Annotated in this window: 81 protein-coding genes (2 of these 81 running past the window's edge); 25 read left to right on the forward strand and 56 right to left on the reverse strand. The window is 73.2% G+C overall.

Annotated features, from left to right (window positions below; all coding sequences use genetic code 11):
• On the reverse strand, positions 1-1,123 hold the 5' portion of the coding sequence (locus ACQPXD_RS37810) for an ABC transporter substrate-binding protein (RefSeq protein WP_432826665.1). It extends 494 nt beyond the left edge of the window; 1,123 of the gene's 1,617 nt are visible here — the first part of the coding sequence; the start codon lies at positions 1,121-1,123; its stop codon lies off the left edge, out of view.
• Between the two features lie 190 nt (positions 1,124-1,313).
• Here ACQPXD_RS37810 and ACQPXD_RS37815 point away from each other — a divergent pair, with 190 nt between their 5' ends.
• Positions 1,314-2,564, forward strand: coding sequence for a helix-turn-helix domain-containing protein (locus ACQPXD_RS37815; protein WP_432826667.1), 1,251 nt, complete (start codon positions 1,314-1,316; stop codon positions 2,562-2,564).
• Positions 2,565-2,775: 211 nt separating this feature from the next.
• Here the strand turns inward: ACQPXD_RS37815 and ACQPXD_RS37820 are convergent, their stop codons facing one another.
• From ACQPXD_RS37820 to ACQPXD_RS37845, 6 genes are all read right to left on the reverse strand, one after another.
• Positions 2,776-3,966, reverse strand: coding sequence for a M24 family metallopeptidase (locus tag ACQPXD_RS37820; RefSeq protein ID WP_432826669.1), 1,191 nt, complete (start codon positions 3,964-3,966; stop codon positions 2,776-2,778).
• A 172-nt stretch (positions 3,967-4,138) separates the two neighbouring features.
• On the reverse strand, positions 4,139-5,638 hold the full coding sequence (locus ACQPXD_RS37825) for an amidohydrolase family protein (RefSeq protein WP_432826671.1): 1,500 nt from the start codon (positions 5,636-5,638) through the stop codon (positions 4,139-4,141).
• A complete protein-coding gene (locus ACQPXD_RS37830) occupies positions 5,635-6,660 on the reverse strand; it encodes a TIGR03619 family F420-dependent LLM class oxidoreductase (RefSeq protein ID WP_432826673.1) in 1,026 nt (341 codons plus the stop codon). The genes ACQPXD_RS37825 and ACQPXD_RS37830 overlap by 4 nt, the downstream gene beginning before the upstream one ends.
• Positions 6,657-7,859, reverse strand: a complete 1,203-nt coding sequence (locus ACQPXD_RS37835) for a M24 family metallopeptidase (protein WP_432826675.1) — start codon at positions 7,857-7,859, stop codon at positions 6,657-6,659. Before ACQPXD_RS37835 ends, ACQPXD_RS37830 begins: the two co-directional genes overlap by 4 nt.
• Positions 7,860-7,869: 10 nt before the next feature.
• Positions 7,870-9,129: a pyridoxal-phosphate dependent enzyme gene (locus ACQPXD_RS37840; RefSeq protein WP_432826677.1), complete on the reverse strand. Its 1,260-nt coding sequence runs from the start codon at positions 9,127-9,129 to the stop codon at positions 7,870-7,872.
• A gap of 33 nt (positions 9,130-9,162) precedes the next feature.
• Positions 9,163-10,392 carry an amidohydrolase family protein gene (locus ACQPXD_RS37845; protein ID WP_432826679.1) on the reverse strand — a complete coding sequence of 410 codons (1,230 nt, stop codon included), beginning with the start codon at positions 10,390-10,392 and terminating at the stop codon, positions 9,163-9,165.
• A gap of 67 nt (positions 10,393-10,459) precedes the next feature.
• Here ACQPXD_RS37845 and ACQPXD_RS37850 point away from each other — a divergent pair, with 67 nt between their 5' ends.
• Positions 10,460-11,473: an LLM class flavin-dependent oxidoreductase gene (locus ACQPXD_RS37850; protein ID WP_432826681.1), complete on the forward strand. Its 1,014-nt coding sequence runs from the start codon at positions 10,460-10,462 to the stop codon at positions 11,471-11,473.
• On the forward strand, positions 11,470-12,234 hold the full coding sequence (locus ACQPXD_RS37855) for an IclR family transcriptional regulator (protein ID WP_432826683.1): 765 nt from the start codon (positions 11,470-11,472) through the stop codon (positions 12,232-12,234). Before ACQPXD_RS37850 ends, ACQPXD_RS37855 begins: the two co-directional genes overlap by 4 nt.
• 6 nt (positions 12,235-12,240) lie before the next feature.
• On the opposite strand, the gene ACQPXD_RS37860 is transcribed toward ACQPXD_RS37855, so the two are convergent.
• Positions 12,241-13,176 carry an ion transporter gene (locus ACQPXD_RS37860; protein WP_432826685.1) on the reverse strand — a complete coding sequence of 312 codons (936 nt, stop codon included), beginning with the start codon at positions 13,174-13,176 and terminating at the stop codon, positions 12,241-12,243.
• Positions 13,177-13,211: 35 nt separating this feature from the next.
• Here ACQPXD_RS37860 and ACQPXD_RS37865 point away from each other — a divergent pair, with 35 nt between their 5' ends.
• Positions 13,212-13,847: a TetR/AcrR family transcriptional regulator gene (locus ACQPXD_RS37865; protein ID WP_432826687.1), complete on the forward strand. Its 636-nt coding sequence runs from the start codon at positions 13,212-13,214 to the stop codon at positions 13,845-13,847.
• On the opposite strand, the gene ACQPXD_RS37870 is transcribed toward ACQPXD_RS37865, so the two are convergent.
• Positions 13,822-14,559, reverse strand: a complete 738-nt coding sequence (locus ACQPXD_RS37870; RefSeq protein WP_432826689.1) for an SDR family oxidoreductase — start codon at positions 14,557-14,559, stop codon at positions 13,822-13,824. The genes ACQPXD_RS37865 and ACQPXD_RS37870 overlap by 26 nt on opposite strands.
• 205 nt (positions 14,560-14,764) lie before the next feature.
• On the opposite strand from ACQPXD_RS37870, the gene ACQPXD_RS37875 reads away from it, so the two are divergent.
• On the forward strand, positions 14,765-14,944 hold the full coding sequence (locus ACQPXD_RS37875; RefSeq protein ID WP_432826691.1) for a hypothetical protein: 180 nt from the start codon (positions 14,765-14,767) through the stop codon (positions 14,942-14,944).
• Positions 14,941-16,329 carry a serine/threonine-protein kinase gene (locus tag ACQPXD_RS37880; protein ID WP_432826693.1) on the forward strand — a complete coding sequence of 463 codons (1,389 nt, stop codon included), beginning with the start codon at positions 14,941-14,943 and terminating at the stop codon, positions 16,327-16,329. Before ACQPXD_RS37875 ends, ACQPXD_RS37880 begins: the two co-directional genes overlap by 4 nt.
• A gap of 152 nt (positions 16,330-16,481) precedes the next feature.
• On the opposite strand, the gene ACQPXD_RS37885 is transcribed toward ACQPXD_RS37880, so the two are convergent.
• The 9 genes from ACQPXD_RS37885 to ACQPXD_RS37925 form a co-directional block, all read right to left on the reverse strand.
• Positions 16,482-16,934 (reverse strand): VOC family protein, encoded by a 453-nt coding sequence (locus ACQPXD_RS37885; RefSeq protein WP_432826695.1) that lies wholly within the window; start codon positions 16,932-16,934, stop codon positions 16,482-16,484.
• A 6-nt stretch (positions 16,935-16,940) separates the two neighbouring features.
• On the reverse strand, positions 16,941-17,564 hold the full coding sequence (locus tag ACQPXD_RS37890; RefSeq protein ID WP_432826697.1) for a TIGR03086 family metal-binding protein: 624 nt from the start codon (positions 17,562-17,564) through the stop codon (positions 16,941-16,943).
• A gap of 64 nt (positions 17,565-17,628) precedes the next feature.
• Positions 17,629-18,528: a fumarylacetoacetate hydrolase family protein gene (locus tag ACQPXD_RS37895; RefSeq protein WP_432826699.1), complete on the reverse strand. Its 900-nt coding sequence runs from the start codon at positions 18,526-18,528 to the stop codon at positions 17,629-17,631.
• A 56-nt stretch (positions 18,529-18,584) separates the two neighbouring features.
• The gene (locus ACQPXD_RS37900) at positions 18,585-19,496 is read right to left on the reverse strand and encodes a fumarylacetoacetate hydrolase family protein (protein WP_432826701.1); all 912 of its coding nucleotides are present in this window, start codon (positions 19,494-19,496) and stop codon (positions 18,585-18,587) included.
• A 22-nt stretch (positions 19,497-19,518) separates the two neighbouring features.
• A complete protein-coding gene (locus ACQPXD_RS37905) occupies positions 19,519-21,003 on the reverse strand; it encodes a TIGR03086 family metal-binding protein (RefSeq protein WP_432826703.1) in 1,485 nt (494 codons plus the stop codon).
• Positions 21,000-22,937, reverse strand: coding sequence for a dipeptide/oligopeptide/nickel ABC transporter permease/ATP-binding protein (locus ACQPXD_RS37910; RefSeq protein ID WP_432826705.1), 1,938 nt, complete (start codon positions 22,935-22,937; stop codon positions 21,000-21,002). Before ACQPXD_RS37910 ends, ACQPXD_RS37905 begins: the two co-directional genes overlap by 4 nt.
• Positions 22,934-23,872, reverse strand: coding sequence for an ABC transporter permease (locus tag ACQPXD_RS37915; protein WP_432826708.1), 939 nt, complete (start codon positions 23,870-23,872; stop codon positions 22,934-22,936). Before ACQPXD_RS37915 ends, ACQPXD_RS37910 begins: the two co-directional genes overlap by 4 nt.
• 39 nt (positions 23,873-23,911) lie before the next feature.
• Positions 23,912-25,516, reverse strand: a complete 1,605-nt coding sequence (locus tag ACQPXD_RS37920) for an ABC transporter substrate-binding protein (protein WP_432826710.1) — start codon at positions 25,514-25,516, stop codon at positions 23,912-23,914.
• Positions 25,517-25,719: 203 nt separating this feature from the next.
• Positions 25,720-26,307: a TetR/AcrR family transcriptional regulator gene (locus ACQPXD_RS37925; protein WP_432826712.1), complete on the reverse strand. Its 588-nt coding sequence runs from the start codon at positions 26,305-26,307 to the stop codon at positions 25,720-25,722.
• A 95-nt stretch (positions 26,308-26,402) separates the two neighbouring features.
• Here ACQPXD_RS37925 and ACQPXD_RS37930 point away from each other — a divergent pair, with 95 nt between their 5' ends.
• On the forward strand, positions 26,403-27,926 hold the full coding sequence (locus ACQPXD_RS37930) for an MDR family MFS transporter (RefSeq protein ID WP_432826714.1): 1,524 nt from the start codon (positions 26,403-26,405) through the stop codon (positions 27,924-27,926).
• Here ACQPXD_RS37930 and ACQPXD_RS37935 read toward each other — a convergent pair.
• The 14 genes from ACQPXD_RS37935 to paaZ form a co-directional block, all read right to left on the reverse strand.
• Positions 27,831-28,445, reverse strand: coding sequence for a TetR/AcrR family transcriptional regulator (locus ACQPXD_RS37935; protein WP_432826716.1), 615 nt, complete (start codon positions 28,443-28,445; stop codon positions 27,831-27,833). The genes ACQPXD_RS37930 and ACQPXD_RS37935 overlap by 96 nt on opposite strands.
• An 89-nt stretch (positions 28,446-28,534) precedes the next feature.
• Positions 28,535-30,085: an ABC transporter substrate-binding protein gene (locus ACQPXD_RS37940; protein WP_432826718.1), complete on the reverse strand. Its 1,551-nt coding sequence runs from the start codon at positions 30,083-30,085 to the stop codon at positions 28,535-28,537.
• Between the two features lie 110 nt (positions 30,086-30,195).
• Complete coding sequence (locus tag ACQPXD_RS37945; RefSeq protein ID WP_432826720.1) at positions 30,196-31,104, reverse strand: fumarylacetoacetate hydrolase family protein; 909 nt, start codon at positions 31,102-31,104, stop codon at positions 30,196-30,198.
• Positions 31,101-31,961, reverse strand: a complete 861-nt coding sequence (locus ACQPXD_RS37950) for a hydroxypyruvate isomerase family protein (RefSeq protein ID WP_432826722.1) — start codon at positions 31,959-31,961, stop codon at positions 31,101-31,103. Before ACQPXD_RS37950 ends, ACQPXD_RS37945 begins: the two co-directional genes overlap by 4 nt.
• Positions 31,958-33,616, reverse strand: coding sequence for an FAD-dependent monooxygenase (locus tag ACQPXD_RS37955; protein ID WP_432826724.1), 1,659 nt, complete (start codon positions 33,614-33,616; stop codon positions 31,958-31,960). The genes ACQPXD_RS37950 and ACQPXD_RS37955 overlap by 4 nt, the downstream gene beginning before the upstream one ends.
• Positions 33,617-33,747: 131 nt before the next feature.
• On the reverse strand, positions 33,748-34,428 hold the full coding sequence (locus ACQPXD_RS37960) for a GntR family transcriptional regulator (RefSeq protein ID WP_432826726.1): 681 nt from the start codon (positions 34,426-34,428) through the stop codon (positions 33,748-33,750).
• A gap of 38 nt (positions 34,429-34,466) precedes the next feature.
• Positions 34,467-35,372, reverse strand: coding sequence for an NAD(P)-dependent oxidoreductase (locus ACQPXD_RS37965; RefSeq protein ID WP_432826728.1), 906 nt, complete (start codon positions 35,370-35,372; stop codon positions 34,467-34,469).
• Positions 35,365-37,074: a dihydroxy-acid dehydratase gene (locus tag ACQPXD_RS37970; protein ID WP_432826730.1), complete on the reverse strand. Its 1,710-nt coding sequence runs from the start codon at positions 37,072-37,074 to the stop codon at positions 35,365-35,367. The genes ACQPXD_RS37965 and ACQPXD_RS37970 overlap by 8 nt, the downstream gene beginning before the upstream one ends.
• Positions 37,075-37,148: 74 nt before the next feature.
• Positions 37,149-38,243 carry a 1,2-phenylacetyl-CoA epoxidase subunit PaaE gene (gene paaE, locus ACQPXD_RS37975; RefSeq protein WP_432826732.1) on the reverse strand — a complete coding sequence of 365 codons (1,095 nt, stop codon included), beginning with the start codon at positions 38,241-38,243 and terminating at the stop codon, positions 37,149-37,151.
• Complete coding sequence (paaD, locus tag ACQPXD_RS37980; RefSeq protein ID WP_432826734.1) at positions 38,244-38,738, reverse strand: 1,2-phenylacetyl-CoA epoxidase subunit PaaD; 495 nt, start codon at positions 38,736-38,738, stop codon at positions 38,244-38,246.
• Entirely contained in the window at positions 38,732-39,463 is a 732-nt protein-coding gene (gene paaC, locus ACQPXD_RS37985; protein ID WP_432844102.1) for a 1,2-phenylacetyl-CoA epoxidase subunit PaaC, read from the reverse strand. The genes paaD and paaC overlap by 7 nt, the downstream gene beginning before the upstream one ends.
• A 169-nt stretch (positions 39,464-39,632) precedes the next feature.
• Positions 39,633-39,974: a 1,2-phenylacetyl-CoA epoxidase subunit PaaB gene (gene paaB / locus ACQPXD_RS37990; protein WP_432826736.1), complete on the reverse strand. Its 342-nt coding sequence runs from the start codon at positions 39,972-39,974 to the stop codon at positions 39,633-39,635.
• Positions 39,974-40,921 (reverse strand): 1,2-phenylacetyl-CoA epoxidase subunit PaaA, encoded by a 948-nt coding sequence (gene paaA / locus ACQPXD_RS37995; RefSeq protein WP_432826738.1) that lies wholly within the window; start codon positions 40,919-40,921, stop codon positions 39,974-39,976. The genes paaB and paaA overlap by 1 nt, the downstream gene beginning before the upstream one ends.
• Complete coding sequence (gene paaZ, locus ACQPXD_RS38000) at positions 40,918-42,975, reverse strand: phenylacetic acid degradation bifunctional protein PaaZ (RefSeq protein WP_432826740.1); 2,058 nt, start codon at positions 42,973-42,975, stop codon at positions 40,918-40,920. The genes paaA and paaZ overlap by 4 nt, the downstream gene beginning before the upstream one ends.
• Before the next feature lie 55 nt (positions 42,976-43,030).
• On the opposite strand from paaZ, the gene ACQPXD_RS38005 reads away from it, so the two are divergent.
• The gene (locus ACQPXD_RS38005; RefSeq protein WP_432826742.1) at positions 43,031-43,849 is read left to right on the forward strand and encodes an enoyl-CoA hydratase/isomerase family protein; all 819 of its coding nucleotides are present in this window, start codon (positions 43,031-43,033) and stop codon (positions 43,847-43,849) included.
• 32 nt (positions 43,850-43,881) lie between these two features.
• Here ACQPXD_RS38005 and ACQPXD_RS38010 read toward each other — a convergent pair whose 3' ends face one another.
• From ACQPXD_RS38010 to ACQPXD_RS38020, 3 genes are read right to left on the reverse strand one after another with little or no spacing between them, the layout of a single operon-like run.
• Complete coding sequence (locus ACQPXD_RS38010) at positions 43,882-44,730, reverse strand: 3-hydroxyacyl-CoA dehydrogenase family protein (RefSeq protein ID WP_432844104.1); 849 nt, start codon at positions 44,728-44,730, stop codon at positions 43,882-43,884.
• Positions 44,731-44,756: 26 nt separating this feature from the next.
• Positions 44,757-45,497, reverse strand: a complete 741-nt coding sequence (locus ACQPXD_RS38015) for an enoyl-CoA hydratase/isomerase family protein (protein ID WP_432826744.1) — start codon at positions 45,495-45,497, stop codon at positions 44,757-44,759.
• On the reverse strand, positions 45,494-46,714 hold the full coding sequence (locus ACQPXD_RS38020) for a thiolase family protein (protein ID WP_432826746.1): 1,221 nt from the start codon (positions 46,712-46,714) through the stop codon (positions 45,494-45,496). Before ACQPXD_RS38020 ends, ACQPXD_RS38015 begins: the two co-directional genes overlap by 4 nt.
• 127 nt (positions 46,715-46,841) lie before the next feature.
• On the opposite strand from ACQPXD_RS38020, the gene ACQPXD_RS38025 reads away from it, so the two are divergent.
• Positions 46,842-47,525, forward strand: coding sequence for a TetR family transcriptional regulator (locus ACQPXD_RS38025; protein ID WP_432826748.1), 684 nt, complete (start codon positions 46,842-46,844; stop codon positions 47,523-47,525).
• On the opposite strand, the gene ACQPXD_RS38030 is transcribed toward ACQPXD_RS38025, so the two are convergent.
• Positions 47,470-47,976, reverse strand: a complete 507-nt coding sequence (locus tag ACQPXD_RS38030; RefSeq protein ID WP_432826750.1) for an Lrp/AsnC family transcriptional regulator — start codon at positions 47,974-47,976, stop codon at positions 47,470-47,472. The genes ACQPXD_RS38025 and ACQPXD_RS38030 overlap by 56 nt on opposite strands.
• Positions 47,977-48,100: 124 nt before the next feature.
• Here ACQPXD_RS38030 and pdhA point away from each other — a divergent pair, with 124 nt between their 5' ends.
• The 3 genes from pdhA to ACQPXD_RS38045 are packed head-to-tail and all read left to right on the forward strand — an operon-like array spanning position 48,101 to position 51,574.
• A complete protein-coding gene (gene pdhA, locus ACQPXD_RS38035) occupies positions 48,101-49,231 on the forward strand; it encodes a pyruvate dehydrogenase (acetyl-transferring) E1 component subunit alpha (protein WP_432844106.1) in 1,131 nt (376 codons plus the stop codon).
• A gap of 59 nt (positions 49,232-49,290) precedes the next feature.
• Positions 49,291-50,295 carry an alpha-ketoacid dehydrogenase subunit beta gene (locus tag ACQPXD_RS38040; protein WP_432844108.1) on the forward strand — a complete coding sequence of 335 codons (1,005 nt, stop codon included), beginning with the start codon at positions 49,291-49,293 and terminating at the stop codon, positions 50,293-50,295.
• Positions 50,288-51,574 (forward strand): dihydrolipoamide acetyltransferase family protein, encoded by a 1,287-nt coding sequence (locus ACQPXD_RS38045; protein ID WP_432826752.1) that lies wholly within the window; start codon positions 50,288-50,290, stop codon positions 51,572-51,574. The genes ACQPXD_RS38040 and ACQPXD_RS38045 overlap by 8 nt, the downstream gene beginning before the upstream one ends.
• On the opposite strand, the gene ACQPXD_RS38050 is transcribed toward ACQPXD_RS38045, so the two are convergent.
• The 5 genes from ACQPXD_RS38050 to ACQPXD_RS38070 form a co-directional block, all read right to left on the reverse strand.
• Positions 51,552-53,006, reverse strand: coding sequence for a prenyltransferase (locus tag ACQPXD_RS38050; protein WP_432826754.1), 1,455 nt, complete (start codon positions 53,004-53,006; stop codon positions 51,552-51,554). The genes ACQPXD_RS38045 and ACQPXD_RS38050 overlap by 23 nt on opposite strands.
• Positions 53,003-53,902 carry a terpene synthase family protein gene (locus ACQPXD_RS38055; protein WP_432826756.1) on the reverse strand — a complete coding sequence of 300 codons (900 nt, stop codon included), beginning with the start codon at positions 53,900-53,902 and terminating at the stop codon, positions 53,003-53,005. Before ACQPXD_RS38055 ends, ACQPXD_RS38050 begins: the two co-directional genes overlap by 4 nt.
• A gap of 895 nt (positions 53,903-54,797) precedes the next feature.
• Positions 54,798-56,504, reverse strand: a complete 1,707-nt coding sequence (locus ACQPXD_RS38060; RefSeq protein ID WP_432826758.1) for a protein kinase — start codon at positions 56,502-56,504, stop codon at positions 54,798-54,800.
• Positions 56,505-56,615: 111 nt separating this feature from the next.
• On the reverse strand, positions 56,616-56,828 hold the full coding sequence (locus ACQPXD_RS38065; protein ID WP_432826760.1) for a hypothetical protein: 213 nt from the start codon (positions 56,826-56,828) through the stop codon (positions 56,616-56,618).
• 183 nt (positions 56,829-57,011) lie between these two features.
• Entirely contained in the window at positions 57,012-58,067 is a 1,056-nt protein-coding gene (locus tag ACQPXD_RS38070) for an iron-siderophore ABC transporter substrate-binding protein (protein ID WP_432826762.1), read from the reverse strand.
• A gap of 120 nt (positions 58,068-58,187) precedes the next feature.
• On the opposite strand from ACQPXD_RS38070, the gene ACQPXD_RS38075 reads away from it, so the two are divergent.
• From ACQPXD_RS38075 to ACQPXD_RS38095, 5 genes are read left to right on the forward strand one after another with little or no spacing between them, the layout of a single operon-like run.
• Positions 58,188-59,267, forward strand: a complete 1,080-nt coding sequence (locus tag ACQPXD_RS38075) for a FecCD family ABC transporter permease (protein WP_432826764.1) — start codon at positions 58,188-58,190, stop codon at positions 59,265-59,267.
• Complete coding sequence (locus ACQPXD_RS38080) at positions 59,264-60,346, forward strand: FecCD family ABC transporter permease (protein WP_432826766.1); 1,083 nt, start codon at positions 59,264-59,266, stop codon at positions 60,344-60,346. The genes ACQPXD_RS38075 and ACQPXD_RS38080 overlap by 4 nt, the downstream gene beginning before the upstream one ends.
• Positions 60,343-61,176: an ABC transporter ATP-binding protein gene (locus tag ACQPXD_RS38085; protein WP_432826768.1), complete on the forward strand. Its 834-nt coding sequence runs from the start codon at positions 60,343-60,345 to the stop codon at positions 61,174-61,176. The genes ACQPXD_RS38080 and ACQPXD_RS38085 overlap by 4 nt, the downstream gene beginning before the upstream one ends.
• Complete coding sequence (locus ACQPXD_RS38090; RefSeq protein ID WP_432826770.1) at positions 61,173-62,855, forward strand: ABC transporter ATP-binding protein; 1,683 nt, start codon at positions 61,173-61,175, stop codon at positions 62,853-62,855. Before ACQPXD_RS38085 ends, ACQPXD_RS38090 begins: the two co-directional genes overlap by 4 nt.
• Entirely contained in the window at positions 62,852-64,585 is a 1,734-nt protein-coding gene (locus ACQPXD_RS38095) for an ABC transporter ATP-binding protein (protein ID WP_432826772.1), read from the forward strand. The genes ACQPXD_RS38090 and ACQPXD_RS38095 overlap by 4 nt, the downstream gene beginning before the upstream one ends.
• An 18-nt stretch (positions 64,586-64,603) precedes the next feature.
• On the opposite strand, the gene ACQPXD_RS38100 is transcribed toward ACQPXD_RS38095, so the two are convergent.
• Genes ACQPXD_RS38100 through ACQPXD_RS38120 form a run of 5 tightly spaced genes read right to left on the reverse strand, consistent with a single transcriptional unit; the run spans position 64,604 to position 92,289 of the window.
• The gene (locus ACQPXD_RS38100; protein ID WP_432826774.1) at positions 64,604-64,813 is read right to left on the reverse strand and encodes an MbtH family protein; all 210 of its coding nucleotides are present in this window, start codon (positions 64,811-64,813) and stop codon (positions 64,604-64,606) included.
• Complete coding sequence (locus tag ACQPXD_RS38105) at positions 64,810-75,909, reverse strand: amino acid adenylation domain-containing protein (protein ID WP_432826776.1); 11,100 nt, start codon at positions 75,907-75,909, stop codon at positions 64,810-64,812. Before ACQPXD_RS38105 ends, ACQPXD_RS38100 begins: the two co-directional genes overlap by 4 nt.
• A gap of 17 nt (positions 75,910-75,926) precedes the next feature.
• Entirely contained in the window at positions 75,927-86,561 is a 10,635-nt protein-coding gene (locus ACQPXD_RS38110; RefSeq protein WP_432844110.1) for an amino acid adenylation domain-containing protein, read from the reverse strand.
• Entirely contained in the window at positions 86,546-90,928 is a 4,383-nt protein-coding gene (locus tag ACQPXD_RS38115) for an amino acid adenylation domain-containing protein (protein WP_432826778.1), read from the reverse strand. Before ACQPXD_RS38115 ends, ACQPXD_RS38110 begins: the two co-directional genes overlap by 16 nt.
• A gap of 20 nt (positions 90,929-90,948) precedes the next feature.
• Positions 90,949-92,289, reverse strand: a complete 1,341-nt coding sequence (locus ACQPXD_RS38120) for a lysine N(6)-hydroxylase/L-ornithine N(5)-oxygenase family protein (protein WP_432826780.1) — start codon at positions 92,287-92,289, stop codon at positions 90,949-90,951.
• A 191-nt stretch (positions 92,290-92,480) separates the two neighbouring features.
• On the opposite strand from ACQPXD_RS38120, the gene ACQPXD_RS38125 reads away from it, so the two are divergent.
• Positions 92,481-93,431, forward strand: a complete 951-nt coding sequence (locus tag ACQPXD_RS38125; protein ID WP_432826782.1) for a methionyl-tRNA formyltransferase — start codon at positions 92,481-92,483, stop codon at positions 93,429-93,431.
• On the opposite strand, the gene ACQPXD_RS38130 is transcribed toward ACQPXD_RS38125, so the two are convergent.
• Positions 93,425-95,140, reverse strand: a complete 1,716-nt coding sequence (locus tag ACQPXD_RS38130; RefSeq protein WP_432826784.1) for an EAL domain-containing protein — start codon at positions 95,138-95,140, stop codon at positions 93,425-93,427. The genes ACQPXD_RS38125 and ACQPXD_RS38130 overlap by 7 nt on opposite strands.
• Before the next feature lie 41 nt (positions 95,141-95,181).
• A complete protein-coding gene (locus ACQPXD_RS38135; protein ID WP_432826786.1) occupies positions 95,182-96,030 on the reverse strand; it encodes an SAM-dependent methyltransferase in 849 nt (282 codons plus the stop codon).
• A 120-nt stretch (positions 96,031-96,150) separates the two neighbouring features.
• Between ACQPXD_RS38135 and ACQPXD_RS38140 the strand changes: the two genes are divergently transcribed.
• Positions 96,151-98,028, forward strand: a complete 1,878-nt coding sequence (locus tag ACQPXD_RS38140; RefSeq protein ID WP_432826788.1) for a diguanylate cyclase domain-containing protein — start codon at positions 96,151-96,153, stop codon at positions 98,026-98,028.
• Between the two features lie 484 nt (positions 98,029-98,512).
• Here the strand turns inward: ACQPXD_RS38140 and ACQPXD_RS38145 are convergent, their stop codons facing one another.
• Entirely contained in the window at positions 98,513-99,259 is a 747-nt protein-coding gene (locus ACQPXD_RS38145; RefSeq protein WP_432826790.1) for an N-acetyltransferase, read from the reverse strand.
• Positions 99,260-99,393: 134 nt separating this feature from the next.
• On the opposite strand from ACQPXD_RS38145, the gene ACQPXD_RS38150 reads away from it, so the two are divergent.
• Positions 99,394-102,381 carry a putative bifunctional diguanylate cyclase/phosphodiesterase gene (locus ACQPXD_RS38150; protein ID WP_432826792.1) on the forward strand — a complete coding sequence of 996 codons (2,988 nt, stop codon included), beginning with the start codon at positions 99,394-99,396 and terminating at the stop codon, positions 102,379-102,381.
• Positions 102,382-102,394: 13 nt separating this feature from the next.
• On the opposite strand, the gene ACQPXD_RS38155 is transcribed toward ACQPXD_RS38150, so the two are convergent.
• Positions 102,395-102,880 (reverse strand): GNAT family N-acetyltransferase, encoded by a 486-nt coding sequence (locus ACQPXD_RS38155; protein WP_432826794.1) that lies wholly within the window; start codon positions 102,878-102,880, stop codon positions 102,395-102,397.
• Between the two features lie 15 nt (positions 102,881-102,895).
• On the reverse strand, positions 102,896-103,696 hold the full coding sequence (locus tag ACQPXD_RS38160; protein WP_432826796.1) for an L-dopachrome tautomerase-related protein: 801 nt from the start codon (positions 103,694-103,696) through the stop codon (positions 102,896-102,898).
• Between the two features lie 72 nt (positions 103,697-103,768).
• Here ACQPXD_RS38160 and ACQPXD_RS38165 point away from each other — a divergent pair, with 72 nt between their 5' ends.
• Positions 103,769-104,791, forward strand: coding sequence for a DUF4331 family protein (locus ACQPXD_RS38165; RefSeq protein WP_432826798.1), 1,023 nt, complete (start codon positions 103,769-103,771; stop codon positions 104,789-104,791).
• Positions 104,792-105,299: 508 nt separating this feature from the next.
• Here the strand turns inward: ACQPXD_RS38165 and ACQPXD_RS38170 are convergent.
• Positions 105,300-105,575, reverse strand: a complete 276-nt coding sequence (locus ACQPXD_RS38170; RefSeq protein WP_432826800.1) for a plasmid stabilization protein — start codon at positions 105,573-105,575, stop codon at positions 105,300-105,302.
• 122 nt (positions 105,576-105,697) lie between these two features.
• Here ACQPXD_RS38170 and ACQPXD_RS38175 point away from each other — a divergent pair, with 122 nt between their 5' ends.
• Entirely contained in the window at positions 105,698-107,002 is a 1,305-nt protein-coding gene (locus tag ACQPXD_RS38175; protein WP_432826802.1) for an NAD(P)/FAD-dependent oxidoreductase, read from the forward strand.
• Here the strand turns inward: ACQPXD_RS38175 and ACQPXD_RS38180 are convergent.
• Complete coding sequence (locus ACQPXD_RS38180) at positions 106,999-107,766, reverse strand: SDR family NAD(P)-dependent oxidoreductase (RefSeq protein ID WP_432826804.1); 768 nt, start codon at positions 107,764-107,766, stop codon at positions 106,999-107,001. The two genes, ACQPXD_RS38175 and ACQPXD_RS38180, sit on opposite strands and share 4 nt — an antisense overlap.
• Positions 107,767-107,852: 86 nt before the next feature.
• Between ACQPXD_RS38180 and ACQPXD_RS38185 the strand changes: the two genes are divergently transcribed.
• Both ACQPXD_RS38185 and ACQPXD_RS38190 read left to right on the forward strand, forming a co-directional pair.
• Positions 107,853-108,698: a helix-turn-helix transcriptional regulator gene (locus ACQPXD_RS38185; protein ID WP_432826806.1), complete on the forward strand. Its 846-nt coding sequence runs from the start codon at positions 107,853-107,855 to the stop codon at positions 108,696-108,698.
• Positions 108,699-109,472: 774 nt separating this feature from the next.
• The gene (locus ACQPXD_RS38190) at positions 109,473-112,520 is read left to right on the forward strand and encodes an MGH1-like glycoside hydrolase domain-containing protein (RefSeq protein ID WP_432826808.1); all 3,048 of its coding nucleotides are present in this window, start codon (positions 109,473-109,475) and stop codon (positions 112,518-112,520) included.
• Between the two features lie 20 nt (positions 112,521-112,540).
• On the opposite strand, the gene ACQPXD_RS38195 is transcribed toward ACQPXD_RS38190, so the two are convergent.
• The 3 genes from ACQPXD_RS38195 to ACQPXD_RS38205 form a co-directional block, all read right to left on the reverse strand.
• On the reverse strand, positions 112,541-113,431 hold the full coding sequence (locus ACQPXD_RS38195; protein WP_432826810.1) for a DUF4231 domain-containing protein: 891 nt from the start codon (positions 113,429-113,431) through the stop codon (positions 112,541-112,543).
• Between the two features lie 25 nt (positions 113,432-113,456).
• Positions 113,457-113,618 (reverse strand): hypothetical protein, encoded by a 162-nt coding sequence (locus ACQPXD_RS38200; protein ID WP_432826812.1) that lies wholly within the window; start codon positions 113,616-113,618, stop codon positions 113,457-113,459.
• Between the two features lie 102 nt (positions 113,619-113,720).
• The gene (locus ACQPXD_RS38205; RefSeq protein WP_432826814.1) at positions 113,721-114,977 is read right to left on the reverse strand and encodes an MFS transporter; all 1,257 of its coding nucleotides are present in this window, start codon (positions 114,975-114,977) and stop codon (positions 113,721-113,723) included.
• 56 nt (positions 114,978-115,033) lie between these two features.
• Between ACQPXD_RS38205 and ACQPXD_RS38210 the strand changes: the two genes are divergently transcribed.
• On the forward strand, positions 115,034-115,343 hold the 5' portion of the coding sequence (locus tag ACQPXD_RS38210) for a hypothetical protein (RefSeq protein ID WP_432826816.1). It continues 290 nt past the right edge of the window; only the first 310 of its 600 coding nucleotides appear in the window; the start codon lies at positions 115,034-115,036; its stop codon lies beyond the right edge, outside the window.

Here is a 115,343-nt window from a genome sequence, read left to right on the forward strand (position 1 = left end):
CCCCGCCCGAGCCGGCCACCCAGCCGGCCGTGTCGAGCAGCTTCTTGGCCTCCTCGACGTTGGTGGCCGGGATGGCGCTACCGGCCGCGTCGTCCGGGCACGCCTGCGGCGAGGCCGGGGCCACGCTGTTGGACGGGTCCTTGACGAGGCCGCGGGACACCACCGAGGCGAGCTGGGTGCGGTCCATGGCCAGCGCGATCGCCTTGCGGACGTTCGGGTCCGCGGTGATGCGCGAGTCCTGCTCGTTGAACAGCATCATCGCGCCGCCGGACTTGTAGGCCTTCGCCGTCATGCCCGACGCGGTCAGCCGCTTCTGGTCCGGGCCGTTGACGGCGGCGGCGTTGAGCTCGCCGGTGGTCAGCAGGTTGGCGGCCGTGGTCTCGTTGGCCACGATCTTCATGACGATCGTCTTGGGCACACCGGCGGCCGCGGTGCTGGCCCCGTCGGGGCCCCACGTGTAGCCGTCGCGCCGGGTCAGCGTGTAGTGGTCGCTGGCGACCGCCTCGGTGAGCGTGTACGGGCCCGAGCCGCTGGCGGTCGTGGCGAGCGACGCCGGCTTGTCCGCGGCCGCCCCGCACGGGATCGGCATGAACTCCAGCGCCGGCAGGATGAACTGGTACGGCTGGTCGAGCGTCAGCGTCACCTTGCCCGCGGTGTCGTCGGCTTCCACCGAGAACTTGTTGTTGGGCAGTGCGATGCCGATGAGCGTCGACGCGTTGGCCGGATTCTTGATGTTGTTGAACATCTTGGCGACCGTCGAGGCGGTCACCGGGCTGCCGTCGGAGCAGGTGACGCCCTGCTTCATGGTGAACGTCACCTTGCCGCCGTCCACCTGCCATTGCGACGCCAGGCCGGAAACGATTTTGCCGTTGGAGTCGGCATGCACGAGCGGGTCGTACAGGAACCGGAACAGGTTGACCGCGACCGTGCGCGAGCCGAGCATCGGGTTGAGGGCGCCCGGGTCGTCGGCCACCGAGAACGTAAAGGTACCGTCGGTGACCACGTCGGCCGAGGGCGTCGCGGAGCCGGAACCGTCGTCCGACGAGCCGCACGCCGTCGTGGCCAGGCACAGCGCCAGACCCGCGGATAACGACGCGACCAGTCGGGAGCGTGAAAGACGCATGGGTCCTCCTTGGGGGATGCCCCAGTAGACCAAAGGTCGCGAGGCCCGATCGCTGTCTGCAACCACAGGTTTGGCCCCGCGCAACCTGTCAGAATCGACAGAGCAACGGAATCACATAACGGCTCGGCAGAGATCCTGTTTCGGCGGGATGTCGCACCTCAGCGATCCGCCGGGAGAACAGGAGGCGCGGGTGACCGACGCGCTGGGACCCACCGCGGTGCAGCTCGCCGGGGCGCATCTGCTCGACCGGCTCGACGAGCTGGTGGAGCAGATCACCGCCGAGGTGTGGCGGGCCGTGCCCGCCTACAACGACATCGTCATGGAACGCGACGCCCTGGAACAGTATGTGCGCCCCAACATCCAGGGCACGCTCGAATACATGCGCAGCGGGCGCGACATCGACGACGAGGACCGGCGTAGGCTCGAGGTGCTGGGCCGCAGCCGGGCGCTGCAGGGCGTGCCGCAGGCGGCGATGATCCAGTCGTTCCGCATCGCCGAGCGCGCGCTCGTCGACGCCTTCTGCGTGTTCTGCATCCGCTCGGCGTTCAACAGCGCCGAGCAGCGCAGCGGCATCCAGGCCATCAGCGCCATCATGGACCGGGTCGAGCGGACCACGTTCGAGGCGTATCTGGACACCCAGCGGGAGCTGGAGCTCGACCGCGGGGCCAGCATCGCCATGCTCGTCACGCGCCTGGTCGACAGCTCGGTCGGCGACCAGGTCGACATCGACACGCAGGCGCGGCTCATCGGCGCCAACCCGGCGATGCCCTACCGCTGCATCGCGCTCACCGTGCTGCCCGGCGACGAGCCGGCCGACCCGACCGGACCGTTGACCCGGCTGCGCCGGCACATCCAGGCGCGGCTGCGGGAGGCCCGGGTGCCCTCGGTGATCGCCGGGCTGCGCGACAACGCGCTGCTGCTGCTGTTGCCGGTGACCGAGCGGGACGCGCTGGCCGCGGTCCGCCGGGCGGTCACGCCCGCGCAGGCCCGCATGGCGGTGGTCGGTGGCACCGGCGATGTCTACCCGAGTCTGTTCGAGGCCCGCGACTCGTGCCGGCAGGCGATCGCCGCGCTGGAGGTCGCCGTGCGCCGGCGCCGCCAGAACGAGGTGGTCGGCTACGGCGACGTCGCCATCGACGTGATGCTGCTCGACAGCGCCGACGCGAGCCGCCGGCTCATCGCCGGCTACCTGGGCAACCTCGAGCCGCACCCGGTGCTGGTGCAGACGATCCGGGAATACCTGCGGCAGAGCCTGTCGGTGCAGATCACGGCCGAGCGGCTGACCGTGCACGTCAACACCATCGCCTACCGGCTGCGCCGGGTCCGCGAGCTGACCGGGCACGACCTGCGCAAACCGGACGACGCGGTCGGTTTCTCCCTCGCCCTGCGCGCCCAGGAGCTCCTCGAAGACGGTTCCAATGGAAAAGACGGTTCCAATTGAAAAGCCGATGACTCCGGTCCGGGCAACGCACGACCGTTGCTCCCGTCAGACACCGCTCGGGCCTGGCGGCCCTCCCTGCCGGGCCCGCGGTGCCAAGAACGACGCCCCTATGTCCTTGGCACCGCGGAGTCGCAGGGAGGGCCGCCAGGCCCGAGCGAGTCATCCGGGAGGAACGGTCCACAGCTGACGCGGACCCGGGCCAAAAAATAGGCTATGCCGGGATGACCCGCAGGCTGCGGTCGGTGCGGGTGAGGCGGCGGTGGCCGTCGGCGGTCACCACGATGGTGTCCTCGACCATCATGCCGCCCCAGCCGACAACGTAGTACGGCGTCTCGAAGCAGAAGGTCATGCCCTCTTCCAGCGCCGTGTCGGTGGCCTCGTTGACGATCGGCGGCTCGTAGACGTCGGCGCCGATGCCGTGGCCGCAGTGCTGGCGCCGGTACGGCCGGATGCCGCCCGCCTCGACCTCCTGCACGGCCGCCTTGAACAGCGTCGAGGCGGCGATGCCGGCCCGCACGTCGGCCAGCTGACGGTCCTCCCCGGCGAGGATCGCCGCATAGCGGTCCGCCTGCAGCGCGGTGGGCTCGCCGACCACGGCGGTGCGGCCGATGTCGGACCAGTAGCCGTCGACGACGCAGCCCACGTCGAAGCGCAGCAGGTCACCGGGCGCGAGCGGCCGGTCGGTCGGGTAGACGTCGGCGAAGGCGCTGTTGGGGCCGGACGACGACACCGCGAAGCGCGGCTCGCCGCCGCCGGCCACGATGACGCCCGCGACGATCGAGGACAGCTCCCGCTCGGTCATGCCGACCCGGGCCGCGGTGATGGCCGCGTCGACGCCGTCCTCGGCCAGGTGCGCGGCCCGCTCCAGCAGCGCCACCTCGCCGGGCAGCTTGCGGGAGCGCACCCGCAGCGCCCACGGCGAGGCGTCGACGAACCGCGCGCCGGGCAGGGCCAGGGACAGCTGGGCGAGCGCGTTGGGGTTGATGGCGGCGTTGTCCACGCCGATCACGGCCGAGCCGAGCCCGGCGCTGAGCGCGGCCGCGCACATGGCCTCGACGACGTCGCGGTGCGCGTCGGGGGCGAAGGCGGCCGGCAGCGGCTCGGCGGACTCGAAGTAGAACCGGCCGTAGGGGACGAAGTCGTCGATCGCGACGCCGCCGATGCCGGGGTCGGTGGCGGGGGCGGAGTCGGCGACCGGCGCGGCGACGACGGTGCGCTCGCCGGTGACGAACGCGCCGATCGTGGGCAGGCCGAACACCGCGCCGCCCATGCTGCGGTACCCGGTGGCATAGAGGACGTTCGCCGTCGAGACGGCGAGGAACGCGTCGAACGGCGCGTCCCGCAGCGCCGCGCGCAGCCGGGCGACGCGCTGGCCGGCCAGCGGGGCTGTCTGTTCTGTCACGGCGCTAGTTGACCAGACGGCGCGCTCGGCTCGCACTGTCTCGGTACACAGGGTTGCCCGAACCGCGCCTGTCGGAACAGACAACGCTGTGTCCCGTCGTCAATGCTCACCGGAACGTCAATGTTGATTGACGCGACAATCGTCAATGTTGACGCTAATCAACGTGCATTGATCAATGTGTCTTGATGGCGGCGACCTTCGTGCGGACCCGCTCGCGCAGGGCGGCCGCGTCGTAGACGACGCCGCCCTTGACCGTGTAGGCGACGCCGCCGGCCCGCTCGACCCGCCCGTCGCGCAGCCGCAGCCGGCCGTGCCCGTAGAGCACCTTGAGGTTGGCCAGCGGGTTCTCGGCCACCACGACCAGGTCGGCGAGCTTGCCGGCCTCGACGCTGCCGATCCGCTCGCCCCGCCCGAGCAGCTCGGCGCCCCACAGCGTGGCGGCCCGCACCACCTCCAGCGGCTCGAGCCCGCACTCGCGCAGCAGCTCCAGCTCCTCGGGGTAGCCGAAGCCGAAGAGCTTGAAGATGGAGCCGGGGTCGGTGCCGACGGTGACCCGGCCGCCCCGGTCGAAGTAGGCCTTGACGAACGCCATCCAGCGGCGGAAGCTGTCCCGCCAGACGGTTTCGGCCTCGGTGCCCCAGTCCTCGAAGAACGACCCGTGCGCGCCCGAGTCCGGCTGCCAGTAGGACCACAGCTGCGGCGCGGTGTAGTCGGCGTGCCACGGGAAGTTCTGCACCCGCTCGGCGTCGCGCAGGCCGATGTAGACGTTGAGCGTCGGGTCGAGCGTCACGCCGGTGGCGACCAGCTCGTCGAGGAAGTCCTCCCACTGCCGGCTGCCCGGCTCCGCCGCCTGCGCCCAGCTGCGCCCGGCGTCGGCGAAGCGCATCGCCTCGTTCTGGTAGTTGTAGTCCAGCGCGAAGCGCTGCAGCCGCCGCCCGGCGAGCATCGACTCCGGCAGCCCGTAGAAGTGCTCGATGCTGCCCAGGCCCCAGTGCGCCGAGTCGAGCGCGGTCGCCTGGGCGACGTAGCCCTGGTGGTGGTGGCAGCACGAGCCGAGCCCGAGCCGGTTGGCCTCCTTCAGGGCGGCGGCGTAGATGTCGCGGCGGTACCCGAAGAACTTGATCCCCTCCGCGCCGCGCTCGGCCACGCCCTGCACCCAGGCGCAGGCGTCGCGCGGGTCGGTGAACGGCGCCGGGTGGCCCTCGCCGAACCCGACATACGGGCTGATCCGGGGCGCGGCGATCTCGTCCCGGGCGCTGCGGCCGGCCTCCGAGCGCACGAAGTCCAGGCCGTTGATGAAGCAGCCGGGCTCGCGCACGGTGGTGATGCCGTGGCCGAGCCACAGGTCGTAGACGTACTGCGCGTCGGGCACGTGCCCGGGCCAGCCGATGTGCCCGTGCGCGTCGACGAAGCCGGGCAGCACGTAGTGCCCGGTCAGGTCCAGCTCGTGCCCGCCCGGGCCGGGCTCGGGCCGCTCCGGCGGCTGCAGCCGAGGCCCGGTCGGCGGGCCGACCAGGAACACCGACGCGATCCGGTCGCCCTCGACCACGACGTCGGCCGGGCCGTACGGCGGGGCGCCGGTGCCGTCGATGACGGTCACGTTGCGCAGGATCAGCCGCGGGAAGGGGCCGAGGCCGACGTCCCGCGCGATCCCCGCGTGCTCCCCGGTCATGCCGTGCCCTCGCGGAACGCCGGCGCGACCTCCGCGGCGAAGCGGGCCATCTGCTCCAGCATCTCCTCGACGGTGTTGGCCACGACGATCATGCCGGCGAAGTGGCCGGCGCCGGCCTCGGCGAGCCGGCCGATCCGCTCGGTGACCGCGGCCGCGTCGCCGATGAGGTTCTCCGAGACGTACGCGTCGAGGCCGATGCCCTTGAGCGTGGTACCGCGCAGGCTGACGAGGTGCTCGTACACCTGGGAGGCCTTGAACCGCGCGACCGCGTCCGCGGCGTCGTCGCCGAGGCACAGCACCATCTGCGGCGCGACGGCGATCGCGCCGGGGTCGCGCCCGGCCGCCTCCGCGTGCTCGCGCAGCGTCCGGACGCCCTCGGCGAGCCGGGCGGCCGGCAACCCGGCCGGCATCCAGCCGTCGCACAGCCGGGCGGCGCGGCGCAGGGTGCCGGCGGCGTTGCCCGAGGAGTAGATCGGCAGCGGCTGCTGGACCGGCTTGGGGTACATCTCGACGTCGTTGAACCGGACGTGGCGGCCCTCGTAGGAGGCGACCCGCTCGCCGAACAGCAGCCGCAGCGCCTCGAGCGCCTCGGCGACGAGCTCGGCCCGCGGCACGCCGGCGAGGTCGGGGCGCACCGACTCGAACTCGGCCCGGTAGGCGCCGACGCCCACGCCGAGGACGAGCCGGCCGCCGCTGAGGTGGTCGAGCACCGACGCCTGCTTGGCCAGCAGGACCGGGTCGCGCATCGGCGCCACCACCACGCCGGTCATCAGCGTGATCGCCGAGGTCCGCGCGGCGAGGTACGACAGCGTCACCATCGGCTCGTAGAACCGGGGCGGCTCGTCGAACCCGGCCCGCACGTAGGGCATCGTGCTCAGGTGGTCGTTGACCAGCACCGAGTCGTAGCCGAGCCGCTCGGCCTCGGCGGCGACCCGGGCGATGCCGGTGTGGTCGGCGAAGCGGATGGGGTACGCCATGCCCTCGACGCAGGTCGGCAGGCTGACGCCGAACCGCAGGCTCATCGCGGCTCCACGACGATGAGGTCGCGGTCGAGTTCGGTGATGATCTGCGCGCCGTCGCCGGTGATGATGACGGTGTCCTCGATGAAGGCGCCGCCGACGCCGAGGCGGTAGTAGGGCGTCTCCACCTCGAAGACCATGCCCTCCTCCAGCACCGTGTCCGCGCCGGGCGTGAGGACCGGCATGTCGTAGTACTCGATGCCGATGCCGTGGCCGACGTGCTGGCGCTGGTAGGTCGGGATGCCCGCCTCCCGCACCCGCTCGACGGCCGCGTTGAACACGTCGCGGGCCACGGCGCCGGGCTTCATGAGGTCGATGGCGAGCTGCTGGCCCGCCTTCGACGCGTCGAACAGCGCCCGGGTCTGCGCGCTGGGCTCGCCGAACGACACGAGCCTGCCGATGTCGGACTTGTACCCCTGAAAGTCGACGCCGATGTCGAAGAAAGCGAAGTCGCCCGGGCGCAGCGGCGTGTCGCCGGCCGCCACCTGGCCCAGCGCCAGGCCCTTGCCGAAGCGCACGAGGCAGAAGCCGGGCCGGGCGCCCTCGGCGGTGACCGCCTGGTCGAACGCGGCCTTGACCTCGCGCTCGGTGACGCCGTCGGCGAACAGCTCCAGGGCCGCCCGGAAGCCCGCCTCGGTGGCCCGCAGCGCGCCGGTGAGCAGCTCGTGCTCGCGGGCCGTCTTGACCGCGCGGATGCGCCGCAGCAGCGCCGCGGCGGGCCGGAACGTGGCCCGGGGGAAGCGCTCGGCGAGCTCGGCGAGCAGGGTGGCCTTGGGCCCGCGCTCGTCGACCGCGACGACCGACTCGCTCAGGCCGAGGGTGGTGATCGCCTCGGCGATGGCCTCGAGCGAGGAGCGGCCGGTCTGGTGGACCGTGGTGAGGTCGAGGATGCGCTGCTCGTCGGCGTCGAGCGGGACGTCGGGCACGGTGTCGCGGAAGAACGTGCCGAAGGTGACGACGTCGCGGATGCTCGGGTAGGCCGACAGGGTCAGGTCGGCCTCGCCGATCGAGGAGACGATGACGCCCGCCTCGGGCGCCGCGGCCGTGATGACGGTGTAGAACTCGTCGTCGCGGGGGAACATCTCCTGCCCGAGCACCCAGACGCCGGTGAGGTAGTAGTTGTTCTCCAGGGTGGCGGCGATGACGCCGTCGACGCCCTCGGCCTGCAGCAGAGCGGTCGCCCGTGCGGTGTTGAGGAACACGGAGGTCTCCTTACGGTGCGGTGAAGCCGTACGACGACTGCAGTACGGCGAGCGCGGAGTCCAGGTCGTCGCCGCACTCGGGGATGGCCGGCAGGTGCGCGGCGGTGATCTCGGGATGCTTGAGCCCGGTCGAGGTGAGCACCGCGACCACGGTGCCCGCCGGGTCGATCGCGCCGGCCTCGACCAGGCGCGGGATGGCCGCCACGGCCAGCGCCGAGGACGTCTCGACGTAGATGCCCTCCAGCGCGGCGAGGTCGCGCTGCGCCCGCAGCATCGCCGCGTCGTCGGCGCTGCGGGCCGCGCCGCCGGTGTCGCGCAGCACGTTGAGGGCCTGGAAGGTGCTGATGTTGGAGCCGACCGAGACGGCGACGGTCGGGTCGGGCCCGACCGGCATCTCGACGCAGTCGTCGAGGCCCTCGGCGAGGGCGTGCTCGAGCGGGCCGTAGACCTCGGCGGCGTGCAGCTTCGGCATCGTGTCGATGACGCCGGCCCGCTGGAACTCGCGGAAGCCCTTCCAGGCGCCGGTGAACGCGTCGCCGGCGCCGACCGGCACGACCACGTCGTCGGGGGCCTTGCCGAGCTGGTCGGCGATCTCGTAGCCGATCGTCTTGTAGCCCTCGATGCCGTAGCAGTTGCTGCCGAAGAACGGGTACGTGTACACCGTCACCGGAAACCAGCCGAGCCGCTCCACGGCCTGCCCGACGATCCGCCACCGGTCCTTGACGGTCGGCGCGGCGAGCAGCAGCGTGCCGTAGACGGCCATCTGGGTCTTCATGGCGATCGGGAACTGTTTCGTGGTCAGCATGACGCACGGCAGGCCGGCCCGGGCGGCGAACGCGGCGGTCGCCGCGCCCGCGTTGCCCGAGGAGGAGCCGGTGATGACCCGCATCCCCATGCCCCGGGCCACCGACACGGCGACCGCGGCGAGCCGGTCCTTGAAGGAGCCGGTCGGGTTGCGGCTCTCGTCCTTGAGGTAGAGCTCCCGCAGCCCGAGCCGGGCGGCCAGGCGCGGCGCCGGGACCAGCGGCGTGCCGCCCTCGCCGAGCGTGGTCACGTCCTCCGGCGCGACCGGCAGCAGGCCGCGGTAGCGCCACATCGACCCCGGCTCGCCGGGGCGCTCGCGCACCGCCTTGGCCAGGGCGTCCTCGTCGTAACCGACGGAGAGGTTGGTCGGCGTGCCCGCGGCCGCGCAGGCCGGGCAGCCGGCGAACATCGCCCCGGGTTCGTAGCGCGCGGCGCAGCGCAGGCACCGCAGTTCCTCGGCCCGCATGCGTGTCCTCCCGATCCGGTGTTGCGTGGAACGCTATAGCGTTGCGCTGGACGATACAAGGCCCCGGACCTGGCGGCCGGCCTTGAAGACCGCCCGGAGGTTGCCGGGGTAGGCGCGGAAGTCGTACGGGTCGCCCTCCACCACCACGAGGTCGGCGCGCAGCCCGGGCCGCAGGGTGCCGACCCGCTCGTCGATGCGCATCAGCTGCGCCGCCGACTGGGTGCCCGCCCGCAGTGTCGCGGCCGCGTCCAGGCCCTGCTCGTGCATCAGCGCCAGCTCGCCGAGGTTGCGCCCGTGCGACTCGGCGGCCGCGTCGCTGCCCATCGCGATGCGCACGCCCGCCTCGACGGCGCGGCGGAACGAGTCGGCCCGCAGCCGCTGGTTCTCGATCGCCTTCTCCGCGACGGCCGGCGGCACCGCCGCGCCCTGCTCGATGCGCTCCAGGATGAACCGGCCCACGCCGAGGGTCGGCACCAGCCAGGTGCCGTTGGCGAGCATCAGCTCGATCGCCTCGTCGTCGAGCTCGGTGCCGTGCTCGATCGAGCGGATCCCGGCCCGCACCGCGTTCTTGATGCCCGCGGCGCCGTGCGCGTGCGCCATGACGTAGCTGCCGGCCCGCTCGGCCTCCTCGACCATCGTGGTCAGCTCGGCCATGGTGAAGTGGGCGTGGGAGGGGTCGTCGCGGGGCGAGAACACGCCGCCGGACGTGTTCACCTTGATCATGTTCGCGCCGTTGCGCAGCAACTCACGCACCTTGCGGCGGCACTCGTCGACGCCGTCGACGATGCCCGAGGGCCGCCCCGGCGTCACGCCGATGATGTCGGCGTGGTTGCCGCTGGGCAGCCAGTGGTCGCCGTGCCCGCCGGTCTGGCTCAGCGCGATGATCGAGATGTGCAGGTCGGGGCCGTCGATGAGGCCGAGCTCCACCGCCCGCTGCACGCCGAGGTCGGCGCCGGAGGCGTCGCGGACCGTGGTGATGCCCGCGTCGAGCGTCTTTCTCAGGTTCTCGGCGGCGAGGTAGAACTGCAGCGAGAAAGGCATGTTGAGGTTCTGGATGGTATCCAGGCTGGACAGCAGCGCGTGGATGTGGCAGTCGATGAAGCCGGGCAGCACGGTGCAGCCGGCGACGTCCACCGCCTCGTCGCCGTCGAGCCCGGAGCCGAGACCGGCGATGACGCCGTCCTCGATGCTGATGTCGCCGTCGGCCGGCGCGCTCCCGGTGCCGTCGAAGATCCGGCCGCCGCGAAGGACGATGCGGGTCACCGTTCACCTCCATGTATCGCGTTACGCAATGTTGTAGCATCTGGCGAGACACGACGGGAGTGCTGTGATGGACAAGACCCTGCGGATCGGCGTCGCCTCGCTGGTCGAGCGGCCCATGCCCGAGCTCGCCGCCCAGGCCACCCGCCTGGAGTCCCTCGGCTACGACCAGATCTGGGTGCCCGACGAGCGGCTGCTGCGCAACGTCTACGTGGCCCTGGCCGCCATCGCCGGGGCCACCTCCCGGATCGGCATCGCCACCGGCGTCACCAACCCCTACACCCGCCACCCCGCCATGACGGCCGCGGCCATCGCGACCATCGACGAGCTCTCCGGCGGCCGCGCCTCGCTCGGCCTCGGCGCGGGCGGCGGGCTCGACGCGTTCGGCATCGACCGGCCCAGCCCGGTGCGCGCGCTGCGGGAGACCACCGCGATCGTGCGCGCCCTCACCGGCGGCGAGCGGTACACCGCGCGCGAGGGCATGTTCGCGATGGACGCCGCGCTCAACTTCACGCCCCTGCGGCGGATTCCGGTGTACCTCGCCGCCCGCGGCCCGAAGATCCTCCGGCTGGCCGGCGAGGTCGCCGACGGCGTCGTCATCGGTGGCTTCGCGCGCCCGGCGGGCATCGACTATGCTCGCCGCCAGGTCGCGGAGGGCCTGGACCGGTCCGGCCGGACCTGGAGCGACCTCGACGTCGTCTCCTGGCTGTATGTTTCGGTGGACGACGACGTCGAGAGGGCGCGGGTGGCGGTGGCGAAGATCGTGCTCGCCAGCCTGGTGACCAGCCGCCCGATCCTCGACCGGCTCGGCGTCGAGCTGCCCGGCCCGCTGCGCGACCACCTCGACCGCACCGGCTGGGCCTTCCCGCAGCTGCCCGCCCGCGAGGCCGCCGCGCTGCTCTCCCCCGAGCTGCTGGACAGCTTCGCCGTCTACGGCACGCCCGAGGACTGCGTGCGCCGGCTGCGCGAGATCCGCGACTGCGGCATCGACCACATCACCTGCGTGCTGTTCGCGCCCGAGGGATCCACCGTGGACGACGTGGCGGAGCGGCTGGCCGAGTCCGTGCTACCGGCGCTGCGATGACCGAGGACGCGAAGAACTCCACCGTCGACCGGGCGCTGCGCGTGCTGGAGGCGTTCCTCACCGAGGAGCGCGACCTCGGCGTGCTGGAGCTGGCCCGCAAGGTCGACCTGGACAAGAGCGTCATCCACCGCATCCTCACCACGCTCGTGCGCCGCGGCTTCCTGGAGCAGAACCCGGTCAGCCGCCGCTACCGGGTCGGCCTGCGGGTGTGGGAGCTCGGCCAGCGCTACGTCGCCGGGCACCAGCTGGAGGAGCTCGCGACCGAGGCGCTCACCCGGATCGTCGAGCGGCATCCGTACACCACCGGCTCACTGTCCATTCTGGACGGCGACGAGGTAGTCGTCCTGCTGGCCCTGCGCAGCACCGGCCCGGTCAGCGTCTACGTCGACCCCGGCACCCGCCTGCCGGCGGCGCTGACCGCGAGCGGCCGGGCCCTGCTCGCCTACGCCCCGCCCGAGCAGGCGGCCGCGGCGGCGCGGACCGGCCGGTCGGCGACCGGTCACCCCGGCCCGAGCGCGGCCACCCTGGCCAAGGACCTGGCCGGGATCCGCGCGGCGGGCCACGCCGTCAACCGCGGCGGCTACTTCCCCGGCATCGCCACCCTCGCCGCCTGCGTGCGCGACCCGGCCGGCGCCCCGCTCGGCGCGCTGTCGGTGTACTTCCCGATCGCCCCGGAGACCGAGGACCTCTTCACCAAGCTCCCCGACGCCGTCGCCGAGGCCGTCGAGGAGGTCTCCCGCGGCCTGACACCCCCGCCCTGAGCCCGCTCACCGGTCCGCGGGCGAGCGCGGGCGGCCGTCGTCGCGGTCGATGCGCAGGTCCCGCTCCAGTTCCAGCAGCAGCGTGCGCAGGTCGTCCAGGCGCCGGCTGATGACGATCCGGTCGATGTCGTCCGGCACGCCGTCGCCGTCCTCGTCGAAGTCCGCGGCCAGCCCCTCGGTCATCTCCAGCCGCCGGGCCTCCTCCATCGAGTTGACGATGACCGCGATCAGGATGTTCACCAGCAGGTTCACGGTGATGAGCACGTAGCTGACGTAGTAGACCAGCGTCCACGGCGACATGGCCATGCCCTGCTCGATGAGGTTCGGCAGCGTCTCCAGCGACAGCAGCACGAACAGGGTCAGCACGGCCCGGCCGATGGTGCCGTACTCCTGCGGGTAGGTCTCGCCGAAGATCAGCCACCCGGCCATGCCGTAGACGTAGAAGGTCACCAGGGCCAGCGCGAGGAAGCCGCCGACGCCGGGCAGGCTGCGCAGCAGCGCGGCCACGATCGTGCGCAGGCCCGGCGAGAAGCGCACCAGCCGGACCACCCGGGCGATGCGGATCACCCGCAGGGCCGCGGAGTCGCCGTGCAGGCCCGGAATGAACGCCGCCATGATGACGGCGAAGTCGAAGACGTTCCAGCCGTGCCGGAAGAAGTCCTGGGGCCGGCGGCCGTAGGCCAGGATCCGGATGGTGATCTCGGCGAAGAAGACGGCCCGGAAGAACCACTCCAGCCCGTCGAGCAGCAGGTGCGCCGCGCCCAGATGCGGGTAGGTCTCGATGCCGAGCACGAGCGCGTTCGCGCCGATGACGACGACGATCGCCGCCTCGAACGTCCGGGACTGCGCGACGGCCGCGCACCAGCGCGCGAGCGGTGACGGGCCCGGCGCGGCGACGGCGGGCGGGGAGTTCCGCTGACGGGGTACAGGCTCATCGGTCACCCCCGGCATGTTACGTTGGCCTTACATTGCGTTGGGTGGATCGGGTGCCGCAGAAAGCCGCTTATCACCACGGGGACCTCAGGCGCGCGCTGGTCGAGGCCGCACTGCAGGCCATCGCCGAGGGCGGGGTCGCGGCCGTGTCCATGGCCGACGCGGCGCGCCGGGCCGGGGTGAGCACCGCGGCGCCGTACCGCCACTTCCCCGGCCGCCGCGAGCTGCTCGCCGCGACCGCCGCCGCCACGGCGACCGCGCTGGCCGAGCGGCTGGAGGCGGCGAGCGGCCTCCCCGCGGCCGAACCCGTCGAGGCGCTGGCCCGGGCGGCCGGCGAGTACACGCTGTTTTACCTGGAGCGGGGCGCCGGGATCGACCTCGTCTACGCGTCCGACCTGCGCGAGCTACGCGACACCGGGCTCGCCGACGCCGGCCGGCGGATCATGGACCTGCTCTTCCCGGCCACCCAGGCGGTCACCGGCGACCCCGCCCGCGGCCTCGTCCTGCTGGAGCAGCTCTTCGCCGTCGCGCACGGCTACGCCCAGCTGCGCGCCGCGGCCTTCTCGACGCGCATGCTGTCCACGGCCGAGGACGCGGCGGCGGGCGCGCGGTCCACCGTGCGGCTCATCGCCGCCGCCAGCCGACCCGCCCCGGTCAGCCCTGGGCGGTCGGGCGGATGACGATCTCGTTGACGTCGACCTCGGGCGGCTGCTCGATCGCGTAGACCATGGCGCGCGCCACCGCCTCGGGCGGCATCCCGATCCGGTCGCCGGTGGCGGCGAGTTGCTCGCGCACCTCGGCGTTGGTGATCCCCGCGGCGAACTCGGTGGCGGTGAACCCCGGCGACACGACCGTCACGCGGATCCGCTCGCCGGCCTCCTGCCGCAGCCCCTCGGAGATCATCCGGACCGCCACCTTCGTCCCGGCATAGACCGCCATGGTCGGCACGACCTTCAGGCCGGCGGTCGAGGCGGTGTTGACGAAGTGGCCGCCGCCCTGCTCCCGGAACACCGGCAGCGCGGCCGCGATCCCGTTGAGCAGCCCCTTGACGTGGACGTCCACCATCCGGTCCCAGTCCTCGACGCGCAGCTCGTCCAGCGGCGACACGGGCATGAGCCCGGCATTGCTGATCAGCACGTCGAGCCGGCCGAAGTCGGCCCGGGCCCGGTCCACCACCGCCCGCAGGTCCTCCCGCCGGGCCACGTCCGCGACCAGGCACGAGGCCGAGCCGCCCGCGTCGCGGATGCCACGCGTCAGCTCCTCCAGCCGCTCCGCGCGCCGCGCGGCCAGCACCACGCGGGCGCCCCGCTCGGCCAGCAGGCGGGCCGCCGCCTGGCCGATGCCACTGCTGGCGCCGGTGATGGCGACCACCTTCCCGTCGACGCCGCTCATCGGCTTCCCCTCTCGCTTGATGTAAGAGCAACCTTACATCGCAATGTAAGAGGCATCTAACATGGGGGTGTAACGCGCTGCTGACCCGAGCCGCTCTTTCGAGGTCGATCTGCGCCGGTCGCGGGTCCCTTCCGGCGCGGATCGACCCGAAGTGCACGTACACCCGGCCCGGCGGGGCCGGCACGACAGGCAGGCTCACCACCAGATGGATGCCCTCACCGCGATCGCCCGGCACCGAGCGGTGATCGCCACCGTCGCCGACGCGATCGTGGCGGCCGCGGCCGGCGGCGCGTTACGGGTCACGGTGGGGCCGCACATCATCGTGGACTATCTCGACCCGCACGGCCCCGTCATCCATCACATCGAGCCCCCGTGCGCCCGGTGAGCAGCGAGGCGTCCGCGTTCGCCCCCGGGCTGCGCATCCACGACCGGTTCATGCTGCGCCGGCGGATCGGGGCGGGCGGCATGTCGGAGGTCTGGCGGGCCGAGGACGAGGTCCTCGGCCGGGCGGTAGCGGTGAAGGTGCTCACCGCGCCGCTCGCCGCCGACCCGCTGCTGCGCGCCGCCACCTGGACCGAGGCGCGCGCCGCGGCCCGCCTGACGCACCCGCACGTGACCCAGGTGTACGACTACGGAGAGGCGGCGCTGCCCGGCGGTGCCACGGTGGCCTACCTGGTGATGGAGCTCGTCAACGGCCCGAGCCTGGCCGAGCGGCTGCGGCGGGGGCCGCTGCCGTGGCCGGAGGCGGTCACGATGGCCGCCCAGGTGGCCGGGGCGCTGGCCGCCGCGCACCGCATCGGGATCGTCCACCGCGACATCAAGCCCGGCAACGTGATGCTCGCCCCGGGCGGCGCCAAGCTGCTCGACTTCGGCATCGCCGCGCTGGGCGGGGGCGAGCCGGCCACCGACGGCGGGCGACTGGTCGGCACTCCGGCGTACGCGGCGCCCGAGCGGCTCCGCCCGGGCGCGGCCTCCCCGGAGAGCGACGTCTACGCCCTGGGCGTGGTGCTCTACGAGGCGCTGACCGGCAGCCGGCCGCTCGCGGTGGCGACCTGGCAGGAGGCGGTCCGCGCACACCGCGACGGCGCGCCGGTGCCGCCGCTGGACGTGCCGGGCCTGCCGCGCCAGGTGCGCCGGCTGTACCTGGACTGCCTGTCCCCCGACCCGGCCGGGCGCCCCACCGCCGAGGCGCTGTCCTGGAGCCTGGGCGCGGCCGTCGGGGAGGACCCGCCGAGCGGTTTCGCGGTGGGCTCGGCGCCGCTGCCCACCATGATCGAATCCGGGCCGCTCGAGCCGGACGAGCCGCCCGCGCGGCGCCTGCCCCGGCCGCTGGTGGCCGGGCTGGCCCTCGCGGTGGTGGTGCTGGCCATCGCGCTGGTGGTCGTGACCGCGATGCTGCTGTCCAACCCCTCCGGCCAGACGGCCCAGCCGGCGGCGCGGCCCCCTTCGGACTCGCCGGCCGCCGAGTCCGCGGCGTCGTCGCCGCCGGCCCCGCCGCCCAGCCCCACCGTCTCGCGGCCGGTCCCGGACCAGATCGAGGCCGCGATCGCCGAGGCCGTGGCCGCCGGGCGGATCGACGACGACACGGCGCAGGAGCTGCGCGACAAGCTCGCCGACCTACGCCGTGGCAACGGCCGCGGCAAGTCCCGCAAGGCCGCCCAGGAGCTGCAGAAGAGCATCGACGAGCTGCGCCACGACGGCCGGCTCGACGACGCGACCGCAGCCCGGCTCACCGCGCTGCTGCGCCCGCTGCTGAACTCGCAGGACTGAGCCGGCCCGCCGGGCGCGCAGGTCGCGCGGCCGGTGGTCGCCGTCCGGGTCCGTGGACCGGACCTCGAGCTCCACGCTGTCCTCCAACGGCCTCAAGCCGCCCAGGTGTCCCGGTAGGCGAGCCCGGGAACCTACTGAAGGCCGCGGTCAGCTCATTGCCGGAACTCGACGGCGTCGATACCGCCGACGGGATCGGTGTAGAGCCGGATCGCCATGCCGGTGTCGGGGCAGGGAATGTCCAGGGACTGGCCGATCCGGCGCTCGACGACCGCGCCGTGCTCGATGCCGTGGGCGTCGAGATACGCCGCCCAGGCGTCGAGGTCGGATCGGGTGGCGACGCCGAGGGAGAACGGCAGATACCCGCGCACGCGGGCCGCAACGTCGGGGTCGTGGCGCAGCTCAATGAGCGGGAGGGCGTCCGGCGGGCGCAGCACCACGGCCGTCAACGCGCCGGATGCGTCCCGGTGGTCGAACCGCTCCATCCGAGTGGCCCGCAGGCACGTCTCATACCAGCGCACGTTGTCGCCGAGCCCGGGCACCGGCACGGTCAGATGGTGGATGCCGCTGAAGTCGGCGGCACCGGCACCCGTCGTGGTGTCGGCCATTCGCGGTCAGTCCCCGGCGCCGGTGAACACCCGGGGGGTGAAGTCCACGTCTCGGCCCATGAACGCGGCGAGCCGGTCGGCGTCGGTGGCGCCCTCCGGCGTCGGGCGCTCCTGCGCCACCGAGTTGAGGATCTGCGGCGCGGTCCGCTCGTAGCCCTCGAACCGGTCCTGGAAGTGCCGCAGCGTCCAGGCGACGAGCTCGGGGTCGAAGTCCGCGGTCGGGAGGCCGAGCGCCTTGCGCAGGTCCCAGTTGTGCACGACGAGATCGGCGATCCGGCGCGAGACGAGGCCTTCGAGCTCCCGCTCGTAATCCACGCCGTCGCGGCTGGTGATGACGATCTGATCGAGGGCGTTGGGCTTGGAAAGGAGCCCGCGCAGCTCGTCGAACGCTGCGGAGATCTTCCCTTTCGGGTCGTCACCGAGACGATCCTCGCGCGACTTCGGGTCGGGCAGCGGAGCCTGCTGGATGCGGGTCGAGACGATGATCTCGCCGGCGTAGATGTGATTGCACAACGCCTTCACGTCCCACTCGGAGCACGGCGTCGCCCAATTGAACTTGTCGTCCGGGATCGACTGCACCAGCGCCTCCGCCTGCGCCGAAACCCGCATGTACGCGTCGATGATGTCCATACGGCGAGTCAAACAATATTCCATAAGCATGTCAAGGCAGTATCAGTGATATATCAGTATTGTTTCAAGCCGGTGCTTCGTCAATTACCGGCGTTTCCATGACGCCGAGGCCGCTCATCTCAATGCGGACGACGTCGCCCGGCGCCAGCCACTTCGGCGGCCTCATGCCGGCCGCGACGCCGGTGGGCGTCCCGGTCGTGATGATGTCGCCCGGCCGCAGCGTCGTGGTCGTGCTCAGCCACTCGATCAGCTCAAACGGGCTGCGATGCATGTCGCCGGCGAAGCCGTCCTGGCGCGGCTCGCCGTTGACCGACAGCCGCAGCCTGATCGCACCGAACGGACCCGCCTCATCCGCGGTCACCAGCCACGGGCCGGTGGGCAGAAAGGTGTCCCAGCCTTTTGCCCGCATCAACTGGACCATCGCCGTGGAATCGAGGTCGGACGGAAACAGCGAATTGCTTCCCTCCTCGCCAAGATCGCGCGCGCTGACATCATTCGCCATCATGTAACCGGCGATGTGAGCGGGCGCGTCCGCCGCGGAAATGCGATGCCCGCCCGTACCGATGACCACCGCGAGTTCCGCCTCGTAGTCCAGGCACTCGGTCTCGGGCGGCCGGACGATCGGGTCATAGGGACCGGACAATGCCGACGACGGCTTTTGAAACACCACAGGAATCGTCGGCAGGTCGCCCGAGCCGGCGAAGCGACCGACCTCGCGCAGGTGCGCGTGGTAATTCGCGCCGCAGACGAAGATGTTCGGCGGATCGACCACCGGCGGACCCAGCCGGGCCCCGGCGAGCGGTACCAGATCATCACCGAAACGCTCGACCGCCGACTCAAGCCGCTCGGCCACCCGGTCGAGGACCGGCAGCAGCTCCCGCACCCCCGCATGCGGCGGCAGGCCCAGCTCGGCGGCGAGCGCACCGAGCGGCAGAATCCGATCCCCGACCACGACGCCGGGCACCTCCCCGCCCCGGGGCCCGAAGCTCACCAAACGCATCCCGCATCCCCTATCGGAAGTCAGATCGCTTCGCCGGCCACCGGCGTCTCCATGACGCTGAGGCCGGTCATCTCGATCCGGACGACGTCGCCCGGCGCCAGCCACTTCGGCGGCTTCATGCCGGCCGCGACGCCGGTGGGCGTCCCGGTCGTGATGATGTCGCCCGGCCGCAGCGTCGTGGTCGCGCTCAGCCACTCGATCAGCTCGAACGGGCTGCGGTGCATCTCGCTCGCGAAGCCGTCCTGGCGCGGCTCGCCGTTGACCGACAGCTGGAGCCTGATGGCGCCGAACGGACCCGCCTCGTCCGCGGTCACCAGCCAGGGACCGGTGGGCAGAAAGGTGTCCCAGCCCTTGGCCCGCATCAGCTGGATCAGCGCCGCGGAGTTCAGCTTCCGGCTCTCGCCGACGCCGAGATCGCGCGTGCTGACGTCGTTCGAGATCATGTAACCGGCGATGTGGCCGGGCGCGTCCTGCGCGGAGATGCGGCGCCCGCCCTTGCCGATGACCACGGCCAGCTCCGCCTCGTAGTCCAGGCACTCGGTCTCCGGCGGCCGGACGATCGGGTCGTAGGGGCCGGACAGCGCGGACAGCGGCTTCTGGAACACCACCACGGGCAGCGTCGGCAGCTTGCTCTCGTCGTCGAAGCGGCCGACCTCGCGCAGGTGCGCGTGGTAGTTCGCGCCGCAGACGAAGATGTTCGGCGGATCGACCACCGGCGGACCCAGCCGGGCCCCGGCGAGCGGTACCAGATCATCACCGAAACGCTCGACCGCCGACTCAAGCCGCTCGGCGACCCGGTCGAGGACCGGCAGCAGCTCCCGCGGCGCCGCATGCGGCGGCAGGCCCAGCTCGGCGGCGAGCGCACCGAGCGGCAGAATCCGATCCCCGACCACGACGCCGGGCACCTCCCCGCCCCGGGGCCCGAAGCTCACCAGACGCATCCCGGATCCCCCTTCACGCTTTGTCCCACGGGGTCCACGGGCGGTCGCCCGGCCGGGCGCTGCGATCGAACGGCCCCGGGGCGAAATCCACGGGCCGGCCCAGTCGCGCCGCGAGCCGGTCCGCGTCGGTCGCGTCCCGCGGTGCCGGCTGCGGCCGTTCGGCAATGGCGATGTGGTTGTGCGACCGGTCCTCGGCGGTCCGCGCCTCGAAGTGCGCCAGCGTCCACGCGACGAGGTCGGGGGCGAAGCCGGCGGTCGGGAGGCCGAGCGCCTTCGCCAGATCCCAGTTGTGCACGACCATGTCGGCGACCCGCTTCGCGAGGAGGTTCCCGACGATCGCGTCGTGGACGTCGCCCTGGGGACCGACGGTCGTGGTGTGCCGGTCGAGGACGTCCGGCTTCGACAGGAGGCCGCGCAGCTCGTCGAACCCTGCGCAGAGCGTCGCTCGCGGATCGTCGCCGAGCCGGTCCTCGGCCGACTTCGGGTCGGGCAGGGTGGTTCCCCGGATGCGGCTCGAGATCACGATGTCGCCGGCGTGGATGTGGTTGCACAGCGCCCGCACGTCCCAGCCGGGGCACGGCGTGGCGAATCCGAACCGGTCGTCCGGGATCGACCGCACCAGCTCCTCCGCCTGTGCCGATACCCGCATGTACGCGTCGATGATGTCCACGGTCGAGTCGTCTTCCTCCAGGCTGACGTGACGGCGGCGCTGCACGTCCGGATCGGTGTCCGGCACGGCCGCGAGCAGGCGCCGGGTGTAGGGATGTTTCGGTTCGTCGCAGACCTCGCGGGCCGGACCGTGCTCAAGCACCCGCCCGTGGTAGAGCACCACGATGTCGTCGGCAACGTGGCGTACCACCCCCAGATCATGCGAAATGAAGAGCATCGTCAGGTCCAGTTCGCGCTGCACGCGTCGCAGCAGGTTGAGGATCTGCGCCTGGATCGACAGGTCCAGGGCGCTGGTCGGCTCGTCGCACACGATGAGCCTGGGCTTGGGGATGAGGGCCCGGGCGATCGCGATCCGCTGGCGTTGCCCGCCGGAGAAACCGGCCGGGTAGCGGTGGGCCGCGTCCGGGGAAAGACCGACCATCGTCAGCGCCCGCGCGACCTCGCCGGCCCGCTCGGATCGAGACATGGAGGTGTGCACCAGCAGCGGCTCCTCCAGCGTCTGGCCGATCGTCCGCATGGGATTCAGCGAGCCGTAGGGATCCTGGAACACCGGCTGGATGTGGCGGGTCAGCTCCCGGCGCGTGCGCGCGTCGCAGCCGACCACCTCGACCCCGTCGAAGACGATGCTGCCGGCCGTCGGCGGCACCAGCCCGAGCACCGCGTTGCCCAGCGTGCTCTTGCCCGAGCCGCTCTCGCCGACGATCGCGACCGTGCGCCCCCGGGACGCCTCCACGTCGACACCGTCCAGGGCACGCGACACCGAACCGCCCCGCCCGGGCTTGCGGTAGTCGACCGTCAGCCCCCGAACGGCCAGCAGTGGCGTGTTCATTCCGCCACGACCAGTTCATCGGTGTGGATGCAGCGGGACAACCGGCCGGCACCGACCTCCACGACGGGAATCGTCGCCACGGCGCACTCCGGGGTGGCTCGCAAGCAGCGGGAAGCGAAATGACAGCCCACCGGCCACGCACCGGGCTCCGGCACCACTCCCTCGATGCTCGGCAGGTCCTCCCCGTAGGCGGTCCGATGGGGATCGGAGGCCAGCAGCGCCGCGGAGTAGGGATGCCGGGGCGCGTGATAGATCTCGGACGCGGGGGCGGACTCGACGAGCTGGCCCGCATACATCACCACGGTCCGGTCGCAGATGTCGGCGACCACGCCCCAGTCGTGCGTGATGACGACCAGCGCCATGCCGAGCTGCGCCTGCAGATCGCGCAGCAGGGCCAGGACCTTCGCCTGGACGGTGACGTCGAGCGCCGATGTCGGCTCGTCGGCGATGAGCAGCTGCGGCTCGTTCGCCACGGCCATCGCGATGCAGACGCGCTGTGCCATGCCGCCGGACAGCTCGTACGGCCGGCGCTCGAGAATCACGGCTGGATCGGAGAACCGGACGAGCCGCAGCAGCTCGGCGGCGCGTTCGTCGGCCTGCCGCCGGCCCAGGTCGCTGTGCTGCCGGATGACCTCGCGCATCTGGGAGCGCACGGTGAAGAGCGGATCGAGGCTGTTCACCGCGTCCTGGGACACCAGGGCGATCCGCTTGCCCCGGAAGCGGGACAGCGTCCGTTCGCTCGCCCGCACGAGGTCGGTGCCGTCGAAGTACACCGAGCCCTGGGTCACCCGGCCGCCGGCCGGGAGCAGGCCGAGGATCGCCTTGGCCGTCGTGGACTTGCCGCAGCCCGACTCGCCGACCAGACCGACCGCTTCGCCGGCCTGCACGGAGAAGCTGAGGTCGTCCACGACGGTCCGCAAGGCCCCGCCCCGGTGCAAGCCGACGGTGAGCCCGCGCACCTGCAGCAGCGGGGCACCCGCCCCGACGGCCTCGGGCTCGACCGCCGTGGCGGCATCCGGTCGCCGGATCCGCCTGAGCGAGACCGCCGGGACGGACCGTTCGACGGTCGCGTCCCGCAGCGAGTCACCGAGCAGGCTGAGCGCGATGACCGTGAGCGCGATGATGCCGCCGGTCGGGACGAGCAGCCACCCGTCGCGTGACGTCACGGCCGCCGCCTGCGCGACGAGGTTGCCCCAGGTCGGGCCGGCCGCGTCGGGCCGCATCAGGCCCAGGAACGACAGGCCGCTCTCCACGACCAGCGTGCTGGCGGAGAACAGCGAGATCTGCACGATGATCGGGCCGGACAGCGACGGCAGGATGTGCCGCCGCATGACGCTCGGCGTGCTGAGGCCGGCGAGCCGCGCGCCCTTGACGAAGAGCTCGTTGCGACACGCGATCGTCGCGGCCCGGACGATCCGGATCAGGCCCGGCGTGTGCAGCAGGCCGAGGGTGACCATCGCGGCCGTGTCGTTGCCCGGAAAGATCGCCACGACCATGAGGAGCACGACGATGCCCGGGATCGCGAACACCAGGTCGGTGACCCGGGTGATGATCAGATCGGTGCGCCCGCCGAGGTACCCGGCCAGAATCCCGAACGGCACGCCGATGACGACGAACACCACGAGGGCGGTGAGCACGTCCACGACCGTGGTCCGGCCGCCGTAGAGCAGGCGGCTGGTGACGTCGCGGCCGAGCTGGTCGGTGCCGAGCCAGTGGCCGCCGCCCGGGCCGGCCAGAACGTGGGCGAGGTCCTGGGTGCCGGCGTCGTACCGGGCGACCAGCGGCGCGGCCGCGATGACCACCAGGAGCAGGACGAGGTAGCTCAGTGCGACGGCCGCCACGGGACGCGACACGAGGGTGCGCAGCAGACCGTGCCGCGCGGCCGGTGCGCCCGCGTCGGCCGGGCCCGGCACGGCCGTTGGCTGGGTTGTCATCGCGCGGTTCTCGCTCTCGGGTCCAGCAACCGGTACGACACGTCCACGAGCAGGTTGATCGCGACGACCAGGATCGCGAAGTACAGCGCGACGCCCTCGATGACCGGCAGGTTGTGGGTCAGGCCCGCGGACACGGCTTCCTGCCCGATCCCGGGCAGGCCGAAGACGTTCTCCACGAAGACGGTGCCGCCGAGCAGACCGATGAACAGAATGCCGAGCGCGGTCACGATCGGTATCGCCGCGTTGCGCAGCACATGCTTGAACACGATCTTCCGGACCGGCAGGCCGTGGGCGCGCAACGCGGTGACGAAGTCCTTCGCCAGCACCCGCAGCACCGAGTCCCGGACCTGCCGCGCGATGAGTGCCACCGTGCCGACGGCCAGCGCGACCACGGGCAGAACGAGGCTGCGCAACCACTGGACGGGGTCGTCGGCGAACGGGACGTACCCGGTGGACGGCAACAGGCGCACCTGGACGGAGAACAGGTCGATGAGCACGACCGCCAGCCAGAAGTTCGGCACCGCGAACCCGAGGACGGCGACGACGTCCACGATCCGGCCCAGAGCGCCGCCGCGGACCGCGCTGAGCACGCCGAACCCGACACCCACCACCGCGGCGAGCAGGAGTACGCCGAAAATGATGGACAGGCTCGGGCCGATGCGGGCGTTGAGCTCGCTGGTGACCGACCGCCCGCTGAACAGATCGATGCCCAGGTCGCCGCGGACCGCGTGGGTCAGCCAGTGCCAGTACCGCACGGGCGGCGGCATGTCGAGGCCCAGCTGGTGTTCGACCTGGTCATACTGTTCCTGGGTGTACGCCTGGCCGCTGAAATACACCTCGACCGCGTTTCCCGGTGCGAGGGACGAGAGCACGAAGGTCAGGACCGTGACCGCGAAGAGCAGCAGCAGGGACGAGGTCAGCCACCTGAAGGTCATCCGAAACATCAGCGCGATTTCTCAATCCAACTCAGCGGGTCATTTGGCGGGTGCGACGCTGCAGATCCACAGCAACGGCTGTCCGGCGCTGACCTGCGTGCCGGTGATCTTCTTGGTCGCGTAGTAGAAGGCGTCCTGGCCCACGATCGGCACGAACCACGCCTGCTGGTTCAGGTAGCCGACGATCTTCCGGTCGAGATCCTGCTTCTGGCTGCCGGACGCGGCCACGTCCTGCTCGTAGAGGCCTTGCAGGGTGCTGTCGGCGGTGTGGAACGGGTTGGACACCACCTTGGGCAGGTAGAGCGAGCTGCCGGCGGTCGCGATCGGCTGCGGGCCGTAGTTCGTGGTGTAGACCGCCGCCTGGCCGCCCCGGGTCGCCTGCACGAACGCCTGGATGTTCGGCAGGTCCTTCACGGACGCATTGACGCCGATCTTCGCCCATTGCTGGGCGACGGCCTGCGCGAGGTTCGCCTGGCCGCCCGCGTCGGTCGCGTAGAGGTCCAGGCTGAAGCCGTTGGGATAGCCGGCCTCGGCCAGCAGCGATTTCGCCTTGGACACGTCGTAGGGGTAGCTGTTGTCCAGGGCCGAGTCGTAGCCTTCGCCGCCGGGCAGGGCCATCTGCGACGCGGGTGAACCGCTGTCCGGATACAGGGCCTTCTGGATGGCGGCGCGGTCCACCGCGTAGTTCAGCGCCTGCCGGACCTGCACCTGGGCCAGCGCCGGCACCTTGGTCCCCTGGCGGTCGGCCAGATTGACCGTCGCTACCGACACCGGCGCCTGCGTCACGGTCAGCCCGGCCTGCTTCGCGCCGGCGACCGTACTCTGGTCGCCCAGTGCGAGGTCCACTTGTCCGGATTGCAGGGCGGCCAGGGTCGACTGGGGATTCGCGATCGCCTTGTAGACGACCTTCTTCCAGTGCACGGCGCCCTTGTCGTAGTAGTTCGGGTTGGGCACGAACGTGTACTGGCTCCCCGGAATCGACGCCGAGGGGTCCAGCATGTACTCGCCGGCGCCGGCGGTCGCCGACGACAGCGACTTCGGATCCTTGAGCCCGGCCGGACTGATCACCGCCCCGCCGTTCGTGTCCTGCGAGAGGTTGTACTCCAGGTCCGGCTTGGGGCTGGCCATGTCGATGGTCACCTCCAGCGGCCCGGTCGCGGTGAAGGTGTCGCCGGCGAACAGCGACGCCTGCGGCCCGGACCCGGTGGCGACGTAGTGGAAGTAATCCACCACGCCCGCGGCGCTCAGGTCGCCGCCGTCGGCGAACTTGACGTCGGGCCGCAGCTGCAGCACGAATTTCCGGTTGTCGGTGCCGGCGTACTTCCACGACGTCGCCAGGCCCGGCTGGTAGCTGCCGTCGTTGGCGTGGATCAGCAGCGGCTCGTAGGCGAGCTGGATCGGGTAGCGGCCGTTGGCGAGCGCCAGCGACGGGTCGAGCGAGTTGGGCGCCGCGAGCCCGGCCACGGTGAGGAGGTCGCCGACCCGGCCGCCGACCGCCGGCTGGCTGCCGTCGCTCGTCGCCGAGGAGCCGGAGCCGGAGCCGCCGCAGGCCGCCGACGCGGCCGCGACGACCGACAGCACAGACGCGGCGAGCGCCGCTTTTCCGGCCCGCGGCCGGCGACGTAACGGGATTCGTAAGTTCACTGCTCGGCTCTCCTGACGGCAGGGTGCGATGCACCGAATGGCGGACGGTGGCGACCGGCCGCCGTTGCCAGGGGTGTCACGAACGGCGGCGGAACCGAAGGTCGGGCGTCGAGAACGCCGCCACATTAATGACCGGCCGTTCGGGAAGTCAAGGGTGCCGTACCGGCCCGAGTACCGGGAACAACGGCGGCAAAAGCCGCGGATCAATCGGTCGGGGGAGCCAGGACGGCCGGCAGGAAGATGGTGTCGACGATCTCCTCGATGACCTCGAGCGGCACCGGCTTGAGGGTCAGCAGGAACTCCTGCTGCAGCAGCAGGTAGGGCAGCGAAGCGATCCGGTCGCTCACCGAGTCGCGCGGCACCTCGCCGCGGGCGATGGCCCGGTCGAGGACGATCCGGGTGATGCGCGGCCGGCCGGGCAAGAGGCTTTCGCGCAGGTCGGCGGGGCTGGTGCCGGTCTCCTGGTAGTAGCCGCCGAGGTGGACGGTCAGGACGGCGGCGATGTTGAGCCGGGTCTCGTTGGCCGCCCGCATGAGGGCGATGGTGTCGCCGCGCAGCGTGCCGGTGTCCGGGATGGCGATGTCGTCACGCTCGACGGCCTGGGTGAGGGCCGCGCGCACGAGCTCGTGCTTGTCCGCCCAGCGCCGGTACAGGACGGGGCGGCTGGTGCGGGCCCGGGTGGCGACGGCATCCATGGTGAAGGCGGCGTAGCCGTTCTCGACCAGTTCGTCCCAGGCCGCGTCGAGCAGCGCGCGCTCGAGTGCCCTGCCGTGGCGCCGGATGCCCGCCATTACGCCTCCCCACAAGAAACATTTGCGTATCTAGAGCATTGGCCGTAGCGTGACCCCAGAGTAGGTACAAGATCGTACCTTGAAGGGTCAGTCGGGTGAGTTCACCGCAGGTAGTCCAGACGCGGACGGCAACCGGGCCGGGCGTGGATCCGGCGGTGTGGCGCACCGCGTTCACCATCATCGCCGGTGCGATGGTGGTCGTGTTCGACGCGACCATCGTCAGCGTCGCGCTCAACGACCTCGCCAAGGACCTGCACGCGCCGATCAGCACGATCCAGTGGGTCAGCACCGGATATCTGCTGGCGATGTTCGTGACCATCCCGGTCGCCGGGTGGGCGCAATCGGCGCTGGGCGGCAAGCGGCTGTGGATCGTCGCGCTCGGCGTGTTCCTGCTCGGCTCGGTCCTGTGCGCGTGCGCGTGGGACGCGCCCAGCCTGATCGCGTTCCGCATCGTGCAGGGCATCGGCGGCGGCGTCATCATGCCGCTGATGATGACGCTGATCATGCAGGCCGCCGGGGGCCGCAACGTCGGCACCGTGATGTCGGTGGTGACCCTGCCCTCCTCGCTGGGCCCGATCCTGGGGCCGGTGCTCGGCGGCATCATCCTGAACTTCGGCGACTGGCGCTGGCTGTTCCTGGTCAACATCCCGTTCTGCACGGTCGGCGCGCTGCTCGCGCTGCGCAATCTGCCCAACGACCGGCCGTCGGCGCGCACCCGCCTGGACTGGGTCGGCCTGCTGCTGCTCTCGCCCGGCGTCGCCGCGATCATCTTCGGGCTGAGCCGGGTCAACGCCGCCGGCGGGTTCGGCAGCGCCCAGGTCCTCGTGCCGGTGCTGGGCGGGCTCGCGCTGGTGGCCGGCTTCGTGCGCTGGGCCCTGCCCCGCGCCTCGACTGCGCTGGTCAACGTGCGCCTGTTCCGCCACCGGCCGCTGGCCTCCTCATCCGCGCTGGGCTTTCTCACCGGCGCGGCGCTTTACGGCGCGTTGTTGCTGCTGCCGTTGTACTGGCAGCAGGTGCGCGGCGAGAGCGCGCTCAACGCCGGGCTGCTGCTCATCCCGCAGGGCGTCGGCACGCTGGTCTCCCGCCGGCCGGCCGGCAAGCTCATCGACGAGATCGGGCCCCGCTGGGTCGCGCTCGTCGGGTTCGCGATCGTGACCGTCGGCACCCTCCCGTTCGGCTTCGTCACCGACCACACCGGCAACGTGCTGCTCCTGGCCGCGTTGTTCGTGCGCGGCATCGGCATGGGTGCCACGACCATCTCGCTCAGCGGCACCGCGTACATCGGCCTGCCCCGCCCGGACATGCCCTCGGGCAGCATCATCGCCCGGGTGGGCCAGCAGATCGGCGGGTCGGCGGGCACCGCCGTGCTCGCCGTCATCCTGCTGGCCGCGGCCGCCGGCGACGCCGGCCCCGCCCACGCGTTCCGCGAGGCGTTCTGGTGGTCGATCGGCTTCGCCGCGGTCGCCGTCCCGCTGTGCCTGCTGCTGCCGGGCCGGCCCGCGCCGGAGCGCCGAGCCGCCGGATCAGTGCTTGACGAGGCCGACGAAGACCATGCCGGCGACCGATCGGGCCAGCTCGGACGCGTCGACCGGGCCGTCGGGGTCGTACCACTCGACTAGCGAGTTGACGGTGCCGAACAGCAGCCGGCTGATGACCACCGGGGAGATGTCGTCCCGCAGCGCACCCTCGTCGACGGCGGCCTGGACCAGGGCGGCGAGCTTGTCGCTGAGCAGACGGCGGCGCTTGAGCGCGGCCAGCTCGAGCTCGCTGTTGCCGCGGACCCGCAGCAGCAGCGTGACCGCGGGCAGGTGCTCCGTGAGAATCAGCACCGACTGCTCCAGCGCGGTCCTCAGCCGGTCGTAGGCGCTCGCGCCGCGGCCGGTCACCGCGGTGTCGATCGCCGCGCTCAGCCCGTCGAGGGCCTCGTCGAGGGCGGCCGAGAGCAGCGCCTCCTTGCTCGGGACGTGGTGGTAGATGGCCGACTTCGTCAGGCCGAGATCCTTGGCCAGGTCGCCCATGCTGGTGGCGTCGTAGCCCTTCGCGTTGAACAGCTCGATCGCGCGGCGCAGCACGGTCGCCTGGTCGTAGCCCGGCCGGCCACGACGCGCCGGCGGTCGCGGTTGCGCAGCCTCGGACATGAACACATGGTCCCATGCGCCGAAGCCGGTCGGCACGCCCGACCGAAGGGGGGCATGCCGACCGGCCGATGACGCCCGGTTTGGGCGGCTTACCTGGCGGATGCGACGTTGTTGATCCACAGCACCGGCTGCCCGGCGCTGACCTGCGTCCCGGTGATCTGCTTCGTCGCGTAGTAGAAGGAGTTCTGGCTGACGATCGGGACGAACCACGCCTGCTGGTTCAGATAGCCGACGATCTTCCGGTCGAGGTCCTGCTTCTGGCTGCCGGACGCGGCCACGTTCTGGTCGTAGAGGCCTTGCAGGGTGCTGTCGGCGGTGTGGAACGGGTTGGCCACCGCCTTGGGCAGGTACAGATACTTGCCGGCGGTCGCGATCGGCTGCGCGTTGTAGTTGGTGGTGTAGGCCGGCGCCTGGCCGCCGAGCGCCGCCTGCTGGAACGCCTGGGCGTTGGCCACGTCCTTGACCGAGGCCTTGACGCCGATCTGCGCCCACTGCTGGGCGACGGCCTGCGCGAGGTTCGCCAGGCCGCCCGCGTCGGTCGCGTAGACGTCCAGGCTGAAGCCGTCGGGGTAGCCGGCCTGCGCCAGCAGCGACTTCGCCTTGGCCACGTCGTAGGGGTAGCTGTTGTCGAGCGACGGGTCGTAGCCGTAGCCGCCGGGCAGCGCCAGCTGCGACGCGGGCGAGGCGATGTCCGGATAGAGCGCCTTCTGGATCGCGGCGCGGTCCACCGCGTAGTTCAGCGCCTGCCGCACCTGCACCTGGGCCAAGGCCGGCACCTTGGTCCCCTGGCGGTCGGCCAGATTGATCATCGCCACGCTGGCCGGCGCCTGCGTCACCGTCAGCCCGGCCTGCTTCGCGCTGGAAATCGTGCTCTGGTCGCCCAGTGCGAGGTCCACCTGCCCGGACTGCAGGGCGGCCAGGGTCGACTGGGGATTCGCGATCGCCTTGTAGACGACCTTCTTCCAGTGCACGGCGCCCTTGTCGTAGTAGTTCGGGTTGGGCACGAACGTGTACTGGCTCCCCGGAATCGACGCCGAGGGGTCCAGCATGTACTCGCCGGCGCCGGCGGTCCCCGAGGACAGGGACTTCGGATCCTTGAGCCCGGCCGGACTGATCACCGCCCCGCCGTTCGTGTCCTGCGAGAGGTTGTACTCCAGGTCCGGCTTGGGGCTCGCCGTGTCGATGGTCACCTCTAGCGGCCCGGTCGCGGTGAAGGTGTCGCCGGCGAACAGCGACGCCTGCGCTCCGGTCCCGGTCGCCACATATTTGAGGTAGTCGACGACCGCCGCGGCGGTCAGGTCGCCGCCGTCGGCGAACTTGACGTCCGGCCGCAGCTGCAGCACGAATTTCCGGTTGTCCGTGCCAAGGTACTTCCACGACGTCGCCAGGCCCGGCTGGTAGCTGCCGTCGTTGGCGTGGATCAGCAGCGGCTCGTAGGCGAGCTGAATGGCGTAGCGGTCGGTCGAGATCGCCAGCGACGGGTCGAACGAACGGATCGCCGCGGGCCCGGCCACGGTGAGGAGGTCGCCGACCCGGCCGCTGGCCGCCGGCTGGCTACCGTCGTTCGACGCCGAGGAGTCCGAGCCGCCGCAGGCCGCCAGCGCGACCGCGACGACCGACAACACAGATACGGCGGACACCGCTTTTCCGGCCCACGGCCGGCGACGTAACGGGATCGATGAGTTCACTGGTCGGCTCTCCTGATCGGCGGGGTGCGATGCACCGATGGCGGACGGTGGCGATGGAGATGTCAGGCGAGCTTCTCGTCGACGATGGGCGTCCGCATGGTGCCGAGGCCGGTGATCTCCATACGCACCTCGTCGCCCTCGAACAGGAACGACGGCGGGTTCTGGAACGCGCCGCACCCGGTCGTGGTGCCGGTGAGGATGATGTCGCCCGGCTCGAGCTCGAGCACCTTGCTGAAGTCCTCGATCAGGCCGGGGATGTCGACGATCATCTCGTTGCTGTTGCCGTGCTGGCGCAGCTCGCCGTTGACCCAGCAGTTCAGCTCGAGGTCGTGCGGGTCCGGGATCTCGTCCTTGGTGACCAGCCACGGTCCGGTGGGCGCCCCCGTGGGGATGCCCTTGGCCCGGGTGATCTGCGAGAACATCGGGTGCAGCGCCATGTCCTTGAAGGCCATGTCCCGGGCCGTGACGTCGTTGCCGATCATGTACCCGGCGATGTGGTCGTAGGCGCTCTCCCGCGGAATCCGGAAGCCGCCCCGGCCGATCACCACGGCGATCTCGGTCTCGTAGTCGAGCTGCTCGGTCTGCGCCGGCCGGACCAGCGGGTCGGTCGGGCCGATCACGGTGTTGGACGGCTTGAAGATGAGCAGCGGCTCGGACGGCGACGGCGCGTTCTTCCTGCCCGCCGCCTCGTCCACGTGGGACTGGTAGTTGCCGCCGGCGACGATGATCTTCGGTGGTTTGGGGACGGGCGGGCCCAGCCGCACGCTGTCCGCGCTCACGGTGATCCTCGCGGCGTCGACCCGCTTGTCGAGCTCCGGCCGCAGCTGCGGCAGGAGCGCGAGGAGGGCGTTCGTCGGCAGATCGGTGTAGCCGGCCTCGATCAGCAGCGGGGCGAGCGGGACGATGGTGTGCTCGTCCGCCAGGATGCCCGGCTGCTCGGCGCGTACCGGTCCGAACGTCACGATCTTCATGCCGTTTCCTTCCGTAGTAAGTCGTTCAGCAGCGGGCGCCCTCCGGGTGAGTCGGGCTCCGGGATGTACTCCAGACCGAGGTACCCGCGGTAGCCGACGTCGTGCAGCGCTTCCAGCACTGCCGGGAAGTCGATGGCGCCGCTGCCCGGACGGCCGCGGCCCGGGTCGTCGGCGAGCTGGACGTGCGCGATGCGGTCGGCCGCCAGCCGGATCTGCTCGACCAGGTCGCTGCCGCTGCGGTGCAGGTGGTACACGTCGAACAGCAGCGCGATGTTGTCCAGCCCGGCGCGTTCCCGGGCCTCGTGCAGGAGCCTGATGGTGTTCTCCAGCCGGATCAACGGGAATGCCGGGCTGTCGAAACGGTTCAGGGTCTCCAGCACGACCGTGATGCCGCGCGGCCCGGCCCGCTGGGCCAGGTGCGCGATGTTGTCCAGGGCGACGTCCCGCTGGACCGTGGGGTCGAGCTCGGGCAGGCGGTTGCCGTAGAGCGCGTTCACCAGCCGGCACTCCGTTGCCTCGGCGATGTCGAGCACGATCTCGGCATTGGCCCGGACGGCGTCGGTCGCGTGCGGCCAGGAGATGCGCCCCCGGTCTCCACGGTGCGGGTCGCCCTCGTGCAGATTGATCGAGACCAGCCGGGTACCTGCCGCGCGGAGTGCCGCCTCGAACCGGCCGATCTCGCGGGCCGACGGCGTGGGCGTCGGAAACGGCCACCACACCTCCACGGCGTCGAAGCCGGCCTCGGCCGCGGCGGCGGGGCGATCGTTCAGCGGCAGGTGGGTGAACAGCATCGAGATGTTCGCATCCGACGGGAACGTGAACGCACTCGGCGCGATCGGCACGCCGGCCGCGCTCACCCGAGCAGTCCGTCCAGGACGCGGCGCAGCTGCTCGGGGTCGGCCGGGGGCGCGTCGGCGCGCCACGCGACGTGTCCGTCGGGCCGGACCAGGATCGCCCCGTGCGGGGCGAGCCGGTAGGCGCGCTCGAACTCGTCGTCCTCCGCCTTGAACGTATCCCCCGGGCTCGCGACACGAACCAGGTCGCCACGGCCGAGCGCCGCCGCGGTGTCGCGCCAGCCGGACGCCTGCGACCCGACGAAGAGGACGAAGCCGGTGTCGAACAGGTCGAGGGTCGAGCGGCGCTGCCCGGCGACGTCGATCCAGGCGTGCGGGGCGCGCCGGCCGGGCACCGCGTCCGGCCGGAACTCTTCGCCGGCGCCGGCGTCGGATTCGAGCTCGCCGGCCAGGGCCGCGGGGGGCGGATAGGTGAAGCCGAGGTCCATCCGGATGGCGTTGACGTGCTGGCCCTGCTCGTCGAGCAACGTGGCCAGCGTCTCCTTGTCGTCGGCGGCGATCGCGGACACGATCTGCCGGATGCGCCCGCTGTTGTCGACGCTCCAGTCCGCGTAGCCGGAGACCACCGGCCGGCGCTCGGCCTCGTAGGTGTCCAGCAGGCCGGGACCGGCCCGCCCGGTGAGGACGAGGGCCAGTTTCCAGGTGAGGTTGTGCACGTCCTGGATGCCGGCGTTCATGCCGAACCCGCCGGTCGGGGGAAAGACGTGGGCGGCGTCGCCGGCCAGGAACACCCGCCCCGCGCGCCAGCCGTCGGCGACCTGGGCGCTGAGCCGCCAGGTCGTGATGTCGAGCAGTTCGATGTCGTCGAACGCCGAGCCGTCCGGCCCGGCGCCGGGCTGGTCGTCCGCCGGCCCGACCGCGCCCCGGATGAGGGCGCGCGCCTGCTCCGGGGTCAGCGACGCCGGCGGCTCGGTGCTCGGCGGCCGCATCACCATCGTCACCCAGCGGCGCTGGCCGTCGACCGGCGCGACCGTGGTCACCGGTCCGTGACGGACACCGGTGATGTACTGCACGCACGGCCGGTCGGCCGTCCAGCGCGACAGGTCGCCGGACCAGTAGACCGAATGCCAGTAGCCCAGGACCGGGATGCCGACCAGGTTGAGCCCGAGCAGCTTGCGGGTGGCGCTGCCGACGCCGTCGGCCGCCACCGCGTAACGGGCCCGGATGCGGTGCTCGCGGCCCTCTTCGGCGGCGACGCGAGCGGTCACCGAGTGCTCGTCCTGGTCCACGCCGATCAGCTCGTGGTGCAGGAGCAGCGTGATCAGCGGCTCGGCGCGCACCGCGGCCAGCAGCGTCTCCTGCACCGCGTCCTGCGCCACCCGCAGCGACGAGGTGGGGCTGAACGGGCCCGCGACCGACTCCATCGCCTCGGAGCGCGCGGCCTCGGCCCCGCACAGCGAGTCGCAGTAGATGAATCCGGCGACGCCCTGGGGCAGGGACTGCGCGCGCAACGCCGGCTCCAGGCCCCACTGCCGCAGCAGCTCCATCGTGCGGATGCGGACGCCGCGCGCCTTCGGGTGGCCGTGGGTCGCGTCGCCGCGCTCGATGACGGTCGAGGCGATGCCGTGCCGCGCGAGCAACAGCGCGCAACTCAACCCGACCGGCCCCGCACCGACCACCAGAACCGGGACCGGGCTCTCGGGATTCGTGTTCTTCATCCACCGACTCCGATCATGCGCAGCGGGCGCTACGTTGTGATCCTCATCGTACTTTACTGTAATGTCAACGAAATGCGTCTGATATATTAGACGAGCCGCCGGTGGTTCCGACATGCGGATCCGGAGCCGGGCTAGATGCCGCCGAAGCCGCGCACGAGGGTGCGCGCCACCTCGTTGAGATGCCGGCGCATGATGTCCGCCGACTTCTCGGCGTCCTTGGCGCGCAGGGCGACGACCAGGCGCCGGTGCGCCCTGACCTCCTCGTCGGAGGTGATGTGCGACTCGACGTTCGGGAGCAGGAAGTGCAGCCGGCGGACCTCGTCCAGCAGGTCGAACAGCGCCTGCGACATCCTGCCGTTGCCCACCAGATCGGCGACCGCGATGTGGAACGCGCGGGCCGCGTCGAGGGCCTCGCCGGCGGAGCCGGCGTTGGCCTGCGAGTCGACCAGCCCACGCAGCCGCTGCACCGATTCGGCGCTCGCGGTGGCCGCCGCCTGCGCGGCGAGCACCGGCTCCAGGGCCAGCCGCATCTCGAAGATCTCGCGGACGTCTTCCAGCCGCAGCGGGCGGATCAGGTAGCCCTTGCGGGGCAGCACACGCACCCAGCCCTCGCGGGCGAGCAGCCGCAGCGCCTCCCGCACCGGCGTCTTGGAGACCCCGAAGCGCTCGGCCAGGTCTCCCTCGCCGAGGAGGTCCCCCGGCTTGCGATCGACCCGGATGATCTCCTCCTTGAGCAGGGCATATACCCGGTCGGTCATCGACAGGTCGGCCATGCCGTCAACCTGCTTGACCGCGCCCTGCTCCATCACCATCGGTGGGTCCTCTCATATATCGCTGAGACCTCACCACGTTACCCGCCGGCAGGCCGCTCCGGGGCGATGGGTAGGGCCGAAAGGTCACCGCCGCCGAAGCCCGCCCGGGTCGACTCCAGGAAGTGCGCGTAGACCACGGGCTCCACCACGGTCGGGATCGCGAACGCGGCGACCGCGTCGCGCACCAGCCCGAGGACCTCGGTGAGCAGGCCGACGGTCGCCCCCTGGTCCGGGTACCGTCCGGTGACGGCCGGCTCGAGGTTGCGGGCGAGCATCGCGCTGGCCGCCCAGCCGCCGTTGAGCACGCGATCGGCGACCTCGACGGGGATGCCGGCCGCCCGCACCAGGGCGGCCGCCTCGACCGCGCTCAGCGTGTGCGCCGCGACCAGCATCTGGTTGACCAGCTTCAACGCGACGCCGGCGCCGGACGGGCCGACCCGCTCCACCGACGCGCAGTATGCCGAGGCCACGGGTACCAGCCGGGCCGAGGCGCCGGCCTCGCCGCCCACCATGCCGATCAGCGTGCCCGCCGCCGCGCCGGCCGCGCCGCCGGTCACCGGGGCGTCGAGGAACTGGGCGCGGCGCTCCCCGGCCGCCGCCGCGAGCCGGCGGGCCAGTGCCGGGGCGAAGGTGCCGTGCTCGACCAGCAACGCGCCCGGGGCGGCATTGGCGATGACCCCGTCCGCGCCGAGGTACACCGACTCGATCGCGGCGCCGTCGAGCAGACAGCTGACGACCACCGGGCAGGCGCGCGCGACCGCGGCGGGGCCGTCGACGACGCGCACGTTGTCCGCCGCGACCGCGGCGGCCTTGGCCGCCGTTCGCGACCAGACCACCAGCTCGTCGCCGCGATCGCGCAGCCGCCGGGCCATCGGCATCCCCATCGCCCCCAGGCCGATGAAGCCGATCGGCCCGCCGGCGGGCGGCGCGGCCGGCTCAGTCATCGCCGCCGCCCGGTCCCTCGGCTCCGCGCAGGAAGTCGAAGTCGCAGCCCGCCGGCGCCTGGCTGACGTGCCGCCAGTAGAGCAGGTCGTAGCCCCGGCGCGGCGGGACGCCGGCCGGGAGGACGGGCTCCCGCGCGCCCAGCACCGCCGGGTCGACCAGCAGCTCCAGCGCTCCGGCCGGCACGTCCAGCCGGATCGGGTCGCCGTCGCGCACCAGCGACAGCGGACCGCCGACCGCGGCCTCCGGCGCGACGTGCAGCACCACGGTGCCGGTCGCGGTGCCGCTCATCCGGGCGTCGGAGATGCGGACCATGTCGTCGACGCCGGCGTCCAGCAGCCGCCGCGGGATCGGCAGATGCCCGACCTCCGGCATCCCGGGGCCGCCGCGGGGACCGGTCCCGCGCAGCACCAGCACCGAGTCCGGGCCGATCGGCAGCGCCGGGTCGTCGATGCGCGCGTGGAGATCGTCGACCCCGTCGAAGACGACCGCGGGGCCGACGTGCCGCAGCAGGCGGGCCGATGCGGCGCTGCGCTTGATGATCGCACCGTCCGGGGCGAGGTTGCCCTCCAGCACCGCCAGGGCGCCGTCGGCGTCCACCGGGTCCTCCACGGTGCGCAGCGAAGGCGTGGGCCCCTCATCGGGCGGCAGCTCGTCGGCCCAGCGGCGACCCGTCGCCGTGCGGCAGTCCAGGTGCATCCGGTCGCCGAGCCGGCGCACGACGGCGGGGATGCCGCCGTCCTGCTCCAGCTGGGCGAGCAGGTGGCGCCCGGCCGGGCGCACGTCGGCCAGGACCGGCGTGTCGCGGGTCCACTGGCGCAGCTTCGCCCGCGAGAGCCGAATTCCGGCCCGCCCGGCGATGGCCGCCAGGTGCACCACGGCGTTCGTCGAGCCGCTCACCGCGCACACCACCCGCACGGCGTTCTCCAGCGCGGCCGGCGTGACGAGCTCCGAGGGCCGCAGCTTCTCGCCCGCCGCGGCGACGATACGCCGCCCGGTCTCCTCGGCCAGCGCCAGTCGCCTGGCCCCGGTGGCCACCGGCAGGCTGGAGCCGGGCAGCGCGAAGCCGAGCACCTCGGCGATGGCCGCCATGGTGATGGCGGTACCCATGACGTTGCAGGTCCCCGTGCTGGGGTTGAGGCAGTCCTCCAGCTCGCGCCACTGCTCGTCGCTGACCAGCCCCTGGCGGCGGCGGTCGGCCAGCGGCCACAGGTCGTCGACCGTCAGGGACTCGCCGCGCCAGCACCCGACCTGACGCGGCCCGGCGGTGACGACCAGCGCCGGCTTGCCGGCGCTGATCGCCCCCATCAGCTGCGCCGGGACCGTCTTGTCGCAGCCGCCCAGCAGCACCACCGCGTCGATCGGGCTCGACGCGATCATCTGCTCCACGTCCATCGCCATCAGGTTGCGCAGCAGCATCGACGACGGGCGCGAGAACGGCTCGGAGATGGAGATGGTGGGGAAGACGAGCGGCAGCCCACCGGCCGCGGTCACGCCGTCCTTGACCGCCTGAGCCACCCGGTCGAGGCCGGAGTTGCACGGATTCAGCTCACTCCAGGACGAGCAGATCCCGATCACGGGGCGCCGGCGCACCTGCTCGGCGGACAGCCCGCGGCCGCGCATGAAGGCGCGGTGGACGAACGCGTCGACGGACGGGCCGTCGAACAGCTCACCGCCGCCGCGGGCGGTTCCTTCCTGCGACACCTGGCTCCCTTCTCATATATGACTGGCACACTACTGACATGTAAGCGGGGTTGGCAATCGCCGAGCGCGGGCGTTCAGGCGTCGTAGTCGACGAGCAGGGTGTCCGACTCCGGGATGGCCTGGCAGGTGAGCACGTATCCGGCGGCGACCTCGGCGGGCTCCAGCGCGTAGTTGCGGCGCATGTGTGCCGTGCCCGAGCGGACCAGCGCGCGGCAGGTGCCGCACACCCCGCCCTTGCAGGCGAACGGCAGGCCGGGCCGCACCCGCTGGGCCGCGTCCAGCACCGGCGTCCCCGGCGGCACCGTCACGGCGCTGGCCCGGCCGTCGAGCACGACGGTGACCTCGGCGCCCGGCCCGGCCGGCGCGTCGACGTGATGCACCTCGGCCGGCGGGGCCTCCTCGACGTAGAACAGCTCGCGGTGGATCCGGCCGGGCTCGACGCCGAGCTCGGCCAGCAGCTCGCCGGCCGCGGTCACCAGGGCGAACGGCCCGCACAGCCACCAGTGGTCGACGCCCGCGACGTCGACCGAGGCCGGCAGCAACTGCCGCAGCTTGGCCGGGTCGAGGCGCCCGGTGAACAGGTCGACCTCCTGGGGCTCCCGGGAGAGCACGTGCACGACCTGGGTCCGATCGGGGTGGGCGTCCTTGAGGTCGGCGATCTCGTCCGCGAACATCACCGTGTCGCTGCGCCGGTTGGCGTAGATCAGGGTGACCGTGGTGTCGTCGCGGGCGGCCAGCACCGATCTGGCGATCGACAGCAGGGGGGTGATCCCGCTGCCGGCCCCGATCAGCACGTGCCGCCCGGCCCGGGTCAGGTCCGGAGTGAAGGCACCGGCCGGCGGCTGGACCTCGACCACGTCACCGGGCCGCACCTCGCGCACCAGCCAGCCCGAGATGACGCCGCCCGGCACCTCGCGCACGCCGATGCGCGGCGCCCGGCCGGCCGGGGCACAGATCGAGTAGGAGCGGCGCTCGTCGCGGCCGTCGACCAGCCGGCGGATGGTCAGCGACTGGCCGGGCGCGAAGGCGAAGCGCGGGCCGAGCCCCTCGGGCACGTCGAAGCTCACCGCGGCCGAGTCGTCGGTCAACGGTTCGACCCGGGCCACCCGCAACGGGTAGAACGCGCGGTCCGGTTTGACCGGCAAATCGGGGGCCGCTGTCTGGCTCACCTAGATCTCCTTGACGTACTCGAACGGTTCGGCGCAGGCCGCGCAGCGGTAGAGCGCCTTGCAGGCGGTCGACCCGAACTGGGCCGTGCGGGCGGTCTCGGCCGAGCCGCAGCGCGGGCAGGTCACGACGGTGCGGGTGGCGAGCAGGGTCAGCGGCGTCGGCCCCGTGCGGCGCGGTGCCGCGTGCGGCGGGGCGATGCCGGCGGCGCGCAGCTTGCGCGCGCCGGCGTCGGTGATCCAGTCGCTGGTCCAGGCCGGCGCCAGGCGGGTCCGGACCGTGACGTTCGGGTAGCCGGCCGCCGCCAGCCGGTGGCGGAGGTCCGCCGTGATCTCGCGCATGGCCGGGCAGCCGGAGTACGTCGGCGTGATCGTGGCGACCACCGCGTCGCCCTCCTGCTCGACCGAGCGCAGGATGCCCAGCTCGGCGATGCTCACCATCGGCAGCTCCGGGTCGGGCGTGCCGGCCGCGACCGACCACGCGGTCGCGCTCACCATGTCGCGTCCGGGTACGCGCGGGCGACCGACTGCAGCTCGGCCAGCACGTAGCCCAGGGCCTCGGTGTGGACGCCGTCGCGACCGGCCCGGCCCAGCACCCGCCCGCGCGGCGCGGCCGCCGGCCGGTCGAGGCCGGCCGTGGCCAGCACGGTGTCGAGCACCACGTCGACCTCGGCGCGCACCGCGCCGGGCTCGACGGCGGTGGCCCCGAGCACGGCCGGGACCGGGTGCGGCTCGAAGAGCTCGTCGACCAGCGGCCACAGCCGGTCCAGGGCGCGCTGCATGCGCCGGTGCGACAGCGGCGTGCCGTCGCCCAGCCGGACCACCCACTGGGCGGCGTAGTCGCGGTGGTAGGCCAGCTCGCTGACCGCCTTGGCGGCGATCGCGGCCAGCACCGGGTCGGCCGAGTCGCGCAGCCGCTCGAACAGCGCCAGCCGCCAGCTGGCGAAGACCAGCAGGCGGCCGACCAGCTCGGCGAAGTCCTCGTCGGCGGCCTCGACCATGCGGACGTTGCGGAACTCATCGGCGTTGCGGAAGAACGCCAGTGCGTCCTCGTCCGCGCCGCGGCCGGGGTCGGCGGTGGCGGCCCGGGCGAGCAGCAGACGGGCCTGGCCGAGCAGGTCGAGGGCGATGTTCGCGACCGCGGTCTCCTCCTCCAGCTCCGGCAGCCGGGTGATCCACTCCTGCAGGCGGTGGCTGTAGATCAGGGCGTCGTCGCCGAGCATCAGGCAGTAGTCGGCCAGCGCGCGGGCGTCGATGCTGTCGGGTACCGCGGTGTCGACGCCGGCCAGCGGGTCGGTGAAGCCGGTGCCGAACGCCCAGCGGTGCCCGTCGTCGGTGTTGTCGGCGAGCAGGTCGAACGGGCTGTCGTGCTCAGTGCTCATGGCTGCGTCCTCACATGTGCGGCACGTCGTCGGGGATCGCATAGAAGGTCGGGTGCCGGTAGACCTTGTCGCCGCTGGGTGCGAAGAACGGGTCCTTCTCGTCCGGGCTCGACGCGCTGATCGCGGACGAGCGCACGACCCAGATGCTGACGCCCTCGTTGCGGCGGGTGTAGAGATCGCGCGCGTGGCGCAGGGCCATCTGCTCGTCGGCCGCGTGCAGCGAACCGACGTGGACGTGGTTCAGCCCGCGCTTGCCGCGCAGGAACACCTCGAACAGCGGCCAGCGCCCGCGGGGCGCCGAGTCCGCCGCCTCGCCGTCGCTCGGCGCGGTGGTGTCGTAGTCGCCGTACATCAGTCCTCCCCCGCCGTCCGCGCGGCCTTCGCCGCGTGCGCCATGGCCGCCTCGCGAACCCAGGAGCCGTCCTCGTGGGCGGCCCGCCGCCGGGCGATCCGCTGGGCGTTGCACGGCCCGTTGCCGGCGACCACGGCGTTGAACTCGTCCCAGTCGACCGGCCCGAAGTCGTAGTGGCCGCGCTCGGCGTTCCACCGCAGCGCCGGGTCGGGCAGGGTCACGCCGAGCTTCTCGGCCTGCGGGACGGTCATGTCGACGAAGCGCTGGCGCAGCTCGTCGTTGGTGTGCCGCTTGATGCCCCAGGCCATCGACCGCGCGGTGTTGGGCGACGCCTCGTCCGGCGGGCCGAACATCATCAGCGACGGCCACCAGAACCGGTTCGTCGCGTCCTGCACCATGTCCCGCTGCGCCTGGGTGCCGCGCATCATGGTCAGCAGCAGCTCGTAGCCCTGCCGCTGGTGGAAGGACTCCTCCTTGCAGATGCGGATCATCGCCCGCGCGTAGGGGCCGTAGGACGAGCGGCACAGCGGGACCTGGTTGCAGATCGCGGCGCCGTCGACCAGCCAGCCGATCACGCCGACGTCGGCGTAGGTCAGGGTCGGGTAGTTGAAGATCGACGAGTACTTCTGCCGGCCGCTGATGAGGCCCTCGGTCAGCTCCTCGCGGTCGGCGCCGAGCGTCTCGGCCGCGCTGTAGAGGTACAACCCGTGTCCGGCTTCGTCCTGCACCTTGGCCAGCAGGATCGCCTTGCGCCGCAGCGACGGCGCCCGGGTGATCCAGTTGCCCTCCGGCTGCATGCCGATGATCTCCGAGTGCGCGTGCTGCGCCACCTGGCGGATCACGGTCTTGCGGTAGCCGTCCGGCATCCAGTCGCGCGGCTCGATGCGGTGGTCGTGCGCGATCGTCTCCTGGAAGTGCTCCTGCAGGGGCTCCTCGACCGCCGTCATGACCGGCTCGCCTCCGTGCCGTCGTTCGCGGGCGGCCACTGCTTGGCCACCATCGTGAGGACGTCGTAGGTCGCGATGGTCTCGCCGTTGTGGTTGGTCACCTCGGCGTCCCAGCGGACCTCGCCGTATTCGCCCGGGCGCGGGCTGATCTGCTTGCAGGTCAGGACCACGCTCATCGCGTCGCCCAGCTTCAGCGGCGTGACGAACCGCAGGTTGTCGATGCCGTAGTTGGCCAGCACCGGCCCGAAGTCCGGCTCGACGAACAGGCCGGCCGCGAACGAGAGGATCAGGTAGCCGTGGGCGACCCTGGTGCCGAAGAACGGGTTCTTCGCCGCGGCCGCCTCGTCGGTGTGCGCGTAGAAGGTGTCGCCGGTGAACTCCGCGAAGTGCGCGACGTCGGCCTCGGTGACCACGCGCGGGCCGCCGGCGATCGTGTCCCCGATCCGCAGCTCCGCCAGCGACTTGGTGAAGGGGTGCGGACCTTCGGCGGCCCGGGGCGCGCCCTTGACCCAGCGGCCGGTCACCGCAGCGAGCATGCGCGGGCTCGCCTGCACGGCGGTGCGCTGCATGTGGTGGAAGACGCCGCGCATGCCGCCCATCTCCTCGCCGCCGCCGGCCCGGCCCGGGCCGCCGTGGACGAGCATCGGCAGCGGCGACCCGTGGCCGGTCGACTCCGGTGCCGCGTCCTGATCGAGCACCAGCAGCCGTCCGTGCCAGGGGGCGACGCCCAGCACGACGTCGCGGGCGAAGTCCGCGTCGCCGGTGACGATCGAACCGGCCAGGCTGCCCTGGCCCCGGGCGGCGAGCTCGATCACGTCGGCGGTGTCGCGGTAGGCCAGCAGCGTGCTCACCGGCCCGAACGCCTCGACCTCGTGCGGCTCCGCCCGCTGGGCGTCGCCGACCAGCAGGATCGGTGACAGGAACGCGCCTCGCTCGGCGTCGGCGCCGACCACCTCGACGCGCTCGGGGTCGCCGTAGACGACGCGCCCGGCGTCGGCGAGCGCCTTGAGCGAGCGGCGCACCTCCTCGCGCTGCTCCAGCCCGGCCAGCGCCCCCATCCGCACCGACTCCTCGGCCGGGTTGCCGACGACGACCTTGGCCAGCCGGGCCGAGACGGCCTCGACGACGGCGTCCACGCGATCGGCCGGCACGAAGGCGCGGCGGATCGCGGTGCACTTCTGCCCGGCCTTGACCGTCATCTCGCTGACGAGCTGCTTGACGTAGAGATCGAACTCCGGCGTGCCCGGTACGGCGTCGGGGCCGAGGATCGAGCAGTTCAGCGAGTCGGCCTCGGCGTTGAACCGCACGGAGCGGTTCACCACGGCCGGGTGGGACCGCAGCCGCCGGGCGGTCGAGGCGGAGCCGGTGAAGGCGAGCAGGTCCTGCTCGGTCAGGTGGTTGAGCAGGTCGCCGGCGCCGCCGCAGACCAGCTGGAGGGCGCCCTCGGGCAGCAGGCCGGACTCCACAATGATCTCGACCATCCGGGCGGTGAGGTACGCCGTCGGCGTGGCCGGCTTGATCAGCGACGGGACGCCGGCGATCAGGGCCGGGGCGAGCTTCTCCAGCGGCCCCCACACCGGGAAGTTGAAGGCGTTGATCTGCACGGCCACGCCGAGCAGCGGGGTGAGGATGTGCTGGCCCAGGAACTGCCCGCCGCGCCCGAGGGACTCGACGGGGCCCTCGACGTAGACCCGGTCGTTGGGCAGCTCGCGCTTGGCCTTGCTCGCGTAGCCGAGCAGGACGCCGATGCCGCCGTCGATGTCGAACTTGGAGTCGCCGAGCGTCGCGCCGGTGCGGGCCGACAGCGCGTAGAGCTCCTCGCGGTGCTCGCGCAGCAGCAGGCCGGCCGCCTTGGCCAGTTCGGCGCGCTCGTGGAAGGTCAGGGCGCGCAGTGCCGGTCCGCCGACCCGGCGGCCGTGCTCGAGCGCGGCGGCGAAGTCCACACCCGCGGAGCTGATCAGGGCGACGTCCTCGCCGGTGACGGCGTCGTGGATCGGTTGGCCGTCGTCGGGCGCGACCCAATGCCCGCCCACATAGCTTCGCAGCACCGTCATGAAGATCCTCGCATTCGACTTCCCGACCGGACGTTCAGTAATTTAGACTACCGCCGTGACCTCCGACAAGCACGTGGCCGAAACCGCCGATGCCACCGATGCCTCCGCCGTGACGGCACTCCGATCCGGCGCGGTCGCGGTGGTGACGATGCGGACCCCGGCCCTGACCGCGGCCGCGAAGCAACAGCTGCTGACCGCGCTGGACGAGCTGTCCGCCGACGGGTCGATCCGGGCCGTCGTGCTCACCGGCGCGGGCCGCGTGTTCTGCGCCGGCCAGGACCTGGGCGAGCACGCGGCCGCGCTGGAGCGCGACCCGGAGCACGCGTTCGACACCGTCGAGCGGGACTACAACCCCATCGTCACCAGCCTCGTGACCGCGCCGAAGCCGGTCATCGCGGCGATCAACGGCACCTGCGCGGGCGCGGGCCTCTCCCTCGCCCTGGCGTGCGACCTGCGGGTCTGCGCCGACTCGGCGAAGTTCACGACCGCCTTCACCGGCATCGGGCTGAGCTGCGACTCCGGGCTGTCCGCCACGCTGGCCCAGGCGGTCGGCCTGGCCCGGGCCAGCGAGCTGGTGCTGCGGGCCGAGCCGTTCACCGCCGAGCGGGCGCTGAGCTGGGGGCTGGTCGGCGAGGTCGTCGCGGCGGACGAGCTCGCGGACGCGGCCCGGGCCCTCGCCGAGCGGCTGGCCGCCGGGCCGACCCTCGCCCACGCCACCGCCAAGGCCGCCCTGCGGCGGGCGTGGGGTCTGCCGCTGCCCGAGGTGCTCGCCGCCGAAGGGCGCGACCAGCACCGGCTCGGGCTCACGGTCGACCACCGCAACGCCACCGCCGCGTTCCTGGCCAAGCAGCGGCCACAGTTCCACGGCCGCTGACGCGGCGCCGGCCCGGCGGGGCCGGCGTCGGATCAGGACCAGTCGTAGAAGCCGCGGCCGGACTTGCGGCCCAGCTCGCCCCGGGCGACCTTGTCGCGCAGCAGCCGCGGCGGCGTGAACCGCTCCCCCAGGGTCTCCCGCAGGTGCTCGGCGATGGCCAGCCGCACGTCCAGGCCGACGAGGTCGGTCGAGCGCAGCGGTCCCATCGGGTGCCGGTAGCCCAGCTCCATCGCCCGGTCGATCGAGGCGGCGTCGGCGACCCCCTCCTCCAGCATGCGGATCGCCTCCAGCCCGAGCAGCACGCCCAACCGGCTGGTGGCGAAGCCGGGGCTGTCACGGACGACCACCTCGCTCTTGCCCAGCTCGGCGACCCAGCCGACGACCCGCCGCACGACGCCCGGCGCGGTGGCGTCGGCGGTGACGACCTCGACCAGCGAGGACGCCGGCACCGGATTGAAGAAGTGCATGCCGACGATCCGGGCCGGCACCGCCGCGGCGGCGGCCAGGCCGTTGATCGACAGCGAGCTCGTGTTGCTGGCGACGACGCAGTCCGGCCCCACCGCGGCCTCCACGGCGGCGATCACGCTCCGCTTCAGCTCCACCGCCTCCGGCACCGCCTCGACGACCAGCACGGTGGCCGGATCGATCTCGCTCGCGGCGCCGACGACGACCACCCGCGACAGCACGGTGTCCGCGTCCGCGCCGCCGAGCGCGCCGCGCTCGGCGGCGCGGGCCAGGCCGCTCGCGATCCGGTCGCGGGCGCCCTGCCGGGCCGCCTCGCCGGCCTCCACGACGGTCACCGGGTGGCCCGCCGCGGCGAAGACGTGGGCGATCCCGGCGCCCATACGTCCGCCGCCGACCACCGCGATCGGCTCGCTCATCGCGTTCTGCGTTCCGGGAAGCTCGCTCATCGCGTTCTCCGTTCCAGGAAGGCGGTCATCCGCCGCTGCTTGTCCTCGGTCTCGAAGAGCACCGCCTGGGCCAGGTCGTCGGCCACCGGATGGGCCCCGCCGGCGTCGACCACGAGCTTGGTGAGCCGCAGCGCCAGCGCGGACTGGCGCACCATCGTGTCCAGCAGCGCGTGCGCGCGGCCGAGCAACTCCTCCGGCGCGACGATCTCGGCCACCAGCCCGCAGCGCAGGGCGGCCTCGGCGTCGAGGCGGTAGCCGCCCAGCAGGACCTGCTTGGCGATCGAGGCGCCGACCAGCTCGCGCAGCCGCCAGGTGGCGCCGGCCGCGGCCAGGATGCCCAGGCCGGGCTCCGGGTTGGCGAACACCGCGGCCGGGGTGGCCAGGCGGATGTCGCAGGCGTAGGCCAGCTCGGCCCCGCCGCCGAGCGCCGGGCCGTCCACCGCGGCGACGGTCGGCAGCGGCAGCCGGGCCACCCGGTCGAAGACGCGGCTGTTGATGCCCGCGAGGGCCTGTTCGCGCCGCCGCTCGCGCAGCTCGGCGATGTCCGCGCCGGCCGCGAACGTGCCGCCGGCGCCGGTCAGGATCAGCGGCCGCGGCCTCCGCTCGAGCAGATCGCAGAGCCGGTGCAGCTCCTCGACGGTGGCCCGGTCGATGGCGTTGCGCGCCCGCGTCCGGGTGAGGGTGGCGACGACGCGGTCCTCGCCCGCCTCGACGCGGAGGTTCTCGAACTCGCTCACGCCGCTTCCACGGCGAGTGCCACGCCCTGCCCGACACCGACGCACAGGGTGGCCAGGCCGCGGCGGGCGGACTCGCGCTCCATCCGGCCGAGCAGGGTGACCACCAGCCGGGCGCCGGAGCAGCCGAGCGGGTGGCCGAGCGCGATCGCGCCGCCGTCGCGGTTGACGATCTGGTCGTCGAGCTTGAGCCGGGCGATCACGGCCAGGCTCTGCGCCGCGAAGGCCTCGTTGAGCTCCACGGCGCCCAGGTCGGCCACGTCCCAGCCGATGCGGCCCAGCAGCTTCTGGGTGGCCGGGACCGGCCCGAGCCCCATGAGGTGCGGCGCGACCCCGGCGCTGGCCGCGCCGACGACGCGCGCCCGCGGCGTGAGGCCGTGCCGGCGCACCGCCTCCGCGCTGGCCAGCACGATCGCGGCCGCGCCGTCCGACAGCGGCGAGGACGAGCCCGCGGTGACGATGCCGTCGGCGCGGAAGACCGTGCGCAGCGCGCCCAGCTTCTCCAGGGTGGTGTCGGCCCGCGGGCCCTCGTCCTGGGTGACCGTGCCCGCCCGGGTCTGGATCGCCAGCAGTTCGGCGTCGAAGTGCCCGGCCCGCTGCGCGGCCAGGGCGCGCTGGTGGCTGCGCAGCGCGAACGCGTCGCTGGCGGCGCGGGTGATCCCGTCGAGCGCGGCGACCTCCTCGGCGGTCTCGCCCATCGACAGCGTCACCTTGCGCACCTCGGGCCCGGCGCCGGCGGGCAGGGCCGCGTCGTGCTCGGCGAAGCGCGGGTTGGTGAACCGCCAGCCGAGTGAGGTGTCGACGACCTCGCCCGGCCGGGCCCACGGCGTGCCGGGCTTGGCCATCACCCATGGGGCGCGGGTCATCGACTCGACGCCGCCGGCCACGACGACGTCGGCCTCGCCCGCGCGGATCGCCTGGGCCCCGGCGGCGATCGCGGTGAGCCCGCTGGCGCAGAGCCGGTTGACGGTGTAGCCGGGCACCGTGTCGGGCAGCCCGGCCAGCAGGACGGCCATGCGCGCGACGTCGCGGTTGTCCTCGCCGGCCTGGTTCGCCGCGCCGAGGATCACCTCGTCGACCGCGTCCGCGCCGACGCCGGCCCGGCGCACCGCCTCGGCCACCACCTGCGCGGCCAGATCATCGGGCCGCACCGCGGCCAGCGCTCCGCCGTAGCGGCCCTGCGGGGTCCGCACCCCGCCGATCAGAAATACTTCAGGCATACCAACCTCCTGTACGGGGCTCCGGCAGCCGGTATTCTCGACCGGACGTTCAGTAATTCGCCAGGGGTCGAGACGCGTTTCACAGCCCGTCGCGGGCGGCCTCGGCCGGCTCGGCGAAAATAGGGCCATGACGAGCGCAACGTCCCGTCCCCGCCGCGGACGACCCGGCTACGACCTGGAGGGCCTGCTCGCCGTCGCGGTCGAGGTGTTCAACGAGCGCGGCTACGACGGCGCCAGCATGGAGGACCTGTCGCGCCGGCTCGGCATCGCCAAATCGGCCATCTACCACCACGTCTCCGGCAAGGAGGAGCTGCTCCGGCTGGCCCTGAACCGCGCGCTGGACGGATGGTCGGAGGTGGCGGAGCAGGCGCAGCGGATGGAGGCGCCGGCCATCGACCGCCTGGAGTACCTGGTGCGCGAGACGGTCGGGGTGTTGCAGCGCCAGCTGCCCTACGTGACGCTGCTGCTGCGGGTCCGCGGGAACACCAGGGTGGAACGTGACGCGCTGAGCCGCCGCCGCGCCTTCGACCGGCTGGTCGCCGAGCTGGTGGCCGAGGCCGCTCGCGACGGTGACATCCGACCGGACGTCGAGCCGGCCGTCACCGCGCGCCTGCTGTTCGGGATGGTCAACTCGCTCGTCGAGTGGTACCGGCCCGGGCGGCGAGGGGCGGCCCGCGCCGGCGCGGACACGGGGGAAGGGCTCGCGGAGGCGGTGTGCGCCGTCGCCTTCGACGGGCTGCGGATCCGCCGGGAGGTCACTCCGGCGGCGTCCGCCCGGCCCGCGAGGCAGGCGTCGTCTCGTCGAAGATGAGCACCGTCTGCGTGCTCACCACCTCCGGCATGTCCTGCAGCCGGGTCAGCACCAGGTCGCGCAGCGCGGCCGCGTCGCGGGTGCGCACCAGCAGGATGATGTCGTGCTCGCCGGAGACGAGCGCCGCGTGGTCGACCTCGGGGATGTCGAGCACGCGCTCCTGCAGGCGTTTCCAGGACTGCTGCTGCACCTTGAGGAAGACGTAGGCCGACAGGGCGTGCCCGTAGCGCTGCGGGTCGATGATCGCCGTATAGCCGGTGATCACCCCTTCGCGCTCGAGCCGGGCCACCCGCGTGTAGACGTTGGCCCGGGAGATGTGCAACGCGGCCGCCAGGGCGCGCATCGACATCCGGCTGTTGCCGCGCAGCTCGTCCACGATGCGCCGGTCGGTCTCGTCCAGCTCGGCCATTTGTCCGCCGACCCCGCCCACGGGATGCCGTTGATCAACCACATTGCCGACTATACCCGTCCAGTGTGACCATTGTTCTCGGGTTGTTGGTCACGCCTGGACTGTTGGTCAGGATCGGCGCGACACTGGCGTCAATCGCTTCGCCGAGACTCGCCGCAGGAGCCGAATCGTGACCGCTATAGCCGCCCGTCCCAAGACCTCGCCGGCGAAACCGGCCGGCATCGGCCTGCTACCGGGCCCGGACCCGGGGCAGCTGATCGACCCGGCCGGTCGTCCGGTCGGGGAGGCCGGCCGGCTGCCGGCCGGCGAGGTGCTGTCCGAGCTGCACCGCCGGATGGTGATCGGGCGCCGGTTCGACGCGCAGGCCACGGCCCTCACCAAGCAGGGGCGACTGGCCGTGTACCCGTCCTCGCGCGGACAGGACGCCTGCGAGGTGGGCGCGGTGCTGGCGCTGCGCGACCAGGACTGGCTGTTCCCGACCTACCGGGACTCGGTCGCCATCACCACGCGCGGGGTCGACCCGATCGAGGTGCTGAGCCTGCTGCGCGGGGAGTGGCACTGCGGCTACGACCCTTACCAGCACCGCGTCGCGCCCCAATGCACCCCGCTGGCCACCAACACCCTGCACGCGGTCGGGCTGGCCCACGCCGCCCGGCTCAAGGGCGAGGACACCGTGGCCCTGGTGCTGCTCGGCGACGGCGCGACCAGCGAGGGGGACACGCACGAGGCGCTGAACTTCGCCGCGGTCTGGAAGACGCCGGTCGTGTTCCTGGTGCAGAACAACGGCTACGCGATCAGCGTCCCGCTGGACAAGCAGACCGCCGCGCCGTCCCTGGCGCACAAGGGCGTCGGCTACGGCATGCCCGGTGTGCTCATCGACGGCAACGACGCCGCCGCCGTCTACACGACCGTGCGCGAGGCCGTCGAGCGGGCCGCCCGCGGCGAGGGGCCGACGCTCATCGAGGCTCTCACCTACCGCATCGAGGCGCACACCAACGCCGACGACGCCACCCGGTACCGGGAAAGCGACGAGGTCGCGTCCTGGCTGCGCCGCGACCCGATCGACCGGCTGGAGACCTACCTGCGGGCCGCCGGCCGGCTGGACGACGCCGCGGCCGAGGGGCTGCGGGCCGAGGCCGAGCGGTTCGCGGCCGGTGTGCGCGAGCGGATGAACGCCGACGTCGCCCTCGATCCGGCCGAGCTGTTCGCCCACGTCTACACCGAACCCACCACGCCGCTGATCGAGCAGCGCGACACCCTGCTCGACGAGCTGCGCGACGCCGAGGAGGCGCAGTGACGAGCACCCTGGACAGCGTGGCGCCGGCCGGCCCGGTGCGTACCCCGGCGCCCGTCACCATGGCCGCGGCGCTGAACGCCGCCCTCGCCGACGCCCTGGCGGCCGATGATCGGGTGCTCGTCTTCGGCGAGGACGTCGGGACCCTGGGCGGCGTCTTCCGCATCACCGACGGCCTCGCGGAGCGCTTCGGCGACCGGCGGGTCTTCGACACCCCGCTGGCCGAGGCCGGCATCGTCGGTACCGCCATCGGCATGGCGATGAACGGTCTGCGCCCGGTCGTGGAGATGCAGTTCGACGCCTTCGCCTACCCGGCGTTCGAGCAGATCACCAGCCATCTCGCGAAGCTGCACAACCGCACCCGGGGCGCCGTCGGCCTGCCGATCGTCGTGCGCATCCCCTACGGCGGGGGCATCGGCGGCGTCGAGCACCACTGCGACTCCTCCGAGGCCTACTACGCCCACACCCCCGGGCTGCGGGTCGTCACCCCGGCGAACCCGGCCGACGCCTACCGCCTGCTGCGGCAGTCGATCGACTGCCCCGACCCGGTGGTGTTCCTCGAGCCGAAGCGCCGCTACTGGGCCAAGGACACCGTGGAGCTCACCAGCGCCGGACCGGGCATCGACCAGGCGGCCGTGGTGAAGCCCGGCACCGACGTCACGCTGATCAGCTACGGCGGCACAGTCGCCACCGCCCTCGAGGCCGCGGCCGCCGCGGCCGAGGAGGGCTGGGACGCCGAGGTCATCGACCTGCGCAGCCTGTCCCCGGTCGACGACCGGACCCTCACCGAGTCGGTGCGGCGGACCGGACGGGCGGTCGTCATCCACGAGGCGGCCGGGTTCTGCGGCTACGGCGCCGAGATCGCCGCCCGGCTCACCGAACGCTGCTTCCACCACCTGCAGGCGCCCATCCTGCGCGTCACCGGCTTCGACATCCCCTACCCGGCGCCCATGCACGAACGCCACCACCTGCCCAACGCCGACCGCATCCTCGACGCGATCGCCAGGCTGCAGTGGGACGACGAACCCGATCAGCGGTGGCTCGGCCGGGGCGGTGCCCGTGCCTGACTTCTTGCTGCCCGACCTCGGCGAGGGCCTCGAAGAAGCCGAGATCATCAAGTGGTACGTCAACGTCGGCGACCGGGTGACGATCGACCAGATCGTCGTCGAGGTGGAAACCGCGAAGGCCGCCGTCGAGGTCCCCGTGCCGTTCGCCGGCACCGTGGCCGCACTGCACGCGAAGGCGGGCGCGACCGTCAAGGTCGGTCAGCCGCTCATCAGCGTCGACAGCGCCGCCGCCCCGTTCCGGGAGCCGGGCACGACCCTCCCGGACGCGAACCCGGCAGCGGTGGAGGAGGCCAGCGGCAACGTCCTCATCGGCTACGGCACCGCCGCGGCGACCAGCGTCCGGCGCCGCCGGCCCGGCCGGCGGCGCGGCGCTCCCGGCAACCAGCCGGTCACGGCCGTCGCCGTCATCTCGCCGCTGGTGCGCAAGCTGGCCCGCGACGCCGGCCTCGACCTGGCGACGATCCGCGGCACCGGGCCGTCCGGCGTCATCCGGCGCGGCGACATCGAGCCGGCGCTGCGGTCCCGCCAGACGACGCCGCCCGCGCAACCGGCAGTGGCCCCGGCGGTGCCGGCCACGACCGGCGGGGACATCGGCGAGACCCGCATCCCGCTGCGCGGCCTGCGCCGGACCGTCGCCGAGAAGCTCAGCCGTTCCCGCCGGGAGATCCCGGAGGCGACGGTCTGGGTCGACGTCGACGCCACCGACCTGCTGGCCGCGCGGGCCCTGATCAACAGCGCGACCCCCGAGCAGCCGGTCAGCCTGCTCGCGCTGCTGGCGCGATTCACCATCCTGGCGCTGCGCCGCTACCCCGAGCTCAACGCCCACATCGCCGGCGACGAGATCGTCATCCCCGACCACATCCACCTGGGGTTCGCCGCACAGACCGAGCGGGGCCTGGTCGTCCCGGTCGTCCGGGACGCGCACCGGCTCTCCACCCGGGACCTGTCCGCGGCACTGGCGAGCCGGACCGCGTCCGCGCGCGCCGGTCAGCTCGCCCCGGCGGAGCTCACCGGCGGTACCGTCACCGTCAACAACTACGGCGTCTTCGGCGTCGACGGCTCGGCCGCCATCATCAACCACCCGGAGGTCGCGATCATCGGCATGGGCCGCATCATCGACCGGCCCTGGGTCGTCGACGGCCAGCTCACCGTGCGCAAGGTCAGCCAGCTCACCCTCGCCTTCGACCATCGCGTCTGCGACGGTGGCACGGCCGGCGGCTTCCTGCGCAAGCTCGCGGATCACATCGAGAAGCCGATCACCGCGCTGGGCGACCTCTAGCCAGGTGCTGTGCGGCCAGCACCGCGGCCCGGATGATCGCGTGCGGCGCGTAGAGGTCCTTGTCGTGCCACAGCGGCGGGTCGGGCGGACCGGCGGGCCGGGCGAGGTAGCCGGCGGCGGCGGACAGCGACGCCGCCGGCGGCACGCCCGGGCCGCCCGGGGCGAGCAGCGCGTGCAGCGCGTAGGCGGTCTCCTCGGCCGTGCCGGTCCAGCGGCCCCACGAGCCGTCCGGCCGCTGGTTCGCCGCCACCCAGGCGACCGCGCGGTCGACGGCCCGGGCGGCGACCGGACCCCGGCCGAAGCGGGCCAGGGCGAGCACGCAGCAGGCGGTCGCGTAGTACGGCGAGCTGTGCCAGCGGTCGTGCCACGCGCCGCCGGGCTCCTGCCGCGCGCACAGCCAGCCGGTGAGCCGCTCGGCGACGCCGGCGTGCCGCGGCTCGGCGCCGAGCGCGTCGAGCACGTGCGCGTTGGTCGTGACGGAGGCGCCGTCCTCCCCCGGCCACGTGCTGAAGTGCGCGCCGGTGTCGTAGCCGCGCAGCACGCCGGTGTCGGCCGGGCGGCCGAGCTCCTGCAGCGCGAACAGCACCACCGCGGTGGTGTCCGCGTCGGCGGGCAGGCCGGGCGCGGCCGCCGTGCCGTCGGGCCCCCAGCCGGCGGTCAGGGACGAGACCAGGTCGTCCGGGGCGGCGAACGGCACGCCGGCCCGGGTCAGGCTGCCGAGCACCCAGGCCCGCTCGAACACGGTGATCGGCGTGGCGCAGGGCACCGGGCCGCCCGCGCGGCGCACCACGTCGCCGAGGTAGGCCAGCGCCGGCGACGGGTGCGGCCCGCTGAGCCAGGCCGCCGTCGCGGCCGGCGAGGCCCCGACCGTGCCCGGCCCGGCGAGCACGACACCGGCGACGCCGCGGGCGGCGTCGCCGAGGACCTCCAGGGCGTGCAGGAGCTTCGGCGGCACGGCCGCGCCGGCCCCGAAGCGCCGGCGGACCGCGGCCAGCCGGGCGCCGTCCAGACCGGGCGGCAGCGGCAGGGAGCGGCCGGTCCGCGCGGTGATCGCCTCGATCAGGGCCGGCACGATGAGATCGGCGGCGGGGGTGTCGGGGATGGGCGGCGCCGCGGCCAGCAGCCGGGCCAGCAGCTCCAGGCCGCGCCCGGCCGCGCCGGGCTCGCCGGCCGCCAGCAGCGCCTCGGTCGCGCTGAGGGTCGGCACCAGGGCGTACCCTTCCGGAGGCCCCCAGCCACCGTCGCCCCGCTGCGCGTCGAGCAGGAACTTGACCCGTTCGTCGTGGCGCGGCAGCCACGGGGCGAGGCTCACCAGCCGGCCGGTCTCATAGACCGACGCCGACACCTGCCCCCAGGGCTGCTCCGCGAGGCTCGTCAGCAGGTTTGGTACCGGCCGATCGACGGTCGCGGTGACGTCGTCGTCGATGCTCACAGCCCGCCCCAGAAGTCGCTGACGCGGTAGAAGCCGCTGCTGAAGCCGATCTGGCGGGTGAGGTACACCGCCTCCTGCGGGCAGCGGGCGGACAGCTGCCCGGCCTCGGCGAGGCCCTGCCGGACCAGCTCGCCGATGTGCCGGGTGAGCTCGTCGCGGTCGAGTCCGAGCATGAGGGCGTTGAGGTCGCCCCAGCCGACGTCGCGGCGGTAGGTGGCAAGGTCGTTGACCAGGCGCAAAACGCGCTGGACGGTGCGGCCGACGCCGGTCAGCGCGGCGAGATTGTCCAGCGTGCCCGGCTCCCCCAGGCCGATCCAGTGCGAGACATTGACCCAGGACGAGCCGAAGTTGTCGGCGTTTTCGAGGTACTCCGGGAAAGCCGGCAGCGTGCGCGAGTGCTTCCACTGCCACTCCCGCCGCATCGCGGCCAGCATGCGGCGCAGCTCCTCGCGCCAGGCCGGCCGGTGCGCGGCGAACGCCGGCGCCGCCGCCAGTTCGTCACGCACCTCGGCGAGCATCCGCCCGAGCTCGTCGCCCTCCGCGGGCGTCTCGCCGTCGGCGACGCGGAGGCAGCCTTCGACGACGGCCTCGACGTCGCCCGGCCGCTCGGCCAGGTAGTCGACGCGCCAGTCGGCGGCGAACACCCACAGCGCGGTGAGGTTGGCGATGCGCAGCTGCTCGCGCGTGCACCAGGGCGCGCCGAACGCGGTGGCCATCGCGACGGTGCTGAACACGGTGGCGTCGAAGGGCCGCGGCGGGAACAGCTGCGGGTGGGCGTCGGCGGCGGCCTGCAGGTCGCGCTGGCCGCCCGCGGCCAGCCCGCAGATGCGGCCGTGCTCGATGGTCGCCGCGAGCTCGCCGCCGAGATCCTGCCCGACGGCCGGTGCTTCGGTCATGGCGCGCCGCTCAGCCGAGAACCCGGCCCCGGCCATGCCGAGAGCCCGGATTTAACAATCGGTAAGGGAAGTAAGTGAATGTTCCGAACGAATTCCCGACCGACCGGGACGACGCAATCATGCGAGCGTTGCCGACGGTTTTGATCTCGACCGCGGTCAATGGACACCCCCAGCGGTCCCGGGCATCGCGGCGCCCGGCATCGATGAAAATTGCATAGTGAAACCTGCACGATCATCGCATCCACGCTGCCCAAGGGCCAGCGTAGAGCAAGACGGATGTACATATTTATGTTATTTATCACTTCTCGCGCTGAGCAGACGACCGCCCGAAACAATCGCGAACGCCGCGCCCAATACTGAGCCGTACCAGCCGGTACCCGATCACAGGATGCCGGACGAAACGGGCGGCCGGCGCCCAGGTTTGCTCGCCGGTCGAGTCTCATCGGGGGCCCGCTTCAGCCGCGAATCCGCGCTAAACGGACCCGGCTCACGTCCACACCCCGGGCGCTGGGGGGCCGCAGCGACCGCAAGTCTCCGCGATCATGCCGCACCCGTCACCGACACCAACGGTTTCTCATGATCACGGAGCGTTGATGTACACCCGTGTACCGAAAGTCTCCGGGATCATGAAAAACCCGAGCGCGGCCACCGCGGGCATCATGATCACGGAGACATACGTCCGGCCCGGGCCACGCCGATGGATCGGCCGGCGACGGCGTGTCGGTGGTGACGACGTCGGCGCTGAACGGACTCGGCGCACAGCGGCGCGGACGCCTCGCTGGTCGGCGGCCGTGTGCCAGCCGGTGAGGGCGCCGGCGCTACACCGACTCGGCGCACAGCGGCGCGGACGCCTCGCTGGTCGGCGGCCGTGTGCCAGCCGGTGAGGGCGCCGGCGCTACACCGACTCGGCGAACAGCGGCGCGGACGCCTCATCGGTCGGCGGCGGCGTCTCGGTCGGTGAGGGCGGCGGCGGCTCGGTCGTCGGCGGCGCGGACGGCGAGGCCGACGGTGGCGGGGACGCGGGCGCGGACGGCGAGGCCGACGGGGACTGGGGCGGCGCGGACGAGTGCGGTGCCGGCGTGGTCCTGGTCGCCGACGGCCGCGGCGGCTTGGTGGTGCGCCGGGGCGCGGGAGCGGTGGTGGTGGTCGCGGCGGGATGCGCCGTCGGGCTCGCGGCGGCGGGCGGGCACGCCTTCGCGTCGAGCGCCGCGTTCGCGCACGACGTGGCCTTCGGCGGAGCGACGACGACGTCGGGCGGCGGGACGACCGCGACCTCCGGCGGGTGCTCGAACCAGTTCCGGCCGCCGTCGCCGGCCTGGCCGAGCGCCACCCCGCCGAGCAGCAGAGCCAGGGCGCCGGCCCCGGCGATGGCGGCGCGCACCGTCCACCGCACCCGGCGCCGCCCGTCCACATCCCGCCCCGACCGCCGCCCGTCCGTATCCCACGCCCGTCGCCGCGCCGCCACGACGTGCGGCGTGGCCGGCGACGCCACGACGGGTTGCGTGGCCGACGACGCCCCGGCGGGCAGGGTCCACGCCACGGCGCCACCGAAGGCACCCGACGCGACCGGGACGGTTGGCGAGTCCGGCGGCATGGCGGCGGCCCGCGGCGCCGGTATGGAGCCGACCGGCGGCGACCACGCCACGGTAGCGGGCAGCGGCGTGGCGCGTGGGGCCGGGGCGTGTGGAGCGGAGGGGTGCGACCGGCGGACGACCGGCAGTCGGAGCGTGGCGTCGACGAGGCCGGCGAACACGGCCGCGGCGGGTCGGGTGGCGCGCGGCGCGGCACTGCGCAAGCGGCGGACCGCCGGGAGCCGGTGGGTGGCATCGGCGAGACCGGCGAGCGTGGCCGCGACCTCGGCGCTGCCGGGCCGGACCGCCGGATCGGCGGCCATGCACCGCTCCGCGAAGGCCCGCAGCGCATCGAACGACCGGCCGCCGAAGCCGTGGGCGTGCCCGCCACCGGCATCGTCGCCCAGGCACGCCGCCAGCAGCGCACCCAGCGCCCGCACGTCGCCGACCACGCCCTCACCGACGTCCGCGGCCCGGCCAGCACCGCCGGCCCGATCACCGCCGCCGGCCCGGGCAGCACCGCCGGAGCGGTCGCCGCGATCGGGCAGGCGGTCGGGGCCGTCCGCGGACAGGTCGCCGGTGAAGCCGAAGACCTTGGTGCCGACCTCGGAGAGGACGACCTTGATCGGGTTGAGGGCGCCGTGCGCCACCCGCTGGCCGTGGGCCTCGGCGAGCGCGGCGGCGATGTCGGCCGCGATGCGGGCCGCCTCCGGGCGGCTCAGCGGCGGGCCCGCCTCGAGGCGCGCGGCCAGGGTCGGGCCGTCGGCCAGCTCCATCACCACGAACGGCGTCGGGCCGCGCCCGGGCAGGTCGGTGACGCCGACGTCGTAGACGGCGGCCACGCCGGGGTGGGTCAGGCGCGCGGCGGTGCGACCGGCGGCCAGGAACCGCTCGGCGCGGTCGGGGCGGCCGGGACGCAGCAACCGGATCGCCACCGGCCGCCGCAGCAGCGCGTCGTGCCCCCGCCAGACCTCCGCGGTGGCTCCGGCGCCGATGAGGCGGTCCAGGCGGTACCGGCCTTCCAGCTCCATGTCGCCCAAGCGTCCTTGCCCGTTGCCGATGGTTGCACCGCATTCGAGTATGCCCTTGGCCGGCAACAGCCGCATGGGCCGGGAGTGAACTGTGAGGGCGACTACCCGGGCTCACCCGTCGATCGCGTGCGCCGCCTGCGACGTGCAGCGCGGGCAGCCGTGCGGACCCTGCCGGGACCGCTCGCCGACCCAGCCGTGCCGCCGCACGAGGCTCCAGGCGAGCTCCCAGTTGTGCAGGTTGGCGCCCAGGTGATCGACCGTGGCCCCGCAGCCGTCGCACACGAGGCTGAAGTCGGCGCTGTCAGGTTCGTGCAACACCGTCATGTCTTGCGACCCCTCCCAGGATCGCGCCACCGGGTGCGGCGGCGCAGTCCATCGTTGCCTCGGCGCTATGACGCGCTTTCGGCGACTTCATGACGGTTCTACGACAACACAGCTGCGGCTCATCCGCAGCGCGAGCCCGCCCGCCGGGGCCGGGTCCCACGGTCCGGTCCCGGCGGGCAGGGGTCAGGAGGCGCGCTCCACGGCCGTCGCCGGGTTGCCGTCGACCGCCGCGACCAACTGCGGGACCAGCTTCTCCAGCAGGTACGGCAGGCTCAGCACGGTGACGAACGAGGTCGCGGCGCCTTCGAGTTCCTCGTTCTCCAGGAAGATGTCGCGGCCCTCGGTCTTGACCTTCAACTTGGAGTACAACGGATCGGACTGGACCTTGGCCTTGTCCTCGTCGTAGCTGTCGACCAGCCAGATCAGCACGCCGGTGTCGAGCAGATCGGTGTGCTCGCGGCTGAGGTCGGCGCCGAACTCCTTGCCGGTGATGTCGGCCAGCCCGGGCGGCAGCTTGAAGCCGAGGTCGGTGAGCAGCCGGCCGCGGGCGTCCTGCGGTCCGTAGACGTAGTAGCCCTCGTAGGTGGTCGCCATGAGGGCCGTCGCGCCGGCGAAAGCCGGATTTTTGGTTCGTACCGCCGCAATCTGGGCCTCAACATCGGCGACCACCTTGTCGGCCTGCGCCTTGCGGCCGACGGCGGCGCCGACCGTGTGCGTGACGTCCTGCCAGGACGCGCCGAAGTCGATGCCGTCCTTGGGCTGCGCGACGGTCGGGGCGATCTTCGCCAGCGTGGTGTAGTCCTCGCTGGTCAGGCCCGAGTAGATGCCGAGGATGAGGTCGGGTCGCAGCGCCGCGACCTTCTCGAACTGGATGCCGTCGGTGTTGGTCAGCACCTCCGGCTTGGCCGCGCCGCCGAGCTTGGCCTCCGCCCAAGGCCAGATGGCGCCGGGCTTCTCGCCGAACCATTCGGTGGTCGCGACCGGCACCACGCCCAGCGAGAGCAGGGCGTCCTGCTCGACCAGGCCCACGACGACGATCCGCTTGGGTTCCGCGGTGATGGTGGTGGTACCGAACTTGTGCTCGATCGACACGGGGAAGGCCGCCGCGGCCGGGCTGGACGACGTGGCCGCACCGGACGAGGAGGCCGACGGCTCCGAGTTGCCCCCGCACGCGGTCAGCAGGAGCAGGAGGCCGGCCGCCACAGCGATGGCGGTCCGCCGAAATGAGGGTAGCCGCACGGGCTGAATCCTTTCTGCCGGCGAGGCCGACGCGCCGCGCATAGACCGCGCGGACCCCAGAACGGTGGCCTCGGATGGGAGTGTAGGTTAGCCTCACCTAATTACAAGGCCTCCGGATGGATGGAGCTCGCGTTGACCCAGGGCACCGGCCTTCGCCCGGCGCCGCGGACGGTTGCGCCCGGCGGGGTGCCGCGCGAGCCGCGGTCTCGCACCGGCCGGCGGTGGGCCGGCCTGGCGCTGGGCGCCGCCGCGCTGGTGGCCGCCGCGGCGCTGAGCATCGCGGTCGGCAGCCGCTCGCTCGGCCTCGGCACCGTCTGGCACGTGCTGTGGCACGACGACGGCTCCCCGGCCGCGGTGATCGTCCACCAGTTGCGGCTGCCCCGGACGGTGCTGGGCGTCGGCGTGGGCGCCGCGCTCGGGCTGGCCGGCACGCTGATGCAGGCGCTGACCCGCAACCCCCTGGCCGAGCCGGGGCTGCTCGGCGTCAACCTCGGCGCGTCGACCGGTGTGGTGTTCGCCATCGCGTTCCTCGGCGTGGGCTCCGCGGCCGGGTACATCTGGTTCGCCTTCGCCGGCGCCGCTCTGACCTCGGCGGCCGTGTTCGCCCTCGGCGGCTCCGGCCGCGCCGCCACCCCGGAGCGGCAGGTGCTCGCCGGGGTCTCGCTCACCTCCGTGCTCGGCGCGCTGGTCTGGGCCGTCCTGGTGACCCGCCCCACGACCTTCGACCGGTACCGGCACTGGGACGTCGGTTCCCTCGCCGACCGGGAGACCGACACGCTCGTGCAGGTCGTGCCGTTCCTGGTCGCCGGCACGCTGCTGGCCCTGGCGCTGGGCCGGCAGCTCAACGCGCTGAGCATGGGCGACGACTCGGCCACCGCGCTCGGCGCGCGACCGGCCGTGATCCGGGCCCTCGGGATGGCCGCGATCACGCTGCTGTGCGGCGCCGCCACCGCCGCCTCCGGGCCGATCTGGTTCGTCGGCCTGGCCGTGCCCTACGCCGCCCGGCTGTTCACCGGCGCCGACCACCGCTGGATCCTGGCCTACTCGCTGGTCATCGGGCCGACCCTGCTGCTCGTCTCGGACGTGCTCGGGCGGGTCCTGGTCAGCCCGGCCGAGCTGCCGGTCGGGGTGGTCACCGCGTTCCTCGGCGCGCCGCTGTTCATCGCGCTGTGCCGCCGGCGCCGGCTGAGTGTCCTGTGACCGCCCCGAGCCTGCGGGTCCGCCGAGCCGGCGGCCCGGCGCGACCGGTAATCCGGGTCGGCCGCCTCTCGCTGCGGGTGCACGTGCGCACGCTGGTGGCCGGGTCCGCGCTGCTGCTGGTCGCGCTCGCCGTCTCCGTGGTGAACCTGTCCACCGGCGACTTCCCGGTCCCCGTTCCCGACGTGCTGCGCAGCCTGATCGGCCAGGGCGACCCGGGCACCGACTTCATCGTGCACGAGCTGCGGCTGCCGCGGGTGCTGATCACCCTGTTCGTCGGCGCGGCGCTGGCCGCCAGCGGCGCGATCTTCCAGGGCCTGACCCGCAACCCGCTGGGCAGCCCCGACTTCGTCGGCCTGACGGTCGGCGCGGCGACCGGCGCGCTGGTCGTCATCCTGCTGCTGGGCGGCGGCGGGATCCAGATCGCGGCCGGCGCGATCATCGGCTGCCTGGCCACCTCGATCGCCATCTACCTGCTCGCGTTCCGCCGCGGGGTGCAGCCGTTCCGGCTGGTCCTGATGGGCATCGGGGTGTCCGCCCTGCTCGACGCGGTCAACTCGTACCTCATCTACCGCAGCCGCCTGGACGAGGCGCTGGCCGCGCAGGTCTGGCTGATCGGCAGCGTCAACGGCCGGGGCTGGACCGAGGTCGCGCTCGTCGGCGTCACGCTCGCGGTGCTGGTGCCGGTGCTGGTGTACCACGGCCGCCACCTCGACATGCTCGCGCTGGGCGACGAGACGGCGGTGCTGCACGGCGTGCCGGTCGAGCGCAGCCGGGCGGTGCTCGCCCTGGCCGGGGTGGGGCTGGCCGCCGGGGCGACCGCCGCGGCCGGGCCGATCGCGTTCGTGGCGCTGGCCGCGCCCCCGCTGGCCGCCCGGCTGACCCGCTCGCCCCGGGCCGGCATCCTGCCGGCCGCCTTGATGGGCGCCGCCCTGCTCAGCGCCGGCGACTGGGCCGCGCAGCACGCGCTGCCGCACAACGACATCCCGGTCGGGGTGGTCACCTCCGCTCTCGGTGGCGTCTACCTGACCTGGCTGCTGTTCCACCAACGACGCGGCGGCGGATTTGGAGTATCACGATGAGCGACGCCCGGCTGCGGGCCGACGCGCTGACCCTCGCCTACGACCGGCGGGTGGTGGTGCAGGACCTCGACGTGCGGATCACCGACGGGTCGTTCACCGTCATCGTCGGGCCGAACGCCTGCGGCAAGTCCACCCTGCTGCGCTCCCTGGCCCGGGTGCTCAAGCCGCGGTCGGGCACGGTGTACCTGGACGGGCAGGCGATCGCGTCGTACCCGTCCCGGCAGGTGGCCCGGCAGCTGGGCATGCTGCCGCAGTCGCCGATCGTGCCGGGCGGGATCGCGGTGGACGAGCTGGTCGCCCGGGGCCGCTTCGCCCACCAGCGGCTGCTGCGCCAGTGGTCGGCCGAGGACGAGGCCGCGGTCGCCGACGCGATGCGGCTGACCGAGGTCGCCGACCTGGCCGACCGGTTCGTCGACGAGCTCTCCGGCGGCCAGCGGCAGCGGGTGTGGCTGGCCATGGCGCTGGCCCAGCAGACGCCGATCCTGCTGCTCGACGAGCCGACCACGTTCCTGGACCTGGCCCACCAGTTCGAGGTGCTCGACCTCTGCGCCGAGCTGCACGAGCAGGGCCGCACCATCGTGGCGGTACTGCACGACCTCAACCACGCCTGCCGCTACGCGACCGAGCTGATCGTGATGCGCGACGGCGCGATCCTCGCCCAGGGCGCCCCCGCCGAGGTGATGACGGCCGAACTGGTCGAGGAGGTGTTCGGCGTACCGTGCCGGGTGATGACCGACCCGGAGACCGACACCCCGATGGTGGTGCCGGCCGGGCGGCAGCGCCGCCGCGCGACCCGGGGCGGTCTGGCGCCGGACCGGACACCGGCGTGAGCGGCGGCCGGGGTGTCCTCGCCGGCGCGCTCGCCGGGCAGCGGCGCACCATCGCGCTGAGCACGGTGCTGATCACCGTCTTCCAGGCCGGCGAGGCGACCGTACCGTTTCTCATCGGCGTGATCATCGACCGGGCGATCGACGGCGGCGCCGGCGGCCTGGCGCTCTGGCTGGGCGTGCTCGCCGCGGTCTACCTCGCGCTGAGCTACAGCTACCGCTACGGCGAGCGCACCGGGGAGCGCGCCGCCGAGCTGATCGCGCACGACCTGCGGCTGCGGGTGACCCGGCGGGTGCTCGACGAGCGGGGCGGCGCCGAGACCGACCGGCTGCCCGGCGCGCTGGTCTCGATCGCCACCAGCGACGCGGCCCGGGTCGGCGCGGTCGCCGTCGCCGCCGTCTCCGGCGTGGCCGCGTCGGTGGCGCTGGTCTTCGCCGCGGTCCTGCTGCTGTCCGTCTCGCTCCCCCTCGGCCTGCTGGTGCTGCTCGGCACCCCGCCGCTGCTGCTGCTCACCCGCCTGCTCGGCGGCCCGCTGGAGGAGCGCAGCGAGACCGAGCAGGAGCACGGCGCGCAGGCCTCCGGCGTCGCCGCGGACCTGGTCGCCGGGCTGCGCGTGGTCAAGGGCCTGCGGGCCGAGGACGCGGCCGTCGCCCGCTACCGGCGGCGCAGCCGCAGCGCACTGGCCGCGACCGTGCTCGCGGCCCGGGCCGGCGCGGCCTACCACGGCGTGGTCCTCACCCTCAGCGGCCTGTTCCTGGCGGTCATCGCGGTCGTCGGCGGCATCCTCGCGGCCCGCGGGAGCATCAGCGTCGGCCAGCTCGTCTCGTCGGTCGGCCTGGCGCAGTTCCTGGTCGGCCCGATGTCGACGTTCGCCTGGGTGGGCGCCGACCTCGCCCAGGGCCGCGCGTCGGCCCGGCGCGTCGCCGCCGTGCTGGACGCGCCGCCCGCGGTCGTCGGCGGCGAGCGCGACCCGGTCACCCCGATCCGCGGCGCGCTGGCGCTGCGCGGGCTGGACAGCCCCCCGCTCCACGGCGTCGAGCTGGACATCGCCGGTGGCGAGCTGGTCGGCATCGTCGCCGCCGACCCGGCCGGCGCGGCCGAACTGGTCCGGCTGCTGGGCCGGTCGGCCGACCCGGCCGGAGGCGCGATCGAGCTCGACGGGGTGGCCTTCGCCGACCTGGCCCCGGACCGGCTGCGGGCCGCGGTCCTGGCCGCCGAGCACCACACCGACCTGTTCGACGGCACCGTCCGCGACGCCGTCTCGCTGTCCGGGCGGGCCCGGCCGGACAGCGTCGCGGCCGCGGTGGCCGCCGCCGGCGCCGACGAGGTGGCCCAGGGCCTGCCGGACGGGCTGGACACCGTGCTCGGCGACGGGGCCCGCACGCTCTCCGGCGGGCAGCGGCAGCGCATCGCGCTCGCCCGGGCCCTGGCCACCGGGGCGCCGGTGCTGGTGGTGCACGACCCGACCACCGCCGTCGACGCGGTCACCGAGGCCCGCATCGCCGGTCGGCTGCGGGCCATGCGCGACGGGCGGACCACCGTGCTGGTGACGACCAGCCCGGCGCTGCTGGCCGTGACCGACCGGGTGATCGTCATCGAGGACGGCGCCGTGCGGGCCGACGGCAAGCACGCCGATCTCATCGCCACCGACGCGAAATACCGGGAGACGGTGCTGGCATGACGGCCGAGAACTCGCTGCTGCCGATCGCCACCGGGCGGCGCACCCGCGCGCTGCTGCGCACCCTGGCCCGGGCGCACCGGGGCCGCCTGGCCGCCGCGTTCGCGCTGCTGGTCGCCGGCACCGCGGCCGGCCTGGTCACCCCGCCCCTGCTCGGGCGGATCATCGACCTGGCCGGCGGCGGCGGGAGCACCGCCGCGATCGTCCTGACCGGCGCCGGGCTGGTGGCCGCCGCCGTGGCCGAGGCGGCGCTGGCCGGCGTCGGCATCGCCCTGCTCGCCCAGGCCGGCGAGACCATGCTGGCCCGGCTGCGCGAGCGGTTCGTCTCCTCGGCGCTGCACCTGCCGCTGGAGCAGGTCGAGCGGGCCGGGGCGGGCGACCTGACCTCCCGGGTCACCAACGACGTCGCGGTCATCGCGGAGGCGGCCAACAGCGCGCTGCCCGAGTTCACCCGCTCGCTGCTGGCCATCGTGCTCACCCTGGGCGGGCTGGCCGTGCTGGACTGGCGGTTCCTGGTGGCGGCCCTGATCGCGGTGCCGGTCCAGCTGTACACCGTGCGCTGGTACGCCCGCCGCGCCGTCCCCCTCTACGCCACGCAGCGGATCGCGGTCGCCGAGCAGCAGCACCACCTGCTGGCCACCATCGACGGCGCGCCGACCATCCGCGCGCTGCGCCTCGCCGACGAGCACGGCGGGCGGGTCGCGACCAAGTCCCGGCGGGCGGTGGACCTGCTGCTGCGGGGCATCGCGCTGCAGACCCGCTTCTACACCCGCCTGCACGTCGCCGAGTTCGCCGGCCTGGCCGCCGTGCTGGCCACCGGGTTCTACCTGGTCCGCGGCGACGCGGTGAGCATCGGCACGGCGACCGCCGCCGCGCTGTACTTCCACGGCCTGTTCGGCCCGATCAACGTGGCCCTCGCCCTCGTCGACGACGCCCAGGCGGCCGCCTCCGGGCTGAACCGCCTCGTCGGGGTCGCCGACCTCGCCCCGCCCGCCGCCCGCCCGGCCGCCGAGGCGGAGCCGGGCCCGGACGCGGTGGTGGTGCGCGGGCTGGACTTCGCCTACGTGCCGGACCGCCCGGTGCTGCGCGACGTCGAGCTGACCGTGGCCCGGGGCGAGCGGGTCGCGGTGGTCGGCTCCAGCGGGGCGGGCAAGACCACCCTGGCCAAGGTGATCGCCGGGGTGCACCGGCCGACCGCGGGCAGCGTCGCGGTGCCCGGCGGCGAGGTCGCGCTCATCACCCAGGAGGTCCACGTGTTCGCCGGGCCGCTCGCCGACGATGTACGGCTGGCCCGGCCGGAGGCCACCGACGACGAGGTCCGTGCGGCGCTGGCCGCGGTCGACGCCCTCGGCTGGGTGGAGCAGCTGCCGGACGGCATCGACACCGAGGTCGGCGCCGGCGGGCACGCGCTCACCGCGGCGCAGGCCCAGCAGCTGGCGTTCGCCCGGCTGATCCTGGCCGACCCGCCGGTGGCCATCCTCGACGAGGCCACCGCCGAGGCCGGCAGCGCGGGAGCCCGCCTGCTGGAGCGGGTGGCCGCGGCGGCGCTGCGGGGGCGCACCGCGCTGATCGTCGCGCACCGGCTCACCCAGGCGGTGGCCGCGGACCGGATCGTGGTGATGGAGGCCGGGCGGATCGTGGAGATCGGTACCCACCGGGAACTCATCGGCCGCGACGGACCTTATGCCACGCTCTGGCAGGCCTGGTCGGACCAGCGCGCCCAGCGGCACTGAGCGCGCCGGTCCGCGCGGTCAGTTGCCCGCGTCGAGCAGGCTCTGCGGCCGCATGTCGGTCCAGTGCGCGTTGACGTAGTCGAGACAGTCCTGGCGGTCGGACGGCCCGTGCACGATGCGCCATCCCGCCGGTACCTCCGCGAAAATCGGCCACAGGCTGTGCTGGTTCTCGTCGTTCACCAGCACCAGGAACGTGCCCTCGGGGTTGTCGAACGGATTGGTGCTCATACATCGCTCCTCGTGCGGACGTGGGTTACCAGGGCTTGCAGGGCGTCGAACCAGATGCGGGCCAGGTCGTGCACCGCCGCCGGTGCGAAGACGGCGTCCGGCCACGCCCAGGTGGCGACCAGCTGCGGTCCGCCCGGCCGGTCCTCGGTCTGGGCGTTGATCACCATTTGGTACGACTCGGGCATGGCGTCGTCGGCGCCGTTCTCGGCCGCCTCCGCCTCGGGCGCGAACTCCCAGTCGGCGGCCTCCGGGAAGTCGAACCGGCCCATGTAGTTGAACTGGATCGGCGGGTGCGGCAGCGCGGCGAGGGCCGGGGCGGTGTCCGGGTTGAGGTAGCGCAGCAGGCCGTAACCCATACCGTTGTCCGGCAGCGCAGCCAGGTGCGCGCGGACCCGGTCCACCGCCTCGGCCGCGGCCGGTCCGCCGCGGAACGCGTCATCCACGTCGATCCCGGCGGTGTCGAGGCAGACCGGGAAGATGTTGGTGAACCAACCAATTGTGCCGGACAGGTCGGCGCCGGGCACCAGGTGCTCCTCCCGGCCGTGGCCCTCCAGCGCGACGAGCACGGCGGTGCCGGCGCCGCCCTGGGCCGCCCGCCACCGGGTGACGGCCAGGCCCAGCGCGCCGAGCAGCACGTCGTTGACGGTGGCGCCGAGCGCGGCCGGCACCCGGGTCAGCAGCGCCTCGGTCGCGTCGGTGGGCAGGGCCAGCGTGACGTCGCGCAGCGTGCCGGCGACGTCGACGGCCGGGTCGAGCGGGCGGCGGACCGGCAGCGGGTCGCCGCGGCCGACGATCTCGGCCCACATGGGCAGCTCGGCCGCCCGGCCCGGGTCCAGCGCCTGCGCGGCCAGGCCGGTCGCCCAGCGGCGGAACGACGTCCCGGCGGCCGGCGGCAGGCGGTCGCTCCAGGCGGCGGCCAGCTCCGGCAGCAACACCCGCCACGAGACGCCGTCCACGGCCAGGTGGTGCACGAGCAGCAGCAGCCGCCCGGGGCGCTCGGGTCCGGCGTCGAGCCAGGCCGCCCGGATCATCGCGCCGGCACCCGGGTCCAGCCCGGCCTGGGCGGCGCGGGCCTGTTCGGCGACGGCGTCCCACAGTCCGCGCTCGTCGAGTCCGGACACGTCCACCCGCACCGTCCAGTCCGCCGCGCGCGACGATCCGGGCGACGGTACGAGCATGGACCAGCCGCCGGTGCGGTCGAGCCGGGCCCGCAGCAGGTCGTGCCGGTCCACGACGGCCTGCAGCGCGGCCAGCAGCGGCTCCCACCCGAGCCGCGCCGGGACCTGCACCACCGCGGACTGGTTGAACCCGTCGATCGGCCCGTCGACCTCCCGCAGCCAGTGCATGACCGGGGTCAGCGGGAACGCGCCGACCCCGTCGCCGGCCCGGTCGAGGTCGGGCCCGGCGGCGGTCGCGACCTCGGCCAGCCGGGCCACCGTGCGCTGCGCGAAGACCTGCCGCGGGGTGATCCGCAGCCCGGCCGCGCGGGCCCGGCCGACGAGCTGCATGGCGACGATGCTGTCTCCGCCGAGGGCGAAGAAGTCGGCCTCCACGTCGACCGCGCCCAGCCCGAGGGCGGCCGCGACGACCTCGCTCAGCACCCGCTCGCGCTCGGTGCGCGGCGCCCGGCCGGCCTCCGCCATGCCCAAGTCGGGGGCGGGCAGCGCGGCCCGGTCCAGCTTGCCGTTGGCCAGGGTGGGCAGCCGGTCGAGGCGGACCAGGGCGGCCGGGACCATGTAGTCGGGCAGCCGCGCGGCGAGCGCGGCGCGCAGGGCCTCCGGGTCTTCGGGGCCGACGACGTAGCCGGTCAGGCGGCGCACGCCGGGCCGGTCCTCGCGGGCGACCACGACCGCCTCGGCGACGCCGGGCTGCGCGGCCAGCACCGACTCGATCTCGCCGAGCTCGATCCGGAAGCCGCGAATCTTCACCTGTTCGTCGATCCGGCCGAGGTACTCGATCATGCCTTCCTCGGTGCGGCGCACCAGGTCGCCGGTGCGGTACATGCGCTGCCCGGGCGGGCCGTAGGGGTCGGCGACGAACCGCTCGGCGGTCAGGTCAGGCCGGCGCAGGTAGCCGCGGGCCAGGCCGGCCCCGGCGACGTACAGCTCGCCGGCCACCCCCGCCGGGGTGCGGCGCAGCGCGTGGTCGAGCACGTAGGCCCGGGCGCCCGCGACCGCCCGGCCGATGACCGGCGCGTCGGTGTCGCCGATGCGGGCCGACAGCGCGTCCACGGTGGCCTCGGTCGGGCCGTACAGGTTGAACGCCGTGGTACCGGGCAGCCGGCCCAGCCGCCGCCACAGCGCCGGCGGGACCGCCTCGCCGCCGACCCCGACCACCGCCAGGGGGCACCGCCCGTCGCGGATCAGCCCGGCGTCGGCGACCTGCGCGAAGTGCGACGGGGTCAGCTCGATGAAGTCGATGCCCTCGTCCAGCAGCAGCCCGGCGAGCTGCTCCGGGTCGCGCCGCACCTCCTCGGTGACGATGTGCAGGGCATGCCCGTCGAGCAGCCACAGCTGCGGCTGCCAGGAGGCGTCGAACGCGAACGACCAGGCGTGCCCGACCCGCAGGTGGCGCCGCCCGGTGCCGGCCCGGGCCGGCAGGTACAGCTGGTCGCGGTGGGAGCGGAACAGATTCACCAGGTTGCGGTGGGTCACCACCACGCCCTTGGGTCGCCCGGTGGAGCCGGAGGTGTAGATGACGTACGCCGGGTGCTGCGCCCGGGCCGGGCGGACCCGGTCGGCATCGGCCAGGTCGTGCCCGGGCAGCGCGTCGAGCCCGGGACCGTCGACCAGGACCGTTTCGACGCCCTCGGCGGCGACCCCGGTCCCGGCGTCGGTCACCAGCAGCACGGGACGCGCGTCGGCGAGCATGGCTTCGATCCGGGCCGCGGGGTACTCGGGATCCAGCGGCAGGTAGGCGGCCCCGGTCTTGAGCACGGCGAGGATCGCGGCGATCGCGTCGGCGGTGCGCGGCAACGCCAGGGCCACCACGTCCTCCGCCCCGGCCCCGCCCGCGGCGAGCCGCCGGGCCAGCCGGTTGGCGCGCGCGTTGAGCTCGGCGAAGGTCCACCGCACCGGCCCGCACACCACGGCGACCGCCTCGGGCGTCTGCGCCGCCTGCCGCTCGAAGATCTCGGCGACGGTCGGGTCGCCGTCGAACGGGGTCGGCGGCGGCTCGCCGGCCGCCCGGTCCGGCCCGGGCACCAGGTCGAGCCGCCCCACCGGGCGCCCCGGGCCGGCGGCGAACTCGGTCAGCACGGCGGCGAGCGCGGCGAGGATCCGCCCGGCGACCGGCGCGGCGAAAAGGTCCGGCCGGAATTCCAGGCCGATCCGCAGCCGCTCGCCCGGGTCGACGACCAAGGTCAGCGGGTAGTGGGTGGCGTCGCGCCCGCCCGCGTCGGCGGCGGCCAGCAGGGCGGCCGGGCCGTCGCCGGTGCGGTCCGGATAGTTCTCCACGATCAGCAGCGTGTCGAACAGCTCCCCGGCCCCGGCGAGGCGCTGGATGTCGGCCAGCCCGAGGTACTGGTGGTCCAGCAGCGCCGACTGCTCGTCCTGCAGCCGGGCCAGCAGGCCGGCGACCGGCTCGGCCAGGTCCAGCCGGACCCGCACCGGGACGGTGTTGATGAACAGGCCGATCATGGATTCCACGCCGGGCAGCTGGGCCGGGCGGCCGGAGACGGTGGCGCCGAAGACGACGTCGGTGCGGCCGGTGAGCCGGCCCAGCACGACGCCCCAGGCCGCCTGCACCAGCGTGTTCAACGTCAGGCCGCGGGATCGGGCGAGCCCGGTCAGCCCGGCGGTGTCCGCGGCCGGCAGCTCGAGCTCGACGAGATCGGGCACGGCCGGCTCGCGCTGCGGGTCGGCCGGGGCCAGCCGGGTGGCGTCGGCGACGCCGTCGAGGGCGGCGGCCCAGGCCCGCTCGGCCGCGCCGCGGTCCTGCCCGGCCAGCCAGGCCAGGAAGTCCCGGTAGGGCGCCGGGGCCGGCCCGCGCTCGTCGCCCGCGTACAGCTCGGCGAGCTGGTCCGTCAGCGGCCCGCGGGACCAGCCGTCGAGCAGCATATGCTGGTGGGTGAGGATCAGCCGGTACGCCCTGTTGGTGTGGACCAGCATCATGCGCAGCAGCGGCGCGGCCGCCGGGTCGAAGCGGCGCCCCTCCTCGGCGAGGCAGCGCTGCCACGCCTCCTCGAACCGGTCACCGTCCACATCGGACAGATTGGCCTCGGCCCACGGCAGCGCGGCGCCGCGGGCCACGACCGCGACCGGCCGCCCGGACCCGAGCTGGTGGAACGACGTCCGCAGGTTGGCGTGCCGGTGCAGCAGCGCCTGCCCCGCCGCCCGCAGCCGGGCCGGGTCCACGTCGCCGGGCAGGTCGAAGACCATCTGCACGGTGTAGAGGTCGAGGCCGTCGGCGTCGAACGCGGCGTGGAACAGCAGCCCGGCCTGCAGCGGCGACAGCGGCAGCACCTCGGCGACGTCGATGCCCAGCCGGGCGATCTCCGCCGTTTCGTCGTCGGTGAGCGCGATCAGCGCGCCCCCGCCCGGCGCCGCGGCGGCGAACGCGGACCCGGCCGCGGCGGCGAGCGCGGCCGGCGTGCGCAGCTGGAAGACCTGGCGCAGGGTCAGCGACAGCCCCGCGGCGCGGGCCCGGCCGACCAGCCCGATCGAGACGATGCTGTCGCCGCCGAGGCCGAAGAAGTCGTCGTCGGCGCCGACCGACGGCACTCCCAGCACCTCCGCGAACAGGTCGCAGAGCAGCCGTTCGCGCGGGGTGCGGGCGGCGGTGCCGGTGCTCGCGGCGGCGAAGTCGGGGGCGGGCAGCGCGGCCCGGTCCAGCTTGCCGTTCACCGACACCGGCAGCACATCGAGGGCCACGATCACCGACGGGACCATGTACTCCGGCAGCCGCGCCCGCAGCGCGGCCAGGTCCACGGGGCCGCCGACCACGTAGGCGACCAGGTGCGCGACGCCGGGCTTGTCCTCGCGCAGCAGTACCACGGCCGAATCGACGCCGGGCTGTCCGGCGATGGCCGCCTCGATCTCGCCCAGCTCGACCCGCAGGCCGCGGACCTTTACCTGGCCGTCGCCGCGGCCCAGGAACTCCAGGACGCCCGGCTCGCGCCAGCGCACCAGGTCACCGGTCCGGTACATCCGCTCCCCCGGCGGACCGAACGGGTCGGCGACGAACCGGTCGGCGGTCAGGTCCGGCCGCCCCCGGTAGCCGCGGGCCAGCTGTACGCCGGCGAGGTAAAGCTCGCCCGGCACACCGTCCGGGACCGGGCGCAGGCTCGCGTCCAGGACGGCGACCCGGGTGTTCCAGACGGGCGCGCCGATCGGGACGCCGCCCCCGCCCCCGCCGGTGCCCGCGCCCGCGCCCGCGCCCGCGCCCGTGCCCGTGCCGGTGCCGCGAGCGGCCGGCCAGGCGGTCACGTCGACGGAGGCCTCGGTGGGACCGTAAAGGTTGTGCAGCGCGGCTCCCGGCAGCAACCGTTGGCAGCGCTCGGCGAGCGCGGTGGGCAGCGCCTCGCCGCTGCAGAGGATGCGGCGCAGGCCGGTGCAGTCGGCCGCGCCGTGCTCGGCGAGGAAGGCGGCCAACATGGACGGTACGAAGTGGACGGTGGTGACCCGCTGGGTCCGCATGAGCTCGGCGAGGTAGACCGGGTCGCGGTGCCCGTCGGGGCGGGCGACGACCAGGGCGGCGCCGGTGATCAGCGGCCAGAAGAACTCCCACACCGACACGTCGAACCCGGCCGGGGTCTTCTGCAGCACCCGGTCCTCCGGCGTGAGCGCGTACTCGTGCTGCATCCAGCGGAGGCGGTTGACGATGCCGGCGTGCTCGACCGCGACGCCTTTGGGCGCGCCGGTGGAGCCCGAGGTGTAGATGAGGTACGCCGGGTGACGCGGCCCGGGCCCGCTGACCCGGACCTGCGGATCGCCGAGCGGCCCGTCGACCACGATCGGCTCCGGCACGATCGGTTCACGGACGGCCGCTTCTGGGGCGACCGCTTCTGGGGCAACCGGTTCTGGGACGGCCGGTTCTGAGGCAATCGGTTCTGGGACGGCCGGTTCTGGGGCGATCGGTTCGCCCGTCGGCGACAGCGCGGCAACGCGGGCGGCGGATTCGGTCCGCTCCTCCGCCGAGGACAGCCCGGCGATGCGGGCGGCGGTTTCGGCGACGGCGAGGACTGCGACCGGGCGCGCGTCGGCGAGCATCGTCGCCAGGCGCGCGTCGGGGTGGTCGAGGTCGAGCGGTAGGTACGCCGCACCGGACCGTACCGTTGCCAAAATCGAAACCACGAGGTCGACCGAGCGTGGCAGGGCGAGCGCCACCACGGTCTCGGGCCCGGCACCGGCCGCGGTCAGCACCCGGGCCAGCCGTCCGGTCCGCGCGTCGAGCTCGCGGTAGGTCAGCGCGGCCCCGTCCGGCCCGACCACCGCGACCGCGTCCGGGGTGGCGGCGACCTGGGCGGCGACCAGCTCCGGCAGGGTCGCCGCGGGCAGGTCACGAACGGCGCCCGTGCCGGCCGCCAGGATCGCGGCGCTACGGTCCGGATCGAGCAGACCGATTCGCCCGACCGGGCCGTCCAGGCCGGCGGCCAGCCCGTCGACCACGGCGACGAGCGCGGCCGCGAACCGCTCGGCGTCCGCCCGGTGGAAAAGGTCCGTTCGGTACTCGACGGCCAGGCGCAGCGTGGGACCGGGTTCGGCGATGAGAGTTAGCGGGTAGTGGGTGGCGTCGTGGCCGTCGGCACCGGTGACCGGCAGCCCGCCGTCCGCGGGGTCGTCGTCGGGGTAGTTCTCGAACACCAGCAGCGTGTCGAACAGCTCTCCGCGCCCGGCGACCCGCTGGATCTCGGCCAGGCCCAGGTACTGGTGCTCCATCAGCGCCGACTGCTCGTCCTGGATGCGGGCCAGCAGCGCGTGCGCCGGCTCGGCCGGGTCCAACCGAATCCGGACCGGAACGGTGTTGATGAACAGACCGATCATCGACTCGACGCCGGGCAGCTGCGGCGGACGGCCGGAAACGGTCGCGCCGAAGACCACGTCGTCGCGACCGCTGAGCCGGGCCAGCAGCAGCGCCCACGCGGCCTGCACGACGGTGTTGAGGGTGAGGCCACGGGCACGGGCGAGCGCGACCAGCTCGGCCGTGCGGGCCGCGGACAGCTCGGCCTCGACCACCTCAGGCACGAGCGCGACCCGATGAGCACCTGCGGGGGCGACCCGGTCACCGGTGCCGACCGCAGGCAGCTCGGCCTCGGCCACCTCAGGCAGCAGCCCGGCCCGATGACCATCTGCGGGCGCGGCTGTGCCGTCCGCGGGCAGCTCGGGGGCCTGGGCGGTCCGGTGGGCGGCGGACGCGACCCGGGTCGGTTCGTCGAGGCCGGCGAGGGCGGCGGCCCAGGCCTGCTCGGCGGTCCGCCGGTCCTGGCCGGCCAGCCAGGCCAGATAGTCGCGAAACGGTCTGCCGGCGGCGGGGGCCGAGTCGCCGTCGCGGTAGAGGGCGGACAGCTCGGCCAGCAGCGGGCCGCGCGACCAGCCGTCGAGCAGCAGGTGGTGGTGGGTGAGCACGAGCCGGTGCGCGTCCGGGCCGGTGCGCACCAGCGCGACCCGCAGCAGCGGCGCTTCGGCCGGGTCGAAGCGGCGGCCCTGCTCGGCCAGGAGCCGTTGCCAGGCCTCCTCGCGGGCCTCGGCGGGCAGGTCGGAAAGGTCGGCCTCGGTCCACGGGACCGTTGCCCTGGCCGGTACGGCGCTGACCACCGCGCCGGAGGTGAGGTGGTGGAACGAGGCGCGCAGATTGCCGTGCCGGTCGGCGAGGGACTGGACGGCGGCGCGCAGCCGAAACGGTTCGATCGGTCCGCTCAGGTCGTACACCATTCGGACCGTGTAAACGTCGGGGCCGGCGTCGTCGAGGAGGGTGTGGAACAGCAGGCCGGCCTGCAGCGGCGACAGCGGCAGCACCTCCTGGACCTCGGTGCCGAGGCCGGCGAGCTCGCGCCGGTCGGCGTCGGTGAGCGTGACCAGGGACAGCGCGGCCGGCACCGGATCGGGGCCGGTGATGGTGCCGGCGACCGCGACGAGCCGGGCCGGGGTGCGGTGCTGGAAGACCTGGCGCGGGGTGATGACCAGGCCAGCGGCGCGGGCCCGGCCGGCCAGTTGCATGGACACGATGCTGTCCCCGCCGAGGGCGAAGAAGTCGTCGTCGATGCCGACGCCGGTCACGCCGAGCACGTCGGCGTAGAGCTCGCAGACCAGCGTCTCGCGCGGGGTGCGGGGCGCCCGCCCGGCCTTGCCGGCGGCGAAGTCGGGGGCCGGCAGCGCGGCCCGGTCGAGCTTGCCGTTTACCGAGACCGGCAGCGCCTCCAGGGCCACGAACGCGCCCGGAACCATATAGTCAGGTAGCACGGCGGCCACGTCGGTCCGCAACCGCTCCAGGTCGTCACCCGGCACGACGTAGGCGACGATGCGTTTGATGCCGCCGTCGGTGCGCAGCACCACGGCCGCCTGCCGCACCTCCGGGCGGGCGGCGATGACCGCCTCGATCTCGCCCAGCTCCACCCGGAAGCCGCGGATCTTCACCTGGTGGTCGGCGCGGCCGGCGAACTCGAGCGCCCCGTCGGGGGTCCACCGGACCAGGTCGCCGGTGCGGTACATGCGGGCGCCGGGCGGACCGAACGGGTCGGGCAGAAACCGCTGCGCGGTCAGGCCGGGCCGGTTCAGGTAGCCGCGGGCCAGGCCCAAACCGCCCAGGTACAGCTCGCCCAGGGTGCCGGCCGGCACCGGGTTCAGACCGTTGTCCAGCACGTAGGCCAGCTGCCCCGGGTCGGGATAGCCAATCGGTACGGTCCCGGTGGCGGCCGGGGCGCACTCCCACAGGGTGGCGTTGACGCTGGTCTCGGTCGGGCCGTAGGCGTTGAACATGCGCCGGCCGGCGGCGAAGCGCTCGGCCAGCCGGGCCGGCACCTCCTCCGTGCCGACCAGCATGGACACGCCGAGCGGCAGCCGGCAGTCGGCGGGCAGGGCGCCGAGCACCGACGGCGGCAGGGCCAGCTGGGTCACCTCGTGCTTGGTGAGGTACTCGACCAGGGGTGCGCCCGGCACCCGCAGCTCCGCCGGCACCACGACCAGCGCGCCGCCGGACAGCAGCGCCTGGCACAGCTCCCAGTAGGCGAGGTCGAAGCTGGGCGAGGCGAAGAGCAGTACCCGGCTCTCGTGACTGACGCCGAGCCGCCGCTCCTGCGTGGCCAGCAGCTTGGCGACGCCCTCGTGGGTGACCACGACCCCCTTGGGCCGGCCGGTCGACCCGGACGTGTAGATCACGTAGGCGGCGTCGAGGACGCCCGGCTCGCGCGGCGTGACCTGCGGGCCGGCGGGCGGCTCGGCCACATCCAGCACGGGCACGCCGCCGGGCAGTGCCGCGACCAGGTCGGCCCGGGTGACGACGCAGGCGGGCCGGGCGTCGTCCAGCATGTACCGCAGCCGGTCGGCCGGGTAGTCCAGGTCGAGCGCCAGGTAGGCGGCGCCGGAGCGCAGCACGCCGACCAGCGCGGTGACCAGGTCGACGCCGCGGGGCAGGGCCACCGCGACGACCTGGCCGGGGCCGGCGCCGCGGGCGGCCAGCGCGCCGGCCAGCCGGGCCGAGCGGGCGTCCAGTTCGGCGTAGCTGACGTGCTCGTCCTCGCAGATGACGGCGGTGTGGTCCGGATAGGCGGCGGCCATCTCGGCGAACCGGCGCGGGAACGTGGTCGGCGCGATGCCGTCGGTGCTGCCGTTCCACCTGGTGAGGAGGGTGGCCCGCTCCTGCGGGGCGAGGATGTCGATCCGGCCGACCGGGGCGGCCGGGTCGGCGGCGATCGCGGCGAGGATGCGGACCAGCCGGTCGAGCAGGCGGCGGGCGGCGATGGCGTCGAACACGTCGGGGCGGTGGCGGATCTCCAGGTTGATCCGCGGCCCGGGCTCGGCCACCAGGACCAGCGGGTAGTGGGTGGCGTCCTCGTCGTGCGCCTCGGTGATGCGCAGCCCCGGCACCGGCTGCCCGGCCTCCTCCGGGTAGCTCTCGAACACGGTGAGGGTGTCGAACAGCTCCCCGTGCCCGGCCAGGCGCTGGATGTCGGCCAGGCCCAGGTACTGGTGCTCGATCAACCCGGCCTGCTCGTCCTGCAGGCGGGCGAGCAGGTGGCGGGCGGGCTCGGCCGGGTCGACCCGGACCCGGACGGCGACGGTGTTGATGAACAGGCCGATCATCGACTCGACGCCGGGCAGTTGTGGCGGACGGCCGGAAACGGTCGTACCGAAGACCACGTCGTCGCGACCGCTGAGCCGGGCCAGCAGCAGGCCCCACGCGGCCTGGACGACCGTGTTGAGGGTCAGTCCGCCGGACCGGGCGAGGTCGGTGAGCCGCCCGCTGAGGTCAATCGGGAGCGCGGTCTCCACCGATCCGGGCACCACCGGGTCCGGCGCGGTGCCGGCCGGGGCGACCCGCGTCGGCTCCTCCAGCCCGGCCAGCGCCTGCCGCCAGGCGGCGACGGCGGCCTCCCGGTCCCAGCGGGACAGCCAGGCCAGGTATGCCTTGTACGGGGTGACCGGGGGCAGCGAGCCCGGCCGTGCGTACAGGTCGAACAGCTCCCGCACGAGCAGCGGCGCGGACCAGCCGTCGAGCAGGATGTGGTGGTGGGTGATGGTGAGCCGGTGCACGTCGCCGGCGAGCCTGGCCAGCCACATGCGCAGCAGCGGCGGCTTCGCCATGTCGAACCGCTCGCCACGGTCCTCCGCGGCGATTCGGTCCAGCTCGGCGTCGCGCTCCACTTCGGACAGTCCACTGAGGTCATGCTCGGCCCACGGCAACCGGGCGCGAGTCGGGATCGCGGCGACGGCCGTTCCTTTAGCGGTACGGCGGAAGCCGGCCCGCAGGTTCGCGTGCCGGTCCAGCAGCGCCTGTCCGGCCTCGCGCAGCCGGGCCGCGTCCAGCGGCCCGGTAAGGTCGAGCGCCGTCGAGACGGTGTAGACATCGGGCGCGTCGCCGTCGTACACGGCGTGGAAGAGCAGGCCCTCCTGCAGCGGCGAGAGCGGCAGGACGTCCTCGAGCCCGGTCTTCTTGGTCACTGCCCGGTCCTGTTGGGTCACTGCGTCTCCCACTCGGACTCGAGGTCGGCGAACTCGGCCTCGAGGCTGTCGATGTCGTCCTGGCTCAGCTCGACCAGGCTCAGGTCGGACGGGGTGTGGCCGCCGGACCCGGGGTCGGCGGCGTGCGCGGCCAGCGCCCGCAGCGCCGCCCGCCAGCGCTCGGCCAGTTCCCGCACCTGCGCCTCGGTGAACAGCTCGCGCGGCCAGGTGAAGGTGGCGCCGAGCCGGGGCCCGTCGGGGTGATCCTCGGCCGTAGCGTTGATCTCGAGCGGGTAGTCGGCGGGCATGTCGTCGTCGGCGCCGCCGCCCCAGCCCTCGCCGACCGGCTCCCAGGCCCCGCCCCCGGCGTCACCGGCGGCGAACCGGCCGAGGTAGTTGAACCCGATCGCCGACCGGCCGCGCTCGGCTTCGATGTTGCCGAGCACGGTAACGGTCTGCGGGTTGAGGTAGCGCAGCAGACCGTAACCGACCCCGTTGTCCGGCACCGCCCGCAGCCGTTCCTTGACGGTCTTGAGCGCGTCGCCCGGGTGGTCGCCCGGCAGGTCGAGCCGCACCGGATATTCGCTGGTGAACCATCCGACGGTACGGGAAAGGTCGGCGCCCTCGACGAGATCCTCTTCGCGACCGTGGCCCTCCAGCATGATCAGCCGGCCGTCGCCGCCCGACCAGCCGCGCAGCGCGAGCGCGAGCGCGGCGAGCAGGACGTCGTTCACCGTTGCGTGGAATCCCGACGGTACGGTCGTCAGCAGCGGCTGCGTCTCCTCGGGCGGCAGCTCGACGGCGATCTCCTCGCAGGAGCCGACGGTGTCCCGGACCGGATCCAGCGCCCGGGCGCCAACCGTTGCGCGCGGCCCGGCGAGCACCGCAGTCCAGTAGGGCAGCTGCGCCGTCGTCCGCCCGTCCCGCGCGAGGCGGTCCAGGTCCCGCGCCCAGCGCCGGAACGAGGTGCCGACCGGCGGCAGCGCGATCGCCCGCCCGGCGGCACGGTCGGCCCAGGCGGCGGCGAGATCGGGCAAGAGGATTCGCCACGACACCCCGTCCACGGCGAAGTGGTGCACGACGAGCAGCACGTGACCGGGGTCGAGCAGGACGGCCTGCAGCATGACGCCGCGAGCCGGGTCGAGCCTTGCCCGGGCCGCGGCGGCGATCGCCGGCAGGGCGGCCTCGTCGAATGCCGCCACCCGCACCGCGTCGATCGGGCGGCCCGGCTCCGGGATGTCCAGTCCTTCGGCGGTGACGCGGGCGCGCAGCAGGTCATGCCGGTCGGCGAGGGCCTGCAGCACCTCGGTCAGGCCATCGACCGTGAGACCGGCCGGCGCCCGCAGCAGCATCGACTGGCTGTATCCGCCGATCGGCCCGGCCACCCCGTGCAGCCAGCGCATGACCGGGGTCAGCGGCGCGCTCCCCCACGCCTCGCGCGGCTCCTCCGCCGCGACGGCGCCGGCGGCGTCAACCGTTGCGGCCGCGGCCAGCCCGGCCGGTGTCTTGTGCCGGAACACGTCCCGCGGGCTGATCCCCAACCCGGCCGCGCGGGCGCGGCTGACGAGCTGGATCGAGACGATGCTGTCGCCACCGAGCGCGAAGAAGTCGTCGTCGGCGCCGACCTCGGGCAGCCCGAGCACCTCGGCGAACAGCTCGCACAGTCGCTGTTCCCGCGGGTTGCCGGCGGCCCGCCCGGTGCTGAGCGCGGAGAAGTCCGGCGCGGGCAGCGCGTTCGCGTCCAGCTTTCCGGCGGTCGTCCTGGGCAGCGCCTCGACGGGCACGAACGCCGACGGGATCATGTAGTCCGGCAGCTTCGCCCGCAGCGCGTCCACGTCGATGTCGCCGCCGCCGACCACGTACGCGACGAGCCGGTTGTCCCGGACCACCACCGCGGCGCTCTCGGCGCTCTCGCCCAGCGCCGCCTCGATCTCCCCGAGCTCGATCCGGAACCCGCGAACCTTGACCTGACCGTCCGCCCGCCCGGCGAACTCCAGCACACCGCTGCCGTTCCACCGGGCCAGGTCCCCGGTCCGATACATCCGCGCCCCGACCGGACCATACGGATCCGCAACGAACCGCTCCGCGGTCAACCCCGCCCGATTCAGATAGCCGTGCGCCAACCCGGGACCACCCACATACAGCTCACCGAGCACACCCACCGGAACCGGCTGCAACCCCGCATCGAGCACATAGGTTCGCACATTGGTCAATCGGTACGCCGAACGCTCCGGACCATGCCAACCATATGCGTCAACCGAAGCCTCCGTCGGACCGTACAGGTCGTGACACACCAACCCCGGCGCCGCACACACCCGCCGCCACAACGGCGCATCGATCGCCTCACCACCGACCAACAGCACCCGCAAACCGACCTCGAGCACACCGGCCGCAACCAGCTCACGCAAATAGGTCGGCGTCACGTCCAGCACGTCCACCGCGTGGTCACGCAGGTAGCCCACCAAGGCCGCGCCGTCGCGATACACGTCGTCGTCCAGCACATGCAGGGCATGCCCGTCCAGCAGCCACAGCAACGGCTCCCACGAACCGTCGAACGTGAACGACGCCGCATGCGCCACCCGCCGATTCGGCCCGGCCGGCCCCATCAACCGATCCCGGTGACTGGCGAAGAGGTTCACGATCCCGCGGTGCGGCACCACCACACCCTTCGGCCGGCCCGTCGAACCGGACGTGTAAATCACATACGCCGGATCATCAGACCGGACCGAAGCACCGGCAAACGGCATGGCCTCCGGCAACTCCGGACCGACCACAAGCCGCTGCCCGGCCCACGGCACATCCGGAGCATCCGCGGTGGACACGAGCATCGCCGGGGCAGCGTCGTCCAGCATCCCGGCGATCCGCTCGGCCGGTTGGTAGGCATCCAACGGCAGGTACGCGGCGCCGGCCTTCAACACACCGATGATTCCCGGGACCGTCAACGGTCGCGGCAGCGCCAGCGCCACCAAATCGCCCCGGCCGACGCCACGCTCCGCCAGCGCACCGGCCAACCGCGACGACCAAAGGTCCAACTCCGCGAACGTCCACGACCGCCCACCCGACACCAGCGCCGTGTTCTCCGGCGTCGACCGCACCTGCGCCGCGAACAGGTCCACAATCGAACCGCCAACGGTCGGACCGGGTTCATGCGACAGCAACCGAATCCGCTCATCCGGCGCCAGCACGTCGATGCCGCCGATGGTGACCGACGGATCCGCGGCTACCGCCGTCAGGATCCGCTGCAAACGGTCCACGAGCGTCTCGGCGGTGGAACGGTCGTAAAGGTCGGTGGCGAACTCGAGCGTGCCCTCGATGCCCGACCCGTCGGCGGCGTCGGCGAAGTCGAAGGAAAGGTCGAACATCGCACCACGGTGACCGACCGATTCCGGCCGCCCGATCACATCGCCGAGCCGCCACTCGTCGTCGCCACCCGGCAGGTAGGAGACCATGGTCTGGAACAGCGGATGCCGGCCCAGCGACCGCACCGGGTTCAGCGCCTCGACCAATTGCTCGAACGGCACGTCCTGCCGGTCGAACGCCGCCAGATCCGTCTCCCGCACCCGCCCCAGCAACTCCCGGAACGACGGATCCCCCGACGTATCCGTCCGCAACACCAGCGTGTTCACGAAGAACCCGACCAGGTCCTCCACGGCGGGGTCCGGCCGACCGGCCACCGGCGAACCAAGCGGGACATCGGTGCCCGCACCGAGCCGGGTCAGCAGGACCGCCACCGCCGCCTGCACCACCATGAACATCGACGTCCCGGTCCCCCGGGCCAGGGCACGCAGGGGTTCGGTCACCTCGGCGGGCACGTCGAAGCCGACCACCTCGCCTTCGTAGCTGGCCTCGGCCGGCCGGGGCCGGTCGGTCGGCAGGTCCAACTCCTCCGGCAACCCGGCCAACGCCGAACGCCACGCCTCGATCTGGTCCGCCAGCCCCGCCGGCCCGGACGACTGTTCGCGCTGCCACAGCGCGAAGTCCGCGTACTGCACCGGCAGCGGCGGAAACGCCGGCGCCTGCCCGGCGCAGCGGGCGACGTATGCCGTGGCGAGGTCGGCCCGCAGCGGCCCGTCGGACCACTCGTCGCCGGCGATGTGGTGCAGCAGCAGGAGCAGCACGTGTTCGTCCGGCGCGACGGTGAAGACGTCAACCCGGAGTGGCGCTTCGCGGTCGAGCTCGAAGCCGTGTTCGGCGGCACCGGTGAGCCGCTCGGCAAGATCGACCTCGGCGACATCCTGAAACGCGACGGGAACCGTTTCCGGTCCGAGGATCAGCTGGTACGGCTCACCGCCGGCATCGGGAAACACCGTGCGCAGGGTTTCGTGCCGGGCGACCACATCCCCGACGGCCGCGACCAACGCCTCCCGGTTCAACCGGCCCCGCAACCGCCACGCCAGCGGAATGTTGTACGTCGGGCTCGGACCCTCCAACCGATACAAAAACCACAACCGCCGCTGCGCAAACGACAACGGCAACCACCCCGGACGCACCCCCGCCACCAACGCAGGCCGACCCGAACCCACCAACCGCGGCAACAACCCCGCCACCGTCGGCGCATCAAACACCGCCCGCACCGGCACATCCACCCCAAGCACCGCCCGCACCCGACCCGCCAACCGCATCACCAACAACGAATGACCACCCAAACCGAAAAAATCATCATCAATCCCCACCACGGGCACACCCAGCACCTCCGCAAACAACTCACACAACCGCTGCTCCCGACTACTCCGAGCAACCCGGCCCCCCACCACACCCAACTCCGGCACAGGCAACGCGCCCACATCCAACTTCCCGGCCACCGTCCGCGGCAACGAGTCCACGGAGACGAACACGGACGGCACCATGTAGTCGGGCAGCTTCGCCCGCAACGCCTCCGCATCGACCGGACCGCCAACCACGTACGCGACCAGCCGATCGTCGCGGACCACCACCGCCGCCGGCCGCCCCAGCGCCGCCTCGATCTCCCCCAACTCGATCCGGAACCCGCGCACCTTGACCTGACCGTCCGCCCGACCCGCGAACTCCAGCACACCGCTGCCGTTCCACCGCGCCAGGTCCCCGGTCCGATACATCCGCGCCCCGACCGGACCATACGGATCCGCAACGAACCGCTCCGCGGTCAACCCCGCCCGATTCAGATAGCCGTGCGCCAACCCGGGACCACCCACATACAGCTCACCGAGCACACCCGCCGGAACCGGCTGCAACCCCGCATCGAGCACATAGGTCCGCACATTGGCCAATCGGTACGCCGAACGCTCCGGACCATGCCAACCATATGCGTCAACCGAAGCCTCCGTCGGACCGTACAGGTCGTGACACACCAACCCCGGCGCCGCACACACCCGCCGCCACAACGGCGCATCGATCGCCTCACCACCGACCAACAGCACCCGCAGCCCGGATTCCAGCAGACCGATCGGGAGCAACTCGCGCAAATAGGTCGGGGTCACGTCGAGGACGTCGACGCCATTGCGCCGCACGTAGGCCACCAGGGCGGCGGCGTCGCGGTATTCCTCGTCGTCCAGCACATGCAGCGTGTGCCCGTCCAGCAGCCACAACAGCGGCTCCCACGAACCGTCGAACGTGAACGACGCCGCGTGCGCCACCCGCAGCCCGCGACCCACGGGCCGCATCAACCGATCCCGGTGACTCGCGAAAAGGTTCACAATCCCGCGGTGCGGCACCACCACACCCTTCGGCCGGCCCGTCGAACCAGACGTGTAAATCACATACGCAGGATCACCAGACCGAACCGAAACACCGCCAAACGGCATGGCCTCCGGCAACTCCGGACCAACCACCAACCGCGGCCCACTCCACGACACATCGGCATCCACAGTGCACACCAGGACCGCCGGAGCGGCGTCATCCAGCATCGCCGCCACGCGGCCGGTCGGCTGATAGACATCCAACGGCAGATACGCCGCCCCAGCCTTCAACACACCAAGGATCCCCGGCACCGCCAACGGCCGCGACAAGGCCAGCGCAACCAAATCCCCCCGACCGACACCACGCTCCGCCAACGCACCAGCCAACCGCGACGACCAAACATCCAACTCCGCGAACGTCCACGACCCACCACCCGATACCAACGCCACCGAATCCGGCACCGCCCGCACCTGCGCCGCGAACAGGTCCACAATCGAACCGCCAACGGTCGGACCCGAATCGTGGAACAGCAACCGAATCCGCTCATCCGGCGCCAGCACGTCGATGCCGCCGATGGGGACCGACGGATCCGCGGCTACCGCCGTCAGGATCCGCTGCAACCGGTCCACGAGCGTCTCGGCGGTGGAACGGTCGTAAAGGTCGGTGGCGAACTCGAGCTCGCCGCGGATGCCGCCCCGAGTCTCGAAGAAGTCGAAGGAAAGGTCGAACATCGCGACCTGCTGGCGCACCCGCTCGGCCTCGACCCGCAGCGGGCCGAGATGCCAGGTGCTGTCGGCCTCGGCCAGGTAGGAGACCATGGTCTGGAACAGCGGGTGCCGGCCCAGCGACCGCACCGGGTTCAGCGCCTCGACCAGATGCTCGAACGGCACGTCCTGCCGGTCGAACGCCGCCAGATCCGTCTCCCGCACCCGCCCCAGCAGTTCCCGGAACGACGGTTCCCCCGACGTATCCGTCCGCAACACCAGCGTGTTCACGAAGAACCCGACCAGGTCCTCCACGGCGGGGTCCGGCCGACCGGCCACCGGCGAACCAAGCGGGACATCGGTGCCCGCACCGAGCCGGGTCAGCAGGACCGCCACCGCCGCCTGCACCACCATGAACATCGACGTCCCGGTCCCCCGGGCCAGGGCACGCAGCGGCTCGGTCACCTCGGCGGGCACGTCGAAGCCGACCACCTCGCCTTCGTAGCTGGCCTCGGCCGGCCGGGGCCGGTCGGTCGGCAGGTCCAGCTCCTCCGGCAACCCGGCCAACGCCGAACGCCACGCCTCGATCTGGTCCGCCAGCCCCGCCGGCCCGGCCCACTGTTCGCGCTGCCACAGCGCGAAGTCCGCGTACTGCACCGGCAACGACGGAAACGCCGGCGCCTGCCCGGCGCAGCGGGCGATGTAGGCGGTCACGATGTCGCGGCGGAGCGGTACGTCGGACCACTCGTCGCCGGCGATGTGGTGCAGCAGCAGGAGCAGCACGTGCTCGTCGGGCGCCACCCGGAACAGGAAGGCGCGCAGCGGCGGCTCCTCGTCGAGGCGGAAACCGTAGGCGCCGATCTCGGCGAGCCGGTCGTCGAGGCCCGGCCCAGCGAGGTCCTCCACCGCGACCGGGACCGGCGCGGGGGGCAGCACGCGCTGGTACGGCTCGTCGTCGATCTCGCCGAACACGGTGCGCAGGGTTTCGTGCCGGGCGACCACATCCCCGACGGCCGCGACCAACGCCTCCCGGTTCAACCGGCCCCGCAACCGCCACGCCAGCGGAATGTTGTACGTCGGGCTCGGACCCTCCAACCGATACAAAAACCACAACCGCCGCTGCGCAAACGACAACGGCAACCACCCCGGACGCACCCCCGCCACCAACGCAGGCCGACCCGAACCCACCAACCGCGGCAACAGCCCCGCCACCGTCGGCGCATCAAACACCGCCCGCACCGGCACATCCACCCCAAGCACCGCCCGCACCCGACCCGCCAACCGCATCACCAACAACGAATGACCACCCAAACCGAAAAAATCATCATCAATCCCCACCACGGGCACACCCAGCACCTCCGCAAACAACTCACACAACCGCTGCTCCCGACTACTCCGAGCAACCCGGCCCCCCACCACACCCAACTCCGGCACAGGCAACGCGCCCACATCCAACTTCCCGGCCACCGTCCGCGGCAACGACTCCACGGAGACGAACACGGACGGGATCATGTAGTCGGGCAGCTTCGCCCGCAACGCGTCAACGTCGACCGGACCGCCCACGACGTAGGCCACCAGCCGGTTGTCCCGGACCACCACGGCCGCGGCCCCGCCCAGCGCCGCCTCGATCTCCCCCAGCTCGATCCGGAAACCCCGAACCTTGACCTGACCGTCCGCCCGACCCGCGAACTCCAGCACTCCGTTGGCGCCCCACCGAACCAAATCACCGGTCCGGTACATCCGCGCCCCGGCCGGACCGAACGGATCCGCAACGAACCGTTCCGCGGTCAACCCGCCGCGTTGCAGGTACCCATGCGCGAGGCCGGGACCGGCGACATACAACTCGCCGACGACACCGGGCGGCACCGGTCGCAGGGAGGAGTCCAGCGCATAGGTCCGCACATTGGTCAATCGGTACGCCGAACGCTCCGGACCATGCCAACCATATGCGTCAACCGAAGCCTCCGTCGGACCGTACAGGTCGTGACACACCAACCCCGGCGCCGCACACACCCGCCGCCACAACGGCGCATCGATCGCCTCACCACCGACCAACAGCACCCGCAAACCGACCTCGAGCACACCGGCCGCAACCAGCTCACGCAAATAGGTCGGCGTCACGTCCAGCACGTCCACCGCGTGGTCACGCACGTAGCCCACCAAGGCCGCGCCGTCGCGATACACGTCGTCGTCCAGCACGTGCAGGGCATGCCCGTCCAGCAGCCACAGCAGCGGCTCCCACGAACCGTCGAACGTGAACGACGCCGCATGCGCCACCCGCAGCCCGCGACCCACGGGCCGCATCAACCGATCCCGGTGACTCGCGAAAAGGTTCACAATCCCCCGGTGCGGCACCACCACACCCTTCGGCCGCCCCGTCGAACCAGACGTGTAAATCACATACGCAGGATCACCAGACCGAACCGAAACACCGCCAAACGGCATGGCCTCCGGCAACTCCGGACCAACCACCAACCGCGGCCCACTCCACGACACATCGGCATCCACAGTGCACACCAGGACCGCCGGAGCGGCGTCATCCAGCATCGCCGCCACGCGGCCCGTCGGCTGATAGACATCCAACGGCAGATACGCCGCCCCAGCCTTCAACACACCAAGGATCCCCGGCACCGCCAACGGCCGCGACAAGGCCAGCGCAACCAAATCCCCCCGACCGACACCACGCTCCGCCAACGCACCAGCCAACCGCGACGACCAAACATCCAACTCCGCGAACGTCCACGACCGACCACCCGACACCAACGCCACCGACTCCGGCACCGCCCGCACCTGCGCCGCGAACAGGTCCACAATCGAACCGCCAACGGTCGGACCGGGTTCATGCGACAGCAACCGAATCCGCTCATCCGGCGCCAGCACGTCGAGGGTGGCGAGCGGGGCGTCCGGGCGGTCGCAGATCCGGGTCAGGACCAGGGTCAGGCGGTCGAGCAGGGTCGACACGGCGGCCGGGGAGAACAGGTCGCCGCGATACTCCAGGTCCAGGTGGAGCAGCCGGCCCGGGCGCGCGGTCAGGGTCAGCGGGTAGTGGGCGCAGTCGCGTACCTCGGCGCCGGTCACCCGCAGGCCGTCGGCCGGCTCGGGGAGCGTCTCGCCGAGCGGGTAGTTCTCGAACACCGTGAGCGTGTCGAACAGCTCGCCATGGCCCGAGAGCCGCTGGATCTCGGGCAGGCCGAGGAACTGGTGCTCCATCAGCCGCGCCTGGGCGTCCTGCAGCCGGCGCAGGGCCGAGGCCGGCGACGTGGCGGGGTCCAGCGCGATGCGGACCGGGATGGTGTTGATGAACAGGCCGATCATCGTGTCGGCGCCGGGGAGGTCCGGTGGGCGGCCGGCCACTGTGGCGCCGACGACGACGTCGGTCCGGCCGGTCAGGGCGCCGACCAGGATGGCCCAGGCGCCCTGGACGAGCGTGTTCAAGGTGAGGCCGCGGGACCGGCCGAGCGCGGCGAGCCGCGCGGTCAGCTCGGCCGGCAGATCCTGGACGATACGGTCCGGCACGACCGCGCGATCCGGCACGACAGCACGGGACGGCACGACCGCGCCGGCGGACACATCGCCACCGGAAGGCAAGACCGCACGGGATGGCACGACCGCGCCGCCGGGCACGTCGCCACCGGAAGGCAAGACCGCGCGGGCCAATGGACGGTCGGCGAGCGAGGCCAGCAAGGTGGGCCCGTCGAGGCCCGACAAGGCAGCGCGCCACGCCGCCTCGGCGGACGGGCGGTCCTGGGCGGCGCACCAGGCGAGATAGGTGCGGAAGTCGGCCGGTTCCGGCAGCGGGCCGCCGCGATACAGGGCGACCAGCTCGTCCAGCAGCAGCGGCACGGACCAGCCGTCGAGGAGCAGGTGGTGGTGGGTGATGACCAGGCGGTGCCGGTCCGGGGCGAGGCGGACCAGGGTCATCCGCAACAGAGGCGCGGTAGCGGGGTCGAATCGGGTGGCCAGGTCGGCGTCGAGGAAGGCGGGCAGTTCCTCCGCGGGCAGGGCCAGCTCGGCCCAGGGCAGCGGCACGTGCCGGGGTACGACGGCGACGGCCTGGCCGTTCTTGCGGCGCCGGAACGCGACCCGCAGGTTGGGGCGGCGGTCGAGCAGCGCCTGGCCGGCCGAGTGCAGCCGTGGCCCGTCCAGCGGACCGTCCAAGGCGATGGTGAGCTGTCCGGTGTAGACGTCCGGGCCGTCCGCGGCGAGCTCGGTGTGGAACAGCAGGCCTTCCTGCATGGGAGTGAGCGGCAGGATGTCGGCCAGCCCCGAGGGCGCGGTCACGGCAGCTCCCATTCGGCCTCGAACTCGTCGATCTCTTCCTGGCTGAGGGTCAGCGTCAGGTCGGAGGGGGTGAGCCCGCCCGCGGCGGGAGTGCGGGCGTGGGCGACGAGCGCCTCCAGCGCGGTGAACCAGCCGGCGGCGAGGTCGGCCACGGTCGCGTCGTCGAGGAGGTCGCGGGGGTACGCCCAGGTGACGCCCAGCTCGGGCCCGGCGGCGGTGTCCTGGACGTAGGCGTTGATCTCCAGCGTGTACGGGGCGACGGGCATGCCGAGGTCGAAGCCGCCGGCGAGGATGCCGCGGCCGGGCACCGGCGACCAGTCCTCGGTGCCGGAGACGGTGAACCGGCCGAGGTAGTTGAAGCTGATCTGCGGCGCCGGCAGGGCGGACAGTTCGGGCTCGGTGCCGGGGTTGAGGTAGCGCAGCAGGCCGTACCCGATGCCGTGATCGGGAATGGCGCGCAGTTGTTCCTTGATCCGCTTCAGGGCGGTGCCCGCGGCCGGGCCGCCGGACAAGGCGTCGGCGAGGTCGGCGTCGCCTGGGTCGAGGCGTACCGGAAAGACACTGGTGAACCAGCCGAGCGTCGGGGTGAGGTCGGCTCCGGGGACGACCTGTTCCTCGCGGCCGTGGCCTTCCAGGGCGATGAGCACCGAGCGTTCGGCGGGCCGGGCGGTGCGCTCGCGCCAGTCGGCGACCGCGAGGGCGAGCGCGGTGAGCAGCACGTCGTTGATGCCGGCATGGAACGCGGCCGGGACGGCCGTGATCAGCGGTTCGGTGGTGGTGGCGGGGAGCCGGAGGGTGTGCCGGGCGACGGTGGCGAGGTCTTCGACGGGCCGCAGCGGGCGGTGCGCGAGGGCCGGGTCGGGGCCGGTCAGGATCTGGCGCCAGAGCGGCAGTTCGGCGACGCGCTCCGGGCGGCGGGCCGCGGCGGTCAGCTCCGTGGCCCAGCGGCGGAAGGACGTGCCGGTGCGCTCCAGGGCCGGGGTGCGGCCGGCCGCGCGCTGCTCCCAGGCGGTGGCGAGGTCGGCGGGCAGGATCCGCCAGGAGACGCCGTCGACGACGCTGTGGTGGATGACGAGCAGCAGCCGGCCGGGCGCGGACGGGCCGCCGTCGAACCAGACGGCCTGGGCCATGACGCCCCGCTCGGGGTCGAGCCGGTCGGCGGCGGCCTGCTCCTCGGCCTCGATCGACGCGCCTGGGGCGGCCCGGATCAGCCATGACCGAGGATCATGATTTGCCGCCTGACCGGGTATAAGTCCGAAAAGTCCGGACACGAAGTGTCTGGACTTTTCGTCCCTCGGTTCGACCCGTAGGAGCGAGCTGGTCCGGATCAGCCGGGCGCGGAGCAGGTCGTGCCGGTCGGCCAAGGCGTTCAGGACGGCGGCGATGTCCTCCTCGGCCGCGCCGGTCGGGGTGGTGAGCACGATGGACTGGCTGAAGGCGGCGAGCGAACCGCCGGTCTCGTCCAGCCAGCGCAGGATCGGGGTGAACGGGATGTCGCCGATGCCGTCGTCGGGGCGGTCCCGAGGGGCGGTGTCGAGTTCGGTGACGACCTCGGCCAGCGCGGAAACCGTGCGGTGCTCGAAGACCTGCCGCGAGGTGCAGACCAGGCCGGCCGCGCGGGCGCGGAGCACGAACTGGATGGAGACGATGCTGTCGCCGCCGAGGGCGAAGAAGTCGTCGTCGATGCCGACGCCGGGCACGCCCAGCACGTCGGCGTAGAGCTCGCAGAGGGCCTTCTCGCGCGGGGTGCGCGGGGCGGTGCCGGTGGCCAGGGCGGTGTAGTCGGGGGCGGGCAGGGCCGCGCGGTCGAGCTTGCCGCTGGTCAGTACCGGCAGCCGGTCGAGCACGACGAAGCCGGTCGGCACCATGTAGGCGGGCAGCCAGGACTCGGCGTGCATGCGCAGCGCCTTGACCAGGGCGACCGGGTCGGCGACCGCGGCCGGGGCGTTCGCGTGCGGGAACGCCGCGGCCGGCCGATAGACGGCGACCGGCTCGGCGCCGAGCTGGAACAGCACGTCGAGGTCGCCGCCGGCCGAGGTGCCGTCCCAGGTCACGGCGGCCCGGTAGCCGTGGCGCTCCGCCAGGTCGTGGAAGTCCTCGACGGTGGGGCCGGGGGCGCCGGTGAGGCGGACGTTCGGGACGCCGGTGATGCGCAGCCGTTCGGGCCGCTCGGAGAACAAGTCGAGAGTGCCGGTCCAGGCGTGCTCGGTCTCGGCCGGCGGCGCGGAGGGCGGGGCGGTGGTGAGGACCACGTCGTAGCGGTACCGGCTGAGCTCGTTGTCGTAGCGGGCCCGCTTGACCCGGATGTCGACGCCGCGCACCGCCGGGACGGCCGCCGGTAGGGCGGCGAAGTAGCCGGGGTCGAGCAGCAGTTCCCGCTCGGCGCGGACGGCGGCGGCGACGGCCGCGTCGAGGTCGGCGGGCGCGACGCCGCGGGCGGTCTGGATGGCGGCGTGCAGCGCCCGGTGCAAGCGCAGGTTGCGCACGTCGCCGACGAAGACCGTGCCGCCCGGGGCGAGCCGGTCGGCGGCCGCGCGGAGCACCTCGGTCAGGTATTCGGCGCTCGGGAAGTACTGCGCCACCGAGTTGATGACGACGGCGTCGAACCAGCCGGTCGGCACGCCGTCGAGGTCGTGGGCGGGCTGGGCGCGCAGCGTGACCCGGTCGGCGAGGCCGGGGACGGAGCCGACCGCGGCGCGCAGCGTGTCGATGGCCTCCTCGGACAGGTCCAGGCCCCAGTAGCTCTCCGCGTGCGGGGCGAGCCGGGACAGCAGCAGGCCGCTGCCGACGCCGAGCTCGAGGATGCGGCGCGGGCGCAGGGCGCGGATCCGCTCGACGGTGGCGTCGCGCCACTGGCGCATCTCGGACAGGGGGATCGGTGCGCCGTCGAAGCTGCTGTTCCAGCCGGTGAAGTTCTCGTCGAAGCGCTCCACCCGGCCGGCCTGGTAGAGCAGCTCGTGCAGTTCCTTCCACTCGGCGACGCGGGCCTCGGCGCGCTGCGGGGACGGGGCGTCGGCGGTCGGTACCACATAGGCGGCGAGGCGGTCCTCCCGGGCCACGACGGCGACCTGGCCGACGCCCGGGTGCCGGGCCAGCACCGACTCGATCTCGCCGAGTTCGATCCGGTAGCCGCGCACCTTGACCTGGTCGTCGACCCGGCCGAGGAAGTCCAGCCGGCCGTCGGGGCGCCGGCTGGCGAGGTCGCCGGTGCGGTACATGCGCGTCCCGGCGGGGGCGAACGGGTCGGCGACGAACCGTTCGGCGGTCAGGTCGGGGCGGTTGACGTAGCAGCGGGCCAGGCCGGGGCCGGACAGGTACAGCTCGCCGGGCACGCCCGGACCCACCGGCCGCAGCCGGTCGTCGAGGACGTAGGCGGCGGTGCCCGGGTCGGGCCGTCCAATGGGGACGGACGGGCCGTCGCTGCGCTCCGGGTCGCACTCGCCGAGGGTGGAGTTGACGGTGGCCTCGGTCGGGCCGTAGGCGTTGAACATGCGCCGCCCCGGCGCCCAGCGGGCGACCAGCTCCGGCGAGACCCGCTCGGTGCCGGCCAGCAGGATGCCGGGCGGGAGCTCGCAGCCGGCGGGCAGGGCGGCCAGCAGGGCGGGCGGCAGGATCATGAAGTTGACCCGGTGCCGCAGCGCGTAGTCGGTGAGCGCCGGCCCGGCGACGCGCCGGTCGGCCGGGACGATGACCAGCCGGCCGCCGGAGAGCAGCGCCAGGCACAGGTCCCAGAAGGCGACGTCGAAGCTGGGCGAGGCGAAGTGCAGCACGCGCACGTCGGGCGTGATGCCGAACCGTTCGAACTGGGTGGACAGCAGCTTGGCGACGCCGGCGTGGGTGAGCAGCACACCCTTGGGGCGGCCGGTCGAGCCGGAGGTGTAGATGACGTAGGCGGCGTGCTCGACGCGCAGCCCCGGCCGGGCGGGGTCGGTGGGCGGCGCGGCGGCCAGCTCGGCGGCGAAGGCGGGGGCGTCGAGCTCCAGCCGGGCCACGCCGCCGGTGCGGGGCAGCCGGTCGGCGACCTCGGACGTGGTGACCAGGCAGGCCGGGCGGGCGTCGGCGACCAGGTAGGCGAGGCGCTCGGCCGGGTCGGCGGGGTCGAGCGGGAGGTAGGCGCCGCCGGCCTTGAGCACCGCCAGCTCCGCGACGATCATGTCGATCGACCGGGGTACGGCGAGGCCGACCACCCGGTCCGGGCCGGCGCCCCGGGCGAGCAGGGCGTGCGCGAGCCGGTTGGCGCGGGCGTCGAGCTCGGCGTAGCTGACCTCGGTGTCCTCGTGGACCACGGCCACCGCGTCCGGGTCGCGGCGGGCGACGGCCGCGAAGACGTCGGGGAACGTGGCCGGGGCGACGGTCAGCGGGCCACCGCTGATGTGCATGGACGTACTCCTGGGCGGGGTCACGCGTAGAGGCCGGCCCGGACGGGTCCGGACAGGGCGGGCGCGGCGTCGCGGCCGGCGAGCGCGGAGGCGAGGATCTCCGCGCAGCGCAGCGCGGTGTTGGACAGCAGCGACGAGCTCAGGCCGTGCGTGTGCTCGGTGCCGCCCTGCAGGTAGATGCCGGCCCGCACGCCGTCGTCCGTGCGCAGGCGGTAGTCGCGGTCGATGCGGGCCAAGCCGTGCTCGTCGCGCTCGCAGCGGGCGGCGAGGTCGCCGAGCAGCTCGAACGGGTCGGCGGGGCGGTAGCCGGTGGCACAGACGAGTACATCGGCCGGCAGAACGGTGCGCTCGCCGGTGAGCATCGCCTCCAGCGTCACGGCGACCCGCTCGCCGTCGTCGTCGGCGGCGGCCAGCCGGGTGACGTTGAGCAGGCGGAGGCGGGGGTTGCCGAGGACCTTCTCGCGGTACACCCGGCGGTAGAGCGTCTCGATGAGCTCGGTGTCCACGACGGAGTAGTTGGTGTTGCCGTGGTAGTTCAGCAGCATCGACTTGACCCGCGGGGAGGCGGCGAAGAACTCGCCGACCGCGTCGGGGTCGAAGATGCGGTTGGCGAACGGGGTGTCGTCGGCCGGGCTGTAGCCGTAGCGGCTGAGCACGCCGTAGATCTCGGATCGGGGGTACCGCTCGTGCAGGAAGGCGGTGACCTCGGCGGCGCTCTGCCCGGCGCCGACCACGACGAACCGGGACGGCTCGGCGCCGTCCAGCCGCTCGACGTTGGTGAGCAGGTCGCGGCTGTGCCACACACGCCGCGACGCGGTCACGCCGGGCGGCAGGGCCGGGCGGAGGCCGCCGGCGAGCACGACGTTGCGGGCGCGGAAGGTGCTGACGGCGCCGCTGCCGTCGCGGGCCTCGACGTCGAACGCCTCGACGACGCCGTCGGCGACGACCGGGATCACCCGGGTCACCTCGTGGTCGTAGCGGACCATGGCGTCGACGCGGGTGGCGGCCCACTCGAGGTAGTTGTGGAACTCGATGCGCAGCGGGAACAGGCTCTTGTGGTTGACGAAGTCGATGAGGCGGCCGCACTCCTGCAGGTAGCACAGGAAGCTGAAGGAGCTCTGCGGGTTGCGCAGCGTGACCAGGTCCTTGAGGAACGACACCTGCATCGTCGCGTCCTCGATGAGCATGCCGCGGTGCCAGCCGAAGCCGGGCTGGCGCTCCAGAAACACGGCGTCGACGCCGGCGCCGGCGGTGTCGTCGTGCTCGACCACGGCGATCGCCAGGGCCAGATTCGACGGGCCGAACCCGACCCCGACCAGGTCGTACACCGGCACCGCAAGATCGTGGCGGGTCTGTGCCATCGCTGTCCCATCCTCACGCCGAGCCCGGCTCGGCGACCCCAGCTCCGGCGTCCCAGGCGCACGAAGTTAAGGTAGCCTAACCTTAGTTCGCCGCCGTTGTCACGACCCGCTCGATCGACTTAGTGAGGCTAGACTAACCTAACTTCGCGATCGATGGGCGTGACCGCCGTACTCCCCGCCTGGAGGAAGCCATGCGCATCGTCATGTTCGGGTACCAGACCTGGGGGCACCGCACCCTGCAAGCACTGCTGGCCTCCGTGCACGAGGTCACGCTGGTCGTGACCCATCCGGCGAGCGACCACCCGTACGAGCGGATCTGGGGCGACTCGGTCGCGGACCTCGCCGCCGCGCACGGCGTGGACGTGCTGATCCGCGACCGGCCCGACGACGAGGAGCTGCTCGACGCGCTCAAGCGGGCCGAGCCGGACGTCATCGTCGCCACCAACTGGCGGACCTGGATCCCGCCGCGCATCTTCGAGCTGCCGCGGCTGGGCACGCTGAACGTGCACGACTCGCTGCTGCCGGCCTACGGCGGCTTCTCCCCGCTGATCTGGGCGCTGATCAACGGCGAGCCCGAGGTCGGGGTCACCGCGCACATGATGGACGGCGAGCTCGACGCCGGCGACATCGTGCTGCAGCGGGCCGTCGCTGTCGGCCCCCGCGACACCACGACCGACCTGTTCCACAAGACGCTCGAGCTGTTCGGCCCGATCACCGTCGACGCGCTGGCCCTCATCGCCTCCGGCCGCACCGACTGGACGCCGCAGGACCGGTCCCGGGCCAGCTTCTTCCACAAGCGCTCGGACGAGGACAGCCGCATCGACTGGACCTGGTCCGCCGAGGAGCTCGACCGGCTGGTGCGGGCGCAGTCCGATCCGTACCCGAACGCCTTCACCTACCACAAGGGACAGCGCCTGCGCATCGTGGCCGCATCCGTGTCCGAGGGCCGCTACGGCGGTACCCCCGGGCGCATCTTCATCCGCGAGGGCGACGCCGTCGTCATCGTCGCCGGCGCCGAGGCGCGCCGCGGCACCGGTCACGGCCTGGCCATCGAGCGGGTGCGCACCGACGACGGCACCGAGCTCGCGGCGCTCGACTACTTCCGCACCATGGGCGGCTACCTGACCGGCCGCCCTCAGTAGGGCTTGCGGTCCAGCAGGCGGTCGACCTCGGCGGCGGGCAGGGGCCGGGCGAGATAGTCGCCGCGGGCCTGGTCGCAGCCGAGGTCGAAGAGCGTCTCGTACTGCGCGAGGTTGCGCACGCCGACCGCGGTCACGGTGAAGTCCAGGTCGTGCAGCATGTCCAGGACCCAGGCGACCCGGGTGGTGGCGGAGCGGTACCGCCCGGCCAGCGGCGTCACGCCCTCGATGAACCCGGGGTCGAGGTTGACCGCGGTGACCGGCGTGTCGATGAGCGTGGCCTGCCCGGCGCCCAGGGTGTTGGCGGCCAGCGCGACGCCGAGGCCGTCCAGCCCGTCGAGGACCATCCGGACGTCGCCGTCCGGCCGGCACAGGGCGCCGTCGTCGACCGCGAGCTGCAGGCGGCCCGGCGGCAGGCCCGAGGCGTCGAGGACGGCCGCGACCGCGCCGACGAACCCGGGCTCGGCCAGCTGCCCGGCGCCGATCTCGACGCTGACGAACGGCGGCCCCGGGTCGTCGCACCAGCGGGCCGCCTGCGCGCAGGCGGCGGCCAGCACCTTCCGCTCGATCGCCGGGCGTACTCCCGCCGCGCCGGCCAGCTCCATCAGCTCCGGCGCCCCGACCGGCACGCCGTCGGCGCCGCACCAGCTCGGCCGGGCGTGCAAACCGGCGACGGACGAGTCGCGCAGCCGCAGGATCGGCTGGTACACCAGGTCGACGCCGGACGGCTCGGCCACGCGCAGCTCGTCGGCCAGCCGCCGGCGGCGCAGGTAGTCCGCGGCCCGGCCGGGGTCGAACAGCGCCCACGCGGACGGCCCCTCGCTGGCATAGGCCCAGCGCAGCGCCGTGCGCGCGGCACGCAGCAGCGCCACCGTGGTGGCGCCCTCGGTCTCCTGCTCGACGGCGCCGACGCGGACGCGCACGGCGGTGCGGAAGCGGGGGGCGAGCCCGGACGGCATCAGCGTGCGCAGCACGGCGTCGGCCGCCTTGACCGCGTCGTCCGGCCCGGTGGTGTCCTCCTCGACCAGGACGAAATGCTCGTCGTCGAGGTGGGCCACGAAGAACTCGCGCTCGCTGGCCAGGGCCCGCAGCCGGGCGGCCATGTCGTGCAGCTGCCGCACCGACTCGGCCCCGGTGCCGGGGTGATCGATGGCGACCTGGCACACCGCGACGCGCGCCGAGCGGCCCTCGGCCAGCACCCGGTCGAGGTAGTCGATCAGCAGGTTGCGGTTCGGCAGCCCGGTGGCGGCGTCGTGGTTCAGCGCGAAGTTGGCCGCGTCCCGCACCTGCTGCTGGTACTCGCGCCAGGCCGCCCGCTCGTCGCGGGCGTTGTGCTCCGCCGCGGTGCGCACATGGTCCACGAGCGCGGTGACGAAGCCCAGCGCGATCTCGTCCAGCAGGACGGTGAGCCGCTCGACCGGCCCGGGCCCGCCGAGCCCGAGGCCGTCCAGCAGCCCCTGGCGCAGGAAGCGCACGGTCGCGGCCATGATCTGCGGATCGGTCATGGCGTTGCGCACCAGCTCCTGGCCCACCCGCTGCCCGGCGCCGGGCTCGCCGGCCGGGCCGGTCAGCGCGGCCGCCAGATGCTCGATGAGCTCGTGCAGCACACGGCGGCGCCGGTCGCGGCCGCCGGGAACGAAGCTGGTGCGTGGCAGATCGGCTTCCCAGGCGCTCGCGAGCGCCGCGATCCCCTCTGATGGAACCGCTGACATGTGGCCCCTGTCCCTGCCGGCCGTTGCGGAGCGGAGCAACCTCAGTATGGGGTCTGTCCGGTCGGCGGAGGGTAATCCGTTCGGATGACGCCGTCCGGCTGCTTGCGGGCCACCACGCCGACCGCGGCCACCGGCGCCGCGCCGCATTCATCCGGCTCCGGGCGCCAGCCGTTGATCGGCACGATCCCCGGCGCCACCGGCTCCCAGCCGTCCAGCCAGCCCGTGATCTGGGCGACCGGGCGCGGCCGGAACGCCGTCGGCGTGCGCCGGTACATCTGGCTCACCGCGGCCTGACCGGCGAGCGTGCCGAGCGCCGGCACCCCGTGCGAGATCGCCAGGAAGCTGCCGCCGACGAGAGCGTCGGAGATCTCGCGGATGATCCGGGGCGGCTCGGCGTCGTCCTCGATGAAGTGCAGCACGGCCACCATGAGCACCGCGGTCGGCTCGGCCAGGTCGAGCAGCCCGACGACGTCGCGGTGGCCGAGGATGCTCGCCGGGTCGCGCAGGTCGGCCCGCACCGCCACCGACCGCGGGTCGTCGCGCAGGATCCGCTGGGCGTGGGCGACCGCGACCGGGTCCAGGTCCACGTACGCGACCCGGCAGTCGGGGGCGACGTCCTGCGCCACCTCGTGGACGTTGCCGAGCGTCGGAATCCCCGAGCCGATGTCGAGGAACTGCCGGATGCCCGCGTCGACCAGCCACCGCACGGCCCGGCCGAGAAAGGCCCGGTTGACGTGCGCCAGCTCGATGACCTCGGGCCAGATCCGGGCCGCCTCGGTGACGAACTGGCGGTCGACCTCGAAGTTGTGGAAGCCGCCGAGCGCGAAGTCGTAGGCGCGGGCGGCGTTCGGCGCGGTGACGTCGACCCCCTCGGGCACCCACTCGGTCAACGCCGCCAGCCCTTCCGCATGTTCATCCTTACTCAGATCAACCGCCGTATGGACGATAAGGACGGCACTCTACGGTACCCGTACACGCGGTAGAGTCCGGCGCAAATGAAATGGAGTGCCGTGAGCACACCCGGTGAGGAGCGATCGCGTCAGTCGGCCACGGCCGCACTGCTGCGCGATCCGGTGCTGCGCGCACTGCTCATCCTCACCGTGGCCTGCACCGCGTGGTATCTCCTGCCCGGCTTCACCGGGTCCAAGATCGCCCTGTTCTGGCCGATCCAGGTGCTGCTCGACGTGGTGTTCGCGGTCCTCACGGCCCGGATGAGCGCCGCCGTGACGGGCTCCACCCGGCGGTTCTGGCGGCTCATGGCCGCGGCCGCGGTGCTGTTCACGGCGGGCGACACGATCCAGGGCGCCCAGACGTTCGCCAATCCGGTCGCCGGCATGGTCCAGGGCAGCTCGACGCAGTCGGCGCTGATCACGCTCGGGTCGCTGGTCACCCTCATCGCCATGGTCATCCACCCCACCCGCACGACCGGGCGGGAGCGGCTGCGGTTCGTCCTGGACGCCGCCACGGTCGTCGCGGCGACCGCCGTCTTCGTGTGGTATTTGTCACCCAGCGTCGATCTGCGCGCCGGCGGCCTGGGGCTGCTGCTGCCGCTGGCCTCCGCCGGGGCGAGCCTGGCCGGGTCGTTCGGCCTGGTCAAGCTGATGCTCGGGCGAAACATGCCATTCACCCCGATCGCCGGGTGGAGCGCCGGCCTGGCCGGGGTGCTGATCGGCCTGAGCACCGGGCTGACGCCGGGGCTGATGCAGATGTCCATGCCCACGGTGGCGATGCTGGTCCGCCTCGTGCCCTGCGCACTGCTGGCCGCGGTACCCCGGATCAACGAGGTCAACCTGCACGCCGATCCCGACGTCCTAGCCCGCCGCCGGATGCGGCCGTTCAGTCTGCTGCCGTACATCGGGGTGGCGGCGGCCTTCGGGCTGCTGGTCGTGTCGCTCAGCGGCGGCACGCTGACCGTGCGGGTCTGGGGCGTGGTCATCGGGGTGGTCGTGGTCACCGGCATCGTGGTGACCCGGCAGCTCATCGCGTTCACCGACAACGCCCGGCTGCTCGGCGAGGTCGCCCGCACCATGCGGGCGCTGCGCGAGCAGGAGGAGCGATTCCGGGCGCTGGTCCAGCACTCCTCCGACGTCACCGTCATCGCCGACGCGCAGCAGATCGTCTCCTACGCCAGCCCCGCCCTGGAGCGCGCGCTCGGCGTGCCGGCCGAGGCGGTGATCGGCCGGCGGGTGGAGGACCTGACCGTGCCCGGCTGCCGCGAAGAGCTGCGCGAGCAGCTCGCCGACCTGCTCGCCCGGCCCGGCACCAGCACGACGCTGCGGCTGCAGGTGCCGCACGGGGACGGCTCGAACCGCTGGCTGTCCGCGGTCGCCACCAACCTGCTGCACGTGCCGAGCATCCGCGGCGTGGTGTACAACGCCCACGACATCACCGAGGTCGTCGCCTACCAGGAGCAGCTCCAGCACGAGGCGACCCACGACCCGCTGACCGGCCTGGCGAACCGGGCGCTGTTCGCCGACAAGATCGCCGAGGCCGGCGGCACGGCATCGATCCTGATCATCGACCTGGACGGATTCAAGGCCGTCAACGACACCTACGGCCACCACGCCGGCGACGCGCTGCTGCGGACCGTCGCGGTCCGGCTGCGCCGCTGCGTGCGGGCCGCCGACACGGTGGCCCGGCTGGGCGGCGACGAGTTCGCCGTGCTGCTGCCCGGCACGACGCTGTCCCACGCCGAGGACCTGACCCTGCGGGTGCACGAGGCCTTCGCCGAGCCGGTGCCGATCGACGGGGCACGGGTGGCGATCCGGGCCAGCATCGGGATCGCCTGCGGGGCGCTGTCGCGCGCCGACGACCTGCTGCGGGTCGCCGACGCCGCCATGTACTCCGCCAAGCACGGCCGCGCCCGCGAGGCCGCCGCGCCCCGGTAAAGATGACTCCGGTCCGCGCAACTGCCGACCGTTGCTCCCGTCAGACACCGGGCCGGGGCACGCCTAAAGGGCGGCCCCGGCCCTGCCAGGTCCGCGGCGCCAAGAGCGAAACGAAAAGTCGGGCGCTCCGCGCCACGACTTTTCGGACTTATACCCCGACAGCCGACATATCCCGATAAGTCACCACAACTCGGCAGCGCACCGGCATGAACTCTCCGCGATCATGCAGTCGTCGCCGTAGACACCAGCGGTTTTTCATGATCGTGGAGACTTGCCGTACACCTGAGTACATCAAGTCTCCGCGATCATGAAAAAGTCGGTGAACGGCGACGAGTTGCGCATGATCGCGGAGACTTCCTGCGAGCCGCAGGGAGATGCTGCTTTATCGTGATATGTCCGATAAGTCGTGGCGCGGAGCGCCCGACTTATCGGACTTGCGCCGCCGTCGACCGGGGCGGGGCCTGGCGCCGCGGACGTGACCGGGTCACAGGTCGTGGCGGTACCAGGCGTTGGCCTCGACGTAGGTGGCGATGTCGCGGTCCGGGTCGCACAGCACCGGCCCCAGCCCGCCGGCCACCACGACCGGGCCCGGCGCGTCGAACGGCAGGCCGGTCCATTCCCGCCACCGCGGCAGCGCGGCGGTGATCGTCATCGAGTGCGGCGCCACCGCCACGAACCGGCCCCCGGCCCGCTCATGGACCCGCAGCCACGGATCGGCGGCGGTGCCGTCCGGGCGGCGCCGGGCCACGTACTGCTCCAGCGGTACCAGCGGATGCAGGTGCTTGTGGGTCGGGCGGACCGGCGCGTGCAGCGCCGCGTGCCCGAGCCGGGCGGCGTTGCGCCGGGCCAGGCCCAGCAGATGGCCGGACACGCCCCGGCCGCGCAGGTCCGGGCGCACCGTGGCGAAGAGCGCCGACACGTCCGCCCCGGTGCGCCCCGCCAGCGCGTCCGCGGCGGCGGCGAGCAGCACCGCGTCGTAGCCGCCCGGCGGCAGGGCCTCGCCCGCGGTGAACGGCAGCGTGCACAGCATCGCCGCGGGCCGCCCGCCGTCGCGCTCCACCGCCAGCAGCGTGTACTGCGGGTGCCGGGCGACCAGGTCCGGGAACAGCGCGGCGGAGACCGGGTCCTGGTAGAGAAACGGCGCGACGGTCGGATCGTCGAAGGCCGCGGTCAGCGGCAGGCGGTCGGGCCGCTCGGCGAGCGTGGTCACCTCGAGCCAGGAAAAGTCCATTTCCGCACCCTGCCAGATGGGGAAGAACCTTTATCCTGCCGTCCGCCCGGCCGATACAAGTGCTGGCGGATCGGACCTTGCCCGCCTTCGATCGGCACGACACAGTAGCCCTTGGCGCGCAGGAGGGAGCGGCCGTGACAAGGCGTGTCGCCTGGGCGTATGCGATCTGTGCACTGTTGCTTGCCGCCTGTTACGTGCTGGTACCGGCGGCGGGCCTGCTGTGCTTCGCCGGCATCGTGCTCAGCACCGTCGCGGCGATCGGCTACGGCATCGCCCGGCACCGGCCCCGCCGGCGCCTGCCCTGGGCGCTGTGGGCCGCCGGCTCGTTCGCCCTCGCGGTGGGTACCGCGACCGGGGTCGTGCAGACGGAGGTGCTGCACTCCGACGCCTTCCCGTCGATCACCGACGCGGTGAGCCTGGGCGCCACGTTCCCGCTGCTGCTGCTGGGCCTGCTGCGGCTGAGCCGGTCCGGGGCGCGCACCCGCGACTGGGCGACCGCCATCGACTCGCTGATCTTCACCGCCGGCGCCGGGCTGCTGGCCTGGGTGTTCCTCATCGACCCGTATCTGAGCGACCCCGGCCTCGACGCGGCCCAGAAGGCGGTGTCGGTCGCCTACCCGCTCTGCGACGTGCTGCTGCTGGCCATCATGGCCCGGCTGGCGCTCGAGGCCCGCCGCTGCTGGAGCGTGGCGCTGCTGCTCACCTCGGGCGCCGTGCTGCTCATCTCCGACGTCGTGTTCAGCCTGCGCCGCCTCGAAGGTGACTGGAACCTGGGCAGCTTCATCGACCTCGGCTGGATCGTCTTCTACGTGGCCGGCGGCCTCGCCGCGCTGCACCCGTCGATGGTGCAGCTCACCGAGCCGCGGGTGGTCGGCACGACGCTGCTCAAGCCGCGGCGGGCGGCGCTGGGCATCGCCTCGCTGGTGGCGCCCGGCATCCTGTTCGCCGAGGCGCTGTCCGGGCCGGTGAACAACGGCCTGGTCATCTCGGTCGGCTCGGCCACGCTGGTCGCGCTGTCGCTGAGCCGGGTGTGGCTGGCCGCCCGCAGCGTCGGGCACACCCTGGCCCGCGAGCGCGAGCTGCGCCGGGCCTGCGAGGCGCTGCTGTCGGCGACCGAGGTGTCCGCGGTCGACCGGGTCGTGCGGGGCGCGATCGGCTCGCTGCTGCGCGCCGGCACCGCCCACCGCACCGTGCTGCAGGTCCACGAGCGGGGCGTGCCGGAGTCGGGCGACTCGGCGGCGATGGGCATGCACTACGTCTCCCAGCTGCCCGCCGGGCTGGCCCGCGACCTGGCCGGCTTCGAGCTCGCGCTGCGCTGCGCGCTGTCCATCGGCGGCGTGCGCATCGGCGAGCTGTGGGTGGCCGGCGACGAGCGGGCGTTGGTGGAGCTGCAGGAGTCGGCGCGGGTGCTGGCCGGTCAGGCGGCCAGCATGATCGACCACATCAAGCTCAACGGGGAGATCACCCGGCGCAACAGCGAGGCGTACTTCCGCACCCTGGTCCTCAACGCCACCGACGTGATCCTCATCGTCGGCGACGACGACCGGATCGGCTACGCGAGCCCCTCGGCCCGGCAGCTCTTCGGCGGCAACGTGGTCGGCGGGTCGATCCAGGAGCTGCTGCTGCCGGTGACGGGCGAGCCCGCGGTCGACGGCGGCGAGCTGCACCTGGCGCGCCGCGGCGACGGCACCAGCGCCGAGGTCGAGGTCACCGTCCGCGACCTCACCGGCGAGCCGACGGTGGCCGGCCGGGTGCTCACCCTGCACGACGTCACCGACCGCCGCCGGCTGGAGCGGGAGCTGCTCGACCGGGCGTACCGCGACCAGCTGACCGGCCTGGGCAACCGGCTGCGCTTCCAGGACGGCGTGCACGCGGCCACCGCCGAGGCCGCCCGGGAGGGCGGTGCGCCGGCCGCGGTGCTGCTCATCGACATCGACGGCTTCCGCACCGTCAACGACACCATGGGCCAGGACGTGGGCGACGAGCTGCTGCGCGCCTTCGCCGGGCGGCTGGCCGCGGCGTGCCCGGGCGCGGCGACCGTGGCCCGGCTCGGCGGCGACGAGTTCGGCGTCCTGGTCACCGGCGACGAGGTGGACCGCGTCGAGGAGCTCGCCCAGCGGATCCTCGACGAGTCCGGCGCGCCGTTCGTGGTCGCCGGCAGCGCCGTCACCGCGCAGCCGAGCATCGGCGTGGCCACGACCGACGACGCGGCCGACGCCGCGCATCTGCTGGCCACCGCGGACGTGGCGCTGAACAGCGCGAAGGCCACCGGCAACCGCTGGCGGCGCTACGAGCCGGCGATGGACGCGCGCACCATGCGCCGCATGCGGCTGCGCACCGACCTCGACCAGGCGCTCGCCGACGACGCGTTCGTGCTGCACTACCAGCCGATCGTGGACCTGCGCTCGGGGCTGCCGCGCGGGTTCGAGGCGCTGGTGCGCTGGCAGCACCCGGCGCTGGGGCTGGTGCCGCCGCTGGAGTTCATCGAGATCGCCGAGGAGTGCGGCCTTATCGTGCCGCTCGGCGACTGGGTGATGCGGCACGCGATCGCCGCCGCGGTGCGGTTCCGCGAGCGGTACCCGTCCGCCGAGCTCGGGATGAGCGTCAACGTGTCGGTACGGCAGTTCCGCTCCCCCGGCTTCGTCCAGCGGGTGCTCACCGAGCTGGCCCGGGCCGGGCTGGAGTCCGGCGCGCTCACCATCGAGATCACCGAGAGCCTGCTGCTCGGCGACGACGAGCGGATCAACGCCGACCTCGCCGCGCTGCGGGCGGCCGGGATCCGGGTGTCCATCGACGACTTCGGCACCGGGTACTCCTCCCTGAGCTACCTGCACCGGGTGCCGGTCGACGGGCTGAAGCTGGACAAGTCCTTCGTGGACACCATCGCCACCTCCCGCCGCCAGCACGACCTGGTGCACGGCATCGTTCAGCTGGCCCGCACCCTCGACCTCGACGTGGTCGCCGAGGGCATCGAGACCGCGACGCACCGCCAGCTGCTCATCGAGCTCGGCTGCGGCTACGGCCAGGGCTACCTGTTCACCCGGCCGCTGCCCTACGCCGACCTGCCGCCGTGGCTCGACGCGGCCTACGTGGCCGCCGCGCAGGTGCAGCCGGCCGCGTAGCCCGCCCGCCGGCTCAGAGCTCGAGCACCCAGTGCCCGCAGCGGATCGGCTCGCCCTCGTAGTCGAGGTCGACCACCCCGGCGCCGGCGAACCCGATCCGGCGGGCCACCGCCGCGGCGGCCACGTTGTCCACGCCGATGAACGCGTGGATCCGCGGCACCAGCCCGGACGCGCGCACCTCCGTCACGATCAGCCGGACCGCCCCGACGGCCAGCCCGTGCCGCCGCTGCCGGCCGGGCAGCAGCATGACCCCGAGCTCGGCGATCTCCTCGTCCTGCCAGGCGCTGCGGAATACGGCCACCACCCCGGCCGGGGTGTCGTCCGGGTCGGCGAGCACGGTGCGGAACCACTCGCCGCCGCCGTCGCGCAGGCGCCGCTCGTGCACGCCCGGCACCCGCCCGAGCGGGGCCGGGCCGCCGAGGTGGCGCATGACGTCCGGGTCGGTCTCGAGGGCCTCGGTCAGCCAGCGGTCCTGCTCGGTGTACGGCCGTAACCTCATACATCTCAAGATTAATTACCCGTGGTCGTTGGGTGCAGGGCCGGCCCCGATCGGCATGCGGTAGATCCAGGTCGGGTAGTCCACGCCCTGCGTGCGGCTGGCCAGCCCGGGCGCCCGGTTGAGCTGGGCGGCGGGCAGCCAGAGCTCGCCGATGGCGTCGATCCACATCGCGTCGACCCACACCAGCCGGGGATCGGCGGCGACGGTGCGCACGGTGCGGTCCGGGGCGATGGCGAGGATCCGCCGCCGGTCGACGTCGCTGAGGTAGATGGTGCCGGTCGCGTCGATGGCGGTACCGCCGGTGGCGGGCGTGGCCAGCCAGTCCTCCACCGCGCCGGCCAGCGCCTCGGCGGGCACGGCCGGGTCGTCCAGCAGCCGGGTCTCGACCCGGGCCAGGCCGCCGGAGGCCGGCTGGTAGTAGAGGTACCGCCCGTCGGGGGACACCTCGAGCTGGTCGGCGTGCAGGCGGATCTCGTCGCCGTCGCGCCCGCGCAGGACCTGGCCGTCGGCGCGCAGCGGGCCGCCGACGGTGCTGGGGTGGTGGTCGAGCTGCCCGTCCGGGCCGATCCGCAGGGCATTGACGTGGACGAAGGCGCCGTCGGGCTCGTGGTCGTCGAGGACCGCGTTCCACGCCTCGTCCGGGTAGGGGATCCGCCGGCCCGCGGCGGTCACCTCGGCGACCTGCAGCCCCGGCCCGTCCGCCGAGGGGTAGCCGACGAACACCCGGCCCTCGCCGGTGGCGACGGCGTTGCAGACGCGATCGTTGGACAGCGCCGGGACGATCCGCCGGTCCTCGGTGGCCGCGGTCTCGGTCATCGCCGGACGCTGCCCGCCGCGGGCGGACCGAAACCACCGATATTCGGCCGCGGCGCGGGTAGTCAGGCCCGCATGTCCCACCACCTCGACACGCCGCTGGCGGCCCAGAACGGCCAGCTGTACCTCGACGACCTCTACGTCTTCCCCGGCGAGCGCGGCACCGTGCTCGTGATGGACGTCAACTCGAACATCACCGGCGCCTACGCCGAGCCAGGCTTCCACCCGGAGGCGCGCTACGAGTTCAAGGTGCACCCCGGCGACGCCGACTTCGAGACGCTCACCTACCGGTGCTCCTTCGGCCCGCCCGGCCCGGACGGGCGGCAGCCGCTGCGGCTGCACGTCCTGAGCGGCGCCGAGGCCCGCGAGGACCTGGCCGAGGGCGAGCTGCTGCTGGAGGGCCGCACCGGCGAGACGGTCACCGGGCCGGACGTGCGGATCTGGGCCGGGCGCGTCGCCGACGCCTTCTACATCGACCTGTCCCTGCTCGCCATGGTCAACTCGGCGGTACACGACGGCGCGGCGCTCGACCTGTCGGCGTGGCGGCCCGAGCGCGCGGAGAACAGCTTCGACGGCACCACCGTCGACTCGATCGTGCTGGAGGTCTCCCACGAGCAGGCGCAGTTGCACCCCGGTACCCGTATCGGCGTCTGGTGCGCCACGAAGCTCGCCACCGACGCGGGCGGCTGGCGGCAGATCAACCGGGCCGGCCACCCGATGATGTGGCCGATCTTCTGGCCCGACGACACGCAGTTCACCAACCCGGCCAACACCCGGCACCCGTCGCAGGACTACGGCGCCGACGGCGCCTACCTCGGTGAGCGGGTCGCCGCGGCGGTCGCGGCCGCCGGAACCTCGGACGATCCGCAGGGCTACGGCCGGATCGTGGCCCGGGAGCTGCTGCCCGACGTCCTGCCCTACGTGGTGGGCACGCCGGCCGCCTACGGCTTCGCCGCCCGCAACGGCCGCACGCGCGCCGACAACGCGCCCGAGGCGATGCTGTCGCTGGTGACGAACACGGCGGTACCGTCCGGGCTCAAGCCATCCACGGCGGACCGGCTGCGCGCGGCGGACTTCCCCTACGTCGTCCCAGCCTGAGCGCCGTTTAGCCAGGCCCGGCCTGCCCACCTAAGCCGCAGTCCGGGACGAAAAGTCCAGACACTTCGTGTCCGGACTTTTCGGATTTATACCCTGTCAGGCGATAAATCCGATTCCGGCCGTATTCTGCGGCCGGACAGCGACCACGCGAACAGCATGTCTCCGTGATCATGCCAACGCCACGGCGCACACCATGGGTTCCTCATGATCACGGAGTGAACGTGTACCCATGCAGGCATTATGTCTCCGCGATCATGAAAAACTCGTGGTGCCGGGACGGCCACATGCATGATCACGGAGACTTATCGCCTCCTCGGCGACCGCCTGCCGCCCGCGGAGGCGCCGCAGCCGGCGCCCTGGCCCCGTTCACCCGCCCCAGCCGGAGTGCGGCAGCCCACCGGTTGCAGGCGGCGCGGTGGGCCGGTGCCCCGACGACCCGGATGAGTCCCGGCCGACACCGGCCGGGGCCGCGCCGGAACGACGAGGCACACACCCCTGACGAGGGCCTTTAGCGCAGGGCGCGCTCCAGCTCGGCCTTGGTCATGCTCGAACGGCCCTTGATGTTGCGCCGCTTGGCCTCGTTGTACAGCTGCTCCTTGGACTGGCCGCTCGAGCGACCCCGGCCGCCGGTGGAGCGGGCCTCGCCCGAACGGGAACGCTGCTTGTTCACGGTCCGCGCGGCGATCTCCTCCGAACGCTGCGGCGACCGGCCGCGCTCGCGCTCGCTGTCCTTCACGTGTTCGTACTGCCGCTCACGCTTGTTGCTCCAGGACTGCCGTGGCACTTTTCACTCCTCCTTCGCTGACTTGCGCGATTCACATGGTCGTGTGTTACCCACGTTGCGACGGGTCACCCCGACCGCGGGCAATTCGCATGGACTGGCTCCGCCCGGGTAGGGGCCCGGTCATGGCCGAACCGCGGATCGTCATCGTCGGGGCCGGCTTCGCCGGCTACCAGGCCGCCCGGACGCTGCTGCGGCGCGCCCGCGGCGGCGCCGAGGTCGTGGTGATCAACCCGACCGACTACTTCCTGTACCTGCCGCTGCTGCCCGAGGTCGCCGGCGGCGCGCTCGACCCGCGGGCGGTCAGCGTACCGCTGCAGGACACGCTGCCCGGCGTCCGGCTGATCGTCGGGGAGGTCGACGCCGTCGACCCCGAGGCGCGGACCGTCTCCTACACCGGTCCGGAGGGCGAGCGCGGCCACCTCGGCTACCACCGGCTCGTCCTCGCCGCCGGCAGCGTCACGAAGCTGCTGCCGATCCCCGGCGTCGCCGACCACGCGCACGGCTTCCGCGGTATCCCCGAGGCGTTGTTCCTGCGTGACCACCTGGTGCGCCAGGTCGAGCTCGCCGACGCCGCCGAGGACCCGGCCGAGCGGACCGCCCGGATGACGTTCGTGGTCGTCGGGGCCGGCTACACCGGCACCGAGGTCACCGCCCAGGGACAGCTGCTCACCGCCGCCATCGCCGAGCGCCACCCCCGGCTGCACGACACGCCGCCGCGCTGGCTGCTGCTGGACATCGCCGACCAGGTGCTGCCCGGCATGGACAAGCGCATGGCGGCCGGCGCCGAGCGGGTGCTGCGCCGGCGCGGCGTCGCCGTCGACCTCGGCACCTCGGTGCGCGAGGCGACCGCCGACGGCGTGCGGCTCACCGACGACCGGTTCATCCCGTCGCGCACGCTCGTGTGGTGCGTCGGCGTGCGCCCCGACCCGGTCGTCGAGCGCGCCGGGCTGCCGACCGACCAGGGCCGGGTCCGCGTCGACGCGCACCTCAACGTCGCCGGTCACCCCGACATCTACGCCTGCGGCGACGCCGCCGCCGTGCCCGACCTGCACCGCCCCGGCCGGTACACCCAGCTGACCGCCCAGCACGCGGTGCGGCAGGGCCGGCTGGTCGGCCACAACATCGCCGCCTCCTACGGGGCCGGCACCCGCAAGCGGTACAAGCACCGCGACCTCGGCTTCGTCGTCGACCTCGGCGGCTGGCAGGCCACCGCCAACCCGCTGCACGTGCCGATGTCCGGCCTGCTCGCGCGGGCGGTGACCCGGGCCTACCACCTCTCCGCGCTGCCCGCCAACCGGCTGCGCACCGCCGCGGACTGGCTGCTCACCGCCGCCGGCTCGCGCCCGGGCGTGCAGCTCGGCCTGGTCCCGGGCCGCGTCGTGCCGCTGGACACCGAGTCGCCGGAGCTGGCCCGCAATCCCGTTTAGGCGGCGGTACCACCGGTCACCGGCAGCACCACGCCGGTGACGAACGACGAGCGGTCGCTGAGCAGCCAGGCGGCCGCCTCGGCGATCTCCCCCGGCTCGCCGGCCCGGCCCAGCGGCGTGCCGGACACGATCCGCGCGACGACGCCCGGATCGTGGGCCTCCCACTCCGCCACCATCTCGGTGAGCACCAGCCCGGGCGCGATGGCGTTGACCCGGATGCCCTGCGGTGCGTAGGTGACGGCGGCGGACGCGGTGAGACTGTTCACCGCCCGCTTGGCCGCGCCGTAGGCGGGCAGCGCCGGGTTGGCGATCAGGCTGCCGACGCTGCTGGTGTTGACGATCGCGCCGCCCCCGGCGGTGGCGCGCATGGCCTCCACCTCGGCGCCGACGGCGTAGAAGACGCCCTTGAAGTTGACCCGCACGACCAGGTCGAAGTCGTCCTCCGGGAAGCCGGCGACGGGATGCGGCGGCACGCCGGCGCCCGCGTTGTTGAACGCGACGTCGAGCCGGCCGTGCCGCTCCACGACCGCGTCCACGGCCCGCCGGATGCTGGCCGTGTCGCCCAGGTCGGCCACCACGTACGACGCCTTCCCGCCGTCCGCGACGATGTCGTCGGCGACCGAGCGCAACGCGTCCTCGCTACGCGCCCCGACCACGACCGTGGCGCCCTCCCGGGCGAACAGCCGGGCCGCGGCCGCGCCGATCCCCCGGCTGGCCCCCAGGACCAGGGCGATCTTTCCCTCAAGCAGTGGTGTTCCGTTCATGAGCCCAGCCTGCGCGGCCCGCCCGTCCCGCTGGCAGGCCCTGGCGATACCTGGCTGGCCCCGCCGGCCCGCGCGATGCTGGTCGGGTGGACAAACACGAGCTGGCGGCGTTCCTGCGCACCCACCGCGAGCGGCTGACCCCGGCCGACCTGGGCCTGCCGGCGGCCGGGCCCAGGCGCACGCCGGGCCTGCGCCGCGAGGAGGTGGCCCAGCTGGCGAGCATCTCCACGCAGTACTACACGCGCCTGGAGCAGGCCCGCGGCCCCAACCCGTCGCGGCCGGTGCTCGCCGCGCTGGGCCGGGCGCTGCGGCTGACCGACGCCGAGAGCGCCCACCTCCACGTGCTGGCCGGCGAGCCGCCCGCCCCGCCCGGCCCGTCCTCGGAGGTGCCGCAGTCGATCCGCACCCTCATCGACCGCCTCCCCGACACCGCCGCCATGGTCCTGGACGCCAAGTTCGAGGTGCTGGCCTGGAACCCCCTGGCGGCCGCGTTGTTCGAGGACTTCTCGGCCGTGCCCCGCCGCGAGCGCAACCTCATCCGCCGGTACTTCCGCCACCCCGACCCGGCCCAGCGCCACTACGGCGTGACCAGCACCGAGGACTTCGGCCGCTACGCCGCAGGCCGGCTGCGCACCGCCGCCGCCCGCTACCCCGACGACCCGGAGATCCGCGCCCTGGTGCGGGAGCTGCTGCGGCACAGCCAGGAGTTCGCGGCGCTGTGGCCGGCCCGCGAGGTACCCGGCGAAAGCCACCTGCGCAAGACGATCGACCACCCGGAGATCGGCCAGATCGACCTCACCTGCGACATGCTGATGGTGCCCGACCGCGACCAGCACATGGTGCTCCTCACCGCCGAGCCGGGCACCCCGGCCCACGACGCCCTGCGCCTGCTGTCGGTCGTCGGCCTCCAGCGCTTCGACGTCCCCTCCTGACCCGGCCGGGGCTAGAACAGTTCCAGCTGGCCGGGGACGGGGTCGTCGTCGAGCGGCCGACGGCATCAGGGTAACGACGCGGGCTGGCCCGGCCCGCGTCGCGGCCGCCGACAATGACGAAATCCGACTTTGCGAAGCCGAGGCGGCTAGATGTCTCCGTGATCATGAGCTTCACCGCGGCGCACCACGGGTTTGCCATGATCCCGGAGACATAAGGTACGCGGGTGTACACCACCACTCCGTGATCATGAAAAAGTGCGCTGTCGGCCGTGGTGCCGTGCATGATCACGGAGACTTCCGGTCGCCGCGCCGCCGACCGGCGGCGCGCCGCGCTCGATGTGTCGGACCCGATGGCGGATCGCGCCCGCCGCAGGCGTTCGCACGCGCAGGCCGAGCATCGCGATCGCCAGCAGGCACGGCGGCCGACCAGGCGGTGGCGACACCGCCTCCGCACCACGCCGCGCCACCGCACCGCATCCGCGCCGCACCCCACCGCGCACCGCGCACCGCGCACCGCGCACCGCGCACCGCGCACCGCGCACCGCGCACCGCGCACCGCGCACCGCGCACCGCGCACCGCGCACCGACCGCACCACGCGGCCGCCGCACGCCCGCGGCCATCGCGCTGCTATGGGGCGCCCCGAGAGGGGGTCGAACATTATCCAACAGTCGATGTTTGGTTTATCGATGGTTCTTGACTTCTCTTGTTAAGTCTTGTTTGACTTTGGCTGCTCCGCCCGAGTGTTCGTAGGCGGCCTGCCTCAAGGAGTCACCATGGGCTTAGTCCGGTCGCGGTTCGTGGCAGCAGTGGCGGTCGTCGCGGCGCTGGGCGGTGGCGCGTCGGCGCCCTCGCCCGCGGTCGCCGGTGTGGCGGCGCCGCCTCCCGTGTATCCGGCGGTCGGCCCGACCACCCACATCCTCGACCACTCCGCCCTGCTCGGGCCGGTCGCCGAGCCGGCCTGGTACGAAGCGAACATCCCCTTCGTCGACCTGCCCGACAAGGACATCCAGGCCACCTACTACTACCGGTGGCAGACCTACAAAGAGGCCCTGAAGTACACCGGGCCCGAGGACGGCTGGATCGTCTCGGAGTTCCTCGGCCCGGTCGGGTATTCCGCGCCGTACGGCGGCATCGACGCGGCGGCCGCGCACCACATCTACGAGGGCCGCTGGCTGCGCGACCCGCGCTACGTCGACGACTACCTGGACTACTGGCTGAGCGGCTCCGGCGCCGGTGCCAAGCCCGCCACCGACGGCCTCAACGACAACACCACCGACTGGGCCCACCAGTATTCGTTCTGGGCCGCCGACGCGGCGGTCGCCCGGGCCGAGGTGAGCGGGGACTGGCGGTTCCTCGTCGACCGGCTGCCCGAGCTGCAGCGGCAGTACCAAGGCTGGAAGACGACCAATTTCGACGCCTCGCCCGGGCTCTACTGGCAGACCCCGGTGTGGGACGCGATGGAGCTCACCGCGAGCTCGTACCAGAGCAGCGATCCCTACCACGGCGGCGACGGCTACCGGCCCACCATCAACGCATACCAGTACGGCGACGCCCGGGCGCTGGCGCTGCTGCTGCGCAAGGCCGGCGAGCCGGCGGCGGCGGCCCGCTACGACCGCGAGGCGACGGTGCTGCGGGCCAACGTCGAGAAGTATCTGTGGGACCCGGCCTCGTCGTTCTACAAGCACGTCATGCGGGACGGCAACCCGTCGCTCGCGCCCGTCGCCGACCGGGAAGAGATCGGCTTCATCCCCTGGTACTTCCACATGGCACCGGCGCAGGACGCGGCCGCCTGGGCGCAGCTCACCGACCCGCAGGGCTTCGCCGCGCCCTACGGGCCCACCACCACCGAGCGGCGCAGCCCGTGGTTCATGCACCAGGCGCTGGACGGCTGCTGTCACTGGGACGGCCCGAGCTGGCCCTACGCGACCAGCCAGACCCTGACCGCGCTGGCCAACGAGCTGATCGACTACCCGGCCCAGCCCTACGTCGACCGCGACGACTTCTACTCTGTCCTGCGCGGCTACGCGCTGACCCAGCGCAAGAACGGCCGGCCCTACGTCGCCGAGGCGCACCACCCGGACGAGGACCGCTGGATCTACGACGGGCGCGGCCACAGCGAGGACTACAACCACTCCACGTTCAACGACATCGTGCTGTCCGGCCTGCTCGGCATCCGGCCGCAGCCCGATGACTCGGTGCGGATCTCCCCGCTGGTGCCGGCGGACTGGAGCCACTTCGCGGTGGAGAACCTGGCGTACCACGGCCACAACCTCTCCGTCGTCTGGGACCGTGACGGCTCGGCCTATGGCCAGGGCAGCGGGCTGCGGGTGTGGGTCGACGGCAAGCTGCGGCTGCGGCGGGCCACGCTCGCCGGCGTGACCGTCCCGGTGGCGGGCGGGCCGGCCGGCGGGGCGGCGCTGCCCGAGCTGGTCGACGACGCGGCCAACGTGACCAAGACCGGCTACCCGGCCGCGGTGGCCTCCTACACGTGGCCCGGCGACGCCGCGGTCAACGCGATCGACGGGCAGGACTTCCACCTCGACGTGCCCACGACCCGCTGGACGTCATACGCCTCCCCCAACGCCAGCGACTGGCTGGAGGTCGACCTCGGCGCCGCGACGCGGGTTTCGGACGTCCGCATCGACTTCTACGACGACAACGGTGGCGTCCGCACGCCGAGCTCCTTCACCCTGCAGGCGCAGGGCCTGGACGGGACGTGGCAGGACGTGCCGGGGCAGCATCGAGATCCGGCGGTACCGGTGGGTAGGGCGATCAACCGCGTCGTCATCGACCCGCCGATCGTCACCGACCGGCTCCGCGTGGTGGCCTCCCGCGACGGCGGCGGCGCGGTCGGCATCACCGCCCTGCAGCTGTGGCGCCGCCCCGACCCGGCGCTGACCGCCGGCTTCGCCGGCCTGGACGGCGGCGTGCTCGATGTGGACGCCGGCCGGACCGTCACGGTCACGACGACGGTCACCGCCGACCGGCCGCGGACCGCGGTCCAGGCGACCCTGGAGGTACCCCGCGGCTGGACGGCCCGCGCCGTGACCCCGTCCACCGCCGCGAGGCTCACGCCGGGTCGGCCGCTGAGGACCACCTGGAAGGTCAGCGTGCCGGGCGACGCCGACCTCAGCGCGAGCCAGCCGATCCGGCTCCTGGCCCAGTCCGGTGCGGGTGGCGACGGCACGAGCAGCGCCCTCGTCTCGGCCCAGTACCAGTTCTCGCCGGCGGACTTCCCGACGACCGCTTGGGACGACGACTTCACGACCGACCGCACCGCCCAGTACCGCGTCGACCGCCCGGCCGGCGGCGAGCCGGCCCCCGCCTTCTCGGTGGCCGACGGCGCCCTCACGGCCCACTCCACGGCCCGCGCGTTCGGCGTGCTCGCCGCGCCCGTCACCGGCTCCCCGGCCGGGACCGCGATCATCGTGGCGCCGAAGCAGTTCGCCGGTTCGGCGCCGGAGGACAGCCTGTTCATCGGCCAGTCGGCGGGCAACGGCGACAACGCGCTCGCCTGGTACAACAACCACTTCGCGACCTCGGGCGTCGACGTCCAGGTGGGCGGCGCCGGGCGCGGCGACGCCACCGGCGACTGCTGCACCCAGGTGCAGTGGCAGCCCGGCGACCGGTTCGCCGTCGTGGTCCGCTGGGGACAGCTCACCACGTGGTACGAGCACGCCGGTTCATGGCGCCAGATCCACACCGCCCCGGTCGGCCGCGCGGTCGACACCGCCACGCTGGCCTCCTGGGCCCCGGCCGTCGGCCTGCGCCTCGACGCCGGATCGCTCTCCCTCGACCGGATCACCGTCCTGACCCGCTGAACGAGCGGCCGGCGGCGGGCCTACGCCGCCGGCTCCTCCCCGCTGACCAGCTTGACCATCCACGCGTCGTTCTGGATCGAGATGACCTGTTCGGCCGCGGCGACGAAGGTGTCCGGGTCGAACTCGCCGATGGCGTACCGCGACCGCAGGTCCTCCAGCTGGTCCGCGGTGCGGGTGAACTCGACCTGCTGGTACTCGTACCGCTGCGCCGCCACGTGCGTCGCGACGGCGACGCCGAGGGTCGTCACGACGGCCACCCACGCGCCGAGGTGCGCGGCCGGGAAGAACCCGGTCACGGCGGCGAGGAGCGCGGCGGCGGCGGCGAGCCCGACCTCGATCACGCGCAGCCGGGAGAGCCTCCGCCGGTACTCCGCGGCCTTGGGCCGGTAGTAGCCGGCGATCTGAGCGTTGACCCGAAGCTCGATGAAGCTCGCGACGTCGTGCACGGCGGGCAGCTGGCGCCGCCGCCCCGTGATGCCGCCGGTGTACCGCAGGAGGTCCGACGCCTCGTCGGCGACCTTCTGGCAGCGGTGGAGCAGCACCGACTGGCGGTCTTCGCCGCGGTACGGTGCGACACCGGCGAGAAACGTGTAGACCTCGGTCTTGTAGGCCTCGGACACCGACCGCAGCCGCGTCCAGTCCCGCGTGGCGGTGGCCGTCGCGCCGCGGCCGGCCGCCGGCGCCAGGGCCAGCACGATCGCCGACAGCAGGCCGAGCACCCACCCGACGGTCGCGTTGAACGGCCCGAACTGCGCGGCGGCCGTGCTCAGCACCGCGCCGGTGATCGCCAGCAGCAGCGCCCAGAACCGGGCCCGGTTGATGCCGTGCTTGACCTGGTTGGCGGCCTGCGACCAGACGCTCTGCCGTTCCCAGAGCGTCATCAACGGGTTGTCCTGCTGCTCGGGCTCCAACGGGGTCCGCCTTTCGGGAGAGTTTCTACAGGGCGGCGAAGACGGCGTTGGACCGTGTACGGTGGCGCGGAATGTCCGTGGCGTATTTCCGGATCGCCCGGTAGTCGTCACCGTACCGGGCCGGCGCGTCCGGGCCGTTCGGATCATTGGCCCATGTCACCGATCCTTTGGTGAGCACCTCCAGCACGGTCGGTCGCGGCGCCACCCGAACGGGTGCCGATGCGGAAACGGTCGGCCCAACCGTTCCGGTGAGCCCGCTGCCCGGCGCGAACGCACCGGCGCGCGGAGGTCAGGGCACCGGCTGGGCCACGTCGTGGTGGTCCTCGGCGTGGGCGATGCGGGTCAGCTCCCGCCAGAGCAGCACGACGAACACGGCCGAGCCGGCGAAGGCGAACCAGAAGGGCGCCGTGACGCCGACCCGGGTCGCCAGGGTGCCGCCGATCAGCGAGCCGACGACCAGGCCGCCGAAGGTGCTGATCGTATTGACGCTGCCGACCCGGCCCTGCAGGTGCGCCGGGACGGCCCGCTGGCGGACGGTGAGCGAGGTGGTCCCCCAGATGAACGCGTGGGCGCCGAAGACGAACATGATGGCCGAGGCGACCCACGCCGACGTGGTCACGGCGAGCGCCAAGTGGGTGAGGGTCTCGATGATCAGGCCGGCCCGCATCACGTTGCCCAGGCTGACCCGGCGGGTGAGCCAGCCGTAGAGCCCGGTGCCGAGCAGGCCGCCGGCCGCGCCGACCATGGTGAGCAGGCCGAAGCCGGTGGCGTCCAGGCCGAGGCGCCGCTGGGCGTAGAGCACCAGGACCGACCAGGCCGCCCCGAACGTGACGTTGAAGATGAGGATGGTCAGGGACAGCGTGCGGACGGCGACGTGGTGCACGGTCCACCGCAGTCCCTCGGCGACCGCCCGGCGCACGCCGACGGCCGCGTCGGCGGCGCCGCGGTCGCGCGCCGGCAGGACGAGCCGGGACACCAGCAGCACCCCGGCCGTGACCAGGACGCTCTCGGCGACGAACGGCCACGCCCGCCCGGCCGCGAACAGCACCGCACCGATCGGGGGGCCGACGAGCTGGTTGAGGGAGATGAAGCCGGCCTGGAGCCGGGCGTTCGCGATCACCAGATCGTCGCGACGCACCAGCATGGGCGTCAACGTCGCCCCGGCGTTGTCGGCGAACACCTCGGCCGTCGTCAGCAGCCCCAGCGCCGCCAGCGCGACCGCCACCGAGAGCCGATCGGTGGCCATCAGCAGGACGAGCGCGCCGAGCAGCACGCCGCGGAACCCGTCCGCGACCATCACGATCCACCGCCGGTCGAGCCGGTCCGACAACACCCCCGCGGAGAGCCCGAAGACCAGCGGGGGCGCCCACCGCAGCAGCGCGGCCAGCGACACCAGGAACGCGTTGCCGGTGAGCGACGCCACGAGCAGCGGCCCGGCCGCCACCGCGATCCCGTCGCCGAGATTGCTCGTCCAGGACGACGCCAGCAGCCACCGGAAGCCCGAACCCAGCCTTGCCGGCACCGCCACCTCGACGAACCTGCCCACGAGCAGAGCAGCCTACGGCGGCCGCCGGCCGGCCGCACGCCCATTACGCTGCAGGCGTGAACGACGAGGAGCTGTGGGCACGGCAGGTAACGCTGCAGGCCGAGGCGGCCGCGGTCCTCGCCGGGCTCGACCTCGCCGCGATCGTCGCCGATTTCGGGCCGATGCTGCTGACCGGCAGTTATGTCTCCGGCCTGATGTGCTGGCCGGACCTCGACGTCATGGTGCACGTCGGCGCCGAGTGCTCACCTCAGGACGTGCTGCGGCTGCTCCGGCGGATCGTCGACCGGCCCGGGGTCGTCGGGTTCGAATACCGCGACGAGCGCGGCCCGCGCTCTCCGACCGGCACGGCCCGGGACGACCGCTATC

Origin of the sequence: Dactylosporangium sp. CA-092794 (assembly GCF_050948465.1) — a bacterium.
In the GTDB taxonomy this organism is placed as follows: Bacteria; Actinomycetota; Actinomycetes; order Mycobacteriales; family Micromonosporaceae; genus Dactylosporangium.

Excerpts from the sequence above, each read along its gene's own strand:
- ACQPXD_RS37825 (WP_432826671.1), bottom strand. The coding sequence starts at position 5,638 with ATGACCGGGGAGCACGCGGGGATCGCGCGGGACGTCGGCCTCGGCCCC.
- ACQPXD_RS37830 (WP_432826673.1), bottom strand. The coding sequence starts at position 6,660 with ATGAGCCTGCGGTTCGGCGTCAGCCTGCCGACCTGCGTCGAGGGCATG.
- ACQPXD_RS37840 (WP_432826677.1), bottom strand. The coding sequence starts at position 9,129 with ATGCGGGCCGAGGAACTGCGGTGCCTGCGCTGCGCCGCGCGCTACGAA.
- ACQPXD_RS37850 (WP_432826681.1), top strand. The coding sequence starts at position 10,460 with ATGGACAAGACCCTGCGGATCGGCGTCGCCTCGCTGGTCGAGCGGCCC.
- ACQPXD_RS37855 (WP_432826683.1), top strand. The coding sequence starts at position 11,470 with ATGACCGAGGACGCGAAGAACTCCACCGTCGACCGGGCGCTGCGCGTG.
- ACQPXD_RS37870 (WP_432826689.1), bottom strand. The coding sequence starts at position 14,559 with ATGAGCGGCGTCGACGGGAAGGTGGTCGCCATCACCGGCGCCAGCAGT.
- ACQPXD_RS37875 (WP_432826691.1), top strand. The coding sequence starts at position 14,765 with ATGGATGCCCTCACCGCGATCGCCCGGCACCGAGCGGTGATCGCCACC.
- ACQPXD_RS37885 (WP_432826695.1), bottom strand. The coding sequence starts at position 16,934 with ATGGCCGACACCACGACGGGTGCCGGTGCCGCCGACTTCAGCGGCATC.
- ACQPXD_RS37890 (WP_432826697.1), bottom strand. The coding sequence starts at position 17,564 with ATGGACATCATCGACGCGTACATGCGGGTTTCGGCGCAGGCGGAGGCG.
- ACQPXD_RS37905 (WP_432826703.1), bottom strand. The coding sequence starts at position 21,003 with ATGAACACGCCACTGCTGGCCGTTCGGGGGCTGACGGTCGACTACCGC.
- ACQPXD_RS37910 (WP_432826705.1), bottom strand. The coding sequence starts at position 22,937 with ATGACAACCCAGCCAACGGCCGTGCCGGGCCCGGCCGACGCGGGCGCA.
- ACQPXD_RS37915 (WP_432826708.1), bottom strand. The coding sequence starts at position 23,872 with ATGACCTTCAGGTGGCTGACCTCGTCCCTGCTGCTGCTCTTCGCGGTC.
- ACQPXD_RS37925 (WP_432826712.1), bottom strand. The coding sequence starts at position 26,307 with ATGGCGGGCATCCGGCGCCACGGCAGGGCACTCGAGCGCGCGCTGCTC.
- ACQPXD_RS37935 (WP_432826716.1), bottom strand. The coding sequence starts at position 28,445 with ATGTCCGAGGCTGCGCAACCGCGACCGCCGGCGCGTCGTGGCCGGCCG.
- ACQPXD_RS37945 (WP_432826720.1), bottom strand. The coding sequence starts at position 31,104 with ATGAAGATCGTGACGTTCGGACCGGTACGCGCCGAGCAGCCGGGCATC.
- ACQPXD_RS37955 (WP_432826724.1), bottom strand. The coding sequence starts at position 33,616 with ATGAAGAACACGAATCCCGAGAGCCCGGTCCCGGTTCTGGTGGTCGGT.
- ACQPXD_RS37960 (WP_432826726.1), bottom strand. The coding sequence starts at position 34,428 with ATGGTGATGGAGCAGGGCGCGGTCAAGCAGGTTGACGGCATGGCCGAC.
- ACQPXD_RS37965 (WP_432826728.1), bottom strand. The coding sequence starts at position 35,372 with ATGACTGAGCCGGCCGCGCCGCCCGCCGGCGGGCCGATCGGCTTCATC.
- paaD (WP_432826734.1), bottom strand. The coding sequence starts at position 38,738 with ATGGTGAGCGCGACCGCGTGGTCGGTCGCGGCCGGCACGCCCGACCCG.
- paaC (WP_432844102.1), bottom strand. The coding sequence starts at position 39,463 with ATGCTCGGCGACGACGCCCTGATCTACAGCCACCGCCTGCAGGAGTGG.
- paaB (WP_432826736.1), bottom strand. The coding sequence starts at position 39,974 with ATGTACGGCGACTACGACACCACCGCGCCGAGCGACGGCGAGGCGGCG.
- paaA (WP_432826738.1), bottom strand. The coding sequence starts at position 40,921 with ATGACGGCGGTCGAGGAGCCCCTGCAGGAGCACTTCCAGGAGACGATC.
- paaZ (WP_432826740.1), bottom strand. The coding sequence starts at position 42,975 with ATGACGGTGCTGCGAAGCTATGTGGGCGGGCATTGGGTCGCGCCCGAC.
- ACQPXD_RS38010 (WP_432844104.1), bottom strand. The coding sequence starts at position 44,730 with ATGAGCGAGCCGATCGCGGTGGTCGGCGGCGGACGTATGGGCGCCGGG.
- ACQPXD_RS38020 (WP_432826746.1), bottom strand. The coding sequence starts at position 46,714 with ATGCCTGAAGTATTTCTGATCGGCGGGGTGCGGACCCCGCAGGGCCGC.
- ACQPXD_RS38025 (WP_432826748.1), top strand. The coding sequence starts at position 46,842 with ATGACGAGCGCAACGTCCCGTCCCCGCCGCGGACGACCCGGCTACGAC.
- ACQPXD_RS38040 (WP_432844108.1), top strand. The coding sequence starts at position 49,291 with ATGGCCGCGGCGCTGAACGCCGCCCTCGCCGACGCCCTGGCGGCCGAT.
- ACQPXD_RS38055 (WP_432826756.1), bottom strand. The coding sequence starts at position 53,902 with ATGACCGAAGCACCGGCCGTCGGGCAGGATCTCGGCGGCGAGCTCGCG.
- ACQPXD_RS38060 (WP_432826758.1), bottom strand. The coding sequence starts at position 56,504 with ATGGAGCTGGAAGGCCGGTACCGCCTGGACCGCCTCATCGGCGCCGGA.
- ACQPXD_RS38065 (WP_432826760.1), bottom strand. The coding sequence starts at position 56,828 with ATGACGGTGTTGCACGAACCTGACAGCGCCGACTTCAGCCTCGTGTGC.
- ACQPXD_RS38075 (WP_432826764.1), top strand. The coding sequence starts at position 58,188 with ATGGAGCTCGCGTTGACCCAGGGCACCGGCCTTCGCCCGGCGCCGCGG.
- ACQPXD_RS38085 (WP_432826768.1), top strand. The coding sequence starts at position 60,343 with ATGAGCGACGCCCGGCTGCGGGCCGACGCGCTGACCCTCGCCTACGAC.
- ACQPXD_RS38095 (WP_432826772.1), top strand. The coding sequence starts at position 62,852 with ATGACGGCCGAGAACTCGCTGCTGCCGATCGCCACCGGGCGGCGCACC.
- ACQPXD_RS38100 (WP_432826774.1), bottom strand. The coding sequence starts at position 64,813 with ATGAGCACCAATCCGTTCGACAACCCCGAGGGCACGTTCCTGGTGCTG.
- ACQPXD_RS38110 (WP_432844110.1), bottom strand. The coding sequence starts at position 86,561 with ATGGGAGCTGCCGTGACCGCGCCCTCGGGGCTGGCCGACATCCTGCCG.
- ACQPXD_RS38115 (WP_432826778.1), bottom strand. The coding sequence starts at position 90,928 with ATGCACATCAGCGGTGGCCCGCTGACCGTCGCCCCGGCCACGTTCCCC.
- ACQPXD_RS38120 (WP_432826780.1), bottom strand. The coding sequence starts at position 92,289 with ATGGCACAGACCCGCCACGATCTTGCGGTGCCGGTGTACGACCTGGTC.
- ACQPXD_RS38125 (WP_432826782.1), top strand. The coding sequence starts at position 92,481 with ATGCGCATCGTCATGTTCGGGTACCAGACCTGGGGGCACCGCACCCTG.
- ACQPXD_RS38130 (WP_432826784.1), bottom strand. The coding sequence starts at position 95,140 with ATGTCAGCGGTTCCATCAGAGGGGATCGCGGCGCTCGCGAGCGCCTGG.
- ACQPXD_RS38145 (WP_432826790.1), bottom strand. The coding sequence starts at position 99,259 with ATGGACTTTTCCTGGCTCGAGGTGACCACGCTCGCCGAGCGGCCCGAC.
- ACQPXD_RS38155 (WP_432826794.1), bottom strand. The coding sequence starts at position 102,880 with ATGAGGTTACGGCCGTACACCGAGCAGGACCGCTGGCTGACCGAGGCC.
- ACQPXD_RS38160 (WP_432826796.1), bottom strand. The coding sequence starts at position 103,696 with ATGACCGAGACCGCGGCCACCGAGGACCGGCGGATCGTCCCGGCGCTG.
- ACQPXD_RS38165 (WP_432826798.1), top strand. The coding sequence starts at position 103,769 with ATGTCCCACCACCTCGACACGCCGCTGGCGGCCCAGAACGGCCAGCTG.
- ACQPXD_RS38175 (WP_432826802.1), top strand. The coding sequence starts at position 105,698 with ATGGCCGAACCGCGGATCGTCATCGTCGGGGCCGGCTTCGCCGGCTAC.
- ACQPXD_RS38180 (WP_432826804.1), bottom strand. The coding sequence starts at position 107,766 with ATGAACGGAACACCACTGCTTGAGGGAAAGATCGCCCTGGTCCTGGGG.
- ACQPXD_RS38190 (WP_432826808.1), top strand. The coding sequence starts at position 109,473 with ATGGGCTTAGTCCGGTCGCGGTTCGTGGCAGCAGTGGCGGTCGTCGCG.